Source organism: Cyanobacteria bacterium FACHB-DQ100 (assembly GCA_014695195.1).
In the GTDB taxonomy this organism is placed as follows: Bacteria; Cyanobacteriota; Cyanobacteriia; order Leptolyngbyales; family Leptolyngbyaceae; genus Leptolyngbya.
Genome location: JACJNW010000011.1, coordinates 228783 through 309711 on the forward strand (window position 1 = coordinate 228783; position 80929 = coordinate 309711).

An 80929-nucleotide genomic window follows, 5' to 3' on the forward strand; every position below is an offset into this window, starting at 1 on the left:
AGAGAGGACGAAAAACGATGGCACGTTCATTGAAAAAAGGGCCTTTCATTGCTGACCACTTATTGAAAAAAGTGGAAAACGCAAGAGCAAAAGGCGACACTCAGGTAATCAAAACCTGGTCACGCGCATCCACCATTCTGCCGCAAATGATCGGCATGACTTTTGGAGTTCACAACGGGAAAGTTCACGTTCCCGTATACGTGAGCGAACAAATGGTCGGTCACAAGCTGGGTGAATTTGCGCCTACCCGGACTTACCGGGGACATGGCGGCGGCGATAAGAAATCGCGGAGGTAGGAACAATGGCGACACAAACACCAGGAGAAGTCAAAGCGGTAGCCCGCTACATTCGGATGTCACCGTTCAAGGTGCGCCGAGTGCTGGATCAAATTCGCGGACGTTCCTATCGGGAAGCGCTGATTATCCTCGAATTCATGCCGTATCGCGCTTGTGAACCTGTTCTCAAGGTTCTACGATCGGCAGCCGCAAACGCAGAACATAATGAAGGCTTAAATCGCGCCAGTCTAGTCGTAAGTCAAGCCTATGCTGACCAAGGACCTGTTCTGAAGCGGTTTAGACCGAGAGCGCAAGGGCGGGCATATCAAATCCGCAAACCGACGTGCCACATCACGATCGGCGTTGCGCCGGGCGCAGATTCATAAGGGAGAACAACATGGGACAGAAGATTAACCCCAATGGTTTTCGGCTCGGTGTGATCAAAGAACACCGATCGCGCTGGTTTGCTGATGCCGATCGTTATCCCGATCTGCTTCAGGAAGACCACAAGATTCGGCATTTCTTCACCAAGAATCCGAAGAACTTGGATAACCTGAAAAAGCCGGGGATTTCGGAAATCCGTATCGAACGCAAAGCCGACCAGATTGATTTAGAAATCCGCACGTCTCGCCCTGGCGTGGTCGTCGGTCGTGGTGGCGCTGGAATCGAAGTGCTGAGAACGAACCTCCAGCAAGCGTTAGGCGCAAACGATCGACAAATCCGCATTAACGTGGTGGAAGTCGCTCGTGTGGATGCTGATGCCATGCTGATTGGCGAGTACATCGCAGAACAGCTAGAGCGTCGGGTTTCCTTCCGGCGCGTCGTGCGCCAAGCGATCCAGCGTGCTCAACGTGCAGGCATCGAAGGCATCAAAATCCAAGTGAGCGGTCGCCTGAATGGGGCTGAAATTGCCCGTCCAGAGTGGACTCGCGAAGGTCGTGTTCCCCTACACACCCTCAGAGCCGACATCGATTATGCTTACACGACTGCCCAAACGATCTACGGAACGTTAGGCATCAAAATTTGGGTGTTCAAAGGAGAAATCCTGCCCGGACAAGAGCGTGAAGCTGAAGTTGTCGCGCCGAACCAACAACCGCGTCGTCGTCAACAGCGTCGTCAGCGATTTGAAGATCGATCGAACGAAGGGTAGGAACAGTAGGGAGTAGGGGGACGAGAGAACATTGAAACATCTCGCTCCCCACTCCCCACCTCCCCACTCCCCACATACAGGTATCGACCAATGTTAAGCCCAAGAAGAACAAAATTCCGTAAGCAACAGCGCGGTCGGATGCGAGGATTGGCGACACGCGGAAGTCAACTGAACTTCGGTGACTTTGGCTTACAAGCCCTAGAGCCAACCTGGATCACATCGCGCCAAATCGAAGCTAGCCGTCGTGCAATGACGCGCTACATTCGCCGGGGTGGACAAATCTGGATTCGGATTTTCCCCGACAAGCCCGTCACCGCTCGTGCCGCAGAAACCCGGATGGGTTCTGGTAAAGGTGCGCCCGAATACTGGGTTGCCGTGGTGAAGCCTGGTCGGATTATGTTTGAAATCGCTGGAGTCCCGGAAGAAACTGCTCGTGAAGCCATGCGCCTCGCCCAGTACAAACTCCCGATCAAAACGAAATTCATCACCCGTCAGCAAGTCGTTGAGGAGGAATCATAAATCATGGCACTTCCGAAAATTGCAGATGCTCGATCGCTAAACGACGAAGAACTTTCGGATCAGATCCTTTCTGTCAAGAAAGAGTTATTCCAACTCCGAATGCAGCAAGGAACTCGTCAACTCGAAAAACCGCATCAATTCAAACACCTCAAGCATCGCCTCGCGCAGCTCCTGACGGTGGAACGTGAAAGACAGTTGAAAGGTGAATAAGTCCAATGGCAGTTAAAGAAAGAGTTGGCTTAGTTGTCAGCGACAAAATGGACAAAACGGTGGTCGTGGCTGTGGAAAACCGCACCGCGCACCCAAAATACGGAAAAATCGTCGTCCGGACAAAGCGCTACAAAGCACATGATGAAGAAAACAAGTGCAAACAAGGCGATCGCGTCCGGATTCAGGAAACTCGCCCCTTGAGCCGCACCAAACGCTGGTCTGTGCTTGAGATCCTGAGTACTAAAGCCTAACCTATCAGGAGACGGACATGATTCAGCAGGAAAGCTATCTCAATGTGGCAGACAACAGCGGCGCTCGGAAGCTCATGTGCATTCGTGTACTGGGTGGCAACCGTCGCTATGCCGGAGTTGGCGATGTCATTGTTGCTGTTGTGAAGGATGCAATCCCGAACATGGCAGTGAAAAAGTCGGATGTTGTTAAAGCCGTCATTGTTCGCACTCGCAAAACCTTGCGTCGCGATAGTGGCATGAGCATTCGGTTTGATGACAATGCAGCCGTGATTATCAACGCAGACGGCAACCCTAGAGGAACCCGTGTGTTTGGCCCAGTTGCGCGTGAACTCCGCGAAAAGAACTTCACCAAGATTGTTTCTCTAGCGCCGGAGGTGCTGTAAATGGCATTGAAGAAGAAAAAGTCCCCCGTTGCTCTAAAAATGCACGTCAAAGCGGGTGACACGGTACAAGTGATTGCCGGAAACGATAAGGGCAAAGTTGGTGAGATTGTTCGCGCATTTCCTAAACTCAGCAAAGTGATTGTGAGAGGCGTGAACATCAAAACCAAACACATCAAGCCGAAACAAGAAGGCGAATCCGGTCGGATCGAAACGATCGAATTTCCCATCCACAGCTCGAACGTGATGCTGTATTCCGAAAAGCAAAAAGTCGCATCTCGCATTTGCTACACCTTCACCGAAGATGGACGCAAAGTGAGAAAACTCGTCAAAACCGGCGAAATCATTGATTAAGCCTTGCATTCATTTAGCCCCTGACCAAGCCCAGGGAGGAATCTAAACTATGTCCAACAGACTGAAGACCTCGTACGCAGAAAAAGTTGTTCCCAAGTTAACCGAGCAGTTTGGCTACAAGAACATCCACGAAGTTCCCAAAGTCGTCAAGATCACCGTCAACCGGGGTCTGGGCGAAGCGTCACAGAATGCGAAAGCGCTTGAAGCATCTGTCAACGAACTCGCAATCATCACTGGTCAAAAACCCGTCGTTACTCGCGCTAAAAAAGCGATCGCCGGATTCAAAATTCGTCAAGGAATGCCAGTTGGGGTGATGGTGACGCTGAGAGCCGATCGAATGTACAACTTCTTGGATCGTTTGATGAATCTAGCCTTGCCTCGGATTCGGGACTTTCGCGGCATCAGCCCGAAAAGCTTTGACGGACGCGGTAACTACACCCTCGGTCTGAGAGAGCAACTGATCTTCCCCGAGATTGAGTACGACAGCGTCGATCAAATTCGGGGAATGGACATCTCGATCATTACGACTGCAAACACTGATGAAGAAGGACGTGCCCTGCTGAAAGAACTGGGTATGCCGTTCCGAGATAACTAACGCAGTCAAATCACAGAGGCAACTATGGCAGCAAACGACACCATTTCAGATATGCTGACGCGCATTCGGAACGCTAGTCTAGCGCGTCACCAAACGACCGAAGTTCCATCCACCCGCATGACTCGCAGTATTGCTGAGGTATTAGTCGCTGAAGGCTTTATCGCTTCAGTCGAAGAAGTAGGTGAAATTCCCAAGAAAAACCTAGTCTTGGGTCTCAAGTACAAAGGCAAAAATCGCAAGCCGATTATCACCGCGCTGAAGCGCGTGAGCCGTCCGGGTTTGCGGGTGTACTCGAATCGTAAGGATCTGCCGCGTGTCTTAGGCGGCATCGGGATTGCGATCGTTTCCACTTCAAGCGGCATCATGACCGATCGCGAAGCTCGCAAAACGGGTGTTGGCGGTGAAGTCCTTTGCTACGTCTGGTAAGCAGTTGGAGGAATAAACTATGTCTCGAATTGGAAAACGTCCGATTACCCTCCCTGCGAAAGTGACCGTCGCGATTAACGGTCAAGAAGTCGTGGTGAAGGGGCCGAAAGGAGAACTGTCAAGAGTTCTGCCTGCGGGAGTTACGATCGAAACCGAAGGCGATACCGTAACCGTGAATCGGGTCAACGATTCGCGGATGGCGCGTGAACGTCATGGTCTGTGCCGTACTCTGGTTGCCAATATGGTTGAAGGAGTGGCAAATGGATTTCAACGCCGCTTAGAAATTCAAGGGGTCGGCTATCGGGCTGCGGTTCAGGGTAAGAATCTGAACCTCAGCATGGGCTACAGCCATCCGGTACTGATCGAACCGCCAGACGGCATTCAATTCCAAGTCGAAAACAACACCAACGTGATTGTGAGCGGAATTGATAAAGAGATCGTCGGCAATACGGCGGCGAAGGTGCGGGCGGTACGTCCACCGGAACCTTACAAGGGTAAGGGAATCCGCTACCAGGGCGAAGCAGTCCGTCGCAAAGTTGGTAAGACGGGTGGTAAAGGGAAGAAATAAGCCATGAGCAAAGTAAGTCGTCGAGAATCTACACGCCTGCGTCACGCTCGGATTCGCCGTCGTGTGTCGGGCACTCCAGAGCGTCCCCGGTTAGCCGTGTTCAAATCGAATCAGCACATCTATGTTCAACTGATCGATGATGTGGCTCAAACCACGATCGCGGCTGCTTCCACCGTCGAGCCGGAACTGAAAGAAAAAATCGAATCCGGAGCAAACTGCGCAGCTGCGGCTGAAGTCGGTCGGTTGATTGCTGATCGTGCGAAAGCCAAAGGCATCGAACAAGTGGTGTTCGATCGCGGAGGTAACTTATATCATGGTCGCGTCCAGACCTTAGCGGATGCTGCCCGTGAAGCAGGTCTAAACTTCTAGGAGCAAACACAAATGGCTAAGGCAAAAGGAAAAGAAAAGAAATCTCGCGAAAAGGAATCCGAATTCCAAGAGCGCGTGGTACAAATCCGCCGTGTAACTAAAGTAGTTAAGGGTGGTAAAAAGCTCAGCTTTAGAGCGATCGTGGTAGTTGGAAACGAGAAAGGTCAAGTCGGTGTCGGCGTGGGTAAAGCCAGCGATGTCATCGGTGCGGTGAAGAAGGGTGTCGCAGATGGTAAAAAGCATCTGATCGATGTGCCCCTGACCAAATCTAACTCGATTCCACATCCTGCAACCGCAATGGGCGGCGGCGCTAAAGTGATGATGCGTCCTGCGGCTCCGGGTACTGGGGTAATTGCCGGGGGTGCTGTTCGGACGGTGCTAGAACTCGCTGGCGTGAAGAACATTCTGGCGAAACAGCTTGGATCAGGCAACCCGTTGAACAATGCGCGTGCTGCGGTGAATGCGTTAGCAGAACTTCGCACACTGTCGGATGTCGCTCAAGAGCGCGGCATTCCGGTTGAACAACTTTACGGCGTTTAGGAGGCACTAGATCATGAGATTAGAAGATGCTGTGCCCCAACCAGGCTCAACCAAGCGGAAGCGTCGCATTGGTCGCGGGATTTCTGCGGGTCAAGGCGCGAGTGGTGGCTTTGGAATGCGGGGTCAAAAGTCTCGATCGGGTCGTCCGACTCGTCCGGGATTTGAAGGGGGTCAAACGCCTCTGTATCGTCGCTTGCCGAAGTTGAAATACTTCACGGTGATCAATCGGAAGTATTTCACGGTGGTCAATGTGAGCGATTTGGCTGAGTTGGATGCCAATTCTGAAGTGTCGTTATCTTCGCTGATGGATGCGGGGATTGTGACTCAGGATGATGGTCCGCTGAAGATTTTGGGCGATGGTGAGTTGTCGGTAAAGCTGACTGTGAAAGCAGCAGCGTTTACTGAGGGCGCGAAGTCGAAGATTGAAGCGGCTGGCGGAACTTGCGAGATTGTTTAAGTTCTAAAGCTAGTGAATTGAAAAGACCTGCACTGTTTAGTGTGGGTCTTTTTTGCTAATCGACCGGATAGAATAACGCTAAAGCATTGAAAAGGTTGCAATGAGCGCAGTTCTTAACAAACCATCCTCACTTCTGCACGAAATCCAAATTGAGAAAATTGGTGAATGGAATTTGTTTAAGTTTAGCGATGCGTTACAGCTTCGCATGGAAGAATTGCTAGAGAAAAAGAAAGCGGATCAACTGGCAGTTGAAGAAATTGGGGAACTGGATGCGCTCTGCAGAACTCGCTCGAATTTTCACCCACATCAATACGATGATGGCAGCGCAGAATGTTAATCAATGACACTCGACGGGCCGTATATAGTGAAATTACGCACTAAAAGTGAACATAGAGTTACAATCAATGCCTTCTACGATTATTCTCGTTCGTGTTTTTGTAGAAACCTCACAAATAGAATTGTGTGAGCAAGCAGCAGTATCAGTCATAAGCATGTTTGAACAATGTGTAGGCTTGAGTCGAAAAAGTATCAATACTTATTGGAAGATCCCGCAATATATTGAGATTTTTCTAGAGTTCATCCCTAAAGAAGATTCAGATGCAGCGTTTCAGCACATTGTAGATGAATTGGGACAAGGCTGGAATTTTAGACAATCCTCATTAGAGAAGTGGGCTGTGTGGACACCATCTGAATTAAATAAGTTCTCTATTTCTGATGTACGTTGGGCAAGTGTAGATCTTATTCAGGAATCGCCTTTTAGTTCGATCATGTAGCACTGCGATTACCATGATGCGCTGCCTGGGCACAAAGCGCCACGTAAACAAGCGACTCACGCGGAGCGTGTCCGCAGCTATAACTCAGAAGACGAAAGCCGACCCTCGATCGGTTCATACTCATCTTCTAGCAACCAATGTTGTGCCTCGTCATAGCTGGAACTCTTGAAAATGACTGCATAACCCTTTGCAGGATCAAAGATCTGACAACGACCTGACTCATCTCCTAATAGCAGAAGAATATAGGGTGGAGAAAGCATCGGTTCAATCCACACCTCAGCAAACTGCCAATTATCCTTCACTGGGGCCGGTACGGGGAATGACGTGATATCGGTTTTCTGCATTAATCTTCACCTCTCCGTAGAACAAGGGAATGGTCGAGCCATCTGGATCAATTCGATACCCGATCGACTCCGAAAACAATAGTCCATACCGCTCATATTCTCGAATGATACCTGTAAATTCTCCGCTTGCAATGACCGCTTGAGCAACTCGCTCCATCGTTGCCTCATCATGGAAAACGTGAGCTGCTCTTCCTCGTCCCAATAGTCGTTGCACTTGGGCAGTTCCCGGTAAACGTTTTGCAGTGTGTTTAGAGTCAAGAAAAATCTCACGATTGATACCACTCATACCATTAGGGAAACTTGCTTTTCAAGCATAGATGAGTTGAGTGAAATTAAAGGAGGTGCGATCGGAACAGGCATTCGTGAGCACATAAGCGTGTAGCAAAGTTAACGCTCAATTTCTCGATCGCTCATCTCGCGGTTGTATTTTGCCGCAACCACTCTACAAACTCTTCGCGCCCCAACGCACCGGATGCGATCGCCAGTACAAAATGCTCCTGCTCATCTACAGACGCACTAATTTCTAATCCATTCAAAATCAGAAAAGTTTCTGTCGTTGCGTGACCTGTCCGCTTATTTCCATCAATGAATGGATGATTCATGATAATTGAAAACCCGATCGCTGCCGCCTTTTCAGGCAAACTTGGATACAGTTCGTCTCCACCAAAGGTCATTCTGGATTGAGCAATTGCCGACTCTAACAATCCAATATCTCGAACACCTGTTGCTCCTCCAGATTGCTCAATAATCCTGCGATGCAGTTCTAATACTTCAGAGAGCGTTAGATAGCGCATTAGGCTAAACGTTGATACAATTCAGCGTTCTTTGCTAATACATAATCGGCTGCCTCAACAAAATCAGCCTTTTGCGAATTCAGCCAGTCTTCTAAACTCGCTTTCAAGAGAACTTCTAGGGCAATTCCATGCACATCTGCTAGGTCTTGTAACTTCTTGAATTGGGTATCTGAGAGATCAATAGTAATTGAAGCCATGACGATTATCCTTCTAGTGCCTGTGGTGCAACTATATTACTTCCAATAAATTCGTGAAGACTACATTTTCTCATTTCTTGGGCGGAATCGAAGGGAGACCTGCATTCACGAGAACGTATCCCTGTAGCGAAGCTAACGCTCAAGGTCTCGATCGCCGTTCTGTCAGTAAGCTATTTCTGGTATTGACGGTAAAGCGTAAAACTATGTTGGATGAAACCGCGATCGAACAACGGCTAACCGCGCTTGAAAAAGAAGTCGCAATACTGAAGCAAAAAGCGACTGATAATTGGCTGGAGCACCTCATCGGCTCCATCTCAGACGAAGAGACTTTTCTGCAAACGCTCGAATACGGGCGGATCGAGACGCTGATAAACCGAATGATGAGAGACGAAGCTTTGTGCCATCGGAATCCTCTGATTCTCAAATTCTGGACTAATATGGTTTTGCCCTAGTTACCCAGTTCAATCTATGTCCGACCCTCAAGCAACGTTTTCTCGGCTCAGACAAGCCCTCGATCAAATTGTGGTCGGTCAATCTGCATTAGTGCAACAGCTTTTAGTGGCGATGCTGTCCGGGGGACACGTAATTTTAGAGGGAGTTCCGGGAACAGGGAAAACGCTGCTCGTCAAAGTCATGGCGCAATTGGTGCGATCGGAGTTTCGTCGCATTCAACTCACGCCAGACATCCTACCATCGGATATCTTGGGAACAAATATCTTTGACTTGAATACTCGCAGCTTTGTGCTAAAAAAAGGCCCTGTATTCACTCAGATTTTGTTAGCTGATGAAATCAATCGAACGCCGCCGAAAACCCAATCTGCGCTGCTCGAAGCGATGGAAGAACAGCAGGTGACGCTGGATGGCGAAAGCTTGCCCCTGTCTGATTTCTTTTGGGTGATTGCAACACAGAATTCATTGGAATTTGAAGGAACATATCCTTTACCAGAAGCGCAGCTCGATCGCTTCCTCTTCAAGCTGATCGTTGCTTATCCCGATGCGGCGGCTGAGAAGAAAATGCTGCTGAATCATCAAGCGGGATTTCAGGCAAAACGACTTGATCTAGACAGAATTAAGCCTTTAGCATCGGTTGAACAGGTTTTACAGGCGCGGCAATTGGTACGATCGCTCACCGTCGAAGAGTCAATTCTTGATTACCTACTCTCTGTGGTGCAAAAAACCCGTCAACATCCTGATTTAGTGCTGGGAGCATCGCCACGATCGGCAGTAGCATGGCTGAATGCCAGTAAAGCCCACGCTTGGTTAGCAGGTCGCAACTATGTGGTTCCCGATGATATCAAAGCCGTTGCACCACCCTTGTTACGACATCGATTGATCCTGCGTCCCGAAGCTCAATTAGATGGTGTGAATGTGGATGCAGTAATCAATACAGTTCTCAATCAAGTTCCTGTTCCCCGATAACTATGATTCCTTCGCGCCGAACTTACGGATTGTTGTTACTCGGTGGCGCGATCGCTGCCGTTCTCTTCTTGTTTAACGCGGCATTGTCGATCGCAGCATTGTTATTGTTTGATCTGATTGTTCTCGGACTATCAATCTGGGATAGTTCACGGGTGAAGTCAAATCAGGTAAAAGTCCAGCGACAAGTGGCATCTCGATTGTCGATCGGGCGAGATAACTTAGTAAGTTTAACTGTCGAATCAGGAGCGCGATCGGCGGAAGTGCGAATCTATGACAAATATCCGATCGCATTTTCAGCGTCATCAATGCCCTTATCAACCAAGCTTGCACCGAACATCAAACAAGACCTATCCTACACTGTGCATCCTTCTAATCGGGGAGAATATCACTGGAAAGAAATCCAAGTCCGTCAGCTTAGTCCGTGGCGGTTAGCTTGGCACAATTGGAAGATACCGCAGGATCAGAAAGTTGCAGTTTATCCCGATTTGATTGGACTCCGATCGCTCTCCATTCGATTAACTCTAGAATCCTCTGGCTCCATTCGTCGTGCTCGTCGATTAGGGATTGGAACCGAGTTTTCTGAACTCCGAGAATATGGTGTTGGCGATGATCCGCGCTTTATTGATTGGAAAGCCACGGCACGACGCGGACAGCCTTTAGTCAGAGTCTTAGAACCAGAACAAGAGCAAACTTTGATTATTTTGCTCGATCGAGGTCGGTTGATGACTTCTCAAGTGAAAGGATTATCGCGGTTTGATTGGGGATTGAATGCCACCTTAGCACTCGCATTAGCAGGACTGCATCGGGGCGATCGCGTTGGCGTTGGAGTGTTCGATCGACAAGTGCAAACCTGGATTCCACCAGAGCGCGGACAAGCTCATCTCAATCATTTGATTGAACGGTTAACTCCAATTCAGCCGGAAATCTTAGAGCCAGATTATCTAGGTGCAGTTACAACGTTAGTCAATCAACAAGCGCGACGTGCTTTAGTTGTGGTCATTACCGATATTGTGGATAATACTGCGTCTTCAGAACTGCTTGCAGCATTGGGAAGATTGACACCAAGGTATCTACCGTTTTGTGTGACACTACGCGATCCACAAGTTGATCAGCAAGCGCACACGACTACTGAAGATTTGCCGTCAACTTATCAAAGAGCTGTTGCACTCGATCTGATAGCTCAGCGTCAAATCGCATTTAGTACATTAAAGCAGCGTGGTGTTTTGGTATTGGATGCACCCGCGAACCAAATTACAAATGAATTGGTCGATCGATATCTCCAACTCAAAGCCAGAAATCAGCTTTAGGGGGAAGTTCGGTGATCGGGCAAAACAGTAGATTCAGAAGTATTGTTAATCTGATCGACCGATGAATCCTCTTAAGCACAAAGAACTATTACGCGGTATTTTTGCCGTTGCTCTGATTATTGTTGGAATCACTCACTTTCTTGCACCCCAAGAGTACGCCAAAATCGTACCGCCCATCTTTCCAGCGTTCACTTCGGTCTATGTAAGTGGAGTCTTTGAGATTTTGGGCGGCATTGGATTGTGTATTCCTTACTTGAGTGTTGCAGCAGCATGGGGACTGATTTCTTTGTTTATTGCAGTCTTTCCTGCCAACATCTATCTCGCATTGCACAGTGAAATCACATTAAACAACGTTCCGCATAGTCCTTTGTTTTACTGGCTGAGATTGCCATTTCAACCCGTGTTGATTGCTTGGGCATATTGGTACACGCGCCATCCAGAGAACCAAAGAGGAGCAGAAGCGATCGCAAACCAATGGCAAAAGATCGATCGCTTAGTCGAGAAGAAATAGATTAAAGAATCTTCTCCAGCCCATACACCAAGGATTTCAGAGGGATCACTTTGCGAATCGAGAGCAGCACTCCCGGCATATAACAAGTACGATCGGTCGCATCATGCCGCAGCGTATAAATTTGTCCTTGTGCCCCAAAAATAATTTCCTGATGTGCAACCAATCCGGGCAATCGAATGCTATGAATCCGAATTCCCTCATCGGCTTGCGCTCCTCTTGCTCCTGCAACTTTTTCAGTTTCAGAGACGATCGCTTCGTTATAAGTCTTGCCGAGTTCCGCTAACATTTGCGCGGTTTGGACTGCGGTTCCGCTCGGTGCATCAGCTTTCTGATTGTGATGCAGTTCAATAATTTCGACGTGATCGAAGTATTGCGAAGCTTGAATCGCGGCTTGCTGCATCAACACAACGCCGATCGAAAAGTTCGGAACAATTAAACATCCGGTACTCGCTTTATCGGCAAACTCGGCTAAATCCTGAATCTGGCCTGCGCTTAATCCGGTTGTGCCGACCACTGGACGGACTCCGTAAGCGATCGCCGATCGTACATTGTTGTAAACTGCATCCGGGTGCGTTACATCCACCACAACGCCCAACTCTTTCTCCTGGGACAGCATCGCCATCATTGACTCATACTCATTCGTCACAGGCACTTCGAGCGCCCCACAGCCGACGATTTCCCCAATATCTTCACCGACATACTTCGGGTTTTTTGCCAGCGCCCCAATTAACGTCATATCTGGCGACTGTGACACCGCTTTGACAATTTCCCGACCCATTTTGCCTGTTGCACCATTCACCACGACTGGAATGCGACCTGCCATCGGCTCACCTTCTAATTCAGCTTCTCTATTCTCCCACTCCCGCTTCGTGTCACAATAGAAAACGCGAATTAAAACTGCTTTACTCTTTCAGGACATCCCGTGACCTTTACGACACAACCGACATCACAAAACGGACGATCGACCGCTACTTCCGCTCGGCGGCGTGCTGTGTTTCCTTTTACGGCGATCGTTGGACAAGAAGAAATGAAATTAGCGCTGTTGCTCAACATCATCGATCCCAAGATCGGCGGGGTGATGATCATGGGCGATCGCGGCACCGGAAAATCCACCACGATTCGAGCTTTAGCAGATTTACTGCCAGAAATTGATGTCGTTGCCGATGATCCGTTTAATAGTCATCCCACCGATCCGGAATTGATGGGTGATGGGGTACGGCAATCGATCGATCAAGGCATCGATGTGCCTGTCGTTAAGAAAAAGGTAATGATGGTCGATTTGCCTCTGGGTGCGACTGAAGATCGCGTCTGCGGCACGATCGACATTGAAAAAGCACTGTCCGAAGGGGTGAAAGCCTTTGAACCGGGACTGTTGGCAAAAGCAAATCGCGGCATTCTCTATGTCGATGAAGTCAACCTGCTCGATGATCACCTCGTCGATGTACTGCTCGACTCCGCTGCTTCCGGCTGGAACACGGTTGAACGCGAAGGCATTTCGATCCGACATCCGGCTCGCTTTGTTCTCGTCGGATCGGGCAACCCGGAAGAAGGTGAACTGCGTCCGCAATTGCTCGATCGCTTCGGAATGCACGCTGAAATCCGCACGGTAAAAGAGCCAGTTCTGCGGGTGCAAATCGTTGAACAGCGTACCGAATTCGATCAAGATCCAGTTCCGTTTCTAGAAAAATATCAGCCCCAACAAACCGATTTGCAGCGTCAGATCGTCGAAGCACAAGAGCGCTTGAAGGCAATCGCGATCGACTACGATCTGCGCGTGAAAATCTCGCAAATGTGCGCTGAGCTCGATGTCGATGGATTGCGTGGCGACATTGTGACCAACCGGGCAGCAAAAGCCTTAGCGGCTCTAGAAGGTCGGACTGAAGTAACCGTCGATGAAATTCGTCGGATTGCGCCGCTTTGTCTGCGTCACCGTCTACGGAAAGACCCAATGGAATCGATCGATTCTGGCTATAAGGTTGGAAAAGTGTTCGATCAAATCTTTGGAGTTGCGGCTGAATAGAAGGGCGTTGCTGAAATTAAGCGTAAATTTTGGATTTGCCCTCACCCTAACCCTCTCCCTGGGGGAGAGGGAACAAGAGGTCTCTGGCTCCCTTCTCCCCAGGGAGAAGGGCTGGGGATGAGGGCAACCCGAAACTCTTTCTTTACTTCAGATCCTACAAACTTGCCGTTTTTCCAGTCTCTGCTTGAGAAGGAATCGGTTCAACCTCTGTGTATCCCATCTCGCTTGCCAACTCCCGCAGCAGCGAAATTTGCTGCTCAAACTCAAGCCCTTCTAACCGCTTCAACAAATTACTAATCGCTTCTGAAGCTTGATAATCCGCAGGCATATCTACAACCGCTTCACCCATTGCCACTGCCCACGCAAACCAAACTAGAAGCTGATTGTTTTCCTTCAGCGCACCATAAGCGCGAGAATACTCTGTATCCGCCCGATTCACGACATCGCGCATCACTTGAAGCTGATCCTGATGCGATAGATTCAGAAAATCGTCACCCAACAGAAGCGGCGCTAGTTCAGGTTCTGCTGCTCTTGGAGCCGCAGGCGTAACCGAGTCGCCCATTTTTTCATAAACGTAGTACAGCAGCGCCAGTTTATCATCGGCTCCCAACTGGTTAAAATCTGCGATCGTGCCCTGAATGTCCTGATCTAAATACTCGGACGGATCGACGTTTTGACTTGCGGATTGAGGCATAAAACTTTTTCCATAAATAACATCACTCAAGACGTATCAAGCTTTACCATCTAAAATCGCCCTCCTCAAGAGCGACTTCACACTCTAACCTCTGATGAACGACCAGATCTATCTTTTGGGCGTGTCAGGAAAGTTTGAAATTTAATAGCGTAGCAACATTGCAAACGCAAGATAGGAGAATTTATTATGTCTGAAATTAATACTCAATCTCAGGACGCTCAACAGGTGGCTGAATCGATCGCAGCAGGCGATCGTCCTGCGCCTCAAGTCGATGTATCTGCTGACTACGAAGCCGCTCAAGAATTCAGCATCAGCAGCATTGATCAAACCGGTGAAGGCGAAAAAGCCGCAGAAGCAGCAACAGCCTCCCAATTTGAAGTGCATTCGGCGGACGAAACCCAACTTGAACCCGACGCGCTGAGTTCAGAGCCAACAGGCGATCCAGACCTGTACCGCGACATGGCGAAGGATATCACGCAGAGTTCCGGCGCAACCGGAAATGTAGATGATGACTTGATGAAAAAAGCGATCGAGCTAGGAAAACCGGGTCAATAGCAGACAAACCTTTTGAGACGGGCTGGAACAGGGTTTGTGGTTCGGAGATCGCTGATCCGCTACAAGTTTTACACCCAATGACAAGCTAAGCGCGATCGCGCAAGTGACTCCAATAATCCAGTAGCGCTGAGAGGATCTTTGGGAAGCGTTAGACTTCACCGGAACAATCAGCGCTTTTATTTGATTGAGATTATGAGCGCTAAAGGCAATGCTGACAGCGCACTCCGAGTTCGTGCTTTGTTCGGCTAAATCGGTTCTGATTGCTAAAGCGTCCCTGAGCGCATCATATCCGGCGGTAACTTCCTGCTGACAAAACGCCAAGGTTCCTAACTGATGAAGTGCCCATGCTTCGATCGCGGCATCACCTAATGCCCATGCTGCCGCTAAACTACACCGCAGCAGTTTCGACCAGCTATCCCACAATTTCGCAATGGCAAACTCGCCTTCAATTGATCGCACCATTTCAATCACTTCTACCGATCGTCGTTGATTTGCGCCCCATTGTACTGCCAGCATCAGTAACTCCCGCTCTTGCAGAATGGCATTAGGCTGAGTCCGAATCCAGTCGAGAACATAGCTCAGAACTTTTTCCATCCAAGCTTCTGAGCTTCGGTGTTGAATTCGTAACCGATAGCGCCCTCGCTCCACTCCGATCAGTTTTAGATCAATCAGCCTGTCTAAATTTGGGTGAGAAACATTTGCGATCGCCGTAATTTGCTTCGCACTGAGCGGAACCCCAACGGTTGCCAACAGTTCAAGAACAGCAATTTCTGCATCAGATCGTTCGCTCAAATCGATCTCAACTGGCTCAGGAACCTGAATTGCCAAATCTGTTTGAGCAAGCCTTCGGTCAGTCGACGCGATCGCAAATCGGCTTTGAGGTAGCCAGCGCTGCAGTTGTTCAAAGTCTGTGGCGGTTAACTTCGAGTGATCTAACAGAATCAAAGCTTGGCGATCGCTCAGTCCTGATCGAATCTCTGCTCTTGATGGCTTCACCTCTGAAGGAACTCGATAAAACTGTTCAAAAATCGTCTGTAGCAGATCCCCGATCGGATCAAGCTGGTCTAAATATAAAATTCCATGCGGATAAGCTTGTTGCAATTCAGGTTGATGAGCTAACGATCGCAGTAGCGCCACCTTTCCAAAGCCTCTGCCGCAAATTTCTATTGATCGCTGCGCTTTGAGCGCTATTAAAGCCTGCGAAATTGCTGCTTCATCTACTGATTCAACCAAAGGCAAAACCAACGCTGGCATCGGCATCAACTCAAAAGTGCGTGTCTCAACCGAAATCGCCTGCAACACGACCCCATATCCAGACCCAATCAAGCATTCGCACTCTTCAAGCAGGAGACGAGCGACAACCGTTTGACTCAATACGGTCTCGATTGTGCTGGAAAAGGCAGAACGAGACATAAACTGCACTAGCTAAATCTGCGATCGAAATGGAAAAAAAGAATTTCCCCCAAGGCAGATTATAATAAGCCAATCTAGCTAATCTGTCTAGACTGAGCCGAACCTCAATTCAGAGAACTTGATCGCGCTACCGCAAGTCCGATCAAGTCCGTCGAACTCTCTAGGTCTGAGTTCACCCGCGATAAAGTTGCTAAAAACTCTGTAATATTCTCAAACTCACAATATGCAGACGCATAGCGAATACAAGCTGCCTCGCTTAAGGGCTGCAACTCTCGCAACACAAGCTCACTGATTTCACGACTTAGAATCTCTCGATTTGTGCGCTGCTGCAACAATCCTTCGATCGTACTGACTACCATCTCAATTTGGGATGCACTAATTGCCGTTCGCTCACAAATTCGAGTCAACGATCGCACCAGCTTTTCACGATCGAAGCTCTCGCGATTGCCATTCTCCTTCACCACCACGAGCGGCGCGAACTCAACCCGCTCATAGGTCGTAAACCGATGATTGCACTTGAGACATTCACGCCGCCGTCGCACACTTTGACCCCCCTCAGCAGATCGCGACTCTAGCACTCGATTTTCCAAGTTTTGGCAGGCAGGACAACGCATAGATTTTGTCAATAATCATCAAACATATCATACCCCTAGCGTAGCAACTCTGGATATTTTTTTATTTGCGCTATAGGCAGCGCAGCGTAAATAAGTCGCCTTTAGGATGATGTTGCTCGATCGCTCTCCTGCTCTTGATCTAGATCGCAAGAGGCAGCGATCTAGATCACAGGAATTCCGGGCATCACCGTTAGAACGGGTTGAATTCCGGGCAACTTTACTAAAGCGAACACCGTTAGTCCGTTCCTGACTAGCGGTGTTCTAGCCCAAATGCGGTTTCGGCAATGTGACTTCGACATCCCCGATTGGGCGCGTCCCACACTCAGTTGGCAAATGGCGCATGAAATCTCGTGACACTCAGAAGCAAAAATTGCTCGTCGTCGATGATGAACCAGATAATCTCGACCTGCTTTACCGGACTTTCTACCGGGAATTCAAGGTGCTGCGGGCAGAAAACGGCCCCACTGCACTAGATATCCTCGATCGAGAAGGCGATATCGCGGTCATTATCTCCGATCAACGAATGCCAATGATGAGTGGGACTGAGTTTCTCAGCCTCACCGTTTCAAAGTATCCCGATATCATTCGAATTATCCTGACGGGCTACACCGATGTTGAAGATCTCGTCGAGGCGATCAACTCCGGTAAGGTCTTCAAGTATGTGACCAAGCCGTGGAGCGATACGGAACTGCGCGAAGTCGTCAAAAGCGCGATCGACACTCACACGCTGCTGAAAACCCGTACAGAAGAACTGCGCCGCACTCTCCAGCGCGAATCTCTGCTCAACGCGATTACCAGCACGATCCGCAGCGCTCTCAGCTACGACGAAATCCTACAAACGATCGTCGAAACGATCGGCAAAAACTTCGAGGTCAGCGGCGCGATCGTCTGTCCGTTTCGCGATGGTGAAATTCAAGACCAGACGTTTACCTATTGGAAAGCTGCAACGCCTGCGCCAGAGTTAGCGCCGACGATTTGGGAAGCCTATCAGGTCGAATCGATTCCTGACGTGCAGCAGTGCGATCGCATTCAAGAGGTTCCCGATCGCCAAGCAGCTTATGCAGCAGCAGAAATTCACTCGACCTTAATGGTTCCCTTGATTTGCCAGCAAGAACTGATTGCGATTCTCGCGCTCCACGAGTGCGGCAAAAGTCGCACTTGGCAACCCGAAGAAATTGATCTCATTCACACGGTTGCAGATCAGGCAGCACTTGCGCTTTCGCAGGCGTACAACTATGAACAAGTCCGCGCTCTGGCAAAACGAGAAGCGTTAATCAACACGATCACGACCGCAATACGATCGAGCCTTGATCCTCAAGATATCTTTGCCGCGATTACACAACAGCTTGGGCAGGGATTGCAGGTCGATGGCTGTGCCTTATCGCTCTGGACAGAAGATGCTGCCTTTGTGCAATGTGTGGGACTGCATGATTCGAGTTGGCAAGACCAAAAGCCATCCGAAGCGCTTCTCCCACAGTCGAGTATCCCCATTGAGGGCAACCCCGTTTTAAAACAACTGATTGCGACGCAGCAACCCGTTGTTCTAAGCGACTTAAATGAGCATAGTGAATTCAACACCTCAGACTTCCACACTCCAGCGCGGGCGCTGCTTGTCGTTCCGTTGATTACCGACGGCAAAATTATCGGCAGCATTTCGCTGCGGCAGAACTCTCGATCGCGCCACTGGCAAGCCTCAGAAATTCAACTCGCGCAATCGGTAGCCGCCCAAGCTGCGATCGCTGTACAGCAATCTCGCCTTTACCAAACCACCCGTCAGCAAGCCGAGAAATTGCTGCAACTCGATCGTGCCAAAACAGAGTTTTTCCAAAATATCTCACACGAGCTTCGGACTCCCTTGACCTTGATGCTCGGCCCGCTTGAAACCGCCGTTTCATCCAGTCAGGGTCTTTCGCTAGAACAATCCACGGTTGCCCTCCGCAACTCGCGTCGCCTGCTGCGGTTGGTCAATCAACTCTTGGATCTTCAGCGCCTAGATGCGGGAAGAATGCAGCCCAAGTTTCAACCCTGTAACTTAGCGGAGTTTGTCAGACAAATTGTTGAAACCTTCCGTCCGTACTGTGAGAAAAAAGGACTGCATCTGGTGACGCAGTTAGAGCCTTGTTCGCAGGTTTATCTAGACCTCGAAAAATTTGACAAGGTGCTGTACAACTTGCTCTCGAATGCAATGAAGTTTACTCCCACAGGAGAGAGCATCACCGTCGCTTTAGAGGCGATCGAGGATCACTGCTGCTTAAGGGTGCGAGACACGGGAATTGGGATTCGCGAGGATCAACTGCCGCACTTGTTTGAGCGGTTCCGTCAGGCGGAGGGATCTGAAAATCGCAGCTTTGAAGGAACAGGACTGGGACTTGCACTGGTAAAAGAACTAGTGGAACTTCACAACGGAGAAATCAACGTAGAATCAGCGTATGAGCAGGGAACCACCTTCACGATCGAGTTGAAATTGGGAGCCGATCATCTGCCGCCCGATCAGGTCGTTGATGCCCAGTCTGATGTGCAGACGAGCCGAGCCGCGATCGAACTTGCTGATTTAGACGTTGAACTGCAAGACGATTGCGACCTTGAACCGCACATCATCGTGCCATCCGTGCATGAGCATCAACCCACCATTCTGGTTGTGGATGATAATCCGGATCTTCGCTCCTATGTTTCTGGCGTACTGAGGAAACAGGGCTACCAAGTTTGGGCTGCCCGCAATGGTGCAGAAGGGTTTGAGCAAGCGAGAACGCATCATCCGTCTTTAATTGTGACCGATCTGATGATGCCGATTGTGTCGGGTCTCGATATGATTCGCATGATTCGATCGCAAGACGCTCTCAAAGGCACACCGATCATTCTTCTGACTGCTAAAGCCGACGAAGACACGCGAATTCAAGGGGTAGAGCGGGGAGCAGACGCTTATTTAGCGAAGCCATTTAACGATCGAGAGTTGCTGGCTGAAGTCCGAAACCTCCTTGCGCTGAAAGAGAACGAGCAGCGGATTTCTCGCATTAACACTTATCTAACTGAGTCGGTTTTAAGCCGATTCTTGCCGCCAACGCTGGTGAAACGGGCTGCTCAAGGTGATCTCACCCTTGATCTTCGTCCTGAACCCCGGATGATTACGGTGTTGTTCAGCGATATTGTCGGATTTACCCAGCTTTCTAATACCCTGCGATCGCGGCGAGTGGCTGAACTTTTGAATGAATATCTGACCGCGATGACGAGCTGCGTGTTTGATAATGGCGGCACGGTTGATAAATTTATGGGCGATGCAATTCTGGCAATCTTTGGCGCGCCGGAAGAGCTGACTCCAAATGAACAAGTCCGCCGAGCGATCGCGACTGCTCGCCAAATGTATCGGACGCTCGATCAACTCAATGCCCACTGGGAAACTCAAGGCATCGATCGCGTCCGCTTCCGCTGCGGCATTCATCAAGGAACGGCAGTGGTGGGAATGTTTGGGGGTGAAGAACGAGCGGATTACACGGCAATTGGGCCCAGCGTGAATATTGCAGCCCGTTTGCAAGAGGCGGCAGCTCCGGGGTCGATCCTGATTTCTGCGGCGGTTGCGGACTATGTCGATGAAGACAACATTACTAAGGAAAGCCCGCTGAAGCTTAAGGGAGTAGATGAAACCGTTCTTACTTTTTCAATTAGCCCCTATCCGAATCAGATCCCGATGCGCCATTAACAAGGGCAGGAACTAAATCGCGGCGATCGTAGACGAGAGAGCTAGGATAGGAACGTGGTTTCGATTGCTTTCCGTGTGGGTGAGAGTTGGGCATGGGATTTTCTGGTTTAACGGCTCGATCGAAAGCGCAAGATTCTCCGGTACTCTGGCTGTCTTTCTTAGCTGGATCGCTTGTGGTGCATCTTGCAGCAATTTTGATTGGGCGCTGGTATTTTTCTCAAACGGCAAGCCCTCCGGCTGGAATGGCTCAGGCTCCCTTAGATTTTGTGGAAATTGATCCGAATGCGCCGCCGCTCAAGCAGCCGCAACGAACTGTGCCTTCAAGCCCACAACCCCAAACACAAGCAAAAGCAGCGCCGCCTCAAACTTTGCCGGCGGAGCCAGCCCAACCACCAAACTCAATTCAGAGTCTCGCCCGTCAGTCTGCACCTGAGCGATCGCGCGATCCACTTGCTCCTAGCCCTGCCCCGCTGAATTCGTCAGCCGGAGCGCCGAGTCGAACGCGGAGAGCGGTGGAATCCTTACAGCCTGGACAATCCCCAGCCGAGAGATCGACTTCTAGGCAGAATTCGACGGATTCACCTCGATCAACGACCAACCCGAACCCGACGACAAATTCAGGCAGTGGTAATTCTCAGTCTTCCGCTCCATCTCCAGGAACGTCATCCCCTTCTACGTCCCCTCCTGCATCCCAAACTCCTGACACTACTAAACCGGAAAATCTAGGCAAACCGGAAAATCCAGGTGATGCTACAACAGGAAACCCAACGCTGCCATCGGGAGCTGGAGAGCCATTGTCTATCGCGACGGGCATCCGAGGTGAAGTCTATGGAACACTTCAGGAAGATACTTATCGACCTGAACAATATGCAAGAGGTACCGTTGCCCTAAAATCGGCGGCTCTACCTGAAATTAAAGTAGAATTTCCAAGCAAGCTTCCGGTCAATGCTCTAGATTTGCGGTTGGGTCTTGTCATCAACCCAGAGGGACAGGTTGTAGCAGCAGATGTGCGAGAGGATAGCCCAACGCTGAAGCAAAATCCGAATCTGAATGATCCAAGAGTGCGAGCAGATATTCAGTCGATCGTGAACGGTCTTGTGCTTCAAGCAAACGCAGACGGAAGTTTGGCGTTTAATGTCAATCTGGAATCTAAACAAGTAGATGCCTACCGAATTATGAATATTCGGCTCAATATCAATCAGTGAGGTTCACGGCTCCTGCTTAGAGATGCAGGAGCTGTGATGTTTGATTAACCTTTTGCTTTTGCCTCCAAATTTTCGAGACGGCTCTTGAGGTCTTGATTTTCTTTTTTGAGCTGATCAAGTTCTTCACGCAGTTGTTTGACGGCTTTGTCCGAACCTGCATTTTTCTGCACAGTTTGAATTGACTCCTCGGCAATGCGACGAACGCGACCATCAGGAGTTTGATCAGCAAGCGATTGTAATAGCCCGATCGCTTTAGTCGTCTCCATCTGTCCTAGTGCAACAGCAACAGCGACTTGAGTGAGGAAGAACGTTTCGCGGGAAAGCGCTTTCAGCCGTTCTAGAATCCGCTCTAAATTGATGTTGTCTTGTCCGGTAGAGATTGTGCCAAGCGCGCGAATGGCTGCAAGACGGAGCGGTTGTGGCACTCCGGGCTGTGTGTACTCCAGAATTAAGTTCAGTGCGGCTTCTGAGGTCTTAAGCTGGCTCAAAGCCCCGATCGCGCCTGCTCTGACGACTTCGTTCCAGCCTTGTCGCTGTTTGAGAACCGAATCGATCAGTTTTAGGGTTTGTTCTTCGGATGCGTTGCTGAGTCCTGATGCGGCAACTTTTCCAAAGCTTCGCAGCGCAGTCGCTTCGACATAATAGCTGGCATCGCCGGCTTCGACGATCGCGCCTAATGCGGCATAGCTTTCCGGTGTCGCAATCTGCGCGAGACTCCCGACGATCGCTCGTCTCACTCGCGCATCTGAATCATTTAATCCTACGATGACGGCTTCAACGGCTTGATCGAGTTTAATGCTGGCAAGATTTTCGGCAACTTCGGCGCGGACTCCCCAGAAGCGATCGTTCTTCAACGAGTCGGATAAAGTTTTTACTGCTTCGAGCCCACCTTTTTTGGCGATCGCCTGCGCTGCATAGATGCGTGAGACTGGATCAGGATCGGACTGTAATTGGGCTTTGAGTTCGGGGAGTGGATACTCTAGCTCAACCGTTTTGAGGTGATAGTTATCGACATCAAAGCTAATGAAATCGGGTTTCTTCTCTAGCGGGAAGTAGAAGCTTTGTTCCTTCTCGTGAACCCGAACTGTAAAAGTTTTTTGATCAACCCTGCCCTCATTCACGAAGCTAATGCCGATCGGAATTCTCAGATCAAACAATTCTGATTGTGATTGTGTCACCGTAATCTTTGCAAGGTTGCTATCTGAATCCCAACTATAGCCAATCTTGAAATCGGGATGTCCACCACGATAGACATACTGATCAAATAGGAAGGTGAGATTCCGTCCGGTGGCTTTTTCGATCGCTCGTAACAAGTCAATCGTTTCAACCGTGCGGTGAGCATTGTCATTGAGAAAAGTTGCGATCGATCGATAAAACAACTCATCGCCTAACTGGGCTCGCATCATGTGATAAACACAAGAGCCTTTCTCGTAGATGTGACGATCGTAAAGCTCGATCGCTTCCCGGTAAACGTGCGTCACGAGCGATCGACGATAGCGGGAAGCATCCTCATCAAGATACTGTCGTGCTTGACCGAGCAAGTAATACAGCGCTTCTTCTCGTCCGTACTCTTCCTCTGTCCACATCACTTCTGCATAAGAAGCCATGCCTTCTTTCACCCAAGCGTGTGACCAATGCTTGATCACCACCAAATCGCCGAACCATTGATGCGCGAGTTCATGAGCAACTAGAGATTCAGTGTTGCGATTGTCGATCGCGGCTCGTTCGTCGAGCAAACAGCGATCGGTTAATAGTGTGGTTGAAGTATTTTCCATGCCGCCGAAGATAAAATCATCGACGCAGACCTGAGCATATTTCGGAAACGCATACGGATAGCCATATTTCTGACTATAGAACTCGATCATCCGGGGCGTTTTTCCCATACTGAGACGGGCTTGATCTTCTCGCCCTTTCTCCACATAGTACGTTACAGCTTTACCGTGCCATTGATCACGCAGTTCGGCAAAGTCCCCGATCGCCAACGTCATTAGATAAGTCGGATGAATTTCTTTTTGATGCCAGTGATAAATCTGCGTATCGCCGCGATCTTCTGTGGCGATCAATTCACCATTCGATACAGCATTCAACGGCTTCGGAATCTCGACTCGAATTTCTGAAGTCGCTAACTGTCCAGGATAGTCAAAGCAGGGAAACCAGAAGCGCGAATCTTCATCTTCGCCCTGCGTCCAGACTTGGGTTGGTTTATTGGGATAGTCTGGAGTCGGCGCGATGAAATAGATGCCTCGCTGCGGTTTCTCAACGTGATAGGCGATCGCTAAGTCAATCTTTTCACCGCTCTTTGTGGGTTGCTTGAGGTGAATCTGTAGCTGTTCGCCATCGTAGTCAAACGGCTGGGGCACATCATTAATTTTGACCGATGCAATGTTTAGATTCACCGCATCTAAGGTTAAGCGATCGATACCATTGCGAATCGGATTGAGCCGAATCGTGCAGGTTCCCTGGTAGCTTTGATTTGGAATATCGAGAACTAGATCGAGAAAAATATGCTCTACTTGACCCGGACGATCGGGATTGTAGTGAGGACGTGCGCCCGGTAGCTCGAATGATTTGTATCCATTTTCCGTATCTGTGGAGAATTGGCTCAGCATGGTCTATTTTCGCTTCTACGATTTTAAGTTTAGCGATAGTTTGCTCAAACGGAGGATTCCACGCACGATCAACACTCAAATCGATGTAATCAGTGTTACCCTGCTAGGGGGTACACTCAATACAATCCAAAGGCAGTCCAAAGGCAGTCCAAAGCGCTTCGTATTGAATTACAAATCATTGGAACTTTGCTCCACTCAGAAGGGACAAAACTCTCGTTCCTGTCTTATTCGCGAACCACTCCAAAAACTGACACATGCTTCGCTTGTTTTCCCGAAGCGGTATAAGTACGGCGTGTAGCCACTAATGTATCTACCGAAACCAATTTCATGAAAGCAAAGTTCACCCAAGCGCCTCAAGCTGATGCTGCCCGGCTGACTCCCCTCCCAAATGAAACTCCTCAGAACGATCGCATCGATCAACTTGCCGAGCAACTTAAAACAGAGCTTGAAACTGAGCTAAAGCTTTCCGGCGCGACGATCGCACAAATCGCCTATCGCATCGCGACCGAAGTGGATCGCATTTGCAGCAAGAGTGATCGGATTCAAGCTTCTGGACAGGTTAATTCTTGGCAACTGACGCTCGGACGCTACCGCATTCAAAAATGTGTGCGGTTTTATCAGCTTGGTTCTCAACGGGGTCGGGTCGAACTGCATAGTAATCTCAGCACGATGGTTTACCGCCCGATCGCGCCTGCTCATTTACAATTGACTTTTCAAGCCCGCTACACCTTGATTGAAGACTTTCTGCAAGGCTTTTACACCGAAGCACTGAGAGCCTGCCGTCGTGAAAACGAACTACCAGAAAACTATCAGCCGCGCACCCGCTTAGAACTTGCAGAATATATGGCATTTACAGAGCAGTACGCGAAACGGCGCATTACCTTACCGGCGAAACAAAATCAACAATTAATCATTCTACGCGCCCAGCGATTTGCAAGCCGTCAACCGCAAGAAATTGCCGTTGATATCGAAACTGCGATGGAGACTGCAAAATCAGATGAAGTCGAAGCATATGGGCGCTCTGGTGTGATCCAAATGATTCGTGAGCAGATGGTTTCAGAAAAGGTTGATCTATCGGAATCGGCATTGCGCGATCGTGTGGTCGTTGAACTGATGCGCTATCTCGAATCTCAGGGGCAAAAGGACTGTGTAGACTATCTGACGCTGAAGCTGCAAGATCTGTCAGTTCCAGAGATTGATGAACTGTTAGGGTTAACTCCACGCAAACGGGACTATCTCCAGCAGCGTTTTAAGTACCATGTTGAAAAGTTCACTACCTCTGACAATTGGAAACTGGTACATGAGTGGTTAGGAGCCGATCTCGATCAGAATCTGGGATTGCCTCCGAATCAGTGGGAGACATTTCTCAATGGACTGTCTGATGAAGAACAGCACTTGCTGCAATTAAAGCGATCGGGAGCGAGTGATCAAGAAATTACTGCAATGCTCAAATGTACTTCAAAGCAACTGCAAAAACGTTGGGGAGGACTGCTAGATTTGGCACGACAACAGCGCAATCAGGCAAAGTAAATTCGTGAATCGGTAGTGCAATGGGATGGAGAAATCTGTCCCATTTTTTCGTGCAGTTTTTAGATGAATGCTATCGGAATTGAGATTTTGAACTCGGTGCCTTTGTCGGGTTGCGAGTTAAAGGTCAATGAACCACCATGCTTTTCCACCACAATTTGATAACAAATTGAAAGACCTAATCCGGTTCCTTTGCCTTCTGGTTTGGTAGTAAAAAAGGCTTCAAACAAATGTTGCTGCACTTCTGGCGACATTCCTGCACCATTGTCTGAAATCCGAATGATAGCGTTGTTTTCTTCTATGTGAGTTGCGATCGTAATCGTATTCGGAGCTTTTTCAATCTCTGCATATTGTTTCCCTTGGCTGGAGTCTTCCAAAGCATCGATCGCGTTTGCCAGCAGATTCATAAAGACTTGGTTGAGTTGAGCCGCAAAGCAGCGTACTTCGGGAAGGGGTTCATACTGTTTGATGATTTGGATCGCGGGACGATCGGAACTCGCTTTCAGACGATGCGACAGAATCATCAGCGTTGAATCTAATCCTTTGTGTAAATCCGCAGGCTGTTTCTCGGTGCTATCGCTGCGCGAATAGCTGCGGAGTGAGTGCATAATGTCCCGAATTCGCTCAATTCCCAGCTTCATTGAATCAATCATCTTGGGCAGATCTTCGGCGACAAATTCTAAATCCATCTGATCGATCAACTCCGCGATCTCAGCGTGAGAATTCGGGTAAATTTCCTGATATTTGCGAACTAGCCCGATCAGCTCATCGACATACTGAGTGGCATATTTGAGATTGCCGGAGATAAAGCCAACTGGATTATTGACCTCATGAGCAACTCCCGCGACCAGTTGTCCCAAGCTAGAGATTTTTTCCGTTTGGATGAGTTGAGTTTGAGTCTGCTGAAGTTGGATCAGGGACTGTTCGAGTTGCGAGGCACGATCGCGCTCTCGTGCTTCAGCAATTTGCAGATTTTGGTATAAGGTGGCGTTAGAAATGGCAATGGCCATTTGAGTAGACAACAACGATAGGACTTTCCAGCGATCGCGCGTGAACGCATGAGTTAACTGGCGATGCTCCAGGTAAAAGATGCCGATTAACTGATTTTGATACTGCACAGGAAAACACAAAATTGATTTGGGTCGGTGCTTGAGGATGTAGGCATCCGTTGCAAACGTTGCATCGTTTGTCGCATCGTGAATTAACTGCTTTTCTTGAGTGCGAGCAACATAGTGAATGAGCGGAACCGGAACGGCTTCCTCTAGCAAGATTGGCAGCGATCGGATCAGCGTAATTCCAGAGCGATCGCTGATGCCTTGCGCTACAACGCGCCAACGAGTCTGTTCTTGATCTGCGAAGCGATCTTCATCTCGCAGCAAAATTACTCCGATTTGCGCTCCTGCATTCTCCATCACCACTCGAATCAGCGTTTCGAGCAGTTTATCAAGCTGAATTGCTTGTGAAATCACCTCGGAAGCTTTTAGAATCGTCGCGAGATCAAGAAGTTGGGAGGTGTCGGTACTACTTGAAGAGAGATGGGAAGCCGAGAAGGTCTGCTCGGTTGGGGTAGCATCAGTGGTGTAGATGAATTTTGAGAGTTGCGGATAGTTGCGCTCTAACTGTACAAGCTTCTCGGTCGCTCCCCAAGCTCGATAAAGATAGTAGGCTTCGAGCAAGAATGCTTGAGCAATCTTTTCTTTGCCATCTGCAATCCAAAACTTGGCAGCTTGCTCATTGATTAAAGCGATATTGGGTGTGAATTCGCTGAGAGTAGCTTGGGCGAGCGCTTGATCGTAGAGAGTGATCGCGCTGCTGCGATCGCCGGAGAGCCGTGCGATTTCTGCTTCGATGAGTTGATACTGATGCAGGAAGTTTTCAGGGCAATGCTCTGCCCAGACTTTCATCTGCTGCTGATTGTTCGATAGTTCTTGCCAGAGTTGTTTTTGCGTGCTGGAGTCGGCTTTGGGATATAGAGCAGATAAGATTAAGGAATGATAGAAATTAAAAGCAGCCAGTGAGATGCAGCCTGGAATGTATTGCAGCAAGGGTTTCGCGGCTTGAATACAGTCTAAAGCCTCACTTGGATGATCGAACAGGTAGAGAACTTGTGCTTTGAAGATTTGATAAAAGCAGATGGCTGAGAAACTGGAGTGCGATCGACAGTCTTCTAAGAACTGGCTCTCCTTTAGAGCCGACAAGTTTCCCTGAAGCGTCTGAATGGTAAGCTGACAAGCAGATAACATCTCTTGAGCTAGCTGATTTTGCGTCTGCTGTACAAACTTATGATAGTCAGGAAGCTTTAGGCTCAAGCTCTCTAAATCAATCCCTTGATAAAAACAATTGACCATCTGATGAGCAATGTTATAGCCCGCAAATTGAAGTTCTCCGGATTCCAGTCCTGCTTGATAGCCTTTCATGAATATGACTGCATCTTCTTTCAAAGGGCGCACCCAATGGTTCACTGATCCACCAATCACAACACAGACTTTGCACTTCTCGGCTTGATCCTTGAAGCGCTCGGCGAGGTTTAAGCTGAGCTGCCCAAATTCATAGCCCGATTGATATTCTCCCAGCATTGCTCCAAGAATTAAGCCATACTCTGAATACCCATAGGTCGATTCTGGAAGCTGCCCATACTTCAATGAGAGATTGACCAGCTTCATCACGACAATCATCCAGAGGACATGATTCGAGAAATACGTGGGCGCACCAAGCGCAACCAGTAGCTTTGCGGCAGTTTTTTGCTCTGGAACGCTCATCTCTTTGCCGTTGAGAATCTCAGAAATCTTTCTACCACTCAGGAGTAGCTTTGCTTGGGTAAGCTCTACTTCTAGAACGGCTTCTAGATCAGTTTCTGGAAATGCGATGTCTAGGAGATCGAGTGCCTTCTGCCCAGCGACGATCGCAGCTTGATACTGGGTTTTCAGCGTGTAGACAACAATCAAAAGTTTGTACAGTTCTGCTTGCTCTAGTGCAGATTTGACATGGATCAGACTACGATCGATGAGATCTTGCGCTGCCTCAAAGTTGCCTAATAGATACTCAACTTCCGCCTGCTCCCTATGCAAGCTCAGCATTAACTCATACTGCTCCGACCAAGCATCACCTAAGATGGTTCTGGCGCTTGTGAAGTATTGTTGTGCTGCACTGTAAGCAGTTGCCTGCTTTGCTTTGTACCCAGCTTGTAAATTTAGGTTTGCAAGTTCAAGCCGTTCTTGCGGAGCCGTAATTAAAGCTTGTCCAATGTTGAAATGCTCTGTTAATTCAAAAATCAGATCATTGCGTCGCTCAACAGGCGATTTTTCGTACAGCAATCGCCCAATTTGCAGATGAACCGATTGTTTTTGCGGGTTGCTAATCAGAGCGTAAGCCGCTTGCTGAATGCGATCGTGCAAGAACCGATAGTTTAAGTAGGTTAGATGAGTTGTTGCAGGGTCAATTTCAGACGCAGAGGTGGGAGCAATCATGCCAAAATCGACTGCATGACTCAGCAATTGAGTTAGCTCTACTTCAGAGCTTGGGTGAATCAGTGCAAGCGTTTTCAGGTCAAATTGATTACCGATGCAGGCTGCAAGCTGAAGAACTTGCTGAGTGTCATTCGGTAACTTTTTGAGCTTACGGATTAATAATTCAACAATGTTATCGGTAAAGTCGATCGCCTGAATTTGCTCGATCTCCCAGTGCCAACTTCTACGATCGACATCAAATGAAAGCAGCTTTTCTTGATGCAGTGTTTTGAGTAATTCATTGATAAAAAATGGATTGCCCTCGGTCTTCTGCATCACTAACTCAGTGAGCGATTGCACCGCATCGATCGAACACTGCATGGTATCAGAGATCAACTCAGCAACCTGCTCTGTGTTTAGGGGAGTGAGCACGATCGACTGGAGGTTCACGTTTGCCGATTGCAGTTCTGTACACAACATCATCAGCGGATGAGCAGCATCTACCTCATTGTCTCGGTATGCTCCGATTAAAAAGAAATGCTGCGTTTGCTCATTGGTGAGCATTAGCTTGATCAGTCGCAGAGTTGCGGAGTCTGCCCACTGAAGATCGTCAAGGAAAATCACAAACGGATGGGCAGGCTGGCAAAAGACCCGAATAAAGTTTTGAAATAGACGATCGAAGCGATTTTGGGCTTCAGTCGGTGGGAGAACGGCAACTGCAGGCTGAGCATCAATTATCCATTCAAGTTCTGGAATCACGTCGATGATCACTTGCGCCTGTGTTCCTAATGCAGCAAGTAGCTGTTCGCGCCAGCGCTGTAATTCTGTTTCAGGTTCGCTGAGCAGTTGCCGCATCAGCGATTGGAATGCGACCACGATTGCAGAATACGGAATGTTGCGCTGCAACTGATCGAACTTACCGGAGATAAAATAGCCGCGCCGCTGCACGATCGGCTTGTACACTTCCTGTACTAGCGAAGATTTACCAATGCCGGAATATCCCGTGACCAGCAAGAACTCACCGCTTGCCCTCTGTGGCACTGCAACGCGATCGAAGGCTTCAAGCAGCGTTTTAACTTCTCGGTTGCGTCCATAAAGCTTTGCAGGAATCTGAAATCGATCGCATAAATCCTGCTGCGCCAACACAAATGCTTCGATTTTCCCGTCTTGTTCGTACTGTTGCTGACAGCGTTCTAAATCATGTTTCAGACCAATCGCGCTTTGATATCGATCTTCTGCGGTTTTTGCCATTAGCTTCAGCACGATCGCAGACAGCATTTCTGGCACGTCAAAATTTAGCTCAGTGGGTGAGATTGGCTGTCTTGCTAAGTGACAATAGACCAGTTCTAACGGATCATGCGACTCAAAAGGTAGACGCTGTGTTAGAAGTTGATAGAACGTGACTCCAAGCGAATAGAAATCAGTGCGATAGTCGATTTCTCGATTCATTCGCCCGGTTTGCTCTGGAGATAGATAAGCTAGTGTTCCTTCTAGGCGAGCTGGATTGATTAGAGACTGGGTTTCTGCTTGCAGAACTGTTGCAATGCTAAAGTCAGTAATTTTAACTTGTTTGGTTTCTGAATTGATTAATAGATTTGCCGGTTTAATATCTTTATGAATGATGTTGTGTTGATGCAGTTGAGCGAGAATTTGTGCGACTTGGATCGCGATCGCCAAAAACTCGCTTAAGCTCGGTGCATGGTGTTCGTAATATTGCTTGAGTGAAACTGCACCAAAATCCTCTAGCACCAGTGCTAAAGCAGTTCCATAATTCTCGATACAGTAAGAGCGAACGACTCCGGGCAAATTGAGCCGCTCCGATAGGGTAAACTGCTTGCGAAAGATTGCCAGTTCTCTGGATGTCGGATACTGACCTTTGAGAAACTTAATAGCAACAGGATGCTGATCGCGCGATCGATATCCTCGATATACGACAGTTTTTGTACTTTCGTAGATCTTTTCGTTCAGTTGGTATCCAGGAAGTACAGGTAACATTTCGCACTTGCTTCAGTCTCAATGGGTTTAGACTGCCCACGAATTCAACCAAAGCAACGACTCCTTAACTCCTTCAATTTCTTCAATTGAAGAATGAGCGAAGTGCTCTACCAATTACGCCATCCGCCTCTACTTGCTTCTTTGGTTCGCTCAGCAATCAAGGACTGGTATTCTTGCGAGCTTGCCCAGCGATCGATTTCTCGCGCTCTTAAAACCGGAACGGGGTGCGACAACTGTACAGTTTGCAGTTGTTTGAGCATTTCTCCCATCTCGGTTTTGCTGATATCGTCGTAGGCACGAGCTTGAGCGATGAACGCATCTAGGTTTAATTGCTTCACCAAACTGGGTGATCCGCCTGTGAGCTTCATCATCACTGACATTGTGATTCTTGGATCTTGAGTGGCGAGCAGGGCGGCACGATCGCAGGTAAATTCGGCACAGCGTACCCAATTCATGATTTGAGCCTGCAAGCCTTGGGTAATCACACCGCCGATCGGGAAAGGTAGCTGACCGGCTGCGAGGACTAGTACATTGGCAAGTGTCAGATAGACACTGTGATCACACTTAAGATGTCCGAGTTCGTGAGCAATCACGGCTTGAATTTCTTCGGGCGTGAGCAATTCGATTAGCGAAGTGTGCATCACGATAAACGGCTGCCTGCCCCGCATGGCGAAGGTGTAGGCGTTGGGAACAGGATGCTGACGCACGTAAAGCTGAGGTGCTTCGAGATCGAGAATGCGGCTGGCTTCGATCAAGAGCTTGTGCAGATCCGGCAACTGCTGTTCGCTCACGAGAATGCTGGAGGCGATATTTTCTAGGTAAAAGAATTGCTCTGCTACCGGGCCTAATAATGTGCGGATTGCAAGATCCAGTCCTGGCAACTGCTTCAGGGCGTTCGTTGCTTCGAGATCGAGGGGATGGCGGAACTGGTCGGCTTTTAGCCCGATGAGCGTTGACTTGGGAAAGGACATAAGCCACCGTGAGAATACAGACTGTTGCTGATTCAGTATAGCGATTCCGCCGTCATCCCTGTCAAAACAGTAGGGGGGGCGTTCCTCTATGATTGCAAACAAGCCCCGATCGTTGCCACAACCGATCGTCCTAATGTGGGATAGTCATATCCGCCCTCTAAGCCAAACACAATTCGTCGGGTAACTCCCAAGCAATATTGCGTAAACAATTGGTAGTCCTCTGGTTTCAGCGAAATTCCTGACAATGGATCAGCATGATTTGCATCATACCCCGCACTGATAATCAGTAGATCTGGCTGAAACTCACTGAGAAATGGAATCACTTTTTGCTCAAACAGCGGTTGATAGTCTTCGATCGTGCTTCCGGGTGCGATCGGCAAATTCAGGGCATTCTGATGTAAGCCTGTTTCTGAAGAATGACCTGTACCCGGATATTGCGGTGACTCATGCAGCGAACAAAACCGGATTTTGGGATTGGTTTCAACGATCGCTTGTGTGCCATTCCCGTGATGCACATCCCAATCGAGAATACAGACGCGCTCTAGTCCCTGTGCCAAAGCAGCATAAGCGGCGATCGCAGCATTGCTAAATAAACAAAATCCCATTCCTTCATCCGCAACGGCGTGATGTCCGGGTGGACGCGCTATTACAAAACAGGGTTCACCAGATGCGATCGCAGTTTCTACTCCATCAATCCAAGCATTGACCGCCAGCATCGCTACTTCAAAACTGCGCGGACAGATGATCGTATCGCCATCAATATAGCCGCCACCCCGATTCGCCAAGAGTCGAACTTGCTCAAGATAGCGGCGATCGTGAATCAACTGCATTAGGGGCAGGGGCGATCGAGCTTCAACGGGAGTGGGCGATTTCCATTCGAGTTGATTTGCCCAAGGTGCAGATTTAAGCGCAGCCCGAATCGCAGTCAACCGTCCAGCATTTTCAGGATGAAAATCGCCCGTATCATGCAGCAGAAACTCATCGGAATAGATCACCGGGAACATAGGCGCGATCGGAAATGGAGAGCAAGATTTTAATATAGCAATCTTAGAAGAGCGATCGGCTTAGCCTCTATAGCGATCCGGTTTGAGCTGTGAACGCTAAAAGGAGTAGGAGACACCCCGCTCCCCACTCCCTACGCTCCACCCCACATGAAAAAACCTCCAGCGGTCGAGAGCTGGAGGTCTTCTTGATTCAACGCATCAATTAACCCACTTGAACCTGGTTTGTATCCACTGCCGTTGCACCATTGACGTTATTTGCAACGCTCACCATTTTGTTCAACACATCCTGGCTTGGAACACTGCCTTTTAACACCACAGTCGTTCCCAACTGCGCCACCCAAAGCGTATTGATATCATCTAGCTGACTATCTTGATCAAACGCCAAAGCGACCCGCTTCGCCAAACCGCTTTGATCATACTCGCCATTCAAACCAACTCGCTCTGGTGGAATCGTGTCTCCGGGAGAGACTTGAGCCTCTGGAGGCGCAGAAGCTGCTGCGTCTGGCGCAGGCTGACCGCTGACCGCTTGCTCCGGATTCTGAGGCTTCTCCATGCCAAAAAGTCTTTGTAACCAACCCATAACAATTCTGACTCCAAATATCACGATACACAGTGGAATTGAACGATCGAGCCACTGCAATATTCATCGCTCCAGAGAAGGATTGCAGCGGAATACAGAACGCAATTCAACTAATTTCTGCTGTATCGACAAAAATTTTCTAACTCAGATTTTTTCGGAAATTCTTCGACTTCTGGCTGGACAAGACCGAACCAATGTCGCACGATAGAAGGAACTAAATGTTACTAGGAATACAGCAATGAAGCATACGCTCTCGGTTTTGGTAGAAGATGAAGCCGGAGTTCTGACTCGGATCGCAGGATTGTTCGCCCGACGCGGATTTAATATTGAAAGTCTGGCTGTGGGTCCGGCTGAGCAAATCGGCGTTTCGCGGATCACGATGGTGGTGCCGGGAGACGATCGCGTGATCGAACAGTTGACCAAGCAGCTTTATAAGCTGATCAATGTGATTAAAGTTCAAGACATCACAGAAGTTCCCTGTGTTGAACGCGAACTCATGCTGCTGAAGGTGAATGCAGGCAGTTCGACGCGATCGGAAATCGTCGAACTGGCGCAAATTTTCCGGGCGCGAGTGGTGGATGTGGCAGAAGATTCACTCACGTTAGAGGTCGTTGGCGATCCCGGAAAAATAGTGGCGATCGTGCAGGTATTACAAAAATTTGGGCTGCGCGAGATTGCCCGCACTGGCAAAATCGCGCTCAGCCGCGAATCTGGCGTGAATACAGAATTTCTCAAATCGCTCGAAGCGAAAGTGTAAATCCGAAAGGGCAATCAACAAAAGCAATCAACAAAAAAGAGCAATCAACAAAGCAGGGCTGGAGAGATCTAGCCCTGCTTTGTTGTCTGGGATCAAGCGAGGTCAAGCCTGCGACAGACCTGCCGCAGACTTACATCACTACTACACCGGAATCCAGCGACCGACTTCACCTGATACCAAGCTTGCATAGTACAGGTTACCGTCAGCACCCGTTCTGATTTGTCCCAAGCCAAACATGAACTCAGCAAATCGTCGCTGATCCACCACTGCACCCGATGAATCAAAGGACAGCGCATCGACTGTTCCCTTACTCATGTCCGTGATGATCAAGTTACCGTTGTAGAAGTCGCCAACGTTGATGGCGTTACCACCGCCACCATAGTGTCGGTACGAATAAAGCGGATTTGTCACCGTCTCACCCCCGCCATTCGCCATGAACGCTTGAACGCTGGGGAGTCTATCATAGCCACCTGCTCTGTCAGGGCCTTCATACGCCACCCAGCCAAAGTTCTCGCCGCCTCGTCCGGTGTTGACTTCCTCCCATTGCGCCCAGCCGACATCGCCAATGTAGGTTTGTCCATTGGTCGGGTTAATCGTGAAGCGGAACGGATTTCGCAAGCCATACTGCCAGATCTTCGATCGATTACTTTGGGCATTGCCATCAAAGAATGGATTCGAGGATGGCGCAGCTCCTGTAATCGGATCAATCCGCAGAATCTTACCGGACAAGTTGTCGAGCGTTAAGCTGCGGAAGGCTCGTGGATCGACATCATTGTAGGAAGCACCGTCGCCGTTACTCACATACAAGTAACCATCATTGCCAAATCTCACTGTGCCAACTGTATGCGATTCACTATCGATAATCAGGAAATCCTGAACGTAGTTGCCATTTGCATCTCGACCTGATTCCGGGATAAAGAAGTTGTTGGTGCCGTTATCGCCCGGATTGCTGATGTACTGCCAAACGCTATTTCGACCTAAGATGACTTCTTCGCTGCGCCGATCGATCGATACGACTCCGTTGTTGATGGTTGCCGTAAATCGTCCTAACCGTGCTGTCCGGTTGCCCACTGCATCCGGTCGCTCTAATTCAGGGACAAAGCCTGATCTGCGGGTTTCGGGCGGATCATACGAGTACATCAAATAAACATACGGGCTGCCATTGAAGAACTCTGGATGTACGGCGAGACCGAGCAAGCCACGATCGCGGGGACTGTTGACAATATCGGAAATATCAACGGCTGGGGTTTGTTGCAGCACCCCATTGCGAGCCACGCGGACGACACCATTCTTCTGAGCGACGAACATATATTCACCGCCCGGTGTCCAATCGAATGCGGTCGGCTGCAAGAGTCCTGAAATCACGGTTTGACGATCGACGTTGCCGAAGTCGTTATCTGCGATCGACAGAGTTGCGGTGCCCTGAGTGCCCAAGCTGCCGGAGAACGGATTGCTCAGGGTGAGATTGACGGTTTCGTTGCGTTCGCTGTCACCATCATCGCGGATTGCGATTGTGAAGGTCTTACTGGTTTCACCTGGTGCAAAGGAGAGCGTGCCAGCCGTTGCAGTGTAATCTGAGCCAGCCGTTGCAGTCCCATTGCTGGTAGCGTAGCTAATGCTGCCAGCCGTCGAGGTAGACCCACTGCGCTGAACGGTGATGGTTGCCGTTCCCGCGTTTTCGTTTTCGTTGAAGACCGCCGCGCTAAATGTATAGCTAGTCGGCGCGTCATTATCAATGATCGTAATCAGCGAGGTGCGGTTAATCCCCAGTGCTGCGCCCGAAGTTTCTCCTAACCCAAAGCCGAAACTTTCGCTGCCTTCTTCAATGTTGTCATTGAGAATCGGGATGGTTACCGTTTTGCTGGTTTCTCCCGCTGCAAACGTGAGTTGACCTGCGGTGGCAGTGAAGTCTGTTCCCGCTCTGGCGCTCGCTTCTCCGGTGGTGTAGCGCACCGTTGCGACCCCATCGCTACCGCTGACTCGATCGATACGGATCGAAACGGTTCCGGCATCTTCGTTCACGGTGACGCTGTTCGTTCCGATGACGAGTGTACCGGGATTGGTCGAGAAGACATTGCTGTAAAGCTGCGATTGCGGAATGATTTGACGGGCTTGATTGGCGCTAAACCAGCCGAGCTGTGCGACTGCATCGTAGCCGTTCTCGAAATACTCCATCACAATGTCATAGCGCTGTCCGGCTTGAAGCGCGATCGTGCCGGTGCGCTCAGTTGCGGATTGATCCGCAAAGCTGTCGATAATGAGTTGACCATTCACAGACAGCCGTACCCCATCATCAGTGGTGGTGAAGAAGGTGTATGTATCGTTGTGAAGAGGCTGAACTTGACCCGTCCAACGGACTGAGAAGGTGTCAGGAGCAATGTTGGGATCAGGTGAACTTTCTGCCCAGTTAAAGTTAATGTTGGCATCAGTCCGAGCAAATTTGAAGGCTGTGAAGTCGATGTTGTCGAAGTATTCGCCTCGTAAACCGTTGCCGGTGCCAGTGGGCGGAGGAGTTGGAGTGGTGGGCGGAGGTGTGGGGGTTGTAGTAGTAGAGCTAAACAGTTGAGACTGTGGAATGATTTGCTGTGTAAAGCCAGGTACTGACCAACCGAGGAACGCCGCCGCCGCACCGCGATTCTCGAAATACTCCATGCGGATGTCGTAGCGCTGTCCTGCAACTAGCGCGATCGACCCTGTACGCTCTGTCACTGACTGATCCGCAAAGCTGTTGATCACCAGTTGATTGTTGACAAACAGGCGGACTCCATCATCAGTGGTGGTGAAGAATTGATAGGTTCCAGACGTGGGTGCGAGCACCTGACCTGTCCAACGTACCGAGAAAGTGTCATCTCCGATGCCTGCGGCGGGTGAGCCTTGTGACCAGTCAAAGTTCACTGTGGTATCAGTGCGCGTCAGGATGCGGTTGGTGAAGTCGACGTTGTCGAAGTATTCGCCCAGTAGACCATTACCGGTGCCAGCGGGCGGAGGAGTTGGAGTGGTGGGCGGAGGAGTTGGAGTGGTGGGAGCAGTGCTAAACAGTTGAGACTGCGGAATGATTTGCTTCGTAATGCCTGGCCCTGACCAGCCGAGGAACGCTGCAGCCGCAATGCTATTCTCGAAATACTCCATGCGGATGTCGTAGCGCTGTCCTGCAACTAGCGCGATCGACCCTGTACGCTCTGTCGCTGGCTGATCCGCAAAGCTGTTGATCACCAGTTGATTGTTGACAAACAGGCGGACTCCATCATCAGTGGTGGTGAAGAATTGATAGGTTCCAGATGTAGGTGCGAGCACCTGACCCGTCCAGCGGACTGAGAAAGTATCAGAGGCAATGCCAGTCGCGGGTGAGCCTTGTCCCCAGTCAAAGTTCACTGTGGTATCAGTGCGCGTCAGGATGCGATTGGTGAAGTCGATGTTGTCGAAGTATTCGCCCAGTAGACCGTTACCGGTGCCAGTGGTTGGAGGAGTTGGAGGTGTGGGGGTTGTTGTGGTAGAGCTAAACAGTTGAGACTGTGGAATGATTTGCTTCGTAATGCCTGGCCCTGACCAACCGAGGAGCGCCGAGGCATCATAGCCATTCTCGAAATACTCCATGCGGATGTCGTAGCGCTGTCCTGCAACTAGCGCGATCGACCCTGTACGTTCCGTCGGGGGCTGATCTACGAAGCTGTTGATTACGAGCTGGTCATTGACAAACAGGCGGACTCCATCATCAGTGGTGGTGAAGAATTGATAGGTTCCAGATGTAGGTGCGAGCACCTGACCCGTCCAGCGGACTGAGAAAGTGTCATCTCCGATGCCTGCAGCGGGTGAGCCTTGTGCCCAGTCAAAGTTCACCGTGGCATCAGTGCGCGTCAGGATGCGATTGGTGAAGTCGATGTTGTCGAAGTACTCACCCTGCAGTCCGTTACCATCCGCAAGAATGCCTGTGTACTGAGCGAGTAAATTAGAATCAAACGGTAAAGCCGCCTCGATCGTCGAGGTGGACGTTTCAAGTATCCAGTTCCCACCGCGATCTGCACTTCCAGTTGCATCTGCTGAAGCAGCAACATCAGCCCCAGTGAGTTCGCTTAGAACTGTAATCAGCGAAGTATTGCCATCTGCAACATTACAACCGTACAGCAGGATATCTGCATCGGTAGACAGAGCATTTGACCAACTTCTCAGCTTGTCGCTGTAGCTAGAGATCGTACCGAGGTCAAGAGCCGCCTTGCCGAGTTCAATACTGCTAATGCTGCCGTGAGAGAGGATGTGAACACTATCTAAGTTTTGATATCCAGCGAGGACTCCGCTGATTTGGTCGATTCCGTCTGTGTTGGCATTGAGCAATACGACCTGTGTCCCACTGATTACGCTGGCAGCGAGACTCTGAGCATTTTCAACGGCTGAATCGATGAATACCAAGCGATTCGACGAACTCGATCGCGCCGTTTCCAGATTGGCGGAGTCGAACGGGGAACCACTAGGAGATTGAGGATAACTTAAGTCTAAGAGATTTGACGAATTAGAAGAACTCTGCATTTCGCTTCATACGTGAAAACGACAGGACTGGCGGGCCCGACCCGGCACGAGAGCGCGATCGCGATGCTCGTTACCTAAATTCAGGCAGGTAAAACTCAGCCAACTCATTCGAGCGGCTTTGCAACCTACACACACATAAGGCGGGTCGCGACGAGAACAAGATGAATCAATCGAGTATCAGGAGCGGTCAATCGAGTATGTTGAACACTACAGCGCTAGATTTCAGGTCTAGATGGCTATGGTGTTCGATGCGCGTGAGACCCACAGAAAATGCGTGAACTGATCTACAAGAGATCAATTCGCGTGGGAGAGTCGGCTCTAATGTGCCGCTGTCTCAAATCCTGCTGGCGAAGCTAGACTCGCTCAGTGCATCACGAAATGCTGGTTTGTAGGATTGTTTTGATATTTGCGCCCCTCGAAACTAACATTGTTTCGGAAAATACTTAAGTGCTTATACGTGACTTTAACGAAATTTCAAGAGGATATTCTGTTTTGTAAGAATTACAAGTAGTCAGTGCGAAGCGATATCGCCTGAGATGCCTGGTTTTGCTAATCTATGACCGCCATATCTTATCTTCATGATGAAAGCATCAAGAAAAATCGATCGACATGAAGAAACCGAGAAATTACACAGACTCCCGGTTTAAAGTAAAAGCTGACTACTTAGATCGGGTAGGCGATCGTGACTCCGCTTCCGCCATCAGCGCGATCGGCGAGTTCAAAGCGATCGACCCGTGGGTGACGTTTGAGAAACTCGTGGACACCCTGCCGCAGCTTGCCTGTTCCATGTCCGTGAATAATCCAGATCGGAGTTTGCGCTTCTGAGATCGCTTTATCGAGCACGATCTCGGCATCGGCGACACGACTGCCGCGAATATCGAAGGTATTGCGATCGGTGCGAATGACCGGGGTAGGAGCGGCAGGCGGGGGAGGCGGAGCGGCTTTTGGTTTCGGTTCGGGCTTCGGTTCGGGTTTGGCGACTTTTTCACCGGTGAGTGATTCGATGTCGCCGATCGGAAGCATCATCTTCATCAAGCCAAACCGCACGACTAATTCATCGTCGCCTGCAAGTTCCAGCACTTCGGCGGTTTGACCCAAGCGGGGAATGCGGACGCGATCGCCGATTTGGGGACGATATCCGGGTTTCGGTTTTTGCGGTTGCTGGCGAGAGGGCAGATGCTTCTGAGCTAAGTGATTGAGCGATTCTGTCGCCTGCTGAGCCTCTTGAGCCGTCGCGCTGCCTTTTTGAAGATTGCGAATCACTTTAGCGATTTCACCTTTCGCTTGGGCGATTGCGTCTTGAACGGCGCGTTCTTGAGCTTGCTGTAAGTCGCGTTCTCGATCGCGCAGGCTTGCCGCTTTTGCTGAGACTTCTGCGTAGAAGCGTTCGGCTTGCTGCAAGAGCTGTGCGGCTTCTTTGGCTTTGGTTTCTTGAGCGCGGCGCTGCGATTCGAGTCCTGCGATCACTTGGTTGACATCTTCGGCTGCGCCCCCGACTTGGGTTTGAGCAGACTCAATAATCTCTGGCTTCATGCCCAACCGCCGAGCGATCGTTAAGGCGTTCGATCGTCCGGGAATGCCCCAGAGCAATCGATAAGTCGGAGAAAGGGAGACATCATCGAACTCAACCGAAGCATTTTCAAAGCGATCATCTTCGTATTTGAGCGCTTTGAGTTCGCCGAAGTGCGTGGTGGCGATCGATAGCTTTGCGTGGTCAGCGAGGTAGTTCAGCAGCGCGATCGCGAGTGCGCTACCTTCGGTTGGATCGGTTCCGGCTCCCACTTCATCGAGTAAAACGAGTGAGTTTGAAGATTCTGTTAAGGCTTCGATAATGCGGCTAATGCGGCGAATGTGTCCGGAGAAGGTAGAAAGGCTTTGTTCTAGGGATTGTTCGTCACCGATATCGGCTAGAACTTGCTCGAACCAGGGTAGTTCAACAGGTTCACGCGCCGGGACAAACAAGCCAGCTTTCGCCATCAACATGGCTAAGCCCATTGTTTTGAGCGTGACGGTTTTTCCGCCTGTGTTAGGTCCGGTAATCGCTACCACCCGGATTTGCGGCTGAATCACTAAGTCAACCGGAATCACCGATCGACCTTGTTCTTGCTGCTGCTGCCACACAAGCAAAGGATGTCTTAACTGTCGCAGCACGATCGCTTCGTTGGTAAATCGCGGCGGGTTTGCTTTTAGCCAATAGCTATAGCGCGATCGAGCGGCAGCTAAATCGAGTGCGGTACAGATTGCGAGTAACCGTTCGAGGTCATCTTTGGCGATCGCAACTTGTTCTGTCAAGGCGCGTCGAACCGCTTCTTCTTCGGTTTGTTCTTGTCGCAGGAGTTGACGCAGTTGATTATTGAGCGGCACAGTCGGATGCGGTTCCACATATAACGTTGCACCACTCATCGACACATCATGCACAATGCCAGAGATCACATCTTTGTGCGTTGCCTTCACAGGAATTACAAATCGCCCATCGCGCTGGGTGATTACTTGTTCCTGAACCGCACTGGCTTGTCGCTGCATGGTTCGTTGCAGCATTTCGTACACGCGATCGCGCACTTGTTTTTGTTGCGATCGAATCTCTGCGAGCTTCGGGCTGGCACGTTCGCTCACTTTCCCATCATCATTAATGCAGCGATAAATCTCCTGCTCGATTTCTGGATAAGTCCGGAGTTCTGCCACTAATTCAGTCAGAATCGGAAAATCGTCTTGACTGTCGATCGTGCGCCTGAGCGTCCTGGCACCCGAAAGCGTCGTTGCGATCGACAACAGTTCCACGCCTGAAAGAATTCCATTGAGTGCGGCTCTTTCCAGCGCATCTCCAATGTCCTCAATGCCCTCGAAGCTCAATCCGTTTGCGAGCTGCGATTCTAGAGTGTAAACTTCTTCAGTTTGAGCGAGTAGACGTTCGGTTTCAGCTTGAGTGGTCGGAATTTTGAGCGCCCGAAGCGCGATCGCTCCTAATTTTGTCGAAGCAAAGGTCGCCAGATGCTGACACAGGCGCGACCATTCCAATAGTTCTAAAGTCTCAGTTTGAATCAAGGTTAGGAATCAAGAGAAGGCTGCACTTCTTTATTCTAGAAGGTTCTGATTGAACGATCGCGGCTCCAGGGGCTTTGATAACTTGATTCCGTAATCTTCTGATTCTTAAAAAGAGATGTAGCATAGAGTGGCGACATTTCCGATGCTTCTCTAAAGATATGCGTGACTTTCTCAAACAGACCCTCGCCACATTGCTTGCGCTGTTCATTTTCCTGGGCGTGAGTGTGGGTGGTCTTTTGCTGCTGCTGATCTCACTCTCGATGCTAGCAAGCCGCGACACAACTCCCACGGTTCGAGATAAGTCGGTGCTCGTCTTCGATATGGCACAAACGATCACAGATGCGCCTGCAAGTTCTAGCACCCGTGAAGTGTTAAACGATGCAATTTCTGGAACTCGCCCGAATACGGTGAGCTTGAGATCGGTACTCGACTCGATCGACGAAGCCGCCAAAGATAGTCGAATTGTCGGAATTTATCTCAGTGGTAGCAATGGAAGTAGCGACACAGGTTACGCGACGCTGCGGGAAGTCCGCCAAGCTTTAGAGCGCTTCAAAGCAAGCGGCAAAAAGATCTTTGCTTACGATGTCGATTGGCAAGAGCGCGAATATTATCTCGGTTCGATCGCCGATACGATCGCGGTGAATCCAGTCGGCAGTGTCGAACTGAATGGACTCAGTTCTGAAGGACTTTATTTTGCTAGAGCCTTACAGAAATTTGGCATTGGATTTCAAGTGACGCGAGTCGGAAAGTTCAAGTCTGCGGTCGAACCCTTTTTACAAAACCGTCGAAGCGCTGCCGATCGAGAACAAACGCGCAAATTACTCTCAGATATTTGGACGGAGTTTCTCAGCACTACAGGTAAATCTAGAAGCCTTGCTCCTAAGCAACTGCAAGCGATCGCCGATCGATCTGGGCAAGTTGAGCCACAGGATGCAGTGAAAGCAAAACTGGTCGATCGAGTTGCCTACGCTGATGAAATGACTGCGGAGTTGAAAAAGCTCACGGGACAAGATGACGACACCAAATCATTTCGGCAGGTGAGCTTAAAAACCTATGCTCAAGTCGCGGAAAACAAGCGCGACTCGAAAACGAGCCGAAATCAAATCGCAGTCGTCTATGCCGAAGGTCAAATCGTCAATGGTCAAGGGGGGGCTGGGCAAATTGGCGGCGATCGTTTAGCGAAACAACTGCGGGATTTGCGATTTGATGATGATGTGAAAGCCGTTGTCTTGAGAGTTAATAGTCCTGGCGGAAGTGCGACCGCTTCAGAAATTATTCAGCGAGAAGCCATTCTGACCAATCAGAAAAAACCTGTGATTGTGTCGATGGGCAATGTTGCGGCATCCGGTGGCTATTGGATTTCAACCTATGCCAGCCAAATCTTTGCAGAACCCACCACGATCACAGGCTCGATCGGTGTATTCGGCGGGCTGCCCAACATTCAGCAAATTGCAAATCAAAATGGCTTTAATTGGGATGTGGTAAAAACTGCTCGCTTTGCGGATAGCCGCACGATTTCACGCCCGAAATCACCAGAAGAGCTAAAGATTATTCAAACCTCAGTCGACCGCATCTATGACCAGTTTTTGACCAAAGTCGCGAAGTCGCGCAAGCTAGAGAAATCCAAAGTTGCGGAGATTGCTCAAGGTCGGGTCTGGTCAGGCAATCAGGCTAAATCGATCGGTCTTGTCGATCAAATCGGTGGACTTGAAGATGCGATTCGAGCGGCGGCAGAACGCGCAAAACTGGGGAACGATTGGCAAATTGACGAATACCCAAAACCTCGATCGTTTGAAGAACGCTTGATCGAAACGCTGACGGGAGCGATGGTGAATGAACCTGCGATCGATCCACTCACGAGCGAGGTGAAGAAACTTCAGACGCAGTTAGAGAGCCTAAAATCGCTGAACGATCCGCATGACATCTATCTACGGATGCCGTTTGATTTGTCGATTCGATGAGGCTCTACTGGATCTGCTAAGGAAACGCGATCGCCGCCCCCACTCCGCAGCGCACCTAGCGCTTTGACGACTCTTATTCAGAATTGTCATATTCACGTCCATCATTGGGAGATTAGCGATCGCGCATTGCTTGCTGAAAGACCCGAACTGCTTCACCCGCGTCCGTTTCAGCCATCAAAATACAGCGCCTCAACAAGTCAATATCAAGATCTGCGAGTTCCTCAAACTGACTACGATCGCACCGCTCATAGCCATCCGTGCCAAGGTGATAAAAGCGCAGTACCCCATCTTGCCAGAACCAAACTTCTGCGACACCAAGCGCCTGATAGCGTTTGAGCTTGTTTGCGCCACCGCTCGTGAAGACCACTTCAATCGATAAATCAGGAATCGGCTTAACGTGCCCTAAACAGTAAGATTGATCGGCTTGAGCGGATGCGGTTCCTTCTTGCTCTTGGGTCATCGCCCCTGTCGGCTGAAAAAAGATCCCCTTCTGTGCCAGAAAGAGTGTGACCAAACAGCCGATGATATGTCCAAAAATTTCGTGATCGCGTCCAGGCATGATTAGCTCGATCGTTCCGTCGTAATAAAACAGACGAACCCCGCGTGAGTGTTCAAATCCCTTTTGGATGGATTTGAACTGCTCCCACGTTCCAGGCACAACAATGTGCTGATCCGGTGTTGTGATTTTTAGCGGGGTTTGCGTCATGGTTAGAACTGATCGTCGTTACCGAGGGTCGGGGTGGAAGCGCCACCTAAAAAGAGGTTCTTAGCGTTATCGCTCTGGTAGACGCAATCGATCGTCACTTTATCTTTGTTGTCGAGATTGCCGATGTAGCCAAAGGTATTCATCTTCTGACGACATTCACGGCTTTGCTCGGCAGTCAGCAGTTTGCGCTGTTCTAGCACTGACCAGTTGGCGCGTCTGATGATGCAGGCAGGTTCCATTCCCGCTTGTGCCACAAAGACCTTGAAGGGATTGAGCGTTACATAAAGGCGGGTACTCACCGCCATCGCGCTGGCCCCGTTTTGGATACAGATTTCGGGGTTGGGGGCTTGCTGGTCGATTTGAAGGTTTGTGACTACGCTAGTTGGGTTGGTTGGAGTCGCAGCGCTGAAGGCAATTCCGACACCAATCCCTAAGACGAAAATGCCTGCAAGCACCGCAATTACGGTGGCGTTAAACCATGAAGGATTGTTATTGTTCACAGGTTTTCCTCGCTTGGGTTCAGGGGGCAGATATTCATCGTCTCGATCGTAGTCGTTGTAGCGATCGTTGTAGGAATTGTTGCGGGGTCTGCGCTTCATAAGTGAGAAATTGAGAAGGGTTGGATTCTATTCTAGCGGCTCAAGCCTTGGCTTTCTTTCAGGAGGTCATAATACGCTTGGGTGGTGTCTTTCATGAATTGATATTCTGCTTTGACGCGCTCGTATTGGGCATCGAGAGGAACGTGCAGATCGAGCAGTAGGTCTGGATTGAAGTCTGCAATTCTTGTTCCAATTAAGGTTTCTCGCACGATGCGGACGTAGACTTCGCTGAGTTCATCGACTTTCTTAATGAGCTTATTAGTTTCATCGATCGCTTTTTCGTAGATTTCTAACTGCGACGAATAAAAATCAGAAACCGCAACTAATTTCGCAATTTTGTTAATCTTCTCAAACTGCTTTTCGAGCGCGATCGTATCGAATTCCAGTTTCAAATGCTCTTTCATAATCGGCGCGAGTTCTGCCATGACGCGGATTTTGTTTTGACGATCGGTGCGCGACAGGATGACGGGGGTAACCGAGCTTAAGCTGTGCCAGGAGTAAATATATTCGACATCGCCTGCGTCGGTGATGGTGGGAAACACGACTTGAACGCGATCGGGAGCGCGAAACCGATGTGGCACAGCAAAGTTTCCCAACGGCAAGTTCGGGTAGCGGTCTTCGGCTCCTTTGACAATCACGACATCACTATTGCGGATCGTCCGAATCTGATAATTCTGGTACTGCAAATATAGATATGCGATTAGACCCATAAATAGAAAAACCAGCAGTAAACTCACCGCAAGATCTCCAGACTTTATTAGTTTATTGTGGCGAATTCGATCGCGATCTTGCCATCCGGGTAGAGATTAGAGTGCGTCGTTGATGTCACAATAATTAGCATTGTAAAGTTTTCTATATATGCGTTCTTCTCTGCGTCGTTCTTCGCTGTCTACTTCTTCGCTACCTACGTTGTGGCAAGATAGCCTAACGGTATTTTGGGGGGATTGGCTGGATCTGCGGATACGGCTGGTTCAAATTGCGGCTTCGGGCTTGGTGTCGCCGTTAATTTATATTTTGGCATTTGGGCTGGGATTGGGTAGTTCGCTCGACAGCGTAACCAAACCGAGCGCAGGAGATAACTATTTGCAGTTTATTTTGCCGGGAATGGTGGCGCTTTCGTCGATGGTGATTAGTTTTGGCGGCACGACCTTTTCGATTTGCGGCGATCGCTTGTTCACAAAGACGTTTGAGGAAATTTTGCTGGTTCCGGTGCATCCGTTGGCGGTGCATCTGGGTAAGGTGCTAGCGGGAATTGTGCGCGGCCTACTGACGGCTGGGTCAGTGATTCTAGTGGCAATCCTATTTACAGGCAAAGTTTGGAGCTTTCTGAACCCATTGTTTTTGCTGGTTCTGGCTCTGAACTGTGCTGTATTTGCAGGACTGGGTGTGATTGTGGGCTTGAATGTGAAGTCACTAGAAGGTGTTGGCATTTATAACAACTTCGTGATTGTGCCGATGTCGTTTCTGGGTGGAACATTTTTCGATGCAGCAACATTACCCGCAGCGTTAAAAGCGATCGTTTATCTATTACCGCTAACCTATACAAGTTTAGGCTTAAGAGCGGCAGCCTATTTACCGATCGCGCAATTTCCCTGGTTTGTGATTCCGGTTTTGCTGGTGATGGCGATCGGACTTTCGGCGGTGGGTGCCTATCAGTTCTCACACCTGCAAGATTAAACTTTCATATCGCTGTATTTCACTCCATTACTTTCGATGCTCAATCTAGAACGAACGCTCTATAACCCTTGCAGCAACGCTTAGACTGTGAGCATAGGAGGGGCTGAATCATGGAAGTTCAGGAGCTACTACGGCGGTACGAATGGGGCGATCGAGATTTCTCTGGGGTTGATTTGAGCAATGCCGATCTGAGCAATGTCACACTCGTCGATATTAATCTCAGCAATGCCAATCTAACAGGTGCAAATTTGAATCGAGCGTTCCTGATGAAAGCAAATCTGCGGGGTGCATTTCTGAATTGGGCAGATCTTCGCTTTGTCAAGCTGAATGAAGGGAATCTGATCGAGACAGATTTCACTAAAGCGCACCTCAACGGCGCATTTCTGGTGAGGTCGGATTTTTCGCGATCGCGCCTCAGTGGTGCCGATTTGAGTCACGCCAATTTACGCGGTGCAGTGTTAGAACATGCCAATCTTTGTGGGGCAAAACTGCTTAATACGAATCTCCGCAGCGCCAATCTTCAGGGCGCAAACCTCAACTGGGCAAATCTACAAGGCGCAAAACTGAGCGGTGCAATACTTCAAAATGCGTTCTTGAGCGAAGCAAATCTAGCGGAGGCGTTTCTCAATGGAGTCGATCTGCGAGGGATTGATTTAAGTGGGATTAATCTTCGGGCAGCAAAGCTAAACGGCGCAAATTTGGAAGGTGCGACTTTATCGTTTTCAAATCTGCGTGAGGCACACTTACACGGCGCAAATCTCACCCGTGCGAATCTGATTGGCGCGAATTTAGAAACTGCCTTTCTTCAAAGATCTCTAATCAATACTTCGGACAATATTAAACAGCGATGACGCCGTAAGAGCGCAAGGATTCTTAGTTGGGATGAGATTTAATCGAGGTGGACGATCGCTCTAACTTTATCGGTAGAGAGCTTTTCCTTCAATGTGCCCATCCTTTTAATGAAGTCACGGTTAATGCTGCTGAGGCAGCAATTGGGTTTTACCAAAAAGTAGGATTTACGCAAATTGGCGATCGCTTTTTCAAACATGGAATCTGGGGGACACCCATGAAATGGGTTAATCCTGCAACATCATTGCTGTCCACACTGCGCGAATTGGAGTGTGAGCTTCATCAGCCGCAGTGCCGGAGTGATCGAGAACGTCTCGCACAGTTACTTGCTCCTGATTTTAGAGAATTTGGTCGATCGGGAGCTTCATATAGTCGCGATGATACACTGGCGATGTTGCCGTTAGAGACGGAAGCACCGCAGATTCATGCCAAGACTTTACTGTACACGAGCTTGCAGATTCGATTGTGTTACTTACCTATCGGTCAGCCCATATAAATCCGTCGGGAGAGTTGTTCCGTCACACGAACCGATCGTCGATCTGGCGACTGGATTCGTCGGGGTGGCAAATGGTATTTCATCAAGGAAAGCCTACAGACTCTTTTGATCGATCTCCAACCTAAGACCCGCTTACACACTGACCCTATAGAGTTTCTTCTTCGTGTCCAAGAAATGAATTACTCAGGTTAAACCTTCTGAAGATCATGCCAATTCAGAGGAGGTTCCGCAGGATTCTGGAAGATAACAGGTAACCAGGTCGCACAAGGAAAATGGTCTTCAAGCCCTTGTAACTTCTCCCTAGACTCCCGTACAGCTTGATACAGCGACTTCCCTTGTGAGAAACCCATCAAAAAGTTCTTCAAAAACTCTTGGGCTACCCGATCAGGTACAGGTTCTCGCATCACAATGGTTTGTGGAATGTATAAGTCGGATAATTGGTGTGCTAACCCAAACCCATCACAGGAATTAAACATTGCTAACTTTAATCCTTGGGCGATCGCTTGTCTCAATGCGTGTTTGAGTTGAGCGATCGTTAGGCTTTCGTGAGGATTGATGCGGATGTATCCTCCCGCTGTATCGGATTGACTGAAGCTATGACCTGCAAAAAAGAGCATATCCCACGATTGTTTCCACAGTTGGTCGTTTAATTCCTGACGTTGCGGCTCTACCAAAAACGTTACGTCTGCATTAGGCAATTGAGCTAGGACAGCTTGGTCGCTCTGTAAATCAATTCCGGTACTGTCTCCTAAAATTGCCAGAATTTTAGCTTTGGGGTTGGGGGGGCGCAATGAGGCTGTCTGCTCATAGTCGGGAGCACTGAGAGCAATTTCCGCAAGAGGATAGCGATAGCAAAAATCCCAAAGTTGAAAGGGCAGCCGTCGCAATTGAGGATTATCCGTTTGAAGGAGAATCCGAATCGAATCAGATGGAGCTAACTGCTCCAGCATTCGGTCTTTAATCGGTCGAAAGTCTGGGTCATTTAGCCAATCATTCAGCTGCTTTTCCAGGTGTGAGGCAGCTTGATTGCATTCTAGGAAGAAATCATGATGACTGATATTCGTGATCTGGGTATCTGGAACATCCAGCCGAAAGTTTGCTTTAAGACATTTGCGATAGGCAGATTGCCATTGTTCATAAAGGGTCGATAATTCTGGTGCAGCGGCAAGCCAGCCCTTTGTATATTGCATGAGGCGAGATTGCATCTCATTTCCAATTTGAAGGGTGACCGGAAAACCTGTACACAAATTACCGACGCCGATATGAAGGCAAACCCATTTACGATGTTTTTGCTGTTCTGCCTTTGGAGTTTGCTGATTTGCGATTTGCTTCTGGTTAGCGAGCATTGCTAACACTGCTTTCCAATCGGCTTGTTGTTGCTGGTAAAGAATGATTTGTTCATCTTTTGCCTGAAGCTGGGCTTGGTATTTTTCTTCGATCGCACGTACTGCCAGATCGTAATGATGGAGAAAACCTGCATGGAGTTGTGTTTTATTACTCTCTGCTGGAACATCGACTCGAACCACCACGACTCCATTACTTTTCCTTTCCAAACTGCGAACTGCGAGAGCCATGCCTTCATTCTCAATTTGAAGCTGATGCAGAGAATAGTTGAACGCCCTTTGGTCAATACCATTGCGAAAGAGTAAATCGATCGTTTGGATCACTTCCTCGAACAACTCGGTAAAATCTCCCGGTGCGAAGCTGCCACTGCTGGGACGGCGCTCTTGTTGAGAATTCCGAAGATAAATGTAATCGCAAATCACACCCTGAAGCTGTGTTGCACTATCAATATTCCAGGCTTCAATACACGCTCCCGTGAGATGCGCTCCCTGAAAGTTTGCCCCGATCGCCTGTGTCTTTGTTAAGTTTGCCTCTTCTAACCAGGCTTCTTCTAGTGTTGCTCCATTTAAGTCTGCATCGGTCAAGTCTGCACCTCTGAGGTCTGCTCCGATCAGATTTGCCCCCTTGAGATTCTGTCCTACATAGGACTGTTGAGCGCCTCGGTGCGTTACCACTAATGCCTGCACAGCAGCATGGCTGAGAATTGTTTGATCGGTTCTGGCTTGATCAATACCTCTGCTGTTATGAAAGTTGGTACGGGTGAGCGTACTGTTACTCAAGTCTGTGCTTTTGAGAATTGCGTAGGCAAATGTTGCATTTGTCAGATCTGCGTTACGAAAACTCGTACCTCCTAGCACAGTGATCTTAGTGATCAACTTCTTGACCCAGGTGAATCGTGAGTCGCCTATCAAAACTCGATGGGCAATCCAAGCTGCAATCGCAATTCCAAGAGTGGTACCTGTTGCGGCGGCAAGCTGGGCACCTGCGATCGCGCCAATTCTGGTTGATGGAATGGTCGCAGTCCTGGCAATGACCGTGACAACCGTTGCTCCGATGCTGACTCCAGCAGTTGCACCGATGAGTGATCCCATGATTGTTCCAGCAATGAACAATAGGGCTGCCAACTTTCGAGCAATGGTGATTGCGAGAGTCATCAGGATAACCATTGCGATCGTTGCTGCTGTTGCTAATATGACTGTTATGGTCACAGCAACAATGCCCGATGCAACGCCAGCGATTGTTCCAGTTAAGCCCCCTAACACGGCTCCCAAAAGAATTCCCATAAGAAAGAGAATGCTCAGTGCAGTTTGTAGCCCCCGCCTAACAATACTGAAAACAAAAAGTGTAAATAGAATTAGGACAATGCCCGCAGCCAATATGTTAGGTGAATGACGTGGAGTCAGTGAAAAGGGAAAAAGTAAGTAGCCTGAGAACACCAGCCCAAATACTGTCGCAAATCCTAACAGGAGCGATAGTAACACTACGATCGCCATCCAGAAAAAGCGATGGCGAACAGTTAACCCAGCTTTCGCATGATTGAAGTTTGCATCAACCAGAATGGCATCTGTAAAGTCAGTTCCGCGAATATCTGCATTGCTAAAATCGGCACCTATGAGAGTTTGTCCTCGGAATGAGCGCCCTTGAAGATTCTTTCCGGAGAAGTTGAGCTGTGTAGTAGATGACATAGAGACCTATACCAGCGATCGTCAATACCCATTTTGATCATGGAGGCAATAAACCAGTAGCGATATTACCCTGATGGCTACTATTCAATCAGAAAGCTAAATGACAAAATTCTCCGTAATGCTAGCGGCTCCTAACTCAACTCTGACGCTAAACGCTTCTCGTGGTTCACCGCTAAATTTTAGTTGAATATAAACATCTGATTGTCGGGCGACTACCTCCCGTAGAACCTGTCCACTTGCGTTGAGTAGCACCAGCTTGAGATTTGCAGGCAGATAGGGTTCATTCTCAGGGGGATAAACCTGAAGCAACACTCCCACCTGTTGATTTTCCTTGCGAACCAGTGCGACTGCTAGAGCAACGGCTTGGCTGGCAATTTGCATACCCAAATCAATTAATTTAACCTGTCGAACTCCAGCAGAAGGGTTCCCTGGATCAAGCTTCCACAAGCTCTCGACAGTCGCCCAAAGCGTCTCGTCATCTCGCGTCTCTCGCAGTAAGTTGATTAGTGCTTGAATCGCTCCAGCGTGACCTGTTCCACTCTCGCCAAGTTGTTTCGCAATTCGCCGGCGTTGGAACTCATCCGTTTCGCACTGAAGCTGATGAATCAGTGCAGCAATGTTATTGGGTTCTGCGGAGGAATTCTCGTTAAGATCACTACTACGAGTCGCGATCGCCGTTGTAGGCGCAGCTTCCATCCAGTTAGAAACCATTTGCCATCCCGTTTCCATCAATCCGTTAAACCATTGGCTCAGATTGATACGGTGCTGAGCAGCCGTCTCGCGTTCCACCGCGATCGCAGACTGTAACACCTGCTCTGTTTGCTGAATCCCCTTCAGATAGACCCGATAAGCAGCGATCGGGACAGTTAAAACATCGCTCCAGGCTTCCTCTCGCCGATGGAATGCGTCCAGTGCGGCGTCGGCTGCTGCGGATTGCTGACCAATCTTTAGTCCTGATGCTTGAATGTCTTGAGATGGGAAATCCTTTGCGGCTCCCGCGTGGAAGTCATCGATCGTAAGTAACCAGTCATATACCTGCCGCGACAAACGCTGTCCAACAGGATTCAATAAATTGCAAGCTAGCATTTCTCGAATATGCCAGGTTTCTGCCAGCACATCGCAATTTAATCCGGAAATTTCGATTGGAATGAAGATATCGGTCACGCTCAGAAACTGAATCTCCAGCGAGAACACCATAACAGAAATCGGCTGCCACGGTTCCTCTAGGTCTGACTCTGCATCAGTCACAATCATGACGTAGCGAGGGTCAGTCCCCTGTAAAAAGTTCTGTGCGGGTTCAGAGAACCACTGTTCCGATCGCGACAATTTTAGGGGAGATTGTATCGATCGACTAACCTCCCAGATCTCACCCGGTTGTGGTAGCCGGAGAGCAAAATTGTCTTGCTTAGTTAATCTGGATTTTGGGTCTACATACATGGCTAACTCTACAAGTCTAGGCAAGTGGGCTGATAGGTTTCTGATTTTAATTAACGAGCGATCGCCTGTCTCTATTCCAAAACTAACGAATCTTTACCATTGTGCGGTCGATCGACGCTGCTTGCCTTTGCGTTTGCCAATCGCCTGATGTTCCTGCTGAATCGCTTCAGGGCGCAGAATTCCTAACCGCTCAGAAACTTGACTCACCATCTCTTTCCAGCGCTTCGAGGCTTCCCCCTGACTCACGCCTAATGCGATCGCCAGTTGAGTTTGCGTTTTTCCTTGCACCTGTCCCTGCCAGAGTGTCATATAACCCCGCTGAGGAAGCCGTTGATCCAGTTCTTGAATGGCTGCGATCGCCTGTAGCACCAGGTCAGTTTGCTCCAAGCTATCTAGAGCATCGAACTCAGCCGCGATCGTTTCAGACAGGGCTAAATCTGTTCCTGGAATCACTGCATCTAAGCTGGCACAATGACGATGCTTTTCCTTGCGAACTAAATCAATGATCTCAAACCGTGCGACAGTGAGCGCCCAGCGATCAAATTCATCAGCGCCACCCTGTCTAAATTTGCCACTTCTAACTGCTTGTAATACTTTCATTTGAGCCGATTGGGCTGCATCTTCCCAGACGATCGTGCTTCCGCGAGTGTACTTGCGGGCAATTCTCTCAAGTCGCTGAGTAAAGTCTGAAGCAATCAAACGAGATTCATGGAGATGCGGCTCTAAAGCCAGTTGTAAAGCCATAGAAAACTGTCCTTCCTGATGATGGAGGCGATTTGGAAGACAACAAATAGGTAGACGTAGTAGCGGACTCCGATTGTAGAAAAAATGTTCCTGAGAGTGATTCTTTTCAGAAGCAACAAAACTGTCTTACCAAATTTCGGAATAATTCTTTCCGCTCACCCGTTGATCAGAAGTAACAACAACAGTTGAATGATCAATCTGCGGAGGAAGTATGAAAAGAAGCGTGTCTGCACTCATGACTGTAGGACTGTTAATGCTGAGCACTGCACCTGCATTAACAGCAATTATTCCGATCTCTGGACGTGGCTTAACGGGAACTCGGAGTTTGTCTCGTGGAGTCGCAGTTCCATCCGGATTAAACAGCTTTAGCTTTAATTTTGAGAATGGAGATCACCATATTAAGGGAATTACGGCATTGCCGAATGATCTCCGAACAACAGTGGGATTTATCGACAATGATGGCAATGATCCCTATCAAGTTTCACTCCAGGTTGAAAATGATTTGGGAGCAGGTGCTCGATCGGTGTTTGCTCTGGATAACCGAACCTGCAATGGTGGAACCTGCCGAGTCAGGCTGCCTGTTCCTTGTGGCTCTCAAAACACCTTTGTCCTGACTGGATTTTCCTTCCAATTCAAAGATGGCGATCATCAGATCAAGAAGGTTGCCATTAAGCGAATTGAGGATGAACTGGAAGTCTCTTTCGGAGATAAAACACCAACCGACCCATATGTTTGGAGCGTTCAGTATGCGATCGTACCTCGCGCCAATCTAGCCAGTGAGCAAACCATCCGTCGGGCGACGAATGGTTCTGCCAGAGCCGCCCGATTGCCGGGTCGAGCCGTTATTCAGGGCTTCAGCTTTGAGTTCACCAGGGACGACCATCATCTGCGCGATTTCAAAGTTGATTTACAGAATAACCAAGTGGCAATCAACTTCCGAGATAATAACCTGGATGACCCCGTTAATTGGTCAGTTGACTATGGGGTGCTGCGCTAATTCTTATTAGCCCTGGGTTGCATCTTTGGGCATTGCAGAATGCCCTCATCCTATTTTCTGCAATGCCCATTTTTGTCTTTCACAACTGCAATCAAACCATCAATACAGCTATGAACATTAAACCCCTAGTCATTGTTCTTCCAACCCTCATTTCTACCCTTGCTGTTTCTCCTGCGATCGAAGCCGTTTCCTGGACTCGTATTAATGCGCTGCCTAACACAGCACAAAAAATTGCAGCCTGTCCAAATGGAATGATGTATGTGCTACACCGAGAGGGTCGTGTCTTAGCAAATCGCAGTAGTGGACGTGGATCAGGCTGGCAACGCATCAATACAGACACTCCAACCGATGCCAGTGCCATAACAAACCTTCTCTGTGCTGGTAACAAGCTGCATCTTGTCAAAAACAGTCGGGTCTTTCGGAATGATGGAACGGATGCTGCTCCCCGTTGGGTATATGCTGGAAATTTTCGCGATCGCACCCCAAGCGCTGCTCCATTTGCTGTCAGTGGAGCCTCTATAGATGCGGGTCGTGTGAGTTTGTCTGACTATTTCGCCCTATTTGCGTCTCCTGATGGAACTGCACTAACTAGATCGGCACTAACGTTACAATCCCAGCGACGCATTGGACTTCCCCAAAGTGCGATCGCCATTGCTGGAGCTGGAGATAGTTTGGCTCGAATCTCTCGCGTTTTTGCTCTAAATACGGATCGAACCCTTTGGCTCAATTCTGGAGCAGGCTGCGATCCGGCATGGCGGCGCATTGATCGTCCCGTTGCAGCCGAGCAAATTGCTGCCAAAAGCGTAGAGCAGCTTTATGCGCTGAATACCGACAAAACGCTGTGGGAAGGACAATTGCGTCGAACCGTTAGCACCGTTGGTTTAGGCGATCGCGAGATTAATTCGATTAACGCCGTTGCCTTGCGAGGAACGCGATTCACCCTCGATCGCAAGCGCGGAACCAATGACATGGAGTTGAGAATTACACCCTCTCGATTCTTGCAAAATGCAGGATTGAACAACTCTACTCAGGAGTTGGGAGGAGTCATGGTTCCTGGAATTCTGGGAGCACGTCATGCCGTTTGGATCAGCAATCTCAATTCCAATGATTTACAACTCCGGCTCACCCCCGACGCGATCGTTCTAGAAATGGGTTTTGCTCCAGGTGGGAAAATCACTGTAGATACGGCAATTCGGGGCAACTGGGACATTCGCAATGCTAAATTAACCCTGACTTTAGGCATTAACTATGATCTCTGTGGTCTTGCTCGGCTGACTCTGAAATCAACTCGATTTGATGCCCGACTCGATGGGGATGTGGTAGGCAGTTTCATTGGCAATTTTGAAAATGTCAGAGAGCGGATTGAAGCGGCGATCAACACTAGGGTGCCTGAGTTTCTCAATCAGCCAGAGGTTGCGGGTGCCCTCCGGGGGGCACTGGTTCAAATGGTTCCCGCACTGCCACCTTCAGCATTCTCAACACCTCGTCCAACAAATCCGCCTCATACCTTAATTGGATGGACAACAGGCATTCGCAACGGACGTTTCACCTATACTGTTGAGGGTGACTAGCGCAGGCTGGCGAGAATACCTAACGCTTTAAAACTCAGCTCTCACGACAGCTTCATTACGATCAAAATTGATCAGCACCTGAAGCGACGAGTCGCTTTTCTGTGGAGTCTCTCAAAAACTGTCCGAAGTATTGCGAATTGCATTACTACAATTTGATCGACCGACAAAGCGGTGAGTTTTGAAAGCGATAGACGACTCAAAACGAGTCCAATAGCTGATTGATTTCTTTCTCGCGATGCTGAAGACGTTCAGCCAACAACCCAACAATAAATCGATGAATGCTCGCTGCCAGCATCGGATCGGTGTTTTCAAGCTGCTCGAACGATTCTGTCGATAGAAAATATAGCGTGCTGGGTTTGTCTGCAACCACCGATGCCATGCGGACTGTCCGGCGATACAGCCCCATTTCTCCGATCGTGTTGCCGATCGTGTAGGTACGAATCCGTTTGTTTTGACCATTGCTCAATTTCAAAACAACACTCACTTGTCCCGATGCCACAAAGTAGAGTCCATCAAACGGATCGCCCTGATGGAATAGATATTCATCTTCGGCAACCTGACAAACCTCTAGACACTTCATCAAGCGATCGACCTGACGCGGATCAGGAAAATCAGCCTTTAGACAAGCGGCGAGTGCGGCATCAGGAGACTGAAACTCCTCTTCGGTCAGCGATTGATATTGCTGCAAAATTTGTTGCTCATACCATTCCAATCCTCGATCTAAGTCATCAAAGAGATGGCAAACTTCATGATCTAAACAATCGCCCTGCTCTAATCGCTGATGCGCCGCAGAAGACAGATGGGTGTAAATCAAGTGAACCTGCTTCTGATGCGCTACCTGCTTCAGTTTGGCAAAGCTAAGAACGGCTGAGGCATCTAGCCCACTCACCAGCCGAAAATCGAGGATCACATAATGAACAGGCGGTAACTCATGATTGTTAATGCGATCGCGGACTTGATTGAGCAATTTATTTGCCGTTCCAAAAAAGATCAAGCCCTGCAATTCCACAATGTAAGCTTGCTCACCTTGTTCTTCTAGGATTTCCAACTCTTCAGACGTGCGGAGGACATTGCTGTGATGATAGGTTCCTGTGCTGATGCGTCGAACCACAGTGAGCCGGCTGTAGTTAATTACAAACAACACGATCGCCGCCCCTAGCCCGACGGCGATCGCTTGCAAAAAGCCAATGGTCGTCGTCACAATCACAATCAGCACAATGATGGCATAATCGGCACGCGCAAACTTAAACCAAGCTTCGTAGAGCCATTCATTAAAAAACTCAACTGTAATCAACAGTGGCATCCCAATCAGAATGAATTTCGGGAATAGCGATAACAAGGGCGCTCCACCCAGCATCATTGCGAGGCAAAGGGCTGCAATAATCCAACCCACCAATCGCCCTCGCGCCCCCACTTGGTAGGACAACGCATTCTCTCCAGCGCTGGCAAATCCACCGACTCCACCACCAATCCCTGCAACTAAGAACGCCACTCCCGATGCTTTCAATTCCTGATTCAGATCGAGATCGCGGGAAGCCACAAGCTCAACACCATTAGAATGCAGCAACAATGCGATCGCGGAGATCAGCCAAAGTGCCGCTAAGGTTGGAATTTGCTGAGCAATCACGCTCCAATTTGCTTGCTGGACTGCGGCAAGACTGGCAAAGTGATACAGTCCACCTGCGGGAACACTGCCCAAAATCCAACCCCGTTGGCTGGCATCCGCGATCGAAGTTCCGGTGAGCGCTAGAGCAGCGTAAAACAGCGCGATCGAGCCAAGAATAATACCTGGATAAACGAAACTACTATTAATTCGTTGGGGTAACACAAACATTGCCGCCGCAAATAAGGCAGCCGGAAGCCATTGCAGTAAAACATTCACCTGAAAGAAAGCAGCCAGAGAAAAAGGCTGTAAATCCAGCCCTGAAACCGACTGAAACGCTGCCACAAACAACAATGCTCCAATGCCTGCCAGAAAGCCTCCCACCACCGGATAGGGAATGTATCGCACGAAACTTCCCAAGCGAAACCAACCCAATCCCAGGAAAATGATGCCTGTGATCAGGCTATTCACCGCAAAGGTGGCAACAACGGTCATTAGCTTTTGCTCGATTGGGGCATCCGGCATTGCTGCCACAATTTGCTTCGCAATCAAGCTGAAAATCGGAACTGTGACTTCTGCGATCGTCGCCACGATCGCAGGGTATGAACTGAGCGCAGTCACAACCGTACTAATAATGACCGAGCTAAAGAGCAACAGCCCGATTCCAAAGGGCATAAACGGTGCGAGATCGCCTGAGAAAATCAGAGCGCCAAACGATACAGCACTCGTGACGGTGAGCAGACCCATAATTGCGCCTGCAATGCTATTGGAGACGATCGGGCTTGTCCCTAAGTTAGACTTTGCGATAAGAGTCACTGTAATTAGAAGATGAATATAGAAAAATAATGTCTGGATGTGCTTATCGTATAGAACTCCATTCAACTTTAGGGAATCAAACGCCAAATTTCCTGCCTCAGAAGTAAGTTGAAGCAATTTACAATCAGTCTTTTGGCATAAGACAGGGCACATAATTGACTGTTGAAGTGCTGTGCTATACCAAGTTGATTTGTGGACGCGACAGATCCTCGCCCCCTAAATCCCATTCTGCGGGAACTTTGAGTGTGGTCTGTTGTGTTCTATGTTTAATTCGGCATTACCTCAGTTCAGATTTATACCTGCTCTAACGCTCTAATATAGTGACCGTCTAGGCGGGGTTAGTGCAGGTGCGGAAGGATTAGCAGAATGAATTAAGTCACCTCTGTCGAAAGATGTTTATTGTCTAAACGCTATTAATCTTGAGATGTTCTGCCCTTGATCAAGGGTCATAGTTCTTACTGCATTGATTCAGTGTCGAGTAGATGCGGCTTGCTCTGTATCACCACATTCAATCTCAGGGAAAAACCATAAAAGTAGAAACGTCTATGTTTAGCTTGTTTAACCGCTTTCCGGCTCAATTAACTCAGTGGATACTGGCTGGATTACTCGTACCGATCGTAGCCCTCAACGTATGGCTACTCTTCAAAGCGGTTCACTTGGCTCAACCTCTGGTTTCAATTCTTGTTTCAGCAGCATTACTGGCGTTTCTTCTCAATTATCCGGTACAACTAATTCAGAAATGGGGACTCGATCGCAAGTATGCGGTTACCAGTGTGGTGGTCATGTTCTTTGGCTTGCTCATCGGCGCAAGTATTACCATCCTGCCTCAATCGTCTGAAGAACTTGGCGAATTCATCAGCGCATTGCCGACTCGGATACAATCCACTCAGCTAAAGCTTCAGATTCTGCAAGATTGGGCAATGCAGCATCATATTCCAATTCGGCTCAATCAGTGGACAGCTCAGTTTACTGATGGCTTACCCGATCGCATACACACGCTCGGAAATAATGCCGTTAATCTAATCTTTAGTGCGTTGGGCAGTGCGTCTAACTTAGCCTTAACAGGAATTTTCACCGTCTATCTTTTATTTGACGGATCGCAACTTTGGAACGGAATTGCTCAACGATTACCGAGTCAAAAAATTGCGCAAATTCAGCGCTCGCTCCAGCAGCACTTTGAGGACTATTTCACCGGACAGGCAATTATGGCGATCGTGTCTATTGTTGCACTGACGGTCGTTTTCTTGATCCTCAGAATCCCGTTTCCATTGCTGCTCGGATTGTTCATCGGCACATTATCGATTTTTCCCTTTGGTGCTACGCTGGCAAGCTTCATCAGTGCATTGCTCATCGCAGCCGATGATCCAGGTTTAGGGCTTTGGCTACTCGGATCGTCGATCGTGACGAATCAAGCGATTGATCAATTGATTACACCCCGCTTGATGGGAAAGCTGGTTGGGCTAAGACCATTTTGGATATTGCTTGCCTTACTGGTTGGAGCGAAGCTAGGTGGATTGATTGGAGTCATAATAGCGGTGCCGATCGCAAGCTGTCTGAAAGATATCCTTCAGGGATTTCCGAGTTCTGTCTCCTCGTCTGACGCTCTTCCTGCTGCTCCTGTCCCTTCAGAAATACATAGCTGATTGTGCTTGCGATCGCTGAGTATCTTAAAGAAGTGGCGCGTTATCAGGCTTGCCTGTGGAGGATTAAGGGATGCTACCTGAGTTTTTGCCTGCGTCAGCGAGTGCGATCGAGGATGCGGATGCGATCGCTCTGCTGCAACAACTCCAGCGTCGATCAATTCAAACTTCACTAGAGTCAGAAACAATAGAGATTGCAACGGCTTATGTTTATGCAGCGTGTGAGCAATCAACAACCCCGATCGTTTTGCTTCCCGGATTTGATAGTTCACTACTAGAGTTCCGACGATTGTTCCCGCATCTTGCGGCTCAATATTCCACCTGGACGATCGATCTGATTGGATTTGGGTTTACAAGCGCGATTCTAACCATTTCTATCTGTCCTCAGACTATCCGGAAGCATCTGTTGAGCCTGGTTCAAACTTGGATTGCTCAACCTGTGATTTTAGTGGGTGCATCATTGGGGGGTGCAGTGGCGATCGATTTTGCGCTGCATCATCCGAACTGGGTGCAATCTCTCGTGTTGATTGATAGCGTTGGGTTTTCTGGCGATTTCCCGATCGGGCAGTGGATGCCCCGCTCCGTGCTGGAATTCGGAGCAGATTGGCTACACTTCCGCAAACAAGCTGCTCTAAGTGCTGCATTAGCAATCCCAGGAATGGATTTAACGCTGATTGATGCGCTTCGCTGTTCACTGCTGCATCAAGCTATGCCCGGATGGAAGGAAGCGATCGTCTCTTTTAGCCAAAGTGGAGGTTATACTAACTTAGACACTCAACTTGGGAAGATCCAACATCCGACTCTAATCCTTTGGGGAACCTCGGATGATGTGCTAGGCACAAAGGATGCAACCCGATTTCAGGAAGCGATTTCAAACAGCGAATTGATTTGGATTGAAAAGGCGGGTCATGTGCCGCATTTTGATCAATCTGAGGCAGTTGCAGCCCATCTATCAAGGTTTGTGCATCAAGTCGGAAACTGATCGTTTAAGAGAGTCATCAGTAGAATAAAGAAGTAAGAATTCGTTGATTAAATCCGTCCATCAAAATTCTCTTCGTCTATGAAACTCTGGTATCTCACTATTACAACCCCTTTGATTACAACTCTTCTTTTTTCTGGCATGAGAGCGATCGCGCAGTTGCCTTCCACTCCTGTTCAAACATCCCCTACTTCCGGTTGTCTCTTTGGCTATCCAGACCGTACTTATCAAGGGGAGCGTCCGATCACGCGCAATGAATTTGCGGCAGGACTGAATGCGTGTTTGCAGCAAGTAGATCAGTCGATTCGCTGCAATCGGCAAGAGTTTGCCACAAGAGCGGAGTTTGAACGTCTGCTTCAACGGCAAAGAGAGTTAAACGAACAATTGCGCCAAACAAGCGATCGTGTCGATACGCTCTCAAATCCACCTGCCTCGTCGAAGTAAATGTAGTTTTATTCCTCTAAACTCTCGAATCTTACAGCTAACAAAGCTGTAAGATTACTTCGATTTTCGCTTTGACTTTGGGGCAGTTCGATGTGCGCCAAAATATTTTTCGCTGCGATATCTCAGCCAAACTCGTAGGGCTTCCGGGATTTGGTCTTTCTGTTCTTTAGTCAGCGTGTTGTAGAGAGCGAGTGCTTTTTCTCGTTCTCCGCGACAGGCAGCATTGTTGTGAGCATCCCAGTAGCTACGAGCCACTCGAATCCGCCGACAGACTTCCTTAATTAGCGCCGCTCCGGTTAGCGGTTCGTCTTGCTTTGCCATGCGTTAATCTCAATCTCACTTTATTCTAACTAACCTCGCGGATGCGATGAATCGCTGGTCTGCCACATTCGTCAAATAGTATGAGATCAATACCCAATTGCGATCGCTTCAGAGCCATGCTGTAGCGTGATTTTTCCCTCGGTGTCCGGCAAAACAGAAAATGCTGTCAATTTCAGTTCGTATGATATATTGCTTCACGGTGGATGAGGATTCTACTACAGAAGACCTAAGTACGATCTACGATAAGCAAGATGAAAAAAGCCGACAAGACAGCCCCCAACCGAGCTTACACCGTCCTAAAAAGCACCGCCGTTGTTGTCGGTATCAGCGTCGGGTTCTGGAGCCGACCAGCAGCGACTGTTGCCCAAACCCCTCAACCGATCGTTTCTGAATCCAGGTTTTGCCGCAGCGATTTAGCGTCGAAAATCGATCGCATTGTTCAACAACCCAAATTTCGCACTGCACAATGGGGCATTCTGATTAAACCGATCGAAACCTCGACAATCCTTTATCAACGCAATTCTAATCGTGCCCTGATTCCCGCATCAAACGTCAAGCTTCTGACCACTGCTGCCGCCCTGCAAGTTGCAGATCAAAAGCCGCGATCGCTCCCAACTGTAAAGAACTGGCTGATTGCCGTGAACCGTTACAGCGATAACTATAAAGCGGATGCGCTGCGTCGTCGAATTGGAGGTCAACCGGCGATCCGGTCGGCGCTCGAAGCCTTGGGTGTTCAAGCGAATAGTTATGCACAGGTGGATGGTTCGGGACTCTCTCGCAGTAATCGAGCGACACCCGCTGCACTGGTGTCTGTGTTAGAAGCAATGTTCAGCGATCGTCAGAGCGAATTGTTTTACCGATCGCTAGCGATTGCCGGAGTGAATGGAACATTGCGAAGCCGATTCCGCAATACGCCCGTTCAAGGCAATCTTTATGGTAAAACGGGAACCCTACGCGGCGTAAGAGCGCTGTCTGGATATTTAGACAATCCCAACTATGGCACGATCGCGTTTAGCATCGTGGTGAATCAACCGGGACAGTCTGGGCAAGCGTTAGCGCAAGCGATCGATCAAATCGTGGTGCAAACTGCTAAGGTCGATCGCTGCTAATTGCTTGAGAGCAATTGAAGCTGCTTTAAGCAAGCTTCCACTGATCCAACAGGAAAGCATACTCAAAAGCAACTTCCTTTAAGCGGTCGTATCGCCCAGATGCGCCGCCATGTCCAGCCCCCATGTTAGTCTTTAACAGCAAGACGTTAGTATCTGTTTTCAATGCTCTCAGTCTTGCTGTCCACTTTGCAGGTTCCCAATAGGACACACGCGGATCATTTAAACCTGCGGTAATCAGCAAGGCAGGATAGGCTCTCGCTTCGACATTATCATAAGGCGAATAGCCTTTCATGTAGAAGTAAAACTCCGGATTATTCGGATTGCCCCATTCTTCCCATTCCGTTGCAGACAAAGGCAATGAAGTATCTAGAATTGTGGTGACAACATCTACAAAGGGAACTTGCGCGATCGCGGCTTTGAACAATTCTGGACGCTGATTGATCACCGCCCCCATTAACAATCCGCCTGCGCTTCCTCCAGAAATTGCTAAATGTTCGGCATCTGTCCAGCCTGCTTTGATCAGCATCTCTGCACAAGCAATAAAATCGCTGAAGGTATTTTGTTTATGTAAGAATTTGCCGTCTTCGTACCACTTGCGTCCGAGTTCGGAGCCGCCCCGAATATGCGCGATCGCTAACACAACCCCACGATCAAGCAGCGCTAACCGAGCCGAAGAGAAAGAGTCAGGATAGCTAAATCCATAGGAACCATAACCCGTCATCAGCAAGGGATTTTTGCCTGTCCGTTCAATGCCTGCTTTGTAGACGATCGACACCGGAACAGCAGTGCCATCGGGCGCGATCGCTTCGAGGCGTTGACTTCGATAGTTTGCGCGATCGTACCCTCCCAAAACGGGCGTTTCTTTCTTGAGTTCGCGAGTTTGGGCATCGAGGTCATAATCAAAAATCGAAGACGGTGTAACCAATGAGGTGTAGCCAAACCGCAGCGTTTTTGTATTGAAGTCTGGATTGATCGATTCTGACACTTCGTAGGTAGGTTCTGGAAACGTGATTGTATGTTCTTCCTGTGTGGAGAACTTACGAACCCGAATGTTGGGTAGTCCAGCTTCGCGATCGTAGATCACTAAATGATCCATAAAGGCACTAACACCCATTAAAAAGATATTTTCGCGATGCTCGATCACCGTTTCCCAATGTTCCACACTCGGATCACTGACGGGCGCTTTCATCAGCTTGAAGTTCAGAGCATTTTCGTTAGTCAGAATGTAAAACGCATCCGTATGATGTTCAACTTCATACTCGATGCCAACTTGACGCGGACGAATTACCCGGAAGTCCCCGTTTGGATTGTTCGCATCGAGATAATGAACTTCTGAGGTGATGTTGCTGCCCAAACCGAGTAGCAGATAAGCTTCACTCCGAGTTTTATCAATTCCAAGAAAATAAGCATCATCAGCTTCATAAAACAACAGTTGATCAGTGTCGATTTCACTTCCCAAACAGTGGCGAAACAATTTATAAGGGCGATTTGCTGGATCAATCTGAGCATAAAACACAGTTTGATTATCATTGCCCCAAGCAAACGAAGCGGTGTCAGGGATTGATTCAGGATACAGTTGACGAGTGGTTAGATCAAGGAAAAACAGGGTATAGCGCTCGGCTCCTGTTGTGTCAGTCGCATAAGCTAATAGCTGCTGATTTGGGCTAACTTCAAGCACACCTAAGCTAAAGTATTCTGTGCCTTCAGCTAGCTGATTTTGATCCAGTAGCACTTCTTCTGGTGCATCCAAGCTTTGATATTTGCGGCAGTGGATGGGATAAGCTTTTCCGGTTTCAGTGCGGGTGTAGTAATAAAACTCGCCTCGACGATAAGGTACAGACAAATCATCTTCCTGAATGCGTGATAGCATCTCGTCGTAGAGATCTGCTTGCAGCGATTCTGTATGCTGCATCATTGCCTCAGTGTAAGCATTTTCAGCTTCAAGATAGGCGATGACTTCAGGATTGTCGCGCTCCCGCAACCAAAAATAGTCATCAATGCGCTCATCGCCGTGGAGTTGATGCACATAGGGACGTTTGGGTGCGATCGGGGGAGTGACTGAATCTGACATAACGCAAATCGTTGAAGAGCAAGATCAGTCAAGCACTTAATCCGAGCTTCTGTCACTCCCCAAAAGGTAGCATTTTGTGGAGCGACAGAAGCTTCGTCATACAAGGCTCTACTGACTCAAATCGCCGTCAGCATCGAGTCGCCCAATCGGTTGCTGCGATCGAGCGAGATTGCAAAAGATTACTGGTTATACCAAGCTTTACGCCACTGTTTCATTTGATCGACCTCAGTTTGCTGAGAGGTTGCAATTTCTTGCGCTAGCTGCTTAATCTCAGGACGCTTCGACTTTTGGAGAGCATCTTTTGCCATTGCGATCGCGCCTTCATGATGCGGAATCATTGCATTGATAAAGCGCAAATCGAACTGAGCGTCGGCTGTCCCCAAGTCCTGCTGCATCGACATCATTTGGCGATATTCGACTGACATCGGTATGGTTGATTTTTCTTTGCCTCCATACATCACAAGTTCCTGAGCGGCCTTTGGATACCATTGGTTTCGCCACTTCGCCAGCAATTCATTTTCTTCACGGTTCTGCGTGATGACGATATTGCGGGCTAGAGTTTTAATCTCCGATCGCTGCGATTTTTGTTCGGCTTGTTTTGCCATCTCGATCGCGCCGCGATGGTGAATTCGCATTGCATCAATGAACCGCAGATCGTAATTGTCGTCTGCTGCACCTAAATCCATGTTGTGCATCATGTTGCCCGTGCTGCCATGATTCATAGTGCTGTGATCCATCCCCGGCATTGGGTTGGAAGCCGGCGAGGAATTCTGCGTCGTTGTGGTGGAGCAGGCAGCGAGAGTAGCAAGCATGAGAGGCAGCGAAGCCCTCGCAATGATGCCAACGGTTAGCTGGATTGTCGCTGGTTTGGGAGAGTCGTCTAAGGCTCTAGGTTTAAACAGGGATTTCATTGTTAATAAAAAAAAGACAGCACTGGAACACTTTTATTGTGGATTCTCCAGTTCACTGGAGAGTCAATGGTTAAAGCTGAAAATTGTGTAGGATGCCGTTCATATGCGACAACCTTGCCTCTGACTAAAGACAGAACCTAAAAAGATTACTTGACTCTCCAGTGAACTGGAGATTTCAGAATGATGATGTAAGCATTCAGTTTCTGGTTTTAGGAGTTTGGCTGATGTCTCTTCAATTGACTGTTCCGAATATGGCGTGTTCCGCCTGTAGCGATACGATTACCACCGCGATTAAGTCGATCGACCCGAATGCAAGCGTCACGGCTGATCCCAAAACAAAACTTGTCAGCATCGAAACGCAAGCTTCAGAAGCGTCGATTAAACAGGCTATCACTGATGCGGGTTACACCGTTGCTTAGTCCTTTTCCTTAGATATGCACAATGGAAACCACCACATTAAAGCTGCACGGCATGAGTTGTGCCGCCTGTGCGAGGAATATTGAAGGTGCGATCCGATCGCTTGAAGGAGTGAAGGAGTGTAACGTCAACTTTGGCGCAGAGCAAGCAACGATCGCGTTTGATTCGCATAAAACAACTGTGGCTGATATTCAGCAAGCAGTTGATGCCGCAGGATATTCGGCTCAACCGATGCAAGAAGATGTGCTTGCGGGTGAAGACGATATCGAGCGGCAAGAGCGCCAAACTCAACACCACAAACTCCAGCGCAAAGTTTGGACGGCGGGCACGATCGCGGCGGTGCTGGTGATCGGTTCACTTCCAATGATGACGGGACTCTCGATTCCCTTAATCCCGATGTGGCTGCACCATCCTTTGCTTCAGTTGGTGTTGACAACTCCGGTGCTGTTTTGGTGTGGTGCATCCTTCTTTATCAATGCTTGGAAAGCTTTGAAGCGGCATACTGCGACGATGGATACTTTAGTTGCGATCGGCACCGGAGCAGCTTATCTGTATTCTTTGTTTCCTACTTTCCTCCCGCAGTGGTTTACGGCTCAAGGTCTCAATCCTGATGTTTATTTTGAAGCTACAACAGTCATTATTGCGCTGCTCTTACTCGGTCGATTGTTAGAGAATCAAGCGAGGGGACAAACCTCAGAAGCAATTCGGAAGTTAATCGGGCTGCAAGCCAGAACAGCGCGAGTGATTCGGCAAGGGAGAGAAATTGACTTACCGATCGCAGAGGTCGTAGTAGGTGACGTGATTCTCGTTCGTCCGGGTGAAAAGATTCCGGTGGATGGGGAAATTCTGGAAGGTCGATCGGCGATCGATGAAGCAATGGTTACAGGTGAAAGCTTGCCTGTCACAAAACAAGTCGGAGATGAAGTAATTGGAGCGACCTTAAACAAAACAGGGAGCTTCAAATTTCGAGCAACACGAGTCGGCAAAGATACCGTTCTAGCTCAAATTGTTAAACTGGTGCAGCAAGCACAAGGCTCAAAAGCACCGATTCAACGGTTGGCAGATCAAGTCACGGGTTGGTTTGTGCCTGCGGTGATTGCGATCGCGATCGCAACCTTTATCCTCTGGTACAACGTCATGGGCAATGTGACGATGGCATTAATCACGACAGTTGGAGTGTTGATCATTGCCTGTCCTTGTGCCTTGGGATTAGCGACTCCTACATCAATCATGGTTGGCACAGGTAAAGGTGCAGAAAATGGCATTTTAATCAAAGGAGCCGAGAGTTTAGAACTGGCGCACAAACTACAAACGATCGTGCTTGATAAAACCGGAACTATTACTCAAGGAAAGCCAACCGTCACAGATTATGTGACTGTCCAAGGCACTGCTGATCATAATGAGTTAAATTTACTGCGGCTTGCAGCTTCGATCGAGCGCAACTCTGAACATCCGTTAGCGGAAGCGGTAGTACACTATGCCCAAGCTCAAGGAGTCGAGTTAACCAATTCACAGGAATTTGAAGCCATTGCAGGAAGTGGTGTTCAAGGTTATGTCTCTGATCAACTGGTTCAGATTGGTACGCATCGTTGGCTGTCTGAGTTAAACATTGATACTAGAACACTTAAGCAACAGTGGGATCAGCTTGAATCGCTCGGTAAAACAGTCATTTGGATTGCAGTAAATGGTAAAGCATCAGCAATTATGGCAATTGCTGATGCAGTTAAACCGTCCTCGGTTGCTGCCGTTCGAGCCTTGCAAAAGTTAGGGCTAGAAGTCGTAATGTTGACCGGGGACAATCGCCGTACTGCTGATGTGATTGCGCGGGAAGTGAACATTAAGCGAGTGTTTGCAGAAGTTCGACCAGAACAAAAAGCTGCGATCGTGGAAGCCCTTCAGCGTGAAGGAAAAATCGTTGCAATGGTGGGAGATGGGATCAACGATGCGCCTGCATTGGCACAAGCGGATGTAGGAATGGCGATCGGCACGGGAACCGATGTTGCGATCGCAGCTAGTGATATTACGCTGATTTCGGGTGATTTACAAGGCATTGTGACTGCCATTCAGCTTAGTCATGCAACCATTCGCAATATTCGGCAGAATCTGTTCTTTGCTTTTATCTACAACGTTGCAGGCATCCCGATCGCCGCAGGCATTCTGTACCCAATTTTTGGTTGGTTGCTGAGTCCGATTGTTGCTGGAGCAGCAATGGCATTTAGTTCAGTGTCAGTTGTGACGAATGCGCTCCGACTGCGTAACTTTCAGCCCAAGATGAGGTGATTCATGGTTAAGCAAGTCATATTTTTTGCAACATTAGCTGGGTTTGGATTTTTGATTGGAACGCTTTCAGGAGCAATATTGTAAGAGATGGCAAACGATGAAAAAGCTGATCATCAGTGGGATTGCAAGTTTAGGGCTAGTGATGGGAGGTTCATCTGCTGTGATGGCTGAGACGATGCACTCGCCTCAAACTGCTCAGGAAGGACAATTTCATCGCATCGAGCAACCTTTTGCTAACAAAGCGATCGTCACGCTCGGCGGACTCGGATTAATTGGTCTAGAACTGTGGTGGTTCTTGCTCAGTAAACCAAGACCTCGTAAGGCAACAACTAAATAAGCAAGTCCAATGCCTTACGAAAATTGTTGAGTTCTCCCTCAAATTCCCCGGTTTCAGACGCTTCGATCAGGCAATGTTCCACATGGTCGAGCAGAATAATTTGCGCCACTTTATTCAATGCAGATCGAACGGCAACTATTTGTGTAACCACATCGGAACAGGGACGATCGCTCTCGACCATCTTGGAAATTGCCTCAACGTGTCCTTTAATTCGAGCCAGCCGATTCAGAACTTGTTGCGTGTGAGCATGTGCCATGATTATGCCCCCCTGGGGGATCAGGATGCTTTGATTCTACAATTTCTACATGAGAAAGAAACTAGGATATTAGTTGTTGTTACAGTTCAAGGAACGATTGTCTTTGGTAGAGTCTGACCGTAGGTACGATCGCACTCGATCGCAGCTTCGGCTCAATAAGCTATCCAAATTGAGGTTCCATCGGGTCAAGCCTAAACGATCGCTGGTACTCAAAAGTTTGTCAGACTGAAAGGCAACACTAGCAACTCGATCGTTCGTGCCGACTAAGGTTTTAATCAGTTCTCCGGTTTCACTGTTCCAAAGCTTGATCGTCGTATCATCACTGCCAGAAGCTAACACTGAACCATCCTGATTAAAGCTCAGGGATGTCACTCCGCCATTGTGTCCGATCAAAGTTTGTCGGAATCTAGCTTCATCAACTGCCCAGAGTTTAATCGTATTGTCCCAACTTGCAGAAGCTAAAGTTTTTCCATTGGGACTAAAGGCGATCGCGGCTACTGCTAAGTTATGTTTGCCAAGAATCGTGGAAGTTCTGCGATCGACATCCCACAGCCGCACGGTATTATCAACGCTGCCAGAAGCCAAGCGCCCATCAGGACTGTAACTTAAGCTCGTCACTTCGTCGGTATGCCCTTGCAGAATTGTGTGGATGCCGCCTTGAAGCGTCCAAATCTTAATCGTTCGATCTGCACTTGCCGATGCGAAGGTTTCTTGATCAGGACTAAAACTTAATGCTGTGACTCGATCGTTGTGTCCTGAGATGGTTCTAATCAGTTCTCCGGTACTGAGATTCCACAGTCGAATTGTTTTATCTGCACTACCAGAAATGAGCAATGTATTATCAGGACTGATTTGAATCTGAGTAATCGGTGCAGTGTGACCTTTTAAGCTGAGAAAGTCTTTGTTGTTTTGCAAGAGAATGGTGTGGTCAGGAGCCGCGATCGCGGTAATCCTTCCGTCTAAGCTTGTGGTCATTGCCGATAGACCTGTATCCAGTCGAATGGGTAAATCCATCTGCCAAATTCGCGCCGTTTTATCAGCACTCGCACTGAGAAGCTGAGTTCCCGCAGGACTAAAGCTAACGTGCATAACTGCGGCTTCATGTCCTTGAAGGGTTTGAAGCAATGCGCCCTCCAAATTCCAAAGCCGAATGGTGCGATCGATTGAACCTGTCGCGATCGTGCCTCCATCTGGACTATAGCTTGCAGTGTTGACTTGATCGCGATGTCCTTCTAGGGTTGTAATTTCTTTACCATTCAATGTCCAAAGCTTTGCTACATTGTCCCCACTGGTGAGAAACGATCGACCATTCGGAGCCATCATCACACTGGTAACGCGATCGTTGTGAACTCTAAGGCTTCTGAGCGCAGCCGCTCTACCTACTTGCCAAAACCTCACCGTTCCATCTTCGCCACCGGATAGGATCTGACGATCGTTTTGCCCAAATGTCACGCTGTTGACCCATCCTCTATGTCCCCGAAAGGTTTGAACGGCTCTCATCTGATCGAGTTGCCATAGCTTTATTGTGCCGTCTCGACTGCCTGAAATCAGCGATCGACCATTCGAGCTAAACCGCACCGATGTCACCCAGTTTTGATGTCCAGTCAAGGTCTGTATCAGTGTCCCATCACGATTCCACAGTTTGATAGTTTTATCTGCGCTGGCAGTGGCAAGTTGCTGCTGATCGGGGCTAAAGGCTACTGCTAAAACACGATCGCTGTGTCCCACTACATCTTTAATCAATTGACCTTCACGCGACCATAGTTTTACTAAGTTGTCGTTGCTCACAGTGACAATTAGCTGACCATCAGAACTCATCTGCACATCATTCACTTGCTGAGCGTGACCCATGAGCCGATTCGATTCTTGCGTTTGAGAGATTGCCTGCTGTAAGGTTGCGATCGTATTAGTTCGCACCTCTACCAGGACAAATCGATCGAGCTGTTTTAGCTGTTGTCCTGCTTTGATCGCTGCGGTTAGCGCTTCTAGCTGCTGATTTGAGTTCAGTAATGCTTCAGATGAAGCAGACAGCGCTTGGATCGAGCGGATCTGAGCATTTCGCTGATTCCACAGTGCCAATCCTCCTAATCCAAATGCAGCAACTGCTAAGCTTGCAATGGCTGCGATCGCTTGCTGAGCGCGTCTGAGCCGACGTTTGAGCGCAATTTTCTCGCTCTGACGCGCTTCTAAACTGGCTTCAATAAAGACTTGAGTATCTTGAGTCAGTTCATCAGTGTACTTAACATAAAGTTCTTCTGCTTCTGCCAGCCGCATTCCTCGCAATAATAAATCTGGAGGACGATTGCTCTTTTTCCAGCCGATCGCGGCTTGCTCGATCGGTCGCTGCACTCTCAATCGATTGCGGTTCTCATCCAGCCACCAGCGCAAGGTTGACCAATGGCGAATCAGAATTTCGTGGGCAACTTCAATGGTGACAGAAGGCTCAATCTCTGATTGTTCAATCTCTGATAGCTCAATGTCCCGACTGGTTGGCACGTCTTCGGTGTTGATCACAATCAGTTTTGCAGCACTCAGCGATTGTAAAGTCCGATCAACCAAAGCTTGAGGATACTTTGCGACAGATAACTCCGACTTCAACACCCTCCGCCGCGTATCTTCAACGCCTTCTCCTAGCTGCGTGAGCGACAGGAAAATCCATCGAGCACAGTGCTGCTCCTCTGGGTCAAGTTGGTTGTAAGCGGATTGAGCTTTATGCTCTAATGCACCCTGCAAGCCGCCAATCTCAGATTGATAGGCTTCTAGGGTGAGTGTTCCTTGTTGTCGATGTTGCCAAAGCTGCTCCAGCACAAACTCTAAAATCGGCAAGTCTCCCGGAGTCCGATCGAGTTCTTGCAGCAGCACTTCGACTAGTCCCGGTTCTACGGTTAATCCCACTTGTTCCGCAGGACGCACAATCACCTGACGGTACTCTTCATCGCTGAGACAAGGAGGAATCAGAATGCTCGATCGCTGTAAAATCGCCGCAAGTTGAGGCATTTCTAAGCCTGCTGCGACAAAATCCGCTCTCAATGTCAGCACTAATTTGAAGCGATCGCGGGTGTGCTCCAGTGTTTCCAAAACAATATTGAGAAAGTCTTGCCGAACCGGTTCCGAACACAGCGTGAACAGTTCCTCGAACTGATCAATCACAAGCATGACCATCGGTTCAGCACGAGTTCTAAACCATTGCACCAAGCCTTCTACTCCTTGATACAACAGTCCCTCGACTTGCTCTTGTTCCTCTGGCTCAGCTAAACATTTAACCAGCGCATCAAACGGGCGATCGCCCGGACACATTCGCCCCAGCCACCAGTGTTCACTGCCGGGGACATGCTGCCCTTGTCTTAACTGTGCCATCAATCCAGCTTGCACGATCGAAGACTTCCCGCTCCCCGATGCACCGACCACTGCTAAACAAGATTGCTGCTGAACTGCCTGTAAAAGCTGTTGAATTAAAGTCGATCGTCCATAAAAGAACTCGGCATCATGCTCTGTAAACGGCTGCAACCCCCGATAAGGACAGACACTAATATCTGAACTGCGATTCGCCTGCTGGCTCGGAAACACTTCGATCACACCCTGCGTTCCCGATAGCCAAACCGATAGCGTCGTTTGTCCTGCTAATGCTAGTTGAAGCTGAGTAATCCATGCTGCAACCGGATAGCCAGAGTGACGATCGGCAGCATTCAAAGTCTCAACCAGCGATCGCGTCAATAGTTCAGGATCAGTCCGAGCCGCCGCCGCAATCAAGCATTGTCCCTGCTCTCGCTGCAACTCTTCGATCCAATCGGGTAAATCACCTGCATTCGGACAATCCAGAATCACAATCTGCTGAGCCGCCGCGCTGTGGCGCAGGGTTTGACGCAGCCACGATCGCGAAACGCGCTCTGTTCCCAGGATTAAACAAGGTTCGCCTTCAGCCGTAGTCCCCACTCTAGCCCGGAGATACAGTAAAACCGTCGTTGCTTCGGGAGTTTGTAGCTTGGTTTGAATGCTCGATCGCATCGTTTCCCAATCATCAGACTGATAAGCCAACTCGAATCCAGCGCTGAGCAGCTTACTCAATTGCAGAGTTAGACTGTGATTGGGAAAAGCATCAATGACGATCGCTTGACGAGAGGGAGGTGCGATCGTGCTCGATTTTGCACCAATCACAAACTGTCCAAAGCCTTCTACAACTCGTTTTGGCGTTTGCAGCGGATACTCAGGCTGAAGCTGCGTCTCACCACGTCCTCGTTTTTGCTGATTGATCAGCCGGAGTTGTTGATTGCTTTTATCAATGTACTGAAGCGTTTGATGATACACATACTTGTATAAACCATCGGCATCGATCGTTCCAGTGGCATCGGCTGCGGCTCCCCGGAGTCCCTGCATCAGAAAATAGGTAAACACCCCATGCCCTAACTCCGGAAACTCCCACGACTGCTGCGCTTGATCGCATGACAGCAATGCGTAGAAGCCCTGACTCTCCGAAGCTTGTCGCCCCAATACCCGCACTAATTGCTGAGTCGGATTCGGCAATGTGCCTCTCAGCGTCATTCCGCCACTATGACAAGCATCTAACCAGACGATCTGCTGTTTTGCTTGACACTGACTGAACTGTTCCAAAAGCTCAGCAACACTCAGCCCAGTGTTGAGCAAATCTGCTTTCTGAGTATCGGTTAAACAAAGAATTGGCTGTTGAGTCGTCGTCTCTAATACTCCGTGACCTGAAAAATACACCAGAATAGTATCTGCCGCTTGCGCCGATCGCACAATCTCCTTTAAGCTGTCGCGGACTTGGCTCAGGGTCGCTGGCACACCAAAATCATGGCGGATTTGCATCGATCGCTGCGGAAAGCTTTGAGTTGCATCGATCAGCGCTTCAGAAAGACCCTGACAATCGATCGCGGAATATTGCAGTGAGGGAAGCTGCGGATCTCTGTAGCGATTCACACCAATCAGCAAGATCCAGAGTTTAGCTTGTCCCGTTTCTAGGACGCTAGAACGATTGAGAGCGCGGGGCATAATAGTCTTTTAACAGGGATAGAATGCTGCTGAAGCGGAGCGCTACAGCACTGAATGAATTAACGATCAATGGCGTAAGTATAATCGAACAGTTGCCCCACTTGGCGACGTAAGCCTGCTAATGGGTAAAGTTTTGGAGCCATTGTTTCTGCGTATTGGTCGGCTGCAACGATCGTCTGACGGGCTTCGGCTTTCGGCAGTTGTCCTTGCTTGAATGCTTTAATTAAGGCTTCGATGCCTTGGTTGTATTCGGCGCTGTTTCGGAAGTTGAATTGTGGCTGGGTTTGTTGTGAGGGTGCTTGCGGTGGGTTTGTGGGTGAAGCATTCGGAGCAACTGCACCCATCGGCAACGCGATCGGAGCTTGCAGCGACAGCACATAGACACTAGCAGCAGGCAACTGCACAACCCGAACATTTTTGGGAGAAGACATCCCACTGAGAATCCCGATCGCGCCTCCAATCATTCCTCCACGCTCAAACATATCAGTAGAGCGGCTACTCGGAGCAGTTGCACCCATAACAGACCCCAAAAGATTGCCAAAAACGCCGCTATTTTCGCGGGCACGCTCTGCACCGCTGACTTGCTCGATCGTATTGCCCGGAATCACCGCCGTGGTCGCTTGAATCGGGACAATCTGACCGCGAACGACGATCGCTTCTGCTACAATTCGCGCTCCACCATTTTCTGGCTTTAATTTGATCGAGACGGGCGTATCAGCCGGAACTACTTCGTTTCCTTGCAGATCCATCAGCGGTTGTGCCAACGGGACGGTTAAGGGATAGTCTTGTTTCTGTCCCACATCAACATTCACTGCACCGGGAAGCTTAATCACGACTCCTGCCGTTTGAGGAATGATTGTACCGGACTGCGAGCTAGAGATAGAGGCTGTGTTAGAAACGACGACTTGAGCCGAAACCGGAAGCGCGACGGGAGCAGAAACCGCGATCGTTAAAGCCAAGTTCAACAGTGTACGAGCGTTCATCAGTCTTTCCTCTATACGATTACATCTGAGGAATAGGGACGGCGATCGGGTTTTATGCAGCCTTAAATCGTTTCAACCCGCGATACAATGAAAACGAAAGCTGCGCCTTCTCAAACGATGAACAGCAAACGGGTGAACTTGTCTTACACGATCGAACTTCAGGAGGGGGAAAAGTTGGCTCTCCCGGATGAGATCATTAGCAGCATCGGGACTGGGAAATGGTTAATCACGGTCACACCGCTATCCGATTCGGCTTCGCTTGAGTCGATTCGGGATCATCGCGCTTTTCTTAGGGGTTACGCTCCAGAAGATGAAGGGCTTTACGATGACTATCCAACCCGGTGAATTTTGGGTTGCTGACATTTCCTTCACAGATGGTACAGCTTCCAAAAAACGACCCGTTTTGGTTCTTTGGCTCGACGGCAGAGATGCGATCGTTGCAGTGGTCACTTCTGCTCAACCTAGAACTCAAACTGATGTGATGTTGAGCGATTGGGCAAGTAGTGGACTGCGTGTTGCGTCCACTGTGCGGCTGTCGCGCCTAGATTGTTTAGAAAGCATCCTGTTATTCAGCAAACTGGGAAGGATCTCAGAAGGTGATGCAGCCCTGGTTAAAACCGTGTGGGATTCACAAATTAAGCTGCAATTTTAGGGGAACAAGAACCCCAACCAGAATTGAGTGAAGCCCTAGGTTTCTCCACTACACTGAACAGCAGTATTGAAAGAGTTTGGGCTTCATGGGATTTTTGCCGCGTCTTCAGCACCAAGTTTGGTTACTCGCATTTGGGCGATTGTTGTCTCAAGTCGGAACAGGGTTCACGCTATTTTACGCACCGATTTTCTTTGTTAACCAGGTCGGGCTGTCCGCAACCTCGGTAGGAATCGGGATCGGGAGCGCAGCCGTTTCGGGAGTGGTGGGTCGTGCTTTGGGGGGGACATTTGCAGATTCTAAGTTCTGGGGACGGAGAAGAACCCTACTCCTGTCGGCACTGATTAGCGCGATCGCGTCTTTCGCACTGGCGATCGCCTATGACTTCCCAACCTTTGTGCTAGGTAACTTGTTAATGGGCTTGGGAACAGGAACCTACTGGCCCGCAACAGAAGCCGTAGTTGCAGATTTAACCACACCAGAGCAGCGCAATGAAGCCTATTCGATCACACGCTTGTCCGATGCTCTGGGATTAGGCATTGGAGTTGTTCTCGGCGGATTGTTGATCAGCGCAACAGGATTGTATCGCGCATTATTTGTGATTGATGGCATCTCATTCCTAGTGTTTTTTGTTGTCATTTACTGGCTGATTAAAGAGACGAACCGATCGATCAGCCCCCATTCTCAATGGAGCGGCTGGAAAATCGCACTCAGCGATCGCCGACTGATGATTTTTGCGATCGTCAATACGATGTTTACAACCTACATTGTGCAAATCGATAGTGCTTTGCCGCTATATCTAACTAACATTGTGCGGATCACGCCAGACAAAGGCTTTGAACCGACCACAATCAGCGCATTGTACACGGGTTATTTAACGCTTTCAGTGCTGGCACAGTTGCCGATCGCTCGGTTTCTCAACCGATTTAGTCGAACTCAGGTCTTGATGATTTCAGCAGGATTTTGGGCAGCAGCATTCGCTCTGGTCTGGGCAACCGGAGCTGTAGCGCAAATGCACTTAGGGTGGGCGATCGCGACGTTTGTAATGTTGGCATTTGCGATCGTCACCTATATGCCTTCGGCAGCATCACTGGTGGTTGATATTGCGCCTGAATCGCTGCGGGGCGTGTATTTAGCTGTGAACTCCCAGTGTTGGGCGCTGGGCTACTTTATCGGGCCGCCGATCGGCGGCTGGGCACTCGATCAAACCAGAACGATCGCCAGTGGCTACTGGCTAGTTTTAGTGGCAACCGTTGCGATCGCGGTTCTGATTTTACAAGTGTTAGATAAAATGGTCAGGCACAGCCCTTCCGCGTAGCCGCACAATGTTCAAAAGTCGTTTATTACTGAGTCTCATTGCCTTGGGTGTGAGTTTTGCAATTAGTTTGCTGATCACACGCAACTTTGGGACATCGGTAATCAATAGTGTCGTGACGCTGTTTGCAAGCCTTGTCGGAGCAGCAATCACAGAAAATCAGCATCGTCAAGCGCTGTATCGTCGATCGGAAGAATTAACCGGACATATTCGGGCGCTAAAACGGCGGCGGGCTGAAACTTACGAATCGCTGGTTCTGATGACTCAAGAGCGCGATCAGGTTTCTAATAGTTTAAATGCACTGCAAACTCAACTGCGAAATCTTCAGATCCAAAGTTCAAATCTTTGGCAGCAAAAAGAGGAATTAAGCTGGAATCTCACTTCTCCGCAAGCTTCACCCACGAATCAAATTTACGCGCTACAAACCAAGCTGCAAGAACTCGAACAAAAAGAAGCCGAACTGAATAAATCACTGTCTGCCACTCTATCCGCAAAGCAGCGGGCTGAACTGGGTCTAAAAACAACACAAGCACAACTGAATCAATTCCAGGCACAACTCGCAGAACTGCAAAGCCAAAAAGCCGAACTCACAAAAGAAGTGAATGCGCTACTCTCTCAGAGGCAACAATTAGACACACAAATTGCAACCTTACAGCCAAAAGTCAAAGAACTAGAGAAATATCGGGCTGAACTAAATCAGTTTCTTGCCTCGGCTGAACCCAAGCGCCAACAAGTCGAAAGTAGCTCAAAATCGCTCCAGGGCGCGATTGGTAATCTCCAAGCCCAAATTTCCTCGCTCCAAGGTGAACTCGGTCAACTCGAACAGCAAATTCTCGATCGCCGCGTGCAAAAAGAACATCTCGATCTCGAACTTTCTACCCTCCGCCGCGAACTCGAACCCAATCCCAATTCCCAGCCCGCATCCGAATGGGAAACCTTTCTGCATCAATTACAGCCTCCTGAACTCGAAGCCCTGAGCGCGATCGCCCACCAGATCAACGCCAATGCCACCCTGAAGCAAATTGCCGAAGCCAATTTGACCATGCCCGAACTTTTGATCGATGCAATTAACGAACGTGCAATCGACACGATCGGCGATTTTGTCATTGATCCGACTCCGGGTTCTGGAATTACGATCGCGCCTGAGTATCTAGAAACCGTGAAGCAACTGCTGAAACGATAGTATTTCTATAAATTCTCTTGCAAGCGATTGCGAAATGTCCAAATTTTATCTGGTATCTTGCCAAAACTCAGGCTAAATTATCGGGGATAACGTCCCTCAGTTAAGGAGTGAGCTATGTGCGGAATTGTCGGGTATATCGGCACTCAAGAAGCGAGTGGAATTCTACTCGAAGGGCTTCGGAAATTAGAATATCGGGGCTACGATTCTGCCGGAATTGCCACAATCTTAGACGGTGAAATTCACTGTGTCCGGGCAAAAGGCAAACTCCACAATCTCGAAGAAAAACTTGCAGGCGAAACCAATCCCGCCCGTACCGGAATCGCTCACACTCGCTGGGCAACCCACGGCAAACCCGAAGAATACAACGCCCACCCGCACATGGATATGAACATGCGGATTGCGGTGATTCAAAACGGCATTATCGAAAACTATCGCGAACTGCGCGAAGCCTTAAAAGGTCGCGGGACTGAATTTCGCTCAGACACCGATACCGAAGTCATTCCCCATTTGATTGCAGAAGAACTGAGCAAAGCAGAATTCTCGGTTGAGTTTCCTCTGCTCGAAGCGGTGCGGCGAGTCGTGAAACAACTAGACGGGGCATTTGCGATCGCGGTTATTTGCGCGGACTATCCCGATGAATTAATCGTTGCGCGTCAGCAAGCGCCCGTGGTTCTCGGCTTTGGTCAAGGTGAATTCTACTGTGCATCCGATACACCCGCCTTGATTCCCTATACTCGCGCCGTGCTGAATCTCGAAAACGGCGAATTGGCCAGAATGACTCCGATCGGGGTTGAAATTTACAGCTTTGAAGGACAACGCCTGAAGAAGAAGCCTCGCACCTTAGATGTGAATCCGGTAATGGTGGAAAAGCAGGGCTTCAAACACTATATGCTCAAAGAAATTTATGAGCAACCCGGAGTGGTCAGGGCTTGTTTAGAAGCTTATTTCGATACACATTGGACAGCCGCCACCGCGACCTCTCCTGTGAAGCTAAGTCTTCCCAACACATTGCTCGACAACCTACAGCAGATTCAAGTGATTGCTTGTGGCACCAGTTGGCACGCTGGCTTAGTCGGGAAATACTTGCTAGAACAATTAGCCGGAGTTCCAACTTCAGTGCATTATGCGTCTGAATACCGCTATTCTGCCTCACCCCTCACTCCGAATACTTTAACGATCGGAGTCACTCAGTCCGGTGAAACTGCGGACACCTTAGCAGCCTTAGCAATGGAAAAAGATCGTCGAGCCAAACTCAGCATTGATCTAGAAGCTAGATTGCTGGGGATCACCAACCGTCCCGAAAGCTCACTCGGTCAGCTCGTTCCCAACATCATCGAAACTCATGCAGGCATTGAAATCGGTGTTGCAGCCACCAAAACCTTTGTCGCTCAGGTAATGGCGTTTTACGCTTTAGCGATCGATCTAACCTTCCGCCGCCAAGCAAAATCGCCCGAAGCCATTGAACAACTGCTCAACGGATTACGCCAACTCCCCGCACAAATTGAAATCATTCTCGAAAGCCAAGAGCGCTACATCGAAGAACTCGCCCACGATTTTGCTGAAACACAGGACTTTATCTTCTTAGGGCGCGGCATCAATTTCCCGATCGCGCTGGAAGGAGCCTTAAAACTCAAAGAGATTAGCTATATTCACGCAGAAGGTTATCCCGCAGGCGAAATGAAGCATGGCCCCATTGCATTATTAGATGCGAAGGTTCCGGTTGTGACGATCGCGATGCCTGGATTGGTGTTTGAGAAAGTGTTATCAAATGCACAGGAAGCACGAGCGCGAGATGCAAGATTGATCGGTGTGACTCCGATGGATGAGCAAGACGCAGCAGATACCTTTGATACGCTGATTCCTGTTCCCCATGTCGATGAAATGCTATCACCTATTCTCACGGTGATTCCGCTGCAATTGCTGGCATATCATATTGCTGCACGACGTGGGTTAGATGTTGATCAGCCACGCAACCTAGCAAAGAGCGTTACCGTGGAATAGCAGTCGCTTGTGCAAATTGTTGAGTGTTGAGTAATAAAACGGTTGGACAATTCGTAAAACGGTTGGACAATTTGTAAAACGATTGAACAATTTGGTGCGAATGAACTACGATCTTTGGAAAGCGAGTACCTATGCTGTTCTACTCGCTTTCCAGAGGTATTTTTATGGCCGCCAGAGAATACGTTTAACAGATGCAGCAGAACAATGGGAGGCGAAAAGGAGAGATGCAAGTGCATTGCTGCGAGGAAATATACTTAGAGAGTTTCAAAAATATCAGAATCTGAATAATCTTGAAACAGAATTCATTCGAGTTAGTAAAGAAGCCGAAAGGAAGCGTTATTTGGCGTTGCCTAATGGAGAGATGAATTAAGGTGACTCTCAATGCAGTGCCCTGAATGCCAATCCACTCATATTCGCAAGAATGGAAAACGCAAAGGCAAGCAAAATCATATTTG

General features: G+C 49.0%; 71 protein-coding genes and 3 pseudogenes. 46 read left to right on the plus strand and 28 right to left on the minus strand.

The features are described from left to right. Nucleotides 1-17 precede the first annotated feature (17 nt). The 16 genes and pseudogenes from rpsS to H6F51_03090 all read left to right on the plus strand — a co-directional run bounded on the left by rpsS (nucleotide 18) and on the right by H6F51_03090 (nucleotide 6867). The gene (rpsS, locus tag H6F51_03015) at nucleotides 18-296 is read left to right on the plus strand and encodes a 30S ribosomal protein S19 (protein ID MBD1821483.1); all 279 of its coding nucleotides are present in this window, start codon (nucleotides 18-20) and stop codon (nucleotides 294-296) included. 5 nt (nucleotides 297-301) lie between these two features. Then, entirely contained in the window at nucleotides 302-661 is a 360-nt protein-coding gene (gene rplV, locus H6F51_03020; protein MBD1821484.1) for a 50S ribosomal protein L22, read from the plus strand. Nucleotides 662-672: 11 nt separating this feature from the next. Beyond that, a complete protein-coding gene (rpsC, locus tag H6F51_03025; protein ID MBD1821485.1) occupies nucleotides 673-1425 on the plus strand; it encodes a 30S ribosomal protein S3 in 753 nt (250 codons plus the stop codon). A 90-nt stretch (nucleotides 1426-1515) separates the two neighbouring features. Then, nucleotides 1516-1944, plus strand: a complete 429-nt coding sequence (gene rplP, locus H6F51_03030; protein MBD1821486.1) for a 50S ribosomal protein L16 — start codon at nucleotides 1516-1518, stop codon at nucleotides 1942-1944. Between the two features lie 3 nt (nucleotides 1945-1947). Next, entirely contained in the window at nucleotides 1948-2154 is a 207-nt protein-coding gene (locus H6F51_03035) for a 50S ribosomal protein L29 (protein MBD1821487.1), read from the plus strand. A gap of 5 nt (nucleotides 2155-2159) precedes the next feature. Further along, entirely contained in the window at nucleotides 2160-2405 is a 246-nt protein-coding gene (gene rpsQ / locus H6F51_03040) for a 30S ribosomal protein S17 (protein MBD1821488.1), read from the plus strand. Nucleotides 2406-2422: 17 nt separating this feature from the next. Continuing rightward, complete coding sequence (rplN, locus tag H6F51_03045; protein ID MBD1821489.1) at nucleotides 2423-2788, plus strand: 50S ribosomal protein L14; 366 nt, start codon at nucleotides 2423-2425, stop codon at nucleotides 2786-2788. A 39-nt stretch (nucleotides 2789-2827) separates the two neighbouring features. Beyond that, on the plus strand, nucleotides 2828-3139 hold the full coding sequence (locus H6F51_03050; protein ID MBD1821490.1) for a 50S ribosomal protein L24: 312 nt from the start codon (nucleotides 2828-2830) through the stop codon (nucleotides 3137-3139). A 49-nt stretch (nucleotides 3140-3188) separates the two neighbouring features. Then, on the plus strand, nucleotides 3189-3734 hold the full coding sequence (gene rplE / locus H6F51_03055; GenBank protein ID MBD1821491.1) for a 50S ribosomal protein L5: 546 nt from the start codon (nucleotides 3189-3191) through the stop codon (nucleotides 3732-3734). 24 nt (nucleotides 3735-3758) lie between these two features. Then, nucleotides 3759-4160, plus strand: coding sequence for a 30S ribosomal protein S8 (gene rpsH, locus H6F51_03060; GenBank protein ID MBD1821492.1), 402 nt, complete (start codon nucleotides 3759-3761; stop codon nucleotides 4158-4160). 19 nt (nucleotides 4161-4179) lie between these two features. Continuing rightward, nucleotides 4180-4728, plus strand: a complete 549-nt coding sequence (gene rplF, locus H6F51_03065) for a 50S ribosomal protein L6 (GenBank protein ID MBD1821493.1) — start codon at nucleotides 4180-4182, stop codon at nucleotides 4726-4728. Between the two features lie 3 nt (nucleotides 4729-4731). Then, nucleotides 4732-5097, plus strand: coding sequence for a 50S ribosomal protein L18 (locus H6F51_03070; GenBank protein MBD1821494.1), 366 nt, complete (start codon nucleotides 4732-4734; stop codon nucleotides 5095-5097). Between the two features lie 12 nt (nucleotides 5098-5109). Next, nucleotides 5110-5637: a 30S ribosomal protein S5 gene (gene rpsE / locus H6F51_03075; GenBank protein ID MBD1821495.1), complete on the plus strand. Its 528-nt coding sequence runs from the start codon at nucleotides 5110-5112 to the stop codon at nucleotides 5635-5637. Between the two features lie 13 nt (nucleotides 5638-5650). Continuing rightward, entirely contained in the window at nucleotides 5651-6094 is a 444-nt protein-coding gene (locus tag H6F51_03080) for a 50S ribosomal protein L15 (GenBank protein MBD1821496.1), read from the plus strand. Between the two features lie 100 nt (nucleotides 6095-6194). Then, nucleotides 6195-6438: pseudogene (locus H6F51_03085) on the plus strand (hypothetical protein). Between the two features lie 60 nt (nucleotides 6439-6498). Next, the gene (locus H6F51_03090) at nucleotides 6499-6867 is read left to right on the plus strand and encodes a hypothetical protein (GenBank protein ID MBD1821497.1); all 369 of its coding nucleotides are present in this window, start codon (nucleotides 6499-6501) and stop codon (nucleotides 6865-6867) included. 77 nt (nucleotides 6868-6944) lie between these two features. Here H6F51_03090 and H6F51_03095 read toward each other — a convergent pair whose 3' ends face one another. The 4 genes from H6F51_03095 to H6F51_03110 form a co-directional block, all read right to left on the minus strand. Then, nucleotides 6945-7211, minus strand: coding sequence for a hypothetical protein (locus H6F51_03095; GenBank protein MBD1821498.1), 267 nt, complete (start codon nucleotides 7209-7211; stop codon nucleotides 6945-6947). After that, nucleotides 7159-7497 carry a hypothetical protein gene (locus H6F51_03100; protein ID MBD1821499.1) on the minus strand — a complete coding sequence of 113 codons (339 nt, stop codon included), beginning with the start codon at nucleotides 7495-7497 and terminating at the stop codon, nucleotides 7159-7161. Before H6F51_03100 ends, H6F51_03095 begins: the two co-directional genes overlap by 53 nt. A gap of 124 nt (nucleotides 7498-7621) precedes the next feature. Further along, nucleotides 7622-8005: a type II toxin-antitoxin system death-on-curing family toxin gene (locus H6F51_03105; GenBank protein MBD1821500.1), complete on the minus strand. Its 384-nt coding sequence runs from the start codon at nucleotides 8003-8005 to the stop codon at nucleotides 7622-7624. Beyond that, entirely contained in the window at nucleotides 8005-8202 is a 198-nt protein-coding gene (locus H6F51_03110) for a DNA-binding protein (protein MBD1821501.1), read from the minus strand. The genes H6F51_03105 and H6F51_03110 overlap by 1 nt, the downstream gene beginning before the upstream one ends. A 203-nt stretch (nucleotides 8203-8405) precedes the next feature. On the opposite strand from H6F51_03110, the pseudogene H6F51_03115 reads away from it, so the two are divergent. From H6F51_03115 to H6F51_03130, 4 genes and pseudogenes are all read left to right on the plus strand, one after another. After that, nucleotides 8406-8638 (plus strand): annotated as a pseudogene (locus tag H6F51_03115) (transferase hexapeptide repeat containing protein). Between the two features lie 32 nt (nucleotides 8639-8670). Further along, complete coding sequence (locus H6F51_03120; protein MBD1821502.1) at nucleotides 8671-9621, plus strand: MoxR family ATPase; 951 nt, start codon at nucleotides 8671-8673, stop codon at nucleotides 9619-9621. A gap of 2 nt (nucleotides 9622-9623) precedes the next feature. Further along, nucleotides 9624-10928 (plus strand): DUF58 domain-containing protein, encoded by a 1305-nt coding sequence (locus tag H6F51_03125; protein MBD1821503.1) that lies wholly within the window; start codon nucleotides 9624-9626, stop codon nucleotides 10926-10928. A gap of 61 nt (nucleotides 10929-10989) precedes the next feature. Further along, a complete protein-coding gene (locus H6F51_03130; GenBank protein ID MBD1821504.1) occupies nucleotides 10990-11439 on the plus strand; it encodes a hypothetical protein in 450 nt (149 codons plus the stop codon). Between the two features lies 1 nt (nucleotide 11440). Here the strand turns inward: H6F51_03130 and H6F51_03135 are convergent, their stop codons facing one another. Continuing rightward, on the minus strand, nucleotides 11441-12262 hold the full coding sequence (locus H6F51_03135; protein ID MBD1821505.1) for a 4-hydroxy-tetrahydrodipicolinate reductase: 822 nt from the start codon (nucleotides 12260-12262) through the stop codon (nucleotides 11441-11443). A gap of 99 nt (nucleotides 12263-12361) precedes the next feature. Between H6F51_03135 and bchI the strand changes: the two genes are divergently transcribed. Beyond that, nucleotides 12362-13459: a magnesium chelatase ATPase subunit I gene (gene bchI / locus H6F51_03140; GenBank protein ID MBD1821506.1), complete on the plus strand. Its 1098-nt coding sequence runs from the start codon at nucleotides 12362-12364 to the stop codon at nucleotides 13457-13459. Between the two features lie 154 nt (nucleotides 13460-13613). On the opposite strand, the gene H6F51_03145 is transcribed toward bchI, so the two are convergent. Next, nucleotides 13614-14153, minus strand: coding sequence for an orange carotenoid protein (locus H6F51_03145; GenBank protein ID MBD1821507.1), 540 nt, complete (start codon nucleotides 14151-14153; stop codon nucleotides 13614-13616). A gap of 186 nt (nucleotides 14154-14339) precedes the next feature. On the opposite strand from H6F51_03145, the gene H6F51_03150 reads away from it, so the two are divergent. Then, nucleotides 14340-14708, plus strand: a complete 369-nt coding sequence (locus H6F51_03150; GenBank protein ID MBD1821508.1) for a hypothetical protein — start codon at nucleotides 14340-14342, stop codon at nucleotides 14706-14708. On the opposite strand, the gene H6F51_03155 is transcribed toward H6F51_03150, so the two are convergent. Both H6F51_03155 and nrdR read right to left on the minus strand, forming a co-directional pair. Continuing rightward, nucleotides 14688-16121, minus strand: a complete 1434-nt coding sequence (locus tag H6F51_03155) for a hypothetical protein (protein MBD1821509.1) — start codon at nucleotides 16119-16121, stop codon at nucleotides 14688-14690. The two genes, H6F51_03150 and H6F51_03155, sit on opposite strands and share 21 nt — an antisense overlap. Nucleotides 16122-16225: 104 nt before the next feature. Continuing rightward, the gene (gene nrdR, locus H6F51_03160; protein ID MBD1821510.1) at nucleotides 16226-16735 is read right to left on the minus strand and encodes a transcriptional repressor NrdR; all 510 of its coding nucleotides are present in this window, start codon (nucleotides 16733-16735) and stop codon (nucleotides 16226-16228) included. 340 nt (nucleotides 16736-17075) lie between these two features. Here nrdR and H6F51_03165 point away from each other — a divergent pair, with 340 nt between their 5' ends. Continuing rightward, the gene (locus H6F51_03165) at nucleotides 17076-20429 is read left to right on the plus strand and encodes a response regulator (protein ID MBD1821511.1); all 3354 of its coding nucleotides are present in this window, start codon (nucleotides 17076-17078) and stop codon (nucleotides 20427-20429) included. 92 nt (nucleotides 20430-20521) lie between these two features. Further along, nucleotides 20522-21634 (plus strand): hypothetical protein, encoded by a 1113-nt coding sequence (locus tag H6F51_03170; protein ID MBD1821512.1) that lies wholly within the window; start codon nucleotides 20522-20524, stop codon nucleotides 21632-21634. A gap of 44 nt (nucleotides 21635-21678) precedes the next feature. On the opposite strand, the gene H6F51_03175 is transcribed toward H6F51_03170, so the two are convergent. Beyond that, nucleotides 21679-24243: a M1 family metallopeptidase gene (locus tag H6F51_03175; GenBank protein MBD1821513.1), complete on the minus strand. Its 2565-nt coding sequence runs from the start codon at nucleotides 24241-24243 to the stop codon at nucleotides 21679-21681. Nucleotides 24244-24570: 327 nt separating this feature from the next. Between H6F51_03175 and H6F51_03180 the strand changes: the two genes are divergently transcribed. After that, a complete protein-coding gene (locus tag H6F51_03180; GenBank protein ID MBD1821514.1) occupies nucleotides 24571-25773 on the plus strand; it encodes a hypothetical protein in 1203 nt (400 codons plus the stop codon). 59 nt (nucleotides 25774-25832) lie between these two features. On the opposite strand, the gene H6F51_03185 is transcribed toward H6F51_03180, so the two are convergent. The 4 genes from H6F51_03185 to H6F51_03200 all read right to left on the minus strand — a co-directional run bounded on the left by H6F51_03185 (nucleotide 25833) and on the right by H6F51_03200 (nucleotide 33766). Continuing rightward, nucleotides 25833-31211, minus strand: a complete 5379-nt coding sequence (locus H6F51_03185) for an AAA family ATPase (protein ID MBD1821515.1) — start codon at nucleotides 31209-31211, stop codon at nucleotides 25833-25835. Nucleotides 31212-31318: 107 nt separating this feature from the next. Next, the gene (locus H6F51_03190; protein MBD1821516.1) at nucleotides 31319-32182 is read right to left on the minus strand and encodes a M48 family metallopeptidase; all 864 of its coding nucleotides are present in this window, start codon (nucleotides 32180-32182) and stop codon (nucleotides 31319-31321) included. 86 nt (nucleotides 32183-32268) lie between these two features. Further along, nucleotides 32269-33186: a histone deacetylase gene (locus tag H6F51_03195; protein ID MBD1821517.1), complete on the minus strand. Its 918-nt coding sequence runs from the start codon at nucleotides 33184-33186 to the stop codon at nucleotides 32269-32271. A 202-nt stretch (nucleotides 33187-33388) separates the two neighbouring features. Then, nucleotides 33389-33766 carry a phospholipid-binding protein gene (locus H6F51_03200; protein MBD1821518.1) on the minus strand — a complete coding sequence of 126 codons (378 nt, stop codon included), beginning with the start codon at nucleotides 33764-33766 and terminating at the stop codon, nucleotides 33389-33391. 238 nt (nucleotides 33767-34004) lie between these two features. Between H6F51_03200 and ilvN the strand changes: the two genes are divergently transcribed. After that, nucleotides 34005-34523, plus strand: a complete 519-nt coding sequence (gene ilvN, locus H6F51_03205; GenBank protein MBD1821519.1) for an acetolactate synthase small subunit — start codon at nucleotides 34005-34007, stop codon at nucleotides 34521-34523. 141 nt (nucleotides 34524-34664) lie between these two features. Here ilvN and H6F51_03210 read toward each other — a convergent pair whose 3' ends face one another. Beyond that, nucleotides 34665-39044: a DUF4347 domain-containing protein gene (locus H6F51_03210; GenBank protein ID MBD1821520.1), complete on the minus strand. Its 4380-nt coding sequence runs from the start codon at nucleotides 39042-39044 to the stop codon at nucleotides 34665-34667. A 663-nt stretch (nucleotides 39045-39707) separates the two neighbouring features. Beyond that, nucleotides 39708-42086 (minus strand): endonuclease MutS2, encoded by a 2379-nt coding sequence (locus tag H6F51_03215; GenBank protein ID MBD1821521.1) that lies wholly within the window; start codon nucleotides 42084-42086, stop codon nucleotides 39708-39710. 158 nt (nucleotides 42087-42244) lie between these two features. Here H6F51_03215 and sppA point away from each other — a divergent pair, with 158 nt between their 5' ends. Then, nucleotides 42245-44047, plus strand: a complete 1803-nt coding sequence (gene sppA / locus H6F51_03220; protein ID MBD1821522.1) for a signal peptide peptidase SppA — start codon at nucleotides 42245-42247, stop codon at nucleotides 44045-44047. A 112-nt stretch (nucleotides 44048-44159) separates the two neighbouring features. Here sppA and H6F51_03225 read toward each other — a convergent pair whose 3' ends face one another. Genes H6F51_03225 through H6F51_03235 form a run of 3 tightly spaced genes read right to left on the minus strand, consistent with a single transcriptional unit; the run spans nucleotide 44160 to nucleotide 46089 of the window. After that, on the minus strand, nucleotides 44160-44753 hold the full coding sequence (locus tag H6F51_03225; GenBank protein ID MBD1821523.1) for a Uma2 family endonuclease: 594 nt from the start codon (nucleotides 44751-44753) through the stop codon (nucleotides 44160-44162). A 2-nt stretch (nucleotides 44754-44755) separates the two neighbouring features. Next, nucleotides 44756-45352 carry a DUF3172 domain-containing protein gene (locus H6F51_03230; protein ID MBD1821524.1) on the minus strand — a complete coding sequence of 199 codons (597 nt, stop codon included), beginning with the start codon at nucleotides 45350-45352 and terminating at the stop codon, nucleotides 44756-44758. Nucleotides 45353-45384: 32 nt separating this feature from the next. After that, nucleotides 45385-46089, minus strand: coding sequence for a hypothetical protein (locus H6F51_03235; GenBank protein MBD1821525.1), 705 nt, complete (start codon nucleotides 46087-46089; stop codon nucleotides 45385-45387). 121 nt (nucleotides 46090-46210) lie between these two features. Here H6F51_03235 and H6F51_03240 point away from each other — a divergent pair, with 121 nt between their 5' ends. The 3 genes from H6F51_03240 (at nucleotide 46211) to H6F51_03250 (ending at nucleotide 48374) form a co-directional block, all read left to right on the plus strand. Beyond that, nucleotides 46211-47029, plus strand: coding sequence for an ABC transporter permease (locus tag H6F51_03240; protein ID MBD1821526.1), 819 nt, complete (start codon nucleotides 46211-46213; stop codon nucleotides 47027-47029). Between the two features lie 110 nt (nucleotides 47030-47139). Beyond that, nucleotides 47140-47880 (plus strand): pentapeptide repeat-containing protein, encoded by a 741-nt coding sequence (locus H6F51_03245; protein MBD1821527.1) that lies wholly within the window; start codon nucleotides 47140-47142, stop codon nucleotides 47878-47880. A 41-nt stretch (nucleotides 47881-47921) separates the two neighbouring features. Continuing rightward, the gene (locus tag H6F51_03250; protein ID MBD1821528.1) at nucleotides 47922-48374 is read left to right on the plus strand and encodes a GNAT family N-acetyltransferase; all 453 of its coding nucleotides are present in this window, start codon (nucleotides 47922-47924) and stop codon (nucleotides 48372-48374) included. Between the two features lie 188 nt (nucleotides 48375-48562). Here H6F51_03250 and H6F51_03255 read toward each other — a convergent pair whose 3' ends face one another. From H6F51_03255 to H6F51_03265, 3 genes are all read right to left on the minus strand, one after another. Further along, on the minus strand, nucleotides 48563-51403 hold the full coding sequence (locus H6F51_03255; protein ID MBD1821529.1) for a pentapeptide repeat-containing protein: 2841 nt from the start codon (nucleotides 51401-51403) through the stop codon (nucleotides 48563-48565). A 96-nt stretch (nucleotides 51404-51499) separates the two neighbouring features. Next, entirely contained in the window at nucleotides 51500-52657 is a 1158-nt protein-coding gene (locus tag H6F51_03260; GenBank protein MBD1821530.1) for a DUF1822 family protein, read from the minus strand. Between the two features lie 276 nt (nucleotides 52658-52933). Further along, nucleotides 52934-53584 (minus strand): sigma-70 family RNA polymerase sigma factor, encoded by a 651-nt coding sequence (locus H6F51_03265; protein MBD1821531.1) that lies wholly within the window; start codon nucleotides 53582-53584, stop codon nucleotides 52934-52936. Nucleotides 53585-53795: 211 nt separating this feature from the next. Here H6F51_03265 and H6F51_03270 point away from each other — a divergent pair, with 211 nt between their 5' ends. Together H6F51_03270 and H6F51_03275 are read left to right on the plus strand one after the other, a co-directional pair. Further along, nucleotides 53796-54581, plus strand: a complete 786-nt coding sequence (locus H6F51_03270) for a hypothetical protein (GenBank protein ID MBD1821532.1) — start codon at nucleotides 53796-53798, stop codon at nucleotides 54579-54581. Nucleotides 54582-54691: 110 nt separating this feature from the next. Then, complete coding sequence (locus tag H6F51_03275; GenBank protein ID MBD1821533.1) at nucleotides 54692-56152, plus strand: hypothetical protein; 1461 nt, start codon at nucleotides 54692-54694, stop codon at nucleotides 56150-56152. A gap of 196 nt (nucleotides 56153-56348) precedes the next feature. On the opposite strand, the gene H6F51_03280 is transcribed toward H6F51_03275, so the two are convergent. Then, nucleotides 56349-58571 (minus strand): SLC26A/SulP transporter family protein, encoded by a 2223-nt coding sequence (locus H6F51_03280; GenBank protein ID MBD1821534.1) that lies wholly within the window; start codon nucleotides 58569-58571, stop codon nucleotides 56349-56351. 482 nt (nucleotides 58572-59053) lie between these two features. Between H6F51_03280 and H6F51_03285 the strand changes: the two genes are divergently transcribed. The 3 genes from H6F51_03285 (at nucleotide 59054) to H6F51_03295 (ending at nucleotide 61634) form a co-directional block, all read left to right on the plus strand. After that, entirely contained in the window at nucleotides 59054-60214 is a 1161-nt protein-coding gene (locus H6F51_03285) for an AI-2E family transporter (GenBank protein MBD1821535.1), read from the plus strand. A gap of 70 nt (nucleotides 60215-60284) precedes the next feature. Further along, on the plus strand, nucleotides 60285-61193 hold the full coding sequence (locus H6F51_03290) for an alpha/beta hydrolase (protein ID MBD1821536.1): 909 nt from the start codon (nucleotides 60285-60287) through the stop codon (nucleotides 61191-61193). A 78-nt stretch (nucleotides 61194-61271) separates the two neighbouring features. After that, nucleotides 61272-61634 carry an S-layer homology domain-containing protein gene (locus tag H6F51_03295; GenBank protein MBD1821537.1) on the plus strand — a complete coding sequence of 121 codons (363 nt, stop codon included), beginning with the start codon at nucleotides 61272-61274 and terminating at the stop codon, nucleotides 61632-61634. A gap of 54 nt (nucleotides 61635-61688) precedes the next feature. Here the strand turns inward: H6F51_03295 and H6F51_03300 are convergent, their stop codons facing one another. Further along, complete coding sequence (locus H6F51_03300) at nucleotides 61689-61955, minus strand: Precorrin-3B methylase (GenBank protein ID MBD1821538.1); 267 nt, start codon at nucleotides 61953-61955, stop codon at nucleotides 61689-61691. A gap of 251 nt (nucleotides 61956-62206) precedes the next feature. Between H6F51_03300 and H6F51_03305 the strand changes: the two genes are divergently transcribed. Continuing rightward, nucleotides 62207-63064 carry a D-alanyl-D-alanine carboxypeptidase gene (locus H6F51_03305; GenBank protein MBD1821539.1) on the plus strand — a complete coding sequence of 286 codons (858 nt, stop codon included), beginning with the start codon at nucleotides 62207-62209 and terminating at the stop codon, nucleotides 63062-63064. 25 nt (nucleotides 63065-63089) lie between these two features. Here H6F51_03305 and H6F51_03310 read toward each other — a convergent pair whose 3' ends face one another. After that, nucleotides 63090-65135: a S9 family peptidase gene (locus H6F51_03310; protein MBD1821540.1), complete on the minus strand. Its 2046-nt coding sequence runs from the start codon at nucleotides 65133-65135 to the stop codon at nucleotides 63090-63092. A 179-nt stretch (nucleotides 65136-65314) separates the two neighbouring features. Then, nucleotides 65315-65947 carry a DUF305 domain-containing protein gene (locus H6F51_03315; GenBank protein MBD1821541.1) on the minus strand — a complete coding sequence of 211 codons (633 nt, stop codon included), beginning with the start codon at nucleotides 65945-65947 and terminating at the stop codon, nucleotides 65315-65317. Nucleotides 65948-66270: 323 nt separating this feature from the next. On the opposite strand from H6F51_03315, the gene H6F51_03320 reads away from it, so the two are divergent. The 3 genes and pseudogenes from H6F51_03320 (at nucleotide 66271) to H6F51_03330 (ending at nucleotide 69077) form a co-directional block, all read left to right on the plus strand. Continuing rightward, a complete protein-coding gene (locus tag H6F51_03320) occupies nucleotides 66271-66465 on the plus strand; it encodes a heavy-metal-associated domain-containing protein (protein ID MBD1821542.1) in 195 nt (64 codons plus the stop codon). 22 nt (nucleotides 66466-66487) lie between these two features. After that, on the plus strand, nucleotides 66488-68743 hold the full coding sequence (locus H6F51_03325) for a copper-translocating P-type ATPase (GenBank protein ID MBD1821543.1): 2256 nt from the start codon (nucleotides 66488-66490) through the stop codon (nucleotides 68741-68743). Between the two features lie 97 nt (nucleotides 68744-68840). Further along, a pseudogene (locus H6F51_03330) lies at nucleotides 68841-69077 on the plus strand (cupredoxin domain-containing protein). Here H6F51_03330 and H6F51_03335 read toward each other — a convergent pair. The 3 genes from H6F51_03335 to H6F51_03345 all read right to left on the minus strand — a co-directional run bounded on the left by H6F51_03335 (nucleotide 69073) and on the right by H6F51_03345 (nucleotide 75326). Further along, nucleotides 69073-69336, minus strand: coding sequence for a metal-sensitive transcriptional regulator (locus tag H6F51_03335; protein ID MBD1821544.1), 264 nt, complete (start codon nucleotides 69334-69336; stop codon nucleotides 69073-69075). The pseudogene H6F51_03330 and the gene H6F51_03335 sit on opposite strands and share 5 nt — an antisense overlap. Before the next feature lie 69 nt (nucleotides 69337-69405). Further along, the gene (locus H6F51_03340; protein ID MBD1821545.1) at nucleotides 69406-74343 is read right to left on the minus strand and encodes a caspase family protein; all 4938 of its coding nucleotides are present in this window, start codon (nucleotides 74341-74343) and stop codon (nucleotides 69406-69408) included. A 59-nt stretch (nucleotides 74344-74402) separates the two neighbouring features. Then, on the minus strand, nucleotides 74403-75326 hold the full coding sequence (locus H6F51_03345; protein MBD1821546.1) for a hypothetical protein: 924 nt from the start codon (nucleotides 75324-75326) through the stop codon (nucleotides 74403-74405). A 117-nt stretch (nucleotides 75327-75443) separates the two neighbouring features. On the opposite strand from H6F51_03345, the gene H6F51_03350 reads away from it, so the two are divergent. The 7 genes from H6F51_03350 to H6F51_03380 form a co-directional block, all read left to right on the plus strand. Further along, a complete protein-coding gene (locus H6F51_03350; GenBank protein ID MBD1821547.1) occupies nucleotides 75444-75671 on the plus strand; it encodes a hypothetical protein in 228 nt (75 codons plus the stop codon). After that, nucleotides 75652-75978, plus strand: a complete 327-nt coding sequence (locus tag H6F51_03355) for a type II toxin-antitoxin system PemK/MazF family toxin (GenBank protein ID MBD1821548.1) — start codon at nucleotides 75652-75654, stop codon at nucleotides 75976-75978. The genes H6F51_03350 and H6F51_03355 overlap by 20 nt, the downstream gene beginning before the upstream one ends. A gap of 85 nt (nucleotides 75979-76063) precedes the next feature. Next, the gene (locus tag H6F51_03360) at nucleotides 76064-77293 is read left to right on the plus strand and encodes an MFS transporter (protein ID MBD1821549.1); all 1230 of its coding nucleotides are present in this window, start codon (nucleotides 76064-76066) and stop codon (nucleotides 77291-77293) included. 49 nt (nucleotides 77294-77342) lie between these two features. Beyond that, nucleotides 77343-78473: a hypothetical protein gene (locus H6F51_03365; GenBank protein ID MBD1821550.1), complete on the plus strand. Its 1131-nt coding sequence runs from the start codon at nucleotides 77343-77345 to the stop codon at nucleotides 78471-78473. Nucleotides 78474-78587: 114 nt separating this feature from the next. Continuing rightward, the gene (gene glmS, locus H6F51_03370; GenBank protein ID MBD1821551.1) at nucleotides 78588-80474 is read left to right on the plus strand and encodes a glutamine--fructose-6-phosphate transaminase (isomerizing); all 1887 of its coding nucleotides are present in this window, start codon (nucleotides 78588-78590) and stop codon (nucleotides 80472-80474) included. Nucleotides 80475-80574: 100 nt separating this feature from the next. After that, nucleotides 80575-80844: a hypothetical protein gene (locus H6F51_03375; protein ID MBD1821552.1), complete on the plus strand. Its 270-nt coding sequence runs from the start codon at nucleotides 80575-80577 to the stop codon at nucleotides 80842-80844. An 11-nt stretch (nucleotides 80845-80855) separates the two neighbouring features. After that, nucleotides 80856-80929: IS1 family transposase (locus H6F51_03380; protein ID MBD1821553.1), on the plus strand; the 74-nt coding region annotated here is incomplete at its 3' end.

What these genes read in the sequence shown, in the direction of transcription:
- H6F51_03200 (MBD1821518.1), bottom strand. Translation starts at nt 33,766, where the DNA reads ATGGGTTGGTTACAAAGACTTTTTGGCATGGAGAAGCCTCAGAATCCG.
- H6F51_03155 (MBD1821509.1), bottom strand. Translation starts at nt 16,121, where the DNA reads ATGTCTCGTTCTGCCTTTTCCAGCACAATCGAGACCGTATTGAGTCAA.
- H6F51_03170 (MBD1821512.1), top strand. Translation starts at nt 20,522, where the DNA reads ATGGGATTTTCTGGTTTAACGGCTCGATCGAAAGCGCAAGATTCTCCG.
- H6F51_03120 (MBD1821502.1), top strand. Translation starts at nt 8,671, where the DNA reads ATGTCCGACCCTCAAGCAACGTTTTCTCGGCTCAGACAAGCCCTCGAT.
- H6F51_03165 (MBD1821511.1), top strand. Translation starts at nt 17,076, where the DNA reads ATGAAATCTCGTGACACTCAGAAGCAAAAATTGCTCGTCGTCGATGAT.
- H6F51_03185 (MBD1821515.1), bottom strand. Translation starts at nt 31,211, where the DNA reads ATGTTACCTGTACTTCCTGGATACCAACTGAACGAAAAGATCTACGAA.
- H6F51_03175 (MBD1821513.1), bottom strand. Translation starts at nt 24,243, where the DNA reads ATGCTGAGCCAATTCTCCACAGATACGGAAAATGGATACAAATCATTC.
- H6F51_03050 (MBD1821490.1), top strand. Translation starts at nt 2,828, where the DNA reads ATGCACGTCAAAGCGGGTGACACGGTACAAGTGATTGCCGGAAACGAT.
- H6F51_03125 (MBD1821503.1), top strand. Translation starts at nt 9,624, where the DNA reads ATGATTCCTTCGCGCCGAACTTACGGATTGTTGTTACTCGGTGGCGCG.
- H6F51_03300 (MBD1821538.1), bottom strand. Translation starts at nt 61,955, where the DNA reads ATGGCAAAGCAAGACGAACCGCTAACCGGAGCGGCGCTAATTAAGGAA.
- nrdR (MBD1821510.1), bottom strand. Translation starts at nt 16,735, where the DNA reads ATGCGTTGTCCTGCCTGCCAAAACTTGGAAAATCGAGTGCTAGAGTCG.
- sppA (MBD1821522.1), top strand. Translation starts at nt 42,245, where the DNA reads ATGCGTGACTTTCTCAAACAGACCCTCGCCACATTGCTTGCGCTGTTC.
- H6F51_03190 (MBD1821516.1), bottom strand. Translation starts at nt 32,182, where the DNA reads ATGTCCTTTCCCAAGTCAACGCTCATCGGGCTAAAAGCCGACCAGTTC.
- rplN (MBD1821489.1), top strand. Translation starts at nt 2,423, where the DNA reads ATGATTCAGCAGGAAAGCTATCTCAATGTGGCAGACAACAGCGGCGCT.
- H6F51_03195 (MBD1821517.1), bottom strand. Translation starts at nt 33,186, where the DNA reads ATGTTCCCGGTGATCTATTCCGATGAGTTTCTGCTGCATGATACGGGC.
- H6F51_03110 (MBD1821501.1), bottom strand. Translation starts at nt 8,202, where the DNA reads ATGGCTTCAATTACTATTGATCTCTCAGATACCCAATTCAAGAAGTTA.
- H6F51_03100 (MBD1821499.1), bottom strand. Translation starts at nt 7,497, where the DNA reads ATGAGTGGTATCAATCGTGAGATTTTTCTTGACTCTAAACACACTGCA.
- H6F51_03375 (MBD1821552.1), top strand. Translation starts at nt 80,575, where the DNA reads ATGAACTACGATCTTTGGAAAGCGAGTACCTATGCTGTTCTACTCGCT.
- H6F51_03360 (MBD1821549.1), top strand. Translation starts at nt 76,064, where the DNA reads ATGGGATTTTTGCCGCGTCTTCAGCACCAAGTTTGGTTACTCGCATTT.
- rpsE (MBD1821495.1), top strand. Translation starts at nt 5,110, where the DNA reads ATGGCTAAGGCAAAAGGAAAAGAAAAGAAATCTCGCGAAAAGGAATCC.
- H6F51_03345 (MBD1821546.1), bottom strand. Translation starts at nt 75,326, where the DNA reads ATGAACGCTCGTACACTGTTGAACTTGGCTTTAACGATCGCGGTTTCT.
- H6F51_03245 (MBD1821527.1), top strand. Translation starts at nt 47,140, where the DNA reads ATGGAAGTTCAGGAGCTACTACGGCGGTACGAATGGGGCGATCGAGAT.
- H6F51_03335 (MBD1821544.1), bottom strand. Translation starts at nt 69,336, where the DNA reads ATGGCACATGCTCACACGCAACAAGTTCTGAATCGGCTGGCTCGAATT.
- ilvN (MBD1821519.1), top strand. Translation starts at nt 34,005, where the DNA reads ATGAAGCATACGCTCTCGGTTTTGGTAGAAGATGAAGCCGGAGTTCTG.
- H6F51_03355 (MBD1821548.1), top strand. Translation starts at nt 75,652, where the DNA reads ATGACTATCCAACCCGGTGAATTTTGGGTTGCTGACATTTCCTTCACA.
- H6F51_03305 (MBD1821539.1), top strand. Translation starts at nt 62,207, where the DNA reads ATGAAAAAAGCCGACAAGACAGCCCCCAACCGAGCTTACACCGTCCTA.
- H6F51_03225 (MBD1821523.1), bottom strand. Translation starts at nt 44,753, where the DNA reads ATGACGCAAACCCCGCTAAAAATCACAACACCGGATCAGCACATTGTT.
- H6F51_03290 (MBD1821536.1), top strand. Translation starts at nt 60,285, where the DNA reads ATGCTACCTGAGTTTTTGCCTGCGTCAGCGAGTGCGATCGAGGATGCG.
- glmS (MBD1821551.1), top strand. Translation starts at nt 78,588, where the DNA reads ATGTGCGGAATTGTCGGGTATATCGGCACTCAAGAAGCGAGTGGAATT.
- H6F51_03310 (MBD1821540.1), bottom strand. Translation starts at nt 65,135, where the DNA reads ATGTCAGATTCAGTCACTCCCCCGATCGCACCCAAACGTCCCTATGTG.
- H6F51_03080 (MBD1821496.1), top strand. Translation starts at nt 5,651, where the DNA reads ATGAGATTAGAAGATGCTGTGCCCCAACCAGGCTCAACCAAGCGGAAG.
- H6F51_03275 (MBD1821533.1), top strand. Translation starts at nt 54,692, where the DNA reads ATGAACATTAAACCCCTAGTCATTGTTCTTCCAACCCTCATTTCTACC.
- rplV (MBD1821484.1), top strand. Translation starts at nt 302, where the DNA reads ATGGCGACACAAACACCAGGAGAAGTCAAAGCGGTAGCCCGCTACATT.
- H6F51_03145 (MBD1821507.1), bottom strand. Translation starts at nt 14,153, where the DNA reads ATGCCTCAATCCGCAAGTCAAAACGTCGATCCGTCCGAGTATTTAGAT.
- H6F51_03240 (MBD1821526.1), top strand. Translation starts at nt 46,211, where the DNA reads ATGCGTTCTTCTCTGCGTCGTTCTTCGCTGTCTACTTCTTCGCTACCT.
- rplP (MBD1821486.1), top strand. Translation starts at nt 1,516, where the DNA reads ATGTTAAGCCCAAGAAGAACAAAATTCCGTAAGCAACAGCGCGGTCGG.
- H6F51_03285 (MBD1821535.1), top strand. Translation starts at nt 59,054, where the DNA reads ATGCGGCTTGCTCTGTATCACCACATTCAATCTCAGGGAAAAACCATA.
- H6F51_03230 (MBD1821524.1), bottom strand. Translation starts at nt 45,352, where the DNA reads ATGAAGCGCAGACCCCGCAACAATTCCTACAACGATCGCTACAACGAC.
- H6F51_03135 (MBD1821505.1), bottom strand. Translation starts at nt 12,262, where the DNA reads ATGGCAGGTCGCATTCCAGTCGTGGTGAATGGTGCAACAGGCAAAATG.
- H6F51_03210 (MBD1821520.1), bottom strand. Translation starts at nt 39,044, where the DNA reads ATGCAGAGTTCTTCTAATTCGTCAAATCTCTTAGACTTAAGTTATCCT.
- rpsH (MBD1821492.1), top strand. Translation starts at nt 3,759, where the DNA reads ATGGCAGCAAACGACACCATTTCAGATATGCTGACGCGCATTCGGAAC.
- rpsC (MBD1821485.1), top strand. Translation starts at nt 673, where the DNA reads ATGGGACAGAAGATTAACCCCAATGGTTTTCGGCTCGGTGTGATCAAA.
- rpsS (MBD1821483.1), top strand. Translation starts at nt 18, where the DNA reads ATGGCACGTTCATTGAAAAAAGGGCCTTTCATTGCTGACCACTTATTG.
- H6F51_03265 (MBD1821531.1), bottom strand. Translation starts at nt 53,584, where the DNA reads ATGGCTTTACAACTGGCTTTAGAGCCGCATCTCCATGAATCTCGTTTG.
- rpsQ (MBD1821488.1), top strand. Translation starts at nt 2,160, where the DNA reads ATGGCAGTTAAAGAAAGAGTTGGCTTAGTTGTCAGCGACAAAATGGAC.
- H6F51_03255 (MBD1821529.1), bottom strand. Translation starts at nt 51,403, where the DNA reads ATGTCATCTACTACACAGCTCAACTTCTCCGGAAAGAATCTTCAAGGG.
- H6F51_03130 (MBD1821504.1), top strand. Translation starts at nt 10,990, where the DNA reads ATGAATCCTCTTAAGCACAAAGAACTATTACGCGGTATTTTTGCCGTT.
- H6F51_03090 (MBD1821497.1), top strand. Translation starts at nt 6,499, where the DNA reads ATGCCTTCTACGATTATTCTCGTTCGTGTTTTTGTAGAAACCTCACAA.
- H6F51_03270 (MBD1821532.1), top strand. Translation starts at nt 53,796, where the DNA reads ATGAAAAGAAGCGTGTCTGCACTCATGACTGTAGGACTGTTAATGCTG.
- H6F51_03035 (MBD1821487.1), top strand. Translation starts at nt 1,948, where the DNA reads ATGGCACTTCCGAAAATTGCAGATGCTCGATCGCTAAACGACGAAGAA.
- H6F51_03350 (MBD1821547.1), top strand. Translation starts at nt 75,444, where the DNA reads ATGAACAGCAAACGGGTGAACTTGTCTTACACGATCGAACTTCAGGAG.
- H6F51_03295 (MBD1821537.1), top strand. Translation starts at nt 61,272, where the DNA reads ATGAAACTCTGGTATCTCACTATTACAACCCCTTTGATTACAACTCTT.
- H6F51_03340 (MBD1821545.1), bottom strand. Translation starts at nt 74,343, where the DNA reads ATGCCCCGCGCTCTCAATCGTTCTAGCGTCCTAGAAACGGGACAAGCT.
- H6F51_03095 (MBD1821498.1), bottom strand. Translation starts at nt 7,211, where the DNA reads ATGCAGAAAACCGATATCACGTCATTCCCCGTACCGGCCCCAGTGAAG.
- H6F51_03260 (MBD1821530.1), bottom strand. Translation starts at nt 52,657, where the DNA reads ATGATTGTGACTGATGCAGAGTCAGACCTAGAGGAACCGTGGCAGCCG.
- rplE (MBD1821491.1), top strand. Translation starts at nt 3,189, where the DNA reads ATGTCCAACAGACTGAAGACCTCGTACGCAGAAAAAGTTGTTCCCAAG.
- H6F51_03320 (MBD1821542.1), top strand. Translation starts at nt 66,271, where the DNA reads ATGTCTCTTCAATTGACTGTTCCGAATATGGCGTGTTCCGCCTGTAGC.
- H6F51_03150 (MBD1821508.1), top strand. Translation starts at nt 14,340, where the DNA reads ATGTCTGAAATTAATACTCAATCTCAGGACGCTCAACAGGTGGCTGAA.
- H6F51_03325 (MBD1821543.1), top strand. Translation starts at nt 66,488, where the DNA reads ATGGAAACCACCACATTAAAGCTGCACGGCATGAGTTGTGCCGCCTGT.
- H6F51_03180 (MBD1821514.1), top strand. Translation starts at nt 24,571, where the DNA reads ATGAAAGCAAAGTTCACCCAAGCGCCTCAAGCTGATGCTGCCCGGCTG.
- rplF (MBD1821493.1), top strand. Translation starts at nt 4,180, where the DNA reads ATGTCTCGAATTGGAAAACGTCCGATTACCCTCCCTGCGAAAGTGACC.
- H6F51_03315 (MBD1821541.1), bottom strand. Translation starts at nt 65,947, where the DNA reads ATGCTTGCTACTCTCGCTGCCTGCTCCACCACAACGACGCAGAATTCC.
- H6F51_03070 (MBD1821494.1), top strand. Translation starts at nt 4,732, where the DNA reads ATGAGCAAAGTAAGTCGTCGAGAATCTACACGCCTGCGTCACGCTCGG.
- H6F51_03105 (MBD1821500.1), bottom strand. Translation starts at nt 8,005, where the DNA reads ATGCGCTATCTAACGCTCTCTGAAGTATTAGAACTGCATCGCAGGATT.